Genomic DNA, 113867 nt, shown 5'->3' on the forward strand with positions numbered 1-113867 from the left:
AAATTCGTTATCTTTCAAATTCGCCAAAAACTCATAACCTAAATTCTGAACTAATAGCTCCCTTCTAAAAAACCGCGCAAACGAAGAATCTGGTAAAAACTTACACTCTATAGTAAGCGAACCTTGAGAGAATATTTCCTCCTTACGGATAAGAATACGCCCCCCAAGTTTAGCAAGCCATACCCCACCTTGGTCTTGCGAACTATCAATAAAAATAAACTTTAATGCCTTAACAATAACGTTAGGATTTTTAAAATCAACCTCTAAAGGGATAATCTGATTTTTTAAAAATTCTTCGTAAGCTGCCTTGGCGATTGCTGCTAATCTATCCAGGCTCTTGAAATCCTTGTCTACATAGACAGCCGCGTCTTTACATCTTAATCTATTAACGTTGAGCTTCTTAAGGAAAACATCAAAGGCGTCAAAACCAAAGCTGAGCCTCTTGGCCTTAAAGAGCAGTTTTGGCGGAGTGGAATTATCTATTACTGCCAGGTTATGAAGGGTTATGCCGCTTACAACATCAAAAGTAACTGCAGAAAGATAAATCTTACCCAGAGACTCATCGATATTATTATTTATCTTGCTAGTATAGCGGAAGAGAAATAAAGACAGGTAGAGCTGAATTATAATAACGAAGCAAAGGAGGAAAAATATTATGCTTAATATGCGTTTAGGGCGAAACGCTAAGGAAAAGTTTATCATTCTGGAATATGTCTATTTTATCTACATATTCTTTTAATAGATAAGTGTTGCCAAGTAGTGAGGTTATGCTTTTCTCTTTAAATTCCGAGAAGACAAAAAAGACTGGACTTGCAAAAAATTCATTCCTGATTTCTTTTATCAACGCTTGCGTCTTATCGCTCTTCTCCCATTTGACATCAGAGATAATCTTATAGAGGATGCTCTTAGTAAAAAGGCTCAATTTACTTTCTGGATAAGAATTTAGAAGATCAACCAATTCAGGAATGGCCATTGAAAACTCTGACTTCAAAAAATAATATTCGGCTATAGCGAATTTAGCCTCGGCAGCATACCTGTACTCAGAATCTTCTCTTAAGAGTTCAGTCAAACTCAAAAAAGCAAAATCCTGCCTTCCCTCCTTGGCAAAATGCCGAGCGTCATTATAAAGAGCATCAACAGAAGTAAAAGAAGCACAGGATGTTAAAACTCCTAAGCAGGAGAATATCAAAATAAATATCACAATCCTTGGTTTCAATTTACCCCCTCCAATAGCCTTGCCTCTTGCCTTAGGCAAGAATACAGCAAGTTCATTTGGCCTTATTTTTCAGTTATTATAACACCTTACTTGCGTTAAATCAATAAGTTAAGTATTTACGTAGGAGCTTCCATGTATTACGGCCAACCTTGCCATCAACCAAAAGATCATGCGTCTTCTGAAAGGCCCTGATAGCCGCTTTTGTCTTTGGGCCTAACTTGCCATCAATTTTATCAACATCAAAACCAGCGGACTTTAGGGCCTTCTGTATCTCTTCCACATTGCCAGGGAGATTTGACTCAACTTCCTGCTGTATTTGTTCAGGGGCATCTTTCTCTTCTTCCTCCTGCAACTCCTCGGCTAGAATAGAGGCATTAATCGTTGACATATCCACAATAATCTCAGGCACATCAGACTGCGCACCTATAAGTGTTTGCTTTCTTATATTAAATATAATCTGCAAAATTATAAATATAATAAATACTGTAATTAAGCCTGACCAGAATTTTTTAGACATTATTTCCTAGCAATTAGTGATCTTGACTACTTATGAATCTTTTTCTCCTTAATCTTGCCTATATTTATTACTGTTGCTGTTCGCCTCGTCTTGTAGGTAGCCCTCCGTTTCGTAAAATACACCTTCCCTGTTTCTAATGCATAAAGGGTACCTCTACCACCAACATGAATACCCGGTTTCCACTTTCCGCCCTCGCGAGTAAGAATCGCACCCTTTCTGACTTCTTCACCAGAACTCACCTTTAATCCTCTAGTCTCTTTATAATTTATATGAGACAACCCGCCTTTTCTCATCCAAGCCTCCTGATTTTGATTTTATTCACAGTTTTCATCACATGGCTCCATGTGGATTACGACATCGCTTACTCCTGCAATCTCCTTCTTGATTTTTTGTTCAATAAATGAACTCAAATCATGGGCATCAGCAAATCTTGTGCGCTTATTGATTAGAACATGTAAATCCATATGGACATCATCAGCCCTGCCGCGTGTTCTAATCTTGTGACATTTTATTACGCCCGGCACCTCAAGACAAATCTGTTCAATCCTTTTTGCCTCAACAACAGTAGTATCGCATAGCACCTTTGAGGCCTCAAGAATTATCTCAACTGCAACCTTTCCGATAAAAATACTGATCATTAAAGCAATAATGGGATCTAACATTACCATGCCCATCTTCACAGCTAAAAAACTAAAAAGAACTGACAAAGACGTAAAGATATCTGCTCTCGTATGCATGGAATCCGAAATCAGTATATCACTAGCAAGACGCTTTCCTTCTCTATGCTCATAAATCATAACTCCTAGATTAATTGCCAACGTCAACAGCATCACACTTACGCTGACAATATCAATGTTGGGCGTAATTGGACTGATTACCCTTTTTAGACTTAAAGAAATAATATTAAAACAAGCCAAAAAAAGCAATAAGGCTATGCCGATTGAAGTAAGTGTCTCGTATTTCTTATGGCCATAGGGATGATCTTTATCAAGAGGCAGATAAGCAATCCAAACCCCCAGTAATCCGATGATATTAGAGGCACTATCTGAAAAGGAATGAAAACTATCTGCAACCATACTTGTACTGCCTATTTTCTGGCCGAAAATAAATTTAGCCAAGGCCACAGCAAAATTTAGAAACAGGGTTAAAATAAGCACCCTCTTGATTTGGCTACCCTTTCCCATGTCTATCCTTTTTCTACTATAATTAATAAATCCCTATCTTGCCGCTAGGAAGCAAAGAAAAAAATGAATGGAACCTCGCGAGTTTACCCTATAAAATGCGCCCTATAATTGTGCAAATTCTGCAGGGAAACATTTTACAGGACTGCTCCAACAAGCTCCATTCAAAGTCCCTTCTATTCAGTCTTCCTATTTTGCTACTTTAAATTTTTCGTTTAATTTCGAAAAGATATAAGAAGATGCTGCGTCCTGTAGGTGGCTATTCAAACAAATTATCTCTACGCTGGTAAGATTGGGTTTTTCTGCTTTGAAAAATAAACCTACCTCCGTAGTGTCAATTGCGTCTTCAAAATTAATCGCTATAATCTGACCTATCTGGCTATCTTTTTTAAAGACTTCAGCCTCCATGCTTTCTAAGATTTCCAGGCACTCAGTAAAACAGCCAGAAAAAGAACATCGAAAGGCCGCTACTTCCCCTTGGCCTCTTTTTCTCTCAAGTGCCTCTGTGGATGAACCCCAGAATTTCTTTCCTGCCTCTTGTAAGTTTGCACAACTTACCAGGGGAATCGAAAGAATACAGATAAAAATTAAAGTTCTAAATTTCCCATTCATTGTTGCTAATTATACCAAGAAAACGTCTCTTTTGCAAATATCTAACTAAACTAACAAGGTGAAGTCTCTTACTAGACGAGAAAGGCTTATGGCTCTCTAGAAAAACCCCCTGCCTAGTTTCTGGCCTATTTTGGGTCACTGATCAACACTGACTTTATCTTCTTCCAGCGGCCTATCTCAAACCAGATCAAAATAAGGATGCCATTTAGAGCATAGGAAGTAGCAAGTGCCAACCATACTCCGTATAACCCTAAGGAAGTGTACTTAGAAAGGTAGAATGCTGCAGGTATCAAATACAACCATAAGCTAAAAAGCGCAATCAACATTGGGACCAGTGTATCTCCTGCACCTCCTAAGGCCCTATTTAATACCAGACCCAAAGCAATAAAAACATAAAAGGGAGCGCAGGTCTTGATAAACTCAGAACCCAATAGCACAACTTCAATATTCTTCGTAAATACCGAAATAACCTCTTTTGAGAAATAAAATAAAAGGATGCCGACAATCGCCATAATTATAAAATCGAAACCGGTTGCAACCCAAGCGCTTTTTCTAGCGCGAAGGATCTTTCCTGCACCCATATTCTGCCCCATCATAGTTGCTGCAGCCACACCCAATGCAAACGCAGGCATCAATATATTAAAATTAATTCGCATGACAATACCAAAGGCAGCAACAGCAACAGTTCCAAAACTAGCAACAATACCAATTAAAACCATGCCCGACACAGACCTAAAGAGCATTTGCAATCCTGCAGGCAGACCAATCTTGACTACCTGCCTAATAACTCCAAAGTCAAATCTATAGTTTTTAAAATCAACGCTTACTCGACTCTTTCGGCTGTTAAGAAGTCTTAATGCTAAAAATGCTGAGATACCTTGACCAATAATAGTTGCTACCGCTGCACCACTTGTTCCCATTCGGGGTAGGCCAAACCAACCAAAGATAAACACAGGGTCAAGAATAATATTAAATATGTTGGCAAGTCCCATAAACACCATGGTCGGCAACACATCACCTGCTCCCTGCAAAACCGAATTCCCCAAAAAAAGCAGTATCAACGTAAAGCTCCCTAGCATCAATATCTTTAGATAATTCTCACCCTGTAAAATTACCTCACTGCTAGCTCCCAGAATGAATAACAAATTATTTGAGAAAAACATACCTATGATTGCTGCGATTAACGCAAGTATCAATCCTAAGGCCAATGACTGAATCGCAATAATATCAGCGCCTCTTCTATTCTTGGCTCCGACATTTTTTGCTACTAGAGAAATCGTTCCAATTGAAATACCGCTTACTAAAGTAAAAACAAACATCATTACTGTGCTGCTTATTGCAACAGCAGCGATTGAATCCGGCCCCAGACGACCTACCCAAAACATATCGACAAGACTTTGCATACCATGCAACAAGGCACCCACCATAAGCGGCAAAGACAAGGCTATAATATTCTTAAGGATACTCCCCTGGGTATAATTGTTGTCTCTTGCAAATAGTTTTTTAATCATGCCTAAATAAAGAAAAATGCTGATGACTTTTTTGCCATCAGCTATTTAAAAGTTATATTTTTTAAAGGCCTTAAAACTCAAGTCTTAAAAGCAGAATTCTTTTCCAGGACTGCGAAGTCTGCCTTTTTAACCTTATCATAAGAAAACTGCCCCAAGGCAGCTTGAGCAATATTCGTAAGGTGATCTGCAACCTTCTCCAGATTATTGATAAAATCAACATAAATCATTGCGCTTAAAGGCTCGCATTTCTTCTCGCACAACCTTTTTGTATGTTCGTCGAAAAACTTAACATGAATACGATTTACCTCACCCTCTAAAACTAAAACGCGCTTGGCGCAATTCTCATCAGAAGTCAAAATAGCAGGAATAACATTTTCGAACATCTCTTCAATCTTACCGTAGATAGTACGCATCTCAGCAATCGCATTGTTGGAAAATTTTACTTTTTCAGAAACAATCCTTTCTATCAACTCGCCTACATTTACAGCATGGTCTGAGATTCTTTCGATATCATTAATCGTATGTAAAAGCGGCGGTAGTTGTTCTGATATATTTAACGTAAGGGCATCGGTTGAAAGTTTGGCTAAATAGAAGGTAATATCATGTTGAATATTATCAATCGCATCTTCGGTAGTCTTTATATGTTGGATTGTTTTTTTATTTTCCTCAAAGAAACTCGTCACTGCCAAGGCAAATACCTTCTTTGCCATACCCGCCATATAGGCAATTTCTTTTTTGGCAGCATCAATGGCAAGATGAGGAGTTGCAAGCAATTTATCCTGAAGATATTTCATCTCTCCGCTAATATAGGCGTCCTCTCCGGAAATAATATGTTTGATAAACTTAGAGGTAATGCCGATAATAGGGATAAATACCAAGGCATTCACAACATTGAACAATGTATGGGCATTGGCAATGTTTCTTGCGATAGTGTCTGTGTTAATAACTCCCGGCGTAATCCAATCAACGACTTTAGGGAATATTCCCCAATAAGTAAGAAAACCAAAATAGACCACACCGATAATATTAAATATAGTATGAAAACAGGCCATGCGTTTAGCAGAAAGTGTCCCGCCAATACTGGCAAGCCAGGCAGTAACCGTTGTGCCAATGTTATTGCCTAATAGTATATAGATGGCTGCCTGAAAATCAATCAGACCTGCACCGCTTAAGGCAATTAACATACCTACAGAAGCAGAGCTTGATTGAACCAAACTCGTAAAAATTGTGCCGGCTAAAATTCCTAGAAGAGGTTTTTGAGAACATTGGGCAAAGAAATTATGCACCGCGGAAATATCCTTAAGCGGCTTTGCTACTCCGGACATAATTGACAGGCCTAAAAATAAGATACCCAATGCAAGTATTACCTGACCCCAAAACTGCGTTTTCATCCTGCGAGAAAAAAGCATCATAAATAAACCCAGTCCTATAGCAGGTAATGCATATTGAGATATCTTAAAGGCAATAATCTGGGCAGTAATAGTGGTACCGATATTTGCTCCCACAACTACACTTGCAGATTGAGCTAAGGAAATAATTCCGGCATTAATCAAACCAACGAGAATGATAGTAGTCGCACTACTTGACTGGATTAATCCTGTAACTAAAGTTCCTGTGGCAATGCCCTTAAAAGGATTGCCAGTCAAAGAACGCAGTAACCTTCTCAGCTTAGTTCCAGCAACCTTCTGCAGTCCTTCGGAAAGGAATCTCATTCCAAAGATAAAAAGGCCTAGTCCACCAACTATTCCGAAAATAATATCTTTCATAATTTCAAAGTTTTCCCTTTAATCCAGTATACAATAACATAAAAAAAAATTAGATTCAAGTTAAATTAAATAACGATTTCTTCTGACACTTCCGGCATATATGCACTTCGCTAATTTTATCATTTAGCCTTACATTAATGTGGTTAGCCTTATAAATAGGGCTCTTGCAATAGTCACAGCTAAATTTTTTGAAACAGGCCCGAGAGTTAACATTCCATTTAGAAATAATACGTATAAATTCGGATTTTAATTTTGCAGGAGGTGATAAATCTCTAATCTTTAAGTTGACTTTTACTTTAGGGTAGGAAATTTTTAAATTCTTCTGGCAGTTCCTACACAGGTGCAGAGGCGTCTTAAATTGCGCGATATAGAGCCAATGATGCCAGGCGCGCCTTAAGACCCTACGGCAGTTTCCACATTTAAAAATTCGATAAACTCTGCCTGGCTTAATATGCCATGTCTTTACTATCTTTAGAAGTTGTTCCTGGGCTATATTAAGGTTTGCCTTCTGACTTTGACTCTTTTTGTGCACCTTATTGACTTAACTATTATTCCTCTTCGACTCCCAGATTGTTTTCACCTTACTTTTTAAATCATCACTAGAGAAAGGCCATACAGTGCGGCCATAGAGCGCCTGCCTAATCTCCTGATAGGTCAAATCATTGATCCTAAAAGGCGGGATCTTATTGTCGATTTCCAAATAATAACGCATTAATATTAAATGTTTTTTCAGCATTTGAGGAAGAAGAAAATTTCTTTTTACATACTCATGAGCCTCTTTTCCCATTTTCTTGCGCATCTGACCATCTTCTATTAAGGTCTTCATCCCGCACGCAACAGATTTTCTGTCATCAGGATTAACAAGAAAACCATTCGCTCCGTGTACAACCTGCTTCTGTATGCCGCCGACCCTGCTTCCGATAACCGGCGTAGCGTGCCAAAGCGCCTCGGTGACAACAAGCCCAAAGCCTTCCTTGGTGGAAATATGTACAAAACAATTTGCAATTGACATAAGCGAACCAATGACAATATCATTATTTTCCACGTTTAGAAGTAGATGAATATCCTTATCATCTTGGGCCTCCTGAGATACCTGGTTATACATATCTATTCCCTCGGGGTCATCTGTAGCACTATTACCTACAATTATAAGAAGTGGTTTTAACTTCGCTGATATATTTTTCTTTAGCAGTTTAAATGACTGAATTATGCCCTTTTGATTTTTATGAATGTCATAGCGAGAGACGGCGGCAATTATCGGCCGCTGCGGATCGATATTATGCTTATTAAATAAGTCACTTAAATTATTCAGCGCTTCTTTCCTGGAAAATAATTTATTCTTAGCCCGCAGTGGATCTATTGAGGGCGTAATTTCATAAATAGGAATCTGAAGATTGCCTTTAGCAAAATCTTTTGTGCTAAATATCGCTCCTTCGTATTGATTAATATAAGGCAAGAGAAATCTCCAGATACGTCTGCTTGCATTAGAGGTATCAATGTGGCAGCGCCAGATAATATGTCCATAAATATTGCCGTACATGATGAGCGCTGCTGGCTGCGGGTCGTGGACAGTAACCATGTGACCAACTATTTTTACCTTTCTCGTATTTTCACTTAGGGTATCTAAATATGCGTGGAAGATTTCCTCTAAGGTTATCGGCTGATCAACTCCCTGAATTAAATTATGGAATTTTTTGGTCACTGCGAAAAAGTCAGGACTGCCTTCCAAAACAAACCAGCGACAATCTATGCCTAGACCTCTTGCCAAAGGTATAACTCCCTGCAGCATCTCAGCAACTCCTCCTCCTACAAATGTTGAGTTCACATTAGCCCATACCTTGCCAGAAAGAGGCTCTGCTAACCATCTCAGCTCATCAACAAAGTGCTTGCCTGAAAATTCTTCATAACGTGAGATATCTACAGGCTTTAAACGAACATATTCGTTCTTAAATTTCCTCGAACGATCATCAAACATGTATCCTCCTTGAATCTATAACAAAAGCTATTAGATTTTATTTTACCTTAGTTTTAAAAAATGTCAAAACACAAATGAAAAATTTAATTACACAGATTATTTCAAAGAAATTTAAAAATAGACTTTTCTATATTTTTCTAATAGAATGATACCTATGTTAAGAATCAGAAATTTAAAAATAGAGCCTGCGTTAATTTTGGCACCAATGTCAGGCATAAGCGATGTCCCGTTTAGAAAGATCATGAGGAAATTCGGCGTGCATCTGGCCTTCATGGAGATGCTTAATGTCAGGGCCCTACCATGCGCGAGGCAAAAAATTGATAGCTTGTTTAAACTTGAAAGTAGTGACTGGCCAGTCGGTATTCAATTATTAGGCACTGAAGAAAAATTTATTTTAAGGGCCTTAGAGATCCTCCATAAATATAAATTAAGTATTATTGACTTTAATGCAGCCTGCCCTGTCAGAAAAGTAGTACGGCGTGGCGAAGGCGCAGCGCTTCTAAGGGAACCTAAAAAGCTATACAGGTTATTGAAGCTAATTAGAAAAAATACAGATTTGGCGCTTTCAGTGAAGCTAAGAACCGGCTGGAGTAAATCTTGCGTTAATGCGGTTGATATTGCAAGCTATGTCCAAGATGCAGGTCTAGACTGCATCTTTATCCACGGAAGGACAAGAGAACAGAAATATAGCGGTAATGTAGATTATGAAACAATAAAAAGAGTAAAGAAATCTGTCTCTATTCCCGTAGTTGCAAGTGGTGATATATTCTCAGCAGCTCTTGCAAAAAAGATGTTAGATGAAACCGCTGCTGACGGGCTCCTCTTAGCACGTGGAACGCTGGGACACCCTTGGTTGTTTAAAGAAATAAAGACGTATCTAGAAAGCGGCGTTGTGCCTAAGCTGCCCTCACTCGCCCAAAAATTCAAGGTTATCTTCCAACACCTTGATTTTTTAATTGATTTCTATGGAGAAAAAACAGCCTTAATTAAATTTCGCAAATTTATAGGCTGGTATCTTAAGGGTGAAAAGAATATCCGTGCAATCCGAAAACAAAGTAGTCAGATAAAAACCAAAAAAGAATTATCTAATCTGTTAAATAAATTCAGATTAATAAAAAAGGAGCTCAAATGAACAAGAATGCGCTGATTATATTAGCGGATGGTTTTGAGGAGATTGAGGCGATTTCAGTGATTGATATACTGCGCCGGGCCTTTATCCACATAACTGTCTGCGGCCTAGATAATATCACCCTGACAGGCTCGAGGAATATAAAAGTCCAAGCAGATATGAAACTCGATGACTTTAATGAAGATGTGGATGCCTTAGTCTTGCCTGGAGGCTCAAAAGGCGCTGATAACCTTTCTAAGTCCAATAAAGTTAAAGAATTAATCCTAAGGCTGAATCAAGAAAATAAGATAATCGCTTCGATATGCGCTAGTCCAGCGATTCTACTTGCACCACTGGGGATTTTAGATAAAAAATCAGCAACATGTTATCCGGGAATGCAAGATAAATTCTCTACTAGTACAAAATATGAAGAAAAAGATGTGGTTATAGATGGTAATTTAATAACGAGTCGCGGTCCGGCAACGGCAATTTCCTTTGCATTAAAAATTGTCGAGAAATTAACTAACGAAGATAGCGCTGAAGATATAAGAAAAAAATTATTGGCTCCTAGATATGCCGGATAGGAATTCGAATAAGCAGATTGAAAGATCCTTACTATAGCCGCCTTCTAAGACACAAAATTTTGGCTTACCTAACTTAGCAATCAATTCACCTATTATTCTATAGCTAGTCTTATCTAGCTTAATCCCTCCTAAGGGATCTCTTGCGTAGGTATCAAAGCCAGCAGAGACAGCTATTAAATCTGGATTAAAGTCGCTTGTAATCTTAAGAGCATTATTGAATACGCTAAGATACTCGGCCTCTTCGGTTCCCGCTGCCAGAGGAAAATTATAACAATTCTTATCGCTCTCCAACCCTGTGCCAGGATAGAGCGGGCTTTGGTGCAGCGAAAGATAAATAATGTCTTCTGCTCCCTTAAATATATCCTCTGTTCCATTACCGTGGTGACAATCAAAATCAATTATGGCTATTCTCCTGCCCTCACCGCGCATCTTCTCTACAGCGATTGCAATATTATTAAAATAACAAAATCCACCCAGGCAATCACGTGTTGCGTGATGTCCTGGCGGCCGCATAAGAGAAATTGAGACGCCAAATTTGATACTGAGCTCTGAAGCTAAAATAGCAGCCCCGGCTGAAAGTGCTGCATATTCGAAGATATTAGAAAATGCTGGCGTATCAGGGTCGTAGAATTCCCCGCTTTTTACCTCCTGCAATAATTTAGCGCTGTGCACCCTAAGGATATCTTCCTCAGAACAAGAACTAGGTTCAATAAACTTGAAATCCTTGCTCTTAAGAAGCTCGTAACAGCGCTTTAGCCTCTGGGGAGATTCAGGATGTCCTGCCTGCTCAAATTCAAAGCATTTTTTTGAGAAAATAATTTTCATCGCTAATTGTCTTTGGAAATAAGCTGTCTAAAAAATAAAAGAGTAGCTCTAGATAGTGAAGGATTGCACTACTTCTTTATCCTTGCTACTCTCTTTGCGTCCCGGCTGGAAATCTTAACTCTTTAGGAGGCTTGCTAGTTAAGACTTCAGGAAGGCATGCTTTATTCAGTTACCTTAAAAACAACATCATTCTCGTGAACCTTGCTAGTAACCTTGATACCAACAGAATCCCCTGCATTTGCCTCAGTTGCATCTTTATGTTCTACCTGCATAGAATCGACTGTCTGCTGGAAATCTTCTGAATGCCCCTTAATATGGATTGCATCACCTACTTTCAGAGAATCCGTAAGTTCAATTATTGCTACACCTATCTTACTAAAATAATGGCTGATCTTTCCAATCTCTTTCTCTGGCATATTCACCTCCTTTAATAAGCCTCACTTCTATAAATCACTAACAAGCTGCCTATATTTTTCATGTAAAATAGCCTGATCAAAATCGCTAAATCTTTCAAGTATGATCTTCTGTTCAGACTCACTAAATAACTTAATTGACTTAGGGAAAAATACTGACTCTTCTTTGCCTTCATGCAATTTTAAAAGAGAATGGTAATCCTGGATTAAAGAATCCAACTCGTAAGAATCAGCAAAATCGCCTTGCTTAAATTGTTGATAGAAGTAACACATCTTCTCCTGCATCTTCCTAAAACCTACATGCTCAAGCTTTAACTCTTCCATTAAATTCTTTAAATCAACTGATAGATTCTTTAATTCACATTCAGCGAAAAGGATTCTCTCTTCCTTACCATGATGGCCAAGATCAGCATAAGAACATAAAAAATCGATAAATTGACTTAGGTCTTGCAGGCAGGATTTATCTCCTCGCCAGTCCTTAGATTTATTGAGCATTTGAACACCTGCACGCTCAATCAACTTATGTTCGATTACCAGAAATTGGATAGGACTCATAGAGACTATTATACTCCTTACTTAAAAAAATACACAAGAAAAAAATACTTGGCATCTTGAAATATTACTCTGGCTATGGCATACTTTATTCGGAAACAACAGGAGGTATCAAGATAGCGCAAGCTATCAGGTTTATCACCTACAAAAAGGCCTCATAATCTATGGGGCCTTTTTTGTCTCATACTAGCTTGGCAATGATTCCTGAAAGGACAGCTACATCTTCCGTAGAAAAAATATCCTCTATACTACTGTCAAAAAGGATGTTGGCTTCAGCGGGAAATTCCTCATCCTCACCCCAGAGCGAAATCATGACTGGAACGTTTCTGAAGGCCTCAAGCACAATAGAACAATCGCTGTATTGTATTTTTTTTCCAGGAAGTCTTTCTAAACAGTCCAGCAGACTACTGGGGGATTTGCCATACTTTCGGATAATCGGATCAATTGTCCTCTTACGGAATGCATCGTAATAGCCTTTGCCTCCGGCAAGTTGCTGAAAACTAATCCAGTTTTCCTTAATCTGAGGCAGGCCTTTTAATTTTTGAATAAGATAGTGCAAGATTAAAATGCTTATATACTCGGGAGAGACTGCATTGCAGGATAAAGAAAACACCTTCCTCTTATTGGTGTCTATCTCGTACTTATCAGCCAGGAATGCCGTATTGATTTTTTCTTCTCTAGTAAGCTGACTTACTTTATCCCAGGCATTCTGAAAAGCTACATCATAACCCATAGATTATTTGGGCTCTATCTCTTTTAAATACTTATAATAATCGCTGTCAGTTGTCAGGATTATAGTGCTTTTATCATCAATACTTTCAGAATAGGTCTCCAGCGTCTTTAAAAATGAGTAAAATTGAACATCTTTATTGTAGGCATCAGCGTAAATCTTAATTGCCTCAGCATCAGCCTCTCCTTTAATGACTTGGGCCTTTTTATAGGCCTCTGAGGTAATCTGCTTTAATTCTTTTCCAACTTGACCTTCAATCTCTGCCGCTTTACCTTGACCTTCGGAACGATATTCTTCTGCAGCGCGTTTTCTTTCGGCAATCATACGTTCATAGACCTTTTTGCGCACATCTTCAACGTAATTTATTCGCTTTATGCGCACATCAACCAGCTCAATACCATATTGAGGCGCTAATTTGCTCGCCTTCATCAAAATCAACTTATCTAATTCTTCTCGTCCAAGTTTAATACGCTCCAGTGCCTCCTCTGGAACAGAGACATCCTCTTCTAGCTTTTCGCTATCCAGGATACGATTTGTATCTCTGACAGCCTCTACCAAGAGATGACTGGTGATAACATCACGCGTTGCGGAATTGATAATGTCATCCACTCTAGCATGAGCAGCAAGCTCATTACCAACTGCCTGCAAAAAGTCTAAGGCATTAACTATCTTCCAGCGCGCATATGCATCCACCCAGATATATTTTTTATCCCGCGTAGGAATCTGATTAGGGTCACCATCCCATTCTAATAACCTCTTTTCAAAATAATGTGCCTGTTGAATTAGGGGTTTCTTAAAATGTAGTCCAGCCGTAGTTATAGGTTCGCCTACCGGTTCTCCAAACTGGGTTATAACTACCTGCTTTGTCTCATCAATAATAAAAACCAAACCTGTAGCAAATAAACCGATTATTAAAATCAACAAAACTCCTGCGATATTAACAAAATTTTTCATTGCTTTGCCTCCCCGATATTCAACAACGGCAAAATAGAAGATTGCTTCGGATCTATTATATATTTATTTTTTGCCTTCGGTAACACTTCTGAAATTGTCTCAAGATATAACCTTTTCTTTGTAACATCTGGTGCCTTTTTATATTCGGCCCAGGTGGCCAAGAAACGATTGGCCTCACCTTCGGCCCTATTAACCTTATCCAGCTTATAGCCTTCGGCTTCACGGATTGTCTTTTCTGCCACGCCTTTTGCTTTAGGGATTGCCTTATTGTATGCCTCCCAGGCCTGGTTAATCATGCGCTCTTTCTCCTGCTTTGCCTCATTAACCTCATTAAATGCCGGCTTTACTGTATCAGGTGGATTAACATCTAGAAGTTTGACAGTTACGACTTTAATTCCAGTATCATAAGTGTCCAGCCTCTTCTGCATTTCTAACTGTGCAACATGACCTACCTCTTCTCTATCTGTAGTAAGCACCGAATCTACTCTATAATCTCCCACTAATCGACGCATTACAGCCTCAGATATATCCCTTAATGTCTCTACAGGATTACGCACGTTAAAAAGTAATTTTACAGGGTCATTAACCTTAAACTGCACAATCCAGCGAACATCCAGAATATTAAGATCACCTGTCAGCATAAGCGATTCATCAAGAAACTTCTGAGGTGAATAGCGAGTCTTAATTCCCGGACTTATGGTCCTTAGGCCAAACTCTTGCTTAAAAACCCTCTTGACCTTTACCGGCGTCACCTTATCAATACCAAAAGGCATCTTAACATGTAGGCCAGGATTCGAAGTGGATTTATACCTACCGAATCTCTGCACTACCCCCACCTCTTCAGGGCCAATAGAATAGACAGAGCTGGCAAGAAGCGCCAAAATTGCTACACCTACAACCAAGGTAGGCAAAAATTTAACGTAGCGATTTATTTGGGCTCTTCCAACATTAATAATATCTTCGGGTGTGTTAAACTCCATATTAAACCTCCTTAAAATGAGTGGATAATCTCGAAGTTCGGGATTATTAGGATGATTTCTTCACCCGCCTGCAAACATTCTCTGGCGGATTAATGAGACTGCAAAAGGTCTTCTAATGGATAGAAAAACAGCAGCAATGCAGATTGTAGCCTTATACATCTAAGTTGTCAAGGGGAAAATCTTAAAGCTAAAATATTATTGCTTATCAATAAGGGTAATAAGTAATCTCTTCCATAAAATATTCACTTAAACAAGCTGCCTCCAAATCTTCTTATATACTTCTAAATCACTATTTGAAAAACAGATAAATCTAATCTCATCAAAGTCCTTTTCAAATTCTTTACCCAGAGTCAAGGCTATTTTTGTTGCTGCTTCAATTGGATAGCCATATACGCCTGTACTTATTGCGCAGAATGCGATTGTCTTTAAGTTGTGTTTCTTAGCCAGAAGAAAACTATTTCTATAGCAATTCCTTAAAAGCTCTGACTCTCTTTTTTCGCCTCCCTGCCATATTGGTCCTGGGGTATGTATAATCCTCTTTGCCTTTAGCTTACCAGCAGCGGTCATCACTGCTTCGCCAGTTTTACACCCGCCAATCTTACGGCATTCTTCTAAAACTGACAGACCTGCGGCCTTATGAATCGCACCGTCTACGCCGCCACCACCAGCTAATCTAGTATTTGCGGCATTAACAATCACATCCACATCTTCAGCTGTTATATCAGCTTTTTTTATAGTTATCATGTAGGCTCCTTTGACATTATTATACTCCACCCGGACCAATAATCTAAGGATAAATTGCACTATACCCCTAAAATACTTATCCTAAAAATTGACTAGTTATTGTTAGCATGTTATACTTTAAAGAGAAGGGGCTATATTGTGTAAAATCAATAACTTAGCTCTATTATCCTAATTAAGATCATGTTTAAGAATAAAAAAGGCTTTAGCCTGATAGAATTAGTAGTGGCAATTGTTATTATGGTTATCCTTGCTTTGGCTGCGACTTCGCGCTTTGGCTCATATAACACACTAAGATTAGCCTCAGCAGCAAGAAAGACAGCAGCTGACCTGCAGTATGCCCAGCAATTGGCTATAAGCGACAGTACGCTGGTTTCAGCAGGACAAGTAGATGGCTCAACTGCCTTTACTACAAAAGAATGGGTCCTAGAGTTTGACACGACTACTAATACTTATACCTTGTATCCGAATGTTTGGTTTTTTGTAATGTCAGGTGATAATTATTTTTTTGATGATCCGATCCAGGACCCTTACACAAAGGATGATTTCATTGTTGATTTAGAAGAATATGGAGTGAGCATAAACTCTATTAACTGCAATGGAGGAGGAAACGATACTATAATCTTTACTACAGGCAATCCTCCAATCTGCGCTCAGAGACAGGCATGCAGCACTCCTATTGGCAATCTGCATTGCTACGGCATTCGCTCACCATTAACTGCAGATGCCACAATAACCTTGCAATACGATGCTGATCTAAGCACCCGAAATGTAACAATATCAGAAACAGGAAGGATCCAGGTGCAGTAATGAAACTTAAAATAAGAGCGGTTAGTCTGATTGAATTACTTATATTGATGGCTGTTTTGGCTATCAGCGTGTCGCCTCTTCTGTTCATGTTTAATAATGCCTTCAGGTCTCAAGAAATGAACCTGATTATTACAAAGGCGACTTTTCTGGCTCAGGAGATAATGGAGACGCAGACGTTCAGGGATTTTTATGATCTGCAAAATGATGCCATTGTTTATTTAGATCAAACAGGAGACTTTTCTTCTCTCTTAGGTATATGTACTGGAAATGAATGCGTTCAGGAACCAGATTATAACTTCCAATACAGCATCCGATGTATTTATCCTAATGTAGCAGATTTAGGAAGTGCTGCAGCAGTACTGCCTTTGGGAGAATATAGCAATTACGTGCGTATAAATGCCCGAGTCTGGCATAATGATTTTCCTAATAGGGTAGTGGAGCTGGCAACCTTGGTTACTCCTGATTAAGCTCTTGAATCACTGGTGGAAACGTATATGAAAAACATAATGATTTTATTCAAATCCAGATATTCTAAACGAAACAGAGATTCACTAAAGGGCTTCTCTCTTATCGAACTATGTATCTCAATAGCGATCATGGGCATTTTAGCAGTTATCTTTGCTCCTGTAATGAGCATGGGTATAGAGTCAGCCCTTTTTAACCTGGACCGTAATTATGTAATAAGAGAGGCTAGAGGCGTTCTTCATACCATGGCCATGGAGATAAGTAGGGCTGATGTAATAGATGATTCTGACTCTGCCTCTATTACGTTTCATCCTGCAGGAATACCTCCTGCTGACCGGGTGACGTTTACCAGCTCAGGGACGAGTCAAGAAAACGTTGCTAGGAGCTACTTTGATGATGCTAGCTCTTCAACAACAACTAAGACGATCACTCTTTGTTGCGATAATCCTCCCTGCTGCGACAGTCCACCTTGTCTGCCGGTGTATTTTGAATATGTGCCATATTGGGGAGGAGTAACCTGGAATTCTTGTGGAGCAGGAATAAATTGTAACGAGGTTCGATTAGTTAGAATACAGTTGCGCATGAACAGAGAAAGCGGCAGTGAGATTACGCTAACCACAAGTGTAAGACTGCGTAATATGCAATGAGGCTATAATCATGAAAATTAAAAGCCCAATAAAGATATGCTTAAACTCAGAAAAAGCCATAGCCTTAATCCTGGGCATATGGATTATACTGGCATTCTCAGTTCTTGGGCTCCTATCCCTATCCATAACCACTTCTGAGGATGATATCTACATTAAGTATTTAAATTCTGTCCAGGCCTTTTATCTGGCAGAGGCAGGCAGACATTATGCCTATGATTACTATCTAGGCTGGGGCATAGAATTTACTGATGAAGATTCATTCCCAGAAACTGTAACTAAGAATTTTGGCTCAGGCTCATTTAGAATAACCTATGATCCTTATATGCCAGCTAGCAGAGCGCAAAAATCCACTAACTTGGTTGTACAGGCAACACAGGCAGATGCAAAGAGAAGAATTAATCAGGCTATTGAAATACCTAATAGAAGCAGTGGCACTGATGACTCTTACCTAATATATGGAATTACTGGTACTGCTTTCGATACCGCAGGTATTTATGACTCTGATATTAAAAGCGGGGGTGTCTATTCCAGCTCTATTATAGGAAGTGCAATATTTCAGGATATAAACTTTGGCTCTGTATCAGCTCATATCCAAAATGTATATACTAAGGCCCATGTAAATAAAAGCGTCACATTCACTAATTGCACCGGCTATATTGATAACCTTTTTGTTGAAGGGCCAGCTACTATTACTATAAATGGCGGCTCACTGAACATATCTAATATATCTTATGCAGCTCTGCCTGTGCCTATTCCTGGTGGAGGAGGACATCTTCTTTCTAAAATGACTTATGTATCACACATAACAAAGGCTGAAAATCAAAATGTTGGGGGTGCGGTTCTTAGCGGCGACCTAACAGGAAAGGCCTACTATTTTGATAGTGCCCTTGTCTCTATTAACGGAAATCTTTCGGGTGGGCCAGCTATTATTGTCGTAGCCAGAGAAGGCTCAGACGCTGGTGATATCAGCATTGCTAATGGAGTCAACATCGGTGATAGAATTACCCTTGTTGCCAAAAGGCATATCATTGTTGGGGATAACGTAGTCATAGGCGGCACCCTGCAGGGATCTGGTAGTTCAGAATATATTGATGGCAGGGGCTGCTTTCTGCATGCTAATGCTGGCGATATTACTGTTGGAATAAATGCGCGTATAAAGGCCTCTATGCAGACCGACTCAGATGCCGTTCTTCCTAAAACTAAAATTGTACTAGGAGCAGGCTCTAAGGTCTGGGGCTTAGTAGCACCTGGTAGAGACGGAATTGGAAATCCAGGCTCGACAAGGACTATCTACGGCTCTCTGCGACCACGCAATAGCACCTCTACTACCACAGTTAGAGATATTGATATATACCATGACAGCGAGCCACATATCATAGGACACATCACTGACTTTAGCTCTCAAGGCATCTGGAGAGCTTTCTAAAACAATCTCCTCCCTCTTTTGCTTCTCTTAAAACCCTGTTTTCTTAAGAAGAAAGAAATCTCTATTAATTCCTTTAGAGAAATTTAGAAAAATCTGCATTAAGAAGAAATTTGATGAAAGAATTGTTGCTAATTAAGGTGGGGCTTAACGAATCAGAAACCTATTCTTTACCTTCTTTGCCTTGAAAAATTGACAGGTGAATTCTCTTGCGAGTGCATGGTTGTATTCCTTACAGGAAAAGATGTTTATATATGCCTTGTCCCAAAGTTCAGAAAAATGACCTGTAATAGAGCTTGTTTCGATCAACTGCACCAAGGAATACCCTTTGGTGAACGCCTGGTTTTCGCCAAAATAAGGAAGCAGTGTTTTTCCGTACTTTTTCATCTTTATCAGCTTGCATAATTTATCAACGTATTCCTGCAGTTTTTTCCTGGAACTAAGGACTTCCTTATTGCAGCCGGATAAATCCATTACCAATTCGTAACCAAAAACCTTTTTACTTTTTGCCATTTACTATCCCCCTTAAGTAACTAGGTAATTTAGAACTAGCAAAATGAATCTGTGGATTATAATATTTTGTTTTTAAATTTAACTTTTTGTATCTAGACTCTATTTTCCTAAAAGATAAACCTTGAAAATTAATTCCTTTTGCCCCAATAAGAAAACTAAAAAAGCCGCCAATGTATGTTGGTATAGCAGCAAGTCCTATAGTTACAGAAGGAAAAATTTTCTTAAGCAGTTTATAATTCTGTTTTAGCTCATCCTGCTGCAGCATGCTAGAACCTGCCTGTCTTATCATTATACCTCTATTCTTCAATATTGAAAATATATCTTTGTAAAATTTTTTGCCAAAGAGTACCTTTGCCGGCCCTACTGGATCAGGGGAATCAACGATCACTATATCAAATTCTTTACTTTTATCTCTCACAAACCTCGCCCCATCATCAAGGATTATACTTAGCCGCTTATCGCAAAAGGCGCCTTTTGATAAAGACGGCAGGTATTTTTTTGAAGCGCGGATTACTTCTGTGTCAATCTCCACTAAATCAACATGCCTAACTTTATGCCTTAAGACCTCCCGTAATATACCTCCGTCTCCGGCGCCAATAACCAAAACATCCTTTGGATTTGGATGTGCGAAAAGAACCGGATGAGTAAGCATCTCATGATAAATGAATTCATCATTTTCCGTAGTCTGGATTACGTTATCTAAGAGCATCAGCTTTCCAAAGCGATGATTCTTATATATCTTCAAATCCTGATAGGCAGTTTTTTTCCGATGCAGGAGTCTACCATTGAAACCCAACCTCACATCAGGATATAATGTCTCGTGAAACCAGCTCACATTATGCCTCTCTTTACTTCTACCACCTGTATTCTTTTGGGTCTAAAACCTTGCTTTATAGTCTTGAGCGCCTTATAAGGATCGACGTTACCACAGACAAATATATCCATGGCTGCATACTTATACTCCGGCCAGGTGTGAATACTCAAATGTGATTCGGAAATCACTGCAACTCCAGATATTCCACTATAAGGAGAAAATTTATGGAGTGATATTTTAAGAAGGGTTGCTTGGCAGGCCTTAACAGAATCTTTTAATATCTTTCTGATTTTAACAAGAGATGAGAAATGCCGACCATCCCAAAGCTCAATAAGCAGGTGAGTCCCGGCATATTTTATATCTTGACGACTGGAACAATACTCTTTTTTCATCCCCTCGCTTTATTCTCTCTCTCGTGGATCGCATATAGTCCTTGAATCTTATATTTACCTTATATTAAAGCAATTTTTCACCAATTTGCAAGAGTTTTTTAATCTTTTTTAAGAAAAGGCTTATTTGCGTCTTTCAGCTGCTCTTCTCTTTGCACTTGAAAGCAAGCCTTGCAAAGAGAGCCTATCCTATAAAGCTTAACTTGATTTTATCTTTTATACCTTTAAAAATATTATGCCCATAATAATGTAAATTACTGCCAAGCTCTTATATAACTTTACAGGCTGTTTAGAAAACCACTCTAAAAGCCTATCCGTCGCCTTGCCTTTTAAGAGGAGAAAGGCCTTGATAATAGCAACTATTGCAAAAAGCATAAATACCTTAGCCCACAAACCGCTTGCTTCAAGTCCGGCGACAATAAAAAGAAATGCAATAACTATTGCCAACGCAAACAAATATCTTTTTACTTTCTTTGTGGTCTTCTTTAGCAATTTGTTCTTAAGCCATTCTGGTTTTAGAAAAAACACGATTCCCCAAATAATAAATAACCATCCCAAAATCTTTACAATCATTTCTGCCTCCTTTTCTACGTTATAATTCTATCCTCTTGCCGTGCTCATCAAAGAAATACATCTTTTTTGCATCAATCTTTAATCTGACAAGCTTTGTTGAGCTTAAGGCAAGACCCTCATCTATCTTCATGGTTATTTCTACATCTTGAGACAAAGATATATGAGCATAGTGGTCTTCTTCTAATGTCTGCGTAAAGATAATCTCACCGACAAGCTCACCTCCTTCGGAAATCTTAACTGCAGTAGGCCGGAATCCAAGATATACCATATTATCGTTATGTCGCTCTAGCTTCGCTTGAAACTCTAAGGGTATAACGAGCTTAAAATCTAAATTTTTAAGAACCAATTTTTCTTCAAATCTGGTTACCTTTGCCTGGATTATATTCATTGCCGGCATTCCCATGAATCCGGCAATGAAAAGATTAGCAGGATCATGGTAGATTTGAGAAGGTGCTCCTATCTGTTGAATCTGACCGTCTTTTAGCACAACAATAAGTTCCCCTAATGCAAGGGCCTCTTGCTGATCATGGGTTACATAAATTGTCGTCTTTTTAAACTGTTTATGAAGTTTTATAAATTCTGTCCGCGATTGAACACGCAGACGCGCATCAAGATTAGAAAGCGGTTCATCGAAAAGAAATAACTTAGGCTCTCTCACTATCGCCCGACCCGTTGCCACCCTTTGTTTCTGAGCCCCGGAAAGCTCTCCAGGAAAATTCTCGAGCTTATCCTTTATGCCCAATAACTCACTTGTCGCTCTGATCCTTACGCGTATATCCTTCTCCATCAATCCCTTAATTCGCAGGCCAAATGCCATATTCTCATAAACTGAAAGGTGCGGATAAAGCGCATAATTCTGAAACACAAAAGCAATATCACGCTTATGTACGGGAAGCTTTGTTATGTCCTTGCCTTCAAAGTATATCTTGCCAGAATCTGCCTCTTCCAAGCCAGCGATGACGTTAAGAAGTGTTGACTTGCCGCATCCAGAAGGACCAAGCACAACGCAAAATTGGCCTTGCTTTATCTCTAGATTGATACCGACGAGCGCCTTTAGTTTACCGAAATCTTTTGAAATATCTACTAATTCTAAACTAGTCATAATCTACCCCTTTATTGCACCGGAAAGATATTCTGCCTTTATATATTTCTGAAAAGTAAAAGTTAATATCAAAACAGGAATAGTAATAATCATTGCATAGGTTGCTGAATAAAATATGTCTGGGTGTGATACATAATAATACATCTTAAGCGGCAGGGTCGGATGTGCTAGGGTCAAATAAGACGCATATATGAATTCATCCCAAGAAAGTAAAAATGAGAATATTCCGGCAACAACTATACCGCTAAGTGAAAGCGGTAAAACTATCCAGATGAATGCCCTTAATCTAGAGCAACCATCAATGCGTGCCTGCTTTTCAAGATCAATTGGTATGCTAGAAAATATCCCGACAAGGATAAAACAAGCAACTGGTAAGATCTTTATAAGGTGTGCGATAGCCAGACCGAAATAAGTATCAAAAAGACCAATTTTTATAAAGCCGATTGATATCGGTAGGGCTATGCTTATCTCCGGCATCATCCTAAGCATAAATATAAGTAAAATTAATATATAGCGCAAGCGATAATTGAATTTTGAGATAGCATAGGCTGAAGGTATAGCAATTAATAAACTAAAAAACGTAGACAGGAGCGCAACTACAAGACTCTTTCTTAGCGGCAAGAAAAACGTTCCTCGGGAGGCAAATATATCTTTAAAATGACTTAAGGTAAAATGCCTTATTAGATAGGATGGTTTTTCAGTAAAGATATCACTTGGCTGACTCACTGATATCTTAAACATTATATAGAGCGGAAAAAGCAAAAGGATCGTAAAGATAATAACTACTAAGAATATGGTTGCTTGCTTCATCTCTTAAAATATTTTTTTATTTGATTCTAAATTAAGCTAGGCTTAACCCCTTCTTACCCACTGCCTTTATGTAAATTACTAAGGCTGCTAATATCATTATAAATAACAACACAGAACTTGCCGCAGAAAGATAGGCATTATTATATTCGGCATATTCCAAATAGGCATAGGTACCCAAGACTTTCAAGTTCTGCCCCATTAAAATAAATGGCAGTGCAAAAATCCTAAAGGCATCAATACCACGAATAATTACAGCACAGGTTATGTAAGGAGCTAGCAATGGCAGGGTTATCTGTCTGAAGATATGTAAACTCCCTGCACCGTCAACGCGTGCCTGTCTGTATAAATCCTTATCTATGGACTGGATGCCAGCTAAAAGTATCAACATTACAAGCGGCGTTACCTTCCAACAATCTGCTAAAACAATCATAATCAAACTATTTATGCCGCCCGACATCCAAGAAATAGGTGCCTTTATCAAAGATAAATCCATTAGTATCCTATTAATCCAGCCTGAACTTGAAAATATATAACTCATCATAACTGCAACTACAACCGTAGGGATAGCAAGCGGCAGGATAAAAAGCATACGCAAGCCCGCTGTTATCTTGGTATTTCTGGATAATATCAGTGCTAAAATTAAACCAAGTGTAATCTCCAGGACCAGGCTTACTCCGGCAATAAATATGGTATTGTATAGTGCCTTTCTAAAGCTTGCCTGCTGGATGAGATCTTTATAATTTGAAAGGCTAAATTGATTGCTAAGGGTATCTTTAAAACTTAAGATTAGAGTACGCCAGATAGGTAAAAACATAAAACATAATAAAAAAATCAGTAAGGGAGAAATAAGTATTATCTCCAAGTACCATCTCTTTATGAATTTTATAAATCTCATCTAATATTATTATGCTCCAGATAATAAAAAAACCAAGCGCAAAACTTGGAAATTATTGTCTATCTGGGTAATCTAAATTTTTTATCGCTAAGTAATCAAAGGCGACGCTTTAATTCTCTAAATGCACCTAAGGCAAAGAGGGCAAGCCCTAAGGTGTCACCTATTTGATCCTCTAAAAAATCATGGAAATGCGCTTTTTCACCTAAGATTGGAGTGTGCTCAAGCTGCTTAAATCCATCACTAAAATCCAGGACCGCAGCAAACAAAAGAAACAAAAACCCTATAGAGATTAAGCGATAATTTATCGTGCTTATATTCGACTTTAGCCTTGAGGCTAAATAGAAAAAAGCCACTAAAACAACTAGCAGCTTAGTAAAGTCCGGGTTCATTTTTTGAATTGCTCTTTGATTTCCGGTCGGTTAAGCAAGACAAAACTTATCAAACCCAGTACTATCGGCACAAGGAGAGGAATTCCTAAGACATTAGCAGCAATCGCTAATTTTAGACCAAAAGGCCTGCGTCTAACTAGAAATACTGCACTAAATAAATATAGAAGACCGACTATTACTACGTAAATAGAAAAAGGGATCTTTATCCCAAAAATCGCAACAACATTAGGGCCTAAATAATTAAGAACTGGCAAAAACACAGCTAGAAATGCCCCCCAGACCAAATAACATAATTCTAGTCCAATAAAAGAAGCGTCCTTTAACAACTCATTAATCTTTTTCATATTTCCTCCTTAATGAGGCCGCAACTTATGGAACACAAGTGAACATAAGTTGTCTGGCCGAATTAACCCTGTAGCTTACAGTGAAAATATCAAAGAGATTTTCATTGTGTTTAAGCAAGGGGTAATAACCTTATTTGATATCTTACCTCTTTTAGGCGAATTTGACAAGATTAAATAAAATCTTGTTAAAATATATTGACTCTAGCCGTAAAAGAAAAGCTGGAGTCCTAACCTGCCCTGCCTCTACGACTGATCCTCTCTTTTGAAGGATTGAAATAGCCAACCATAATATCAGGAAAATTTATCAAAATTGAATCAATCAGTTCCTTTATACCTGTCATCTTAAAACCGTCTGGGCAAAATCCAATCTCCCGTAAATATGCATAAGGATCAATATTCAGGTTCCTCCACTGAATCATATCTATCTTGTAAGTGTTTAAGAAACACTTGAATGCGCTAGACTCTTTCTCGGAATCAGTAAACCCCGGAATTGTAAGATAATTCAAAGAAACAAAACCTTTCATTCTTTTTGCTATCCTTAGGCTGTGCTTAACATCTTTAAATTCATAACCTCTGGGTTTATAGTAACGCTTATAATACTCTTCTTGAACACTATTTATACTTACGCGTATACTATCCAAACCAACATCAAATAAGCTGGCTATCTTTCTAGGTTTACTTGCATTAGTATTTAAATTTATTATGCCTTTTGTTGTCTTCTTCCTGATAAGCCTTATTGCGCTCTCGATTGTGTCCGCCACGCATAAAGGCTCGCCTTCACAACCCTGACCAAAACTAACAACAGGATCTCTCACATTCTTAATATGAAATGTAGCTATCTCGGCAATCTCTTCTGGTGTGGGTAGGAATTTTATTCTGGGCTGTGTCACAGGGCAGGCCTTATTGATTTGAAGGGAAATACATCCAAAACACTGGGAATTACAAGTCTGAGAGCTAGGAAGTGGTGCCTCATAACGAATTAGAAAGAAATTCTTTGCAGCAGGGCAATTATATGTTAATGCGCAATTTTCTAAATGTTTAACTAATCTGTTCCCGGAAAATAACTTGGTTAGTTTTTGGATGTTCTTTTTGAGCTTAGATGTTTTCATCAGCCGCTCATCCTGCCGTCTCTCTCTATCTACCCTTACTGCTGTTGTAAAAAAATTACCTTTATAGAATGCAACAGGCGCATAGGCAAAAAGAGGCAAGGGTTTAGGGTTGCCTATCTGTCTGTAAGCGCTATTATAAGTTAAGGTATATCCAGGTGGCAGGAAAGCGCTAACCGCAAAACATCTCTTGTTTGTTTTTGAAAAAGGATTTGAGGCTATGGTGATAAAGCCTCTTTCCTCTCTTGCATAGCCAACAGCTAATCTCTGCGGCAACATAAATAACCTGCTACCAAAGGGGAGCCTTATCCAGTCTTTGGCAGTTAATCTGAAAAACACACCTGCCTTCATACCGCAGGCCTCAATATCAAAAAGCTCAGAGACCTTGCCTTTTTTATCACTTATGAGTAACTGAGGATAAGCTCCTATCATGACCTATCTATTTTAGCGTAAAAAAAATACCCTTTGCAATAAATATATCACAAAGGGCTATAGTTATGTAATTTAATTATTATATTTTTAGATATTCTTGGGTAATACCGTTATCTCTACCTTGGTTATGCCTTTTCTTACCATCCTAAGCTCACAAGCTGCTGCTAGCGACAAATCAATTATTCTCCCCTTTATATATGGGCCGCGGTCGTTTATCCTTACAATAACCTCCCTGTTATTGCTTAGATTCTTAACCTTAACAATACTGCCCAGGGGTAAGCTAGGATGTGCAGCCGTTAATCCATACATATTATATCTTTCCCCAGCTGCTGTCTTTCTTCCATGGAATCTCTTTCCATACCAAGATGCTATCCCAACCTGAAAGCTGGACCTGAAAGAGGAACCTGTATTTGCAAAGCAATGCTCTCCTCTAACAGTCCTGATCGAGTAAATAAAGACAGTGCATAGGGTACAAACTAATAAAAAAATAATCCTTCTCTTATTGAAAAAACGTTTTCTTGATCTATTTGGCTTCATAAAAAGATGATAATTCGTCCTAATCAGTACTAATTTTGTGGGAATTTAATTTGACTCTAAAGCGCTCCTTTATGAGGATAACAACAGGTAAGAATCTAAAATATACTACATATAAGGGGATTTGTCAAGGCTTTTTTAAAAGTTTTAAAAAGAAAATATAAAGTTAAGTGGGTAAGAAATATCAGCGGGAAATAACAAAAATCGCATTTAAGGCAAAAAGGTTAGGCCAGAAACGAACAATCCTATCTTGGGCTAGATAATAGGCGTTGACAATCTTTATATCCTCCTCATTACAAAAGGCCTTGAAGTCACTTATGCTTAAGAAATGCAAATTCGGTGTATTATACCAGCGGTAAGGCAAAGAGCTGGTTACAGGGGTTTTACCCTGAAAAAACACCATAGCCCTTGCCTTAATATAAGCAAAATTAGGAAAACCTACTATTGCCTTCTTACCTACGCGTAAGGCCTCCTGGATAACAAATTCAGCTCTTTTAGCCTCCTGCATAGTCTGATTCAAAATTACGTAATCAAATGATCTGTCTGGATATTCGCTTAGGCCGCTGTCAATATCAGTATGGAATACGCTTAGACCTTTTTCCACGCATCTGTAGATAGCCTCTTCGCTCAATTCTACGCCTTGAGCCCTGACCTTTTTGCCCTGGGATAAAGAATAGATAAGCTCGCCGTTACCGCAGCCTAAATCCAAGACCTTTGATTCTGGCTCAATAATGCTGTAAATGATTTTATTGTCTAAACGCTTTGGCCTATCTTGCATAATTATCCCCTAAGATCTAAATATATTGCCTAAGAAATGCCTAATAAGATGGGTCTGCTCTTCTGCCTCTATTAAAAATGCGTCATGTCCATAAGTCGATTTTATCTCGCAATAAGAAGCATTCAGGCCTTTTATCTTCAGGAGACGCACGATCTCCTGTGATTGATAAGCTGGATAGAGCCAATCTGATTTAAAGGCTATAACCAGAAAATGAGTATTAATAACTCTGTTGCCGGGGATAAGTTTATCGCCCGATAAATCAAAATAATCCATGGCCTTGGTGATGTAAAGATAAGAATTGGCATCAAAACGCTTAACAAAATTATCTCCTCTGTATCTAAGATAGCCTTCGACCTCAAAATCAGTGCTGAATTTAGAGCTGTAATTCTTATCTTTTAGTTTTCTGGAGAATTTGGCCTCCATGGACTGGTCACTCATATAGGTGATATGGCCGATCATACGCGCCACTGCCAGGCCTTTTTCCGGCTGGCCGAATTTATAGTAATTGCCTTCTTTCCAGGCAGGATCAGCCATAACTGCTTGTCTGCCTACTTCGTCAAAGGCTATCTGCTGAGGCGAATGCTTTAGGGCACTAGCAATAGGTATACAAGTACGTACTCTCTCTGGATATGAGGCAACCCACTGTAGGGCTTGCATGCCGCCCATTGAGCCTCCCACCACACAGAGTAGTTGTTCAATTCCCAAATGATCTATTAAAAATTTCTGAGTATTAACCATGTCAGCAATGGTAATTATGGGAAAATCTAAGGCATAAGGCTGGCCTGTCTTAGGATCAACAGAAGACGGACCCGTGCTTCCTTTGCAGCCTCCGATTAAATTAGAGCAAATGATAAAATACTTTCTTGTATCAAACGCCTTGCCTGGCCCAATCATAAAATCCCACCAGCCTGGTCTTTCTTCGTTCTCATGAAAACCAGCTGCATGCGCATCTCCGCTTAAGGCATGCAGGATAAGAACGGCATTGCTCTTATCCTTATTAAGCTGGCCATACGTCTCATAGGCAAGTGTAATAGGACCAAGTTTCTGGCCAGACTCAAGAAGTAATTCATTAGGCGCTTGGGCAAAAGTAAAATACTTAGTCTCTACAATTCCTATACTGTCTGAACGAATTTTCTTTTCCATTATTATTGACTTTGAAATAACCAGGTAGAGAGATATCTCTCTCCTGTATCCGGTAAAACAACAACAATAGTTTTTCCTTGTGATTCTTTTCTCTTGGCAACCTCTAGAGCAACCCACATTGCTGCACCGCTTGATATCCCGACAAAGATTCCCTCTTTCTCTGCAAGCTGCCTGGCCACCTCACCTGCCTCCTTATCTGATACAAGCATAATCTCATCAATCGCATCTCTGTTTAATACTTGGGGAACAAATCCTGCCCCAATACCTTGAATCTTATGAGACCCGGATTTACCCCCAGAAATCACAGGAGAATCTTTAGGTTCTAAGGCTATAATCTTTACAGAAGGCTTTCTCTTTTTTAATTCTTCGCCTACGCCGGTTATAGTACCTCCTGTGCCTATACCTGCAATAAAGATATCGACCTTGCCGTCTGTATCATTCCATATCTCTTGCGCTGTGGTCTTGCGATGAATTTGAGGATTAGCAGCATTATTAAATTGCTGCGGCATAAAACTGTTGGGTGTTTTATCCAAAAGCTCCCCTGCCTTCTCAACAGCGCCTTTCATGCCTTTAGCGCCTTCAGTAAGAACTAACTCTGCTCCAAAAATCTTCAATAACTGTCTCCTCTCTATGCTCATTGTCTCAGGCATTGTTAATATTAGCTTATAACCTCTTGCAGCGCACACAAAGGCCAAGGCTATACCTGTATTACCGCTTGTTGGCTCAATAATCACAGAGTCCTTATTCAAAAGGCCATCGCGCTCTGCTGCATCTATCATGGCAACGCCAATTCTGTCTTTTACACTGGAAAGGGGATTAAAAGACTCTAACTTTGCCAATATGGTTGCCTTTGATCCTTCTGTTAGCCTATTTATTTTAACCAATGGGGTATTACCTACTGTCTCGGTTATATCATTAAAAATCTTAAGCATAACCACCTCTTCTGCTAAAAAATTATATTCAAAAATTGTAGCATAAATCTTTAAAAAAGAGAAGCCTAAACGCTTGCCTTATCCAATGCCTGAGCTATATCATTAATTATATCGTCGATATGTTCAAGGCCAACGGAAAGTCTTACAAAATCTTGGGTCACTCCGGTCGCCAGCTGTTCTTCTTCTGACAGCTGCTGATGTGTAGTGGAAGCTGGATGAATTGCCAGAGTCTTGGCATCTCCGATATTAGCTAAATGTGATATCAACTCCAAAGAATCTATAAATTTCTTTCCTGCATCCAGTCCGCCTTTTATGCCAAAGCCTAATATTGCACCAGCTCCACGTGATAAGTATTTTTTGACCCTCGTTTTTTCTGGGCTGGAAGCTAGACCAGGATAACGTACCCAGGAAACCTTTGGATGTTTCTCGAGATATTTAGCAACATTAAGTGCATTCTCACAATGCCTGGGCATCCTCAGATGCAGCGTCTCTAACCCTTGCAAGAAAAGAAAGGCGTTAAATGGGCTCATTGCCGGCCCTAAATCTCTTAAGAGATTTACCCTTGCCTTGATGATATAGGCGATATTCCCTAACGGCTTCAGGGCCTCTATAAAGTCCAAACCATGATAACTTGGATCTGGCTCAGAGATTAAAGGGAATTTACCATTTGTCCAATCAAATTTTCCCGAATCAACGATTACTCCACCAATAGAGGTACCATGGCCGCCAATAAATTTAGTGGTAGAATACATAACAATATCTGCTCCAAAATCTATTGGTCTTAAAAGATAAGGTGCAGAAGTATTATCAACAACCAACGGAATGCCGTTTTTATGGGCTATTTTAGAAATCTCCTCTAAATCCGCGATATCAAGTTTGGGATTACCCACAGTCTCAGCATAGACTGCCTTGGTCTTAGAAGTAATGGCCTCATCAATGGCTGCAAAATCATTAGACTTAACGAATTTTACATCAAGGCCTAAACGCGGAAAGGTATAATGAAAAAGATTATAAGTGCCTCCGTAAAGGTTATCCATAGATACAATCTCATCGCCAGCCTGGGCCAGGTTTAAAAGCGCCAAGGTGGTAGCTGCCTGACCACTTGCTACTGCCAGGGCTGCCAGGCCTCCTTCTAAAGCTGCCATTCTCTTTTCCAGAACGTCTGTTGTCGGATTCATTATCCGCGTATAAATATTGCCGAATTCTTTAAGGGCAAATAAATCTGCAGCGTGCTGGCTACTCTTAAAATTATAAGAAGTAGTTTGATAAATCGGCACAGCCCTTGAACCTGTTGTTGGGTCTGGTTCCTGGCCTCCATGAAGTGTGAGTGTTTCTACTTTTAGTTTTGAGTCTATCTTTGACATTACCTCTCCCTCCTTAAGCTAGATTCAGATGTAATAAGTTACTGATTCGTTTTTAATCTTGGCTACTAATGTATCAAATGTTAGCCCTTCTAACTTCTGAATCAATTGAGAATTCAAATCATTCCAAATACTATTGATCAGCGTTTGCGCCTTGCTACTTTTCACATTGCCTTTGACTGCTAAGATGTTGTCGTCAACAGCCCTGAAAACATCAGCTAAACTGATTTGAGAAGGGGCTTTAAGCAAGAGATACCCTCCTGCTATTCCCCTGACACTGTTTACCAGACCAGAATTTTTGAGGCGAATCATTATCTGCACCAAAAATTGTTTAGGAATATACTGACGTTTTGATATATCATTTAGCTGAACTGGCCTATGGTGCTGATAATGCAAAGCTAGCTCTATAACAGCCTTACATGCATATTCTATTTTCGCTGAAAGTCTCATTGTAAATATTCTAAAACTGGATATCCTACTAACTTGATTATAATGATAAAGTATACCTTAAAAAAATATATTGTCAAGTCTTTTTTATTATTAACTTATTCTTCGCTTATAAACTGTTCTACCCTCTCTTTTATAATATCCCTTGTGTTTCTAAACGCCGAAAGTCTTTCCTTGCCAGTTCTGCCAACAAAAACAGGGTCTTCTATACTCCAATGGATCTTCTTGTGCTTACCCTGAAATACAGGGCAAACCTGCTTTGCGTTATCGCAAACAGTTATCACGTAATCAAAGCTCTGTTTCAAAAACTCCTTGATTGACTTTGAGTATTGTCCGGATATATCAACTCCAGCTTCCTGCATGACCTTGATTGTCAAAGCATGTATGTAGGCAGGTCTAAGACCTGCGCTTGAGACTTCGAATCTATCAGCAGCCCTTGCCCTTAGGAAACCTTCTGCTATCTGGCTGCGGCAAGAATTTCCCGTACACAAGAATAATACCTTTTTCTTCAAATTACTCCTTTTTCTCCTGTTTTTTCTCAGCCACTACTTTTTGAGCTACCTCCGCAGGCACTTGTTCGTACTTCTTAAAATGCATGGAGCAGTTGGCGCGGCCAGAACTTAAAGACCTGAAGACACTTGCATAGCCAAACATCTCTGCTAAGGGAGCCTCGGCATATATAACCTTCTGATTTGCCTTTGCCTCGATATTTATAATTTTGCCTCTTCGCTGGCAGATATTTCCCACAAGACTATTTATGTATTCTTCAGGAGAAGTCACTTCAAGTGACATATAGGGCTCTAATAACACGGGCCTGGCTTTCGTAAACGCATCTTTAAACCCGCCGATAGCTGCCTGTTTAAATGCAATTTCCGAAGAATCCACCTCATGGAATGAGCCATCTAATAGATTTACTTTCACATCTACGACAGGATAACCAGCAACTATACCTTTAATCATAGCTTCTTTAACGCCCTTTTCTACAGCCGGAATAAATGACTTGGGGATTGCACCGCCTCTAATGCTATCTATAAATTCTAGCCCCTTACCTAATTCTGCGGGAGAAATATCCATAACCACATGACCATATTGGCCTCTACCTCCTGTCTGCTTAACATGTTTATACTCTCCAGTTGCCTTATCAGTTATGGTTTCCTTATAAGCTACCTTTGGCTTGCCTACAACCGCATCCACGCTAAATTCATTTTTTAATCTGTCTACGATAACCTCAAGGTGTAATTCTCCCATTCCAGTGAGGAGCGTCTCTTTGGTCTCCATATCAGATCGAACAACAAAAGTAGGATCTTCTTCTGATAATCTTGCTAATGCCTTTCCAAGCCTGTCTTGATCCTGGCGGGTCTTAGGAGAAATACTAAGGGAAATTACTGGCTCAGCAAATTCCATCCTCTCAAGCACAATAGGGCTATCAATATCACAGAGGGTATCGCCAGTTATTGTCTTATCTAGGCCAACTAAGGCCACAATATCTCCTGCAAACGCGTTATCTACATTTTTTCTCTGATTAGCATGCATTTCCAAAATCCTGCTAATCCTTTCCTTTTTATCTTTGGTTACATTAAGTACGTATGAGCCAGACTCAAGTACTCCGGAATAAAGCCTTACAAAAATTAGCTTTCCAACATGAGGATCAGACTGTATCTTAAATGCAAGTGCACAGAACGGTTCTTTATAGTCAGCTTTTCTCTGAATAATCTTTTCAGGATCTTGGGGATCATTACCGGAAATCGCAGGTAAGTCTATAGGGGCTGGCAAAAAATCAATTACTGCATCAAGAAGCCTTTGCACGCCTTTGTTTTTTAAAGCTGAACCGCACAAAACAGGCACCAGCTTATTAAGAATTGTACCTTTGCGAATGGCCTTGCGTAGCTCCTCTTGCGTCAAAGAGTCTTCGGATTCTAAATATTTTTTCATTAATGCATCATCAAACGCAACCGCCTTCTCAATCAACATGTGGCGGTATTTTTTTGCCACTTCTTTATGCTCTTGGGGAATATCCTCTGACTTGAAATCCTTACCCTTTGATGCTTCGTCATAGTAATAGGCCTTCATCTCTAAAAGATCAATAACACCTTTAAAATCGCCTTCAGCGCCTATTGGTATTGTAAGGGCCACAACATTATCCGTAAGAATCTTCTTAATACTTTCATAAACCTTAAAATAGTCAGCACCAATACGGTCCATTTTATTTATAAAAACAATCTTGGGTACATTGTATTTATCTGATTGGTGCCAGACAGTCTCAGACTGGCTTTCTACGCCGCCCACAGCACAAAATACTGCCACTGCCCCATCCAGAATGCGCAAACTCCTTTCAACCTCTACTGTAAAATCTACATGGCCAGGAGTATCGATAATACTTATGCGCTTTTCCTGCCAATAACAGTTGGTTGCCGCAGAAGTAATAGTAATCCCTCTCTCTTGTTCCTGCTTCATCCAGTCCATCTGCGCATTACCATCATGGACTTCGCCAATCTTATGGGTTCTGCCTGTATAGAATAATATCCTCTCTGTAAGAGTAGTTTTTCCAGCATCGATGTGTGCCATAATGCCGATGTTTCTCACATCGCCTAAACTGACTTTGGGAGAAACCTGGATTTCTTTCTTTGGTTTTTGCTCTGGTTCCTTGACCTCTGCAGACTCCTGCTCTTTGGCCTCTTCTTTTTTCTCTTCAACAACTGGTTCAGGTTGTTTTGGCTCTTCTTTTTCAGGTGGTACTTCTTTTTTTATTTCTTCTTTGGCTGGAACTTGCTCTTTGCTAACAACCTCAACCGAATCTTGCACTACCGCCTGCTGCTTTTTCTCCTGAACTGTCGAGTCTCTTAATTTCTCCATAAGCTTAACTCTCTCGGTGTTAACAGACTGCAGTTGCTTCTCGATCAATTCCAATTCACTCTCAAGTTGGGTATATTCTTCATTGAGTCTTTCAAAATCCTTTTTTGAAACCCACTCACTTTCCTGCTGTTTCTTTTTTAATACCGAAGCTGTATCTGCATGGGCCTTTGACTCCTGGGTGAGTCTTTCGATTTTAAACTTAAGCCTTAGATTATCCTTGGATATCCTCTTATTCTCATCCTCAGATAGTTTAATTTTATCTTCTAAGAGCATCCGCTCTCTTTTAAGCTCCTCATTCTTGTTAAACGCCTCTAGCAATTCCTTCTCTTTATCTTTTAATTTATTAATAACCTCAAAGCTTTTCTCTCTGGCCTTGCTTAAATCCTCATCGCTTCTTTCTGTCCACTCTTGTCTTTTCGCTAACCTCTCATTTAAGTCCTTTTTCTCTGCTATGGCTACAGCAAGCTCTAGTCTTGCCTTGTCAAAATCCTGTTTTGATTCCTGCAAGGCATTGCTCAAAGAGGCCATCTCCTCTTGCAACTTTAATATACTCTCGCCCTTAGAATCTAGTTCTGGCAGTTTAGCATAATCTGAGATTCTAGCCTTTTTCTTCGAACCTTTATCGCCTCCTAGCAATAGGCCGTAGGCAACAAGGGCAACGCCGGCAAAAACTAATGCTCCAATTAGTATAACCATGCTGCTCCTAAATCTTTATATTTAGTCTGGCTTTCTTACTGTTAAAAAGGCAACGACAGGATGTTGCAAGGCTCTCCTTAATCGGATATGAATGCCTGAAGCCAGTAGCTGTTATTTTTTCTTGAGAATAAACTCTGTCTTTCAAAAAAAACTTCAATCTTCTTCCTGCGTAAGGAAAGGCCAACAAAAAAGGTGTGAATCTCCTGGAAATCTCATAAGGAGGTCTTGCAGAAATTGCACTTGCCATGATATTCATTACCTCTTTTGTAGTCAGGACATCTCTATCAGCTACAAAAAATGTGCCTTTTAAAAACTCATCATTTCTAAGTGAAAAAATCATGGCATCAACAACATTCTTTACATATACAAGATGAAATTTACTTTCTCCTTTATTCACTAAAGGCAGAAGTCTATATTTTAATAAATGTAACATTCTCTTCAAAAGATGCGGCTCATCCTCACCATAGACCATACACGGCCTTAAGATGACAACCTCAAGCCCCTTCTTTCTATACTCAAGCACTACCTTTTCTGCTTCTATCTTTGATTCTGCGTATATATTGGTTGCAACAAAAGGCAGGTCTTCTACTAAAGGTATATGCGGATTCCCACTTACTACAGATACAGAACTTAGATAAATCACTCTTTCAACAGCTAATTTTAACGCAAGCCTACAAATATTCTCAGTCCCTCTGACATTAACCTTATGCAAGGCATCTATGTTATCATTGAGGACATATCCAGCGCAGTGAAAAATAACGTCTATTTTTTCGTTAATATTTTTAAACAAAGAGTCAAATTCTGTAATGTCAGCATATATGAATTTTACTCCATATGGCTCTAATATTTTCGTGTTGCTTGCCTTCCTCACCAAGCAAAAAATGTTAGCATGAGACTTTGATAATTCTTCTACCAGATGCCTTCCGATAAATCCTGTTGCTCCTGTAACTAAGATATTCATAAGCTTATTTTTTCATTTACTAGAGAGCATGAATCATCTTCTTAGTAGTTTCTTGATTTCTATTAATTTACGCCTGGCGTGTTCCTGACCGGTTTTTATAAACAGCCTTGCTTTGTAAAACTCATACCAATCTGCAAGCTTAGGAATGGGATGAATATATACGTCAGCTTGCTGGCGAGAGTTTATTGCCATACTATATTCCATGGCGTGGAAACTATTTACAATGATATTATAGATATTAAGCCTCTTCTGCTCTAAGCGCACTATATCATGAGGCGAAGGCAATGTGTTAACAGCAATAATCCTTTTTATGCCTATTTTGGATAAGACACTCACAGGAAGAGGATTGACAATACCACCATCTACAAGCTGGATATCAGAGTTATATCTTACTGGCTCAAATACACCGGGTATGGCAATGCTTGCCATAACTGCATCTAGGAGCTTACCTTTATCAATAACAAACTCTCTTCTCTTCTTTATATCACAGGCTACTATTTTTAAAGGTATCTTGGTATCAGAAAATGTTTTATTCCCTAGATAAGATTTCAAGATTCTTTTTACAGCCCTGCCCTTTATAAGGCCCTTGATCGGCAACGTAGGGTCAACTAAAAGCAATGTCCTTAATTTACTCTTAAAACTTAAAAATAATTTTTCGATTTCAGAGGTGCTGAAGCCCACAGACCAGAACGAAGCAATAACTGCACCTATGCTTGTTGCTGATATGATATCTATGGGGATCTTCTCATCCTTTAATACCTTAAGAACTCCGATATGCGCAAGCCCCATTGCACCTCCGCTTCCTAAAACAAGGCCTACTGCAACTTGGGAAATCTCTCTGGCTATGCGCCTTATTGTCTTCTTATAATTTTGTCTATCTTGTGGAAGTGTGGCAAAAATATCTTTTGAAAGAATTTTAAGTTTATATGCATAAGGGGTTTCGGCATAGAATCCATCTTGCTTTAAGATTATATATGCAGACTGCTTCCTGTATTTAGCGAATAGTCTCTCTAATCTCTTAACTAAGGTAGAAACCTTAGTAAGCGAAGCCCCGTCAGAAGCGCTTAGGATATGACAAATATTTGATTGTTTAAAAATTTCAAGATTAATATCATTAACTTTACCTGAGATATCTACTAAGACATAGTGGTATTCTTCGCTGAAAGAACTTAATCTTAACGCCACATCTCCTTTATTTAATATTGAGGTGGATTTTAGTATTAAAACATTTTTACCTGATTCTCTTCTTAGGCTCTTTGCCAGGTCCTGAACATAAGAAGATGCATTCTTGGCACTTTCTAAAGTATAGATTGCTATTATTGTACTTTCAAAAATTTCCTTAAAGGTTTTTTGCCTGATTCTCCTGGATAAAGAACGACTTAGGAAAGAGCCGAACTTAGGCACCTTGCGTAGTATATACTTAAAATCCTTCCTGACTATCCTTAATAGAAGACAATCATTTAATGTCCTGGCACTTACTGTATGCGGTTGGCCTGTAAGCGAAGAAATAGAGCCAAAATAATCACCTCTTCTCACATGCTCAATTATTACATCCTGAGGCTTCCTGGTCTTGGCAGCGGCATGATAAATCTCAACCCTACCGGAAACCATACAATAGAAATAATCAGGGGGGTCAGCTTTTTTGTAAATGATCTTACCCCTTTCAAATTCCACTAATTCTAGTTTCGAAGCTATTAACTTTTTCTCAAGGTGAGATAGATCCAAGAACAAAGGAAGGCTATCAAGTATTGATAGTTTATTCGTTAGATACGTTGCGTCTGGCATGAGAATATTATAACCCGCAAGATAAAAAATCCCAAGCAAAATTTGCTTGGGATTATCTTTCTCGCCGACTCTACCTAACTATAATTCTTTTCATTCAAGGGAGTCAGCTTGTTTCTGTAGCTCTATAATCTTTGTGGATACAAATTTATTAAGCTTTTTTCTTTCTATAAAACCTTCTAATCTTTTATCTTTATTAATTACCGGTAAATATTCAATATCGTATCTATTCAATATCTCCTTGACTTCAGATATCAGCGTCTCAGAAGATATACTAGCTATAACCGGTTGCATCAAATCATGAGCTAGAATAAGACCTCCTATGTCCCTTTCCAAGAATGTCTGTTTTATCCCCTCAATGGTTATGATGCCCAACAATGTTTTATTTCTATTGATTACCGGATAATATAAATTATCGTGTTCGCTAAAGGCCCTTAAGATGTCTTCCAGTTTCATATTATCATATATCAGTGGCGGGTTTTTATCCATAAGCTCTTTAGCGCTGCTTTTCTGGATTATGTCTTCCTCTGTTATATTTAATCCCACCTCGCCAGCTTTTGTTACTGCTACCCTGACAAGTACAGGACCAATAAGCTCAAGGATAAAGGCAGTAGCGGTTATAATGATAATTATTGCATTGCTGATTTCACCCGGAAAGTAATGGCTTGCCAAAATAGACAAACCAATCGCAACGCCTGCTTGACTTAAAAGACATAGTGGCAGATATTTTTGGACTGATTTCGCTGCACCCGAGATAAACGCTCCGAATCTTGCACCTATAGCCTTACCCCCTGTTCTTGCAACAAGATAAACAACTCCAAGTAAGATTATGGGTGGCGTCATATGGCTTATATTGAGTTTTGCGCCCACAAGCACAAAAAAGAGAACATAGATTGGTGGAGTAAAGGCCTCGACTAATTTAAATACATCTCTGCTTTTTCGCGGCGTAAAATTAGAAACAATAACTCCCAATGTCATAGCTGCTAACAACATATCAACGTGTATTGCTATAGCCAAACCTGAAACAAGCAGTACTGTGCCGATAGAAAATGCAAGCAGTCTTGCATCCTCAGAATACTTTTTTAACAGCCTATTAAGAATTAACCCTGCAAAACCCCCTATTGTTATAGACATGCCAATTTCATATAAAGGATTTATAAATATTCTGGAAAAACCGCTGTGGACATTGCCGATTAAACTACCCGCAACACTTGAGGCAATAGCAAAAAGCAAAAGTGCCAAACCATCATCTAAAGCAACAATGCCTAATACAGTCCTGGTCAAAGGTCCTCGTGTTTTATATTCTCGTAAAACTTCAGTAGTAGCGGCAGGAGCTGTAGCTGATGCAATTGAGCCTAATAACAAACCAAGCGCCCATGCAAACCTCCAATCTCCGAATAATAGCGTTCCTATCACACCTACCAATATAGAAACCGCTAAAAAAGCAGCAATACCTTCAAAAAGTAGAATATTTATCAGCTGCTTTCCATATTTAGTTAGGACCTCTCTCTTTAATTCTCCTCCAATCATAAAGCCGATTAATCCCAAAGCAAAATAATTAAAGGGCTCTAAGGATTTAATTACGTCATGCTCTATTAACCTTAGGCCCGACTCACCAATAATAATACCTATGGCAATATAACCTACTACTTGCGGAATGCGTAATTTCTGAAAAAGACGACCCCCCACAGTGCCGCCAAATAATGCCAATCCCAAAAGAAACAATACATTTAAATGGGAAATAGATATTTTGGTCAAAATATACTCTATCTGTTCAAGCATACAACACCTTCTTAAAAATAAAAACCCCTACTAAAATAGTAGGAGTTATCAACCCAAGGTAGTTATCTTAGGGCGGACTCCTTTACCTTTATATAAATATGTTACTCCCGACTTAAACTTAAGTCAATTAAAAAAATATCCCAGCTCTACTCACAACAGGAGATGGATTTAAATTTCCCTGAAAACCCATGCTAAACAAATATCATTTAAGGACTTCCAGCATCTGCTTATGAATCTTGCCATTAGAGGCCACAATAAAAGATTTCTCTATATTAACGCCTTGGCCGTCTCTTCCAGTAACCTTACCACCTGCCTCCTCCACAATGAGCTTTCCTGCCGCAAAATCCCAGGGGCTTAAAATGAATTCCCAAAAACCAGATGCCCTACCGCAGGCAATATAACAAAGGTCTAGGGCAGCTGAACCGAATCTTCTTAAGCCCACGATATTTTTAAGAAAAAATCGCTTTATATTTTCTAGATTCTCAATCATCTGTCTGCCTCTATCATAATAAAATCCAGTAATAAGTAGTGCTTCCTCTAATTTATCCGCATCTGTTACGCTGATTTTTTTGCCATTTAGATATGCACCGCGATTACGCTGGGCAAAGAAGAGTTCGTCATGCACTACATCATAGACAACGCCTAGGACTATCCTATCTCTCTTTGCTAATGCAATAGAAACACAAAAAATAGGTAATCCGTGAGAAAAATTATTCGTGCCATCAAGGGGATCTATGATCCATGTGTATTCTGAATCCGTCCTTTTATATTTATTCTCTTCTGCTAGGAAATTATGTCCGAGAAAATAATCCCTGATTAGGGAAACGATTTTCTTCTCAGATTCAATATCTGCAATCGTAACCCGGTCAAAGCTCGTTGACTTTGTTCTAATTTCTATATTCTTAGTGAAATATTTCTTATGGATCTTGCCTGCTTGCCTAGCTGCCTCTATCGCTACCTTTGCAAATTTATCCTTATTCATAGCCGGCAACTTTCCCTTATATGATCTCAAGTTAAGACAGTTTGCAATAAATTAAACAGATATCCTGTAAAAATAATCGCCAAAGTTACAATTGCAAAAAATATAGCTATTAACTTCAATTTCATGGCCCTTCTTAGCATAACCGCCTCCGGAAAACTCAAAGCAGCTACTGCCATCATAAATGCTAATGTTGTTCCTAAGGGAATTCCTTTTTTAAACAAGACTACGGCAATTGGGACTATTGCAGCGCAACTTCCATACATCGGCACCCCCAAGACTGTTGCAATTGGAACTGAGAATATCCCTGTCTTGGCTATTATTGACTGGATCGTCTCTTGCGGGACATAATTATGTATTAATGCTCCTATGCCTACAGCTATTAATATCCAAAACCATAACTTCTTAATGATTGACTTAGTCTCATCTATTGCAAAGGAGATCCTAGCTCTTAGGCCTTGATAGTTATTCTTATCAGCTAATTCTACATCCTGAGAAAACATATCCTGAACAAGCTGAGTTTCTAAATTCATCCTGCCTAATATTAACCCTGCTAGCGTGCCTATCAAAATTCCGCTTATCACATAAAGAAGAGTGATTTTCCAGCCAAAAAAACCAAGCATTAGAACTGCTAAGTATTCATTGAGTAAAGGAGAGGTAATAAGAAATGAAAAGGCGATTCCCAGAGGAATGCCTGCTTTTAGGAAACTCAAAAAAATCGGGATAGATGAACAGGAACAAAAAGGCGTTATAGCTCCAAAGATTGAGGCAAATAGATTCCCGAATCCTCTTTTGGCAACAATCCAGTTCCTCACCTTATAGGCAGGTATGTAAGTCCTCAAGAAAGCAATAACTGAAATCATCACAGAAAGCAATAATGTAATCTTTACTGAATCGTAAATAAAGAAGTTAAGAGAATTGATCAATTTAGATTCGGGATTTAATCTAAATAACGAATAGACTAGCCAATCAACAATTAACTGCAGCATGAGTTACCTTTTGCATTGTCTTTAGACGAACAGCAAGGAGTTTCTTTCGCCTTTTTCTCTAATTTTTTGTCAAGCGCTTCAGTTTTATCTTTGAAAAAATTATTGATTTTCTCAAATAGTTTATTTTTTTTCATACATCCTCCTTTTTGTTAACGTTTCTTACAGCAGCCGCAATCAGGGCTGTTAAATTAGACTTGGTCCAATTTTCTCTTGTACGATATCTCTAAGATGGGCGAAATCGGCGGGTTTGAAATCTTCTGTATTAACTGCAGGAAGCACCTTTAACTCAGCGGATACCTTTGTTTTGAAAATCCAGCTTCCTTTAGTGATGGCTTCTCTGGTGCCGCTTATACAGATGGGGAGAATAGGTTTATGTTCTTTTATAGCAAGCTTAAAAGCCCCGTTCTGGAACTTGTTCATCTCATCTGTTTGACTACGGGTACCTTCTGGAAAAAACAATACTGACATGTCTTTCTGAAGCCAACGGGCAGCTTCTCTATAAACCTTCTTAATGCTCCCGAACTTCCCCCTGGAAAGCTTGATGTGCTTTATAAGGGAAAGGTTCCATCCCACAAACGGTACTTTAAAGAGGCTTTCTTTCGCCACCCACTTGAATTGCATATGGGTCTTATATAACACTACAATGTCGGCCAGGCTTTGGTGATTAGCAACTACTACATATGTTTTGCGTGGATCAATATTTTCCAAACCGCTTACGCGAATATTCCAATACGGATTCAAGCCTATTACGGCATCCGCCCACCAGAAACACTGCGCATGAGCAAATTTCCTTTTTTTATCAAAAGGTAGAGATATAACTACTGCAAAGAACACTACAAAAAAAAGAAGAATTGTTATTATAGCAGTAATTACCCATATTGTTATTGATAGCAAGGCCTTCATATGATATTCCTATTTTCTAATCCTTCCTATTGATTTTATAACAAAACCCACTGCAATATATTATATCACAGTGGGCTCTATAAAATAAGAGGAAATCTAAACAGTAATTTCTTCTTTCGCCTGTGAAAATTCTTTTTCCGTGCTACTGGAGAGAAATTGTATGGCTATCTCTGCAGCCTTTTTGCCTGAAAATAGCATACCGCCAAAAGTCGGTCCCATACGCGGTATTCCATAAGCAGTCGAAACAGCCATGCCGCTCACAATCAAGCCAGGATATATCTGATTTGTATTTTCTACAACTAAATCTTCCGAAGAATTAACATCCATAGGCCCAAATCCTTCTAATTTCAAAAGTTTTCTCTTTTCTAGGGCGCGGCAAACGCACGCATCATGACCAGTGGCATCAATAACGACTTTAGACTCTAAAGAAATAGGATCAACACATGTAATTTGTCTAGGCAGAGCTGACACGGGTGTCCAATTTATAACTACGCCCTCCACTCTTTTATTACGGTAAACCACATCATCAAATTTAGTCATATTTAAGATTTTGACTCCTGCATCACAAGCGCTGGATATAAGTTTTGAGCAGGCATTTGGTCCATCAGCAGTAAATAAGCCTTCTTCTGCCTGCTTGTATGGAACCTTGAGCTCATCTAGAATACTTTGAGCCGGCGCCCGGAAGGTAAGTGTATTCATTAAATACCCACCAATCCAAAAACCGCCACCTAAATAGTTATTGGCCTCAATAACTAATGTCTTAAATCCGCTTCTGGCTAAATCTCTAGCTGCTATAAGTCCGCTGGGACCACCGCCAACAACTATCGCGTCTGAAATAATGTACTCATCTAACCACTTGCTAAACTCTCCTAAAATCGCCCTGCTTATTTTTGCCTCACTAACCTTTTGGAACATATCTGCACCTCCCTTTAAAATAAAAAACCCTATGCCAACACATAGGGTTAAGTTTAAAACATCATCATCTTCCCTCCGCTGGCATTATCCAGATCAGGTTCATTGGGTCATCTGCTTAAAAGCAGAACTCTCAGATCGTTACACGACCTCCCCATTGTCAATTATATTAAATCACTATTTTCCTCTTTTGTCAATAATACATTAAATTCTCCAAATTATAGTCCTCGCTCCTGCCCCAAGGCTATGATTTTCCTAACTGGTTAGGAAGCCTTAAGGAATACTGCTTTAAAAAAACTAATGACAACTGTGGTCAATGCAGGCATTCTCAACAGTAATTTCTTCTAGTCTGCCTTCTTTATATCTCTTAATTATTTCCTCTACTGTTTCAGCGCGTACCCTATAAACACTAATACCACCCTCATTAAGTTTTGAGACGGCTCTTGCTCCCATTCCAGCGCAGACTACTGCATCAATACCCTTTTTATCTAATGCCTTTAGGGGATGACACATCCCGTGCATATGATGATTATCGCTATTATTAATGATCTCAAAGGTATTTTTGTCTGTATCGTAGATTAGAAAATAAGGTGCACTTCCAAAATGAGCATTAACTTTTGCCTTAATACCTTCTTTTGTTTCTATAGGAATGCAAATCTTCATCTTTGGCCCCTCCAACATCTACCCCTTCCACCACCAAAACCACCTGCTCCTGCCCGACCTCTGCCTTGTGGCGCTCTATGGATATTTAGGCTCCTACACTTAGGGCATTCATTTGGTCTGCCAGAGCCATAGGCTAGACTCCACTCATTCTCGCAATCATAACAGGTAAAATGTTTTTCCATCATTTTAACAACACCTCCTTCTATTTTTAATGCCTTGCTATTAACTAACGCATCTGCAATCTTTTTATGTGCAGAAATAACTATATTCCCGAAGGTTTGCCTTGAGACATTCATCTTTTTAGCAGCATCTTCCTGATAATTGCCTTCTAAATCGGCAAGTCTTATTGCCTCAAGTTCATCCATGGTTAAATCAATTTCATCTAATAAATCAGCGGGTATACCTCTGGGTTTAAAATAATTTGCATCTGGCCTGCAACGAACCCTGCGGCATCTAAATGGTCTTGGCATTTCAGCCTCCAATAGTTATTGGCATATGCTAATTATAAAATAACATATTCCGTTAGACTTGTCAAGTCCCCTGCAAACAATAACCCTCTGCAGCTAAATACATTGCAGAGGGTTATTGGAAAGTGTTTTTTAGACTATTTCTAAAGAAGATCTTACTTTTTTATAAAATTGAATTCGGCATCTCAAGGCCGTGACTTTCCAGTAAAGATTTGTTTCTAAGAATGTCTCTGGTATTGCCTGTCGCAACTATCTTTCCCTTATCAAGCAGCGCGAGTCTTGAGCAGATTTGTAATACTAAATCTAAATCGTGCGTCACAATAATTTTTGTAAGCTTTAATTGTTTAAGAAAATTTATCAAGTTGCGCCTATGCCTTGGGTCTAAATTACTACTTGGCTCATCTAAGACAAGGATTTCTGGCTTCATTGATAATACTGTAGCAATAGAAACGCTTTTCTTCTCGCCAAAACTTAAGTGGTGTGATGGACGCTGCATAACCTTAAGCATATCTACTTCCCTTAAGGCCTCCTTCACAGATAATTCCACTTCATTTTTTGGCAATGCCATATTAATAGGTCCAAAGGCAACGTCATCAAAAACCGTCGGCATAAAAAGCTGATTGTCTGGATCCTGAAAAACCAATCCTACTTTTCTCCTAATTTTAGCCAGACTCCTGTCATTTACCTCTAGGCCAAATATTTTGATACGGCTATTTCCTCTTAAAATTCCATTTAAATGGAGTAAGAGAGTAGATTTGCCTGCACCATTAGGCCCAATAATCCCAACGGCCTCTTCTGTAAAAACATCTAGGCTTATATCAGATAAAGCCTCTGTCCCATCAGGATAAGAGTAATTCAAATTCTTAATCTCGATTACCTTTTTAGTCATTTTTAGCTTACTAAAATTCTAATCCCGGTTAATACGCCAATTATAATCAATAAAAAACAAAAATCTTTTATCTTTAGTTGAAAGTCATCTATTGTCTTTATCTGACCATCAAATCCTCTTGAACACATAGCAAGATATACACCCTCTCCTCTCTCATAGGTCCTTATAAATAATACACCGATCATGTTGGCAAGAACCTTAGCGTGAAGCCATCTTGAGCCGCCCACAGAACGCGCTTCTTTTGCCTGTCTCATTTTCATTAATTCATCCTGAACTACAAAAATATAGCGATACATAAAGGAAAGAATCATAATAAAAACCGCGGGAAGTCTCAATTTCTCAAGAGCCTTTAAAAGATCTGATAACTTTGTACTAGTTATAAGAAGTATCATAGATAGAATACTCAAATATGCCTTAATCAGAATATTCCAAAAAATCATCAAGCCGTCATAAGTCACAGTCAACTTTAAAGTGCCAAAAGAATACCCGCCAGCAACTTCACCTTTTTTAAAGAAGGGAATAAAAATAGCGATCATTAGAACAAATGGTATTATTACCAGTGACCTTTTCAGAATAAACCTGAGTGGAATTTTTGATAGTAAAATCAAAGCAGCAATAAGTACTCCATATAAGGCAAAAGCAATAAACGACGTCGGCCTTGTAAAAATTACAAATAAGATAAACGTAACCAGACAGCTAATCTTAACCCTTGGGTCGAGTTTATGTATAAAACTATCTACATTACTGTATTTATCAATATATCCGTGCTTCATTAAATTTCACGGCACTTAATTAAAGCTGCTAAACCATACCCTATACCAAAAACCAATAAGGTTCCTGCTATGCCAGCGGTCGAAGTAGCTAACTTTTCACTTTTAAGGTGCGGCCAGACATAATCAGGAATAGGAGATGAAAAAACTGGTTCAACTTCTCCCTTTTCTAAAAATCCTTTATCTTCAGCGACTTTTTCCAATCCATCTGGCCAGGATGAAGCAAATGGAGAAAGTGCCACTGCAAAAAAAATAGCCATCATTAAACCAAAAAGGATCTCTTTCTTATCCATAATTATTCCCCTCCCCTGTATATCAAATCTGGTCTTACCTTTAAAACAAAGCCGATAACTAAACAAGTAATTATTGCTTCGCCAATTCCAATAAAAACATGTACTCCTAGCATCGCAGGAAGTGCAACCCTCAATGGTGAAGTGCCTGAGATAGCCAACTCAACAGCACATGCGCTTGAAGCAAGAACTACGGAAACCCATGCTGCTATACCTGCCCCAATAATAATCCCTTTGTTATCACTGATAATTTTCCTTATTATATTATAGATAAAATATCCCCCAATAGCTCCTATAAAAGACATATTGAAGATATTTGCTCCTAACGCCGTTAAACCGCCATCCTGGAAGATAAGGCATTGAGCAGTTAACACTACCGCAATTACAATTGCCCCTGCATATGGTCCAAGCAAAACCACTGCTAAGACTCCACCTAACAAGTGCCCTGAAGTCCCTCCCATTACAGGGAAATTAAGCATTTGAGCTGCAAAGATAAATGCAGCCATTACTCCCATCAAAGGCACCATTCTATCTTTTAAAACTAAGGCTGTCTTTTTTAGACAATAACCAATCCCTCCTACTGAAATTAGCCAGGCAGGCACCCAAGTATTTACCGCCAAAAATCCGTCTGGTATATGCATGATTTTATCTCCTTTATTTAAAAATCGACTTGCGTTCTTAATCCCCCAACAACAATGGTATTATCTCCATTCGTTGCGTCATCACCATAAGGATTCCAGATTACCTGAATATCCGGGCTTAGAGTTAGGTGGTCATTTGCCTTAAAGCTGTAATAGGTCTCAAGATGTCCTTCATCTTTTGCATTCAGACTACCTGCCTTCTTGTAATCATCCGAAGGGATGGCTTGACCGATAGCTACGGCAAACATGTCTTCGTCTCTACCCCATAGGCTCCCACTTAGTTGTAAACCTGTACTCCAAGAGTGCTCTAAGGAAAAATCATCATCTAATCCATTTAGGCGCTGTTTGGGATCTTGCCAGCCGTACCTTAGAAAAGCCCCCAGATTATCAGTTAGCTCTTGATCAAAGCTTAAGCCAAAACCACAGGCCTCTTCTTTGGTCTTTGCAGAATCAGACCATTTAGCATGTTCTCTGTCATTGAGCCACCCTAGAATACGATAGTTTCCAGGCCTGTCAAATAGGTTTGGTTTAAAATTAACCTGAACAGCATAAAAGATATTATCAAACATATCCTCCCAGTCAGAATCTGCATCCACTAGCACTAACTCTACATCAACAAAATCAGCTGGCACAATGTTAAGGCGAATACCTGCAGCATTATCAGCGAATTCAACAGTAGGTGAATTCCTGAAGATTCGTCCTAAGAATTGAGAGCCTTCATCATTAGCATATTCATTGGTATCAATAAAACAAGTTGCATCAATCTTTCCAAAGGTCAAGGTTAAAGGCAAACTCCTTAGATAATGCTCATACCATACTTCAGTTAATCTCATATTTTCATCGTTATCTGCATCACGGTTAACATTGCTGAATATCTTTAATTCATCCTCAACACCTGCGCCACCGCCAGTCTCAAAATGGATATATCCCTTACCATAATCTTCAAATTCCTTCTCCAATTCCAAATCTATGGAATATGAGGCATCGGTTGTGTCTTGCCCGTTCTTGGATAAACTATCCCCGTTGGCCTTGGATGTGCCCTGAACAACAAAGGTAGCTCCTGCGCCAATCGTAAGCCCATCGAACGCCTCCTTAATTTTTGCCAAAGTTTCCTGAGATTCTACCTGTTCGCCAATTCTTTCCTCTTGTTCAACCAATTTACTTTCTAAGTTTATAATTCTTGCCTTTAAATCTACAATTTCATCTTGAATACTTTGTGCAAAAGTAACATTGCAGGAAAAGAAAAATAAACCAACCAAAGCCAACCCTTGAAGCACTATTTTAAACATAGCCCCAATCCTCCTTATTTTTGTGCTTCCTCTGGTTGTCCAGTCGGTATCGCAAATAGTATACCTTTAGCTCTGTTGATACAGTAGCTTCTCTTAATTAAAACGTTTTTTCTCTTTTTTTTCAATCTGGACAATTTCTGAATTATGTATCGCGATCACCACCTCACCATAGTTTATTTCATGGATAGCTTTTACAATTTCTTTCATTATGTTATTCTCTATATCTTTCTTTTGATTCATATCTTTTAGTTTGATTATACTATTGCTACTTTTTAATAATTCGTGCTACTATTAGTTAAAAAAATAATACTAGCTACTAAATCCCCTTGCCAGCACTTGACATACTCAGTGTACCATGTTTTACGCCTTTTACTGATTTCAAGGTATCAGCTAATTCTTGGGCTTCTCTAGGACTTCCCTTTACAGCAATTATCTCTAAACAGTTATCATGATCTAAATGTATATGTTGAGTAGAAATGATTAGCTTTTGAAAATCATGCTGAATATCTGTAAGCTTATTAATCAGCTCTCTTTTATGGTGGTCATAAATAAGAGTGATCGCACCAGCAATTTCTTTGCCACCTTGCCACTCCTGCTTTATTAATTCCTGTCGAATTAGATCCCTGATAGCCTCAGAGCGGTTAGTGTAGCCTTTGCGCTTAATTTCTTTATCAAAATCAAGCAGCAGAGGTTCTTCCATTGCTATACCAAATCTAACTAACTTTTTCATATTTGTCAGTGTTATGTTTTTTATAAAGATAACACGAGGTAAGCTTCTTGTCAAGTCTTTTTATGGACAAAAACCCTGCTTTAAAAAGGCTGGAAAACTAACAAAAGAGTTGATCTTTATAATAAATCAGAAGATTAAAAGGAGAACTTCAATTTTGTTCCCAATACATGGTAGTCATCCCACTCATCGTTCTTTTCGCTACTCTGCCAAAGATAAAAAATATCTGTTTTTAGGTTCGTAAATAATTTAAGATTGAAACCCGTATAGAGCCTATTTCTGTTTAGGGTTTCTTTATCAAAGTCATAAAATATTTCATCCGCTATATAGGGCTCAAGCTCAAGCCTTGTTAGTTTAATTGGTACTTTTAGCGTGAATTTATTCCTATATCTCCAATAGTTATCTGCTTCTTCTCTATTCTTATATTCTAACCTTGCTCTATTGCTGAGTGAAAAATCTAACAATTTCCATTTAACTGTGGCATTAAAATGCGGTATATTCTCATATCGCCAGATGCTGCTTTTTTCTTCAAATGCCTGCCTATAATTAATGCCCAAATCTAACCATTCAACCACTCCTGAATAAACAAATCCTAAATCTGAATGCTGGTAATAAAAATTACTTGCATCATCGCCATAACGAAATTCTACCTCAAATTGCCCTTTCCAATCATCATTGATTTTCCAAGAGGCGCTCTCTGTGTTCCAGTATTGAAAATCACCATCATCAAAAGCAAAGCATAATTTATAAGCAAATAAAACTAAAAAGCCACAAATTCCTATAATAGATCCTACGCCTCTATTCATCTTCATCCTCAACTATAAAAATCTTCTCCTTTGCCATAATTACTCCTTTAATTATTGCGCAAACCTGAGGAGTCTAAATGTCGTTTATTTACTATTCTACTGCAAAAAAACCCTATACAATCTTTTTAGACGCTATAGGGTTGACATAATTATACAAATAAATACTTATCTGCTAACTAAAGGTTTCTAATTATTTTTTAACTTCTCTGGTGAAATATAATCCCCAAACTGCTTACGTGCTTTAAGTAGGCGTTCGCGCTGCTGTCCTAACACTTCAAAGAGTAGATCTGGCGTATCAGTGACATTATCTCTGTAAAACTTCTCTACCCGATCAAGCTTAGCTATATTCTCAGGGATACGAATAGTAAATTGCTTGATATAATCTTCCTTTGCGTAATCCTTTTTCAAGACTTGGGAAAAAAGCGCCCGCAGATCATCATATTCAGGAATCCAACCAGTAGGACATTGTATCGCGCCAACTTCATTATGTATACGCAGTTCCATCCACTTCACCCACACATGCTTATCACGAACAGCATTTAAGAATTTACCTTCTTCATCTCGAAGAAAGTAGTTAACGCCGAAAACAATGGGTGCTACTTTGAGCTTTTTCCCAAACTCTAAGTTATTAAGTATATACTTACCTAAAGGAATAGAGACAAAATCCTGGATGCTCATCAAGTTTATTTCAGGCACACCTTCTTTACCAATAGTTGCAAAGGTTGTTTCAGTCTCGAGCGAGGCGCCGTAAGCGATAATACCATGCTCCCAATTATAGCTCTGCTGCACCGGCACATAGCCTTTAGCATCTCTTCCACCGTACATTATACCAGCTAATTCTACCCCATTTGGATTATTCAACTCAGGATCAACATTCTCGAGAACCTCTAACCTAACAGCGTAGCGGGCATTTTTATGAGCTGCGGGGATTTTATTGCCTTCTTCATCAACCTTGCCTTCATGCCAGGCACCTGAAAAATTCACTCCTTCCTTAGGAAGCTCACAATGCATTCCTAACCAATAGGGTCTAGCGTTATTTACCAAAATGTTAGAAAATATAATTTCACCCGGACTGCTTAAGGTTTTATAAATCACAGGGTCATCAGTAGGGTTGATATTCTGAATAATGCCAAAAATTCCCGATTCGGCATTCACTGCCCTCGCCTTACCATCGATATTGCGAAAGTATGCAATATCATCGCCTACTACTGTTTCTCCAGGAAGCATAGCTGTAGAAGTTTTTCCGCAGGCGCTGGGAAAAGCTCCTGCTAAATAGGTTTTTCGTCCCTTGGGTCCATGTACTCCCACTAACAACATATGCTCAGCAAGCCATCCCTCTCTATCAGCCTTGCGAATGGTAAGACGAAGTGCAAGCTTCTTTAAACCAATGGTGTTACCGGCATACTGACTATTAACGCTATAGATAGTATCCTGCGTGTAATCGACATAAATACGCTTCTTATCTAAGTCTACACTTACCATATGCTTATTCATTTTGCCTACTGAATGCAAAATACAGAAAAGTTCAGACTGACTTACTCCTTGCTTAAACATTTCATATGCTGGCCGATAAAGAAGATCCTTACTGTGAGCCACGTACCAAGAATCCGTACACTGCACACAAGGAATGCTAAAGATAGAATTGGTTGGCCCTAATGAAAGGAAGCGCACAATCATGCTGCGACCCTGCATAGAGCCTTTAAGTAGTTCCTTTACCTCTTTTAATCCCTCTTCTCGCCCAATCTTATTCAAGGCCTTGCTTAAGGTATCAGTTTTAGGCACAAGATACTTTGTAGCTTTTCTATCCCGGCCCTGATCCTTGATGCCGTCAAAGTGATAAGTGTGTCCTGGAATCGCCAACGGCTTTTCCTCACCCTTTGAAACTGCCTGCTTACGCACATGAGAGATATCTTCTTTAGAGTCGCTACAGACAAATATATCTTTCGGATTACAAAGCTGGGCGCATTCAAAAACAAACTGATGAACTTTAGGATTTGCTATCGCGCACAACTTCTGATAGTTAGCCTTATCCAGCTTGGATTTTAATTCTTCACTAAAACTACTCGACTTCATATATATCTCCCTAAAATTAACGCCACATCGGGTGAGGTGAATTTAACTTTCAATTATACACTTAAAAACAAAAAGCCTCAAGATAAAACTTGAGGCTCATCCCGTAGCTAAAAAGGGGGCAGCTAAGAACCTAATGTCTCTTGGCTATTTGCGTATAAAGCCTAATATATTCTTTGGCAGACTTCTCCCAAGAAAAATCAAAACCCATTGCCCTTTTAAGCAGTTTAATCCATTCTTTTTTATTAGAATAAACAGAAATGGCTCTTTTTAAAGCATTAATAAAATCATCAGTATTGGCCTGATTGAATTTAAAACCATTACCTGAGACAGGATCCTGCGAATAATCAATAATGGTATCATCAAGACCGCCAACCGCCCTTACCACAGGTATAGTGCCGTATCTCAAACTATACATCTGATTTAAGCCGCACGGCTCGTAACGTGAAGGCATAAGAAACATATCAGAACCTGCCTCAATTTTGTGGGCCAGGGCGTTATCAAAAGTAATTTTTATGCCTATATTCTTTGGGTATTTCCTAGCCAATTCTCTCAATAGCTTATGATATTTCTCATCACCGGTCCCCAAGATTACTACATTAGCGCCGAGTTTTATAATTTGAGCCATAGCAGCACAAACTATATCTATACCTTTTTGTTCAGCTAGCCTGCTTATTATTCCTAATAAAGGAGCGTCTAAAGATGCCTTTAGTTTCATTTGGCTCAATAAGTCCTTCTTGCACATAAGCTTTTTGTCTAAAGTAGTTATATCATATCTAGTTTTAATAAACTTATCCAACTTTGGATTCCAATCAGAATAGTCCACTCCATTCAATATTCCATAAAGGGCGTCTTTGCGTAGATTAAGAAGGCCCTCTAATCCACAGCCGAATTCTTTGGTTAAAATCTCACGTGCATATCCTTTGCTTACCGTGCTAATTGCATCAGAATAAAGTATGCCTGCCTTTATAAAGCTGCCTCTGCCGTAAAATTCAAGAGACTCAGGGGTAAAAAATTCATAACCAATGCCTATTTCTGGCATTATCTCTTTTTCGAAAAGCCCCTGATAGGCTAAATTATGTATAGTGAAAAGTGTTCCTGAATTCTTAAAAAGCTCAGTATTTTCTCCTGCGTATTTCAAATAAAAGGGGGTTAATGCTGTCTGCCAATCATTACAATGAATAACGTCTGGCCTGAAACCAATAGCAGCAATAGAAGTCAGGACCGACTTAGCAAAAAAGGCAAAACGATGGGCATTATCCGGATAATCCTGGACCGAGGTGCCGTAGAGAAAATCCCTATCAAAAAACTCAGGTCTATCTATAAAAAAGAAATCACATTTTTCTCTCTTGCATTGATAAAGAGAAAAATAAATATCCACATTGCCTACCCTTGTCTTTAAATCTTTCTTTACCAGTCTTATTTCGAAGTCCTTGCCTTTAACCTTTGTCTGGCGGTAATACGGCAAAAATACTGCCACATTGCAACCTAAAGATTTAAGCTCTATAGGCAAAATACCAGTTACGTCGGCTAAGCCGCCTGTTTTAGCAAAAGGGGTGACTTCTGAAGAGAGCAACAGAATTTTTAAATTTTTCATTTTTAGACTTGGGCTTCTTTCAAGTATTTAGCTGCTAACTCTGGCGAGACTGGATTAATATAAAAACCGCTTCCCCATTCAAATCCCGCTACCTTAGTAAGCTTGGGGAAAAGCTCTATATGCCAATGATAATCCTGTTCGATTGTCTGCCAATAGCCAGTACGAGAGAAACGATTTGGCGAGGCATGAATTATGTAATTATATTCAGGATCATTTAATACTTTATTATATCTGGCCAGAATTACCTTTAAGATGTCCGCCAGAGACCTTATGTCCTGCTTTATCTTTGGATCATAGAAATCAATGCTGTGCTCTTTGGGCATTATACAAACCTCGAATGGAAAACGCGAGGCATAAGGACAAAAGCTTATAAATGCGTCATTCTCGTAGATTATCCTTTCCCCCCAGGACTTCTCCTGCTCCATTAAATCGCAGAAAATACAGCGTTCCTTCATCTTAAAATATAAATTCGCGCCCTTTAATTCTTCCTTCACTCTTTTGGGGGTAATCGGAAGGGCTATAATCTGATGATGCGGATGCGCCAAAGAGGCTCCGGCATTGCTTCCTTTATTTTTAAAAACCAGGATGTAACGAAACCTGTGGTCTTTATGCAAATCTTCGATTCTATATTGAAGCACGCTTATGACATCCACAATCTCATCAATTGACTGATCTTTTATTTCTTTATGGTGGTCTGTATTTTCAATAACCACTTCGTGTGCTCCGAAATTAGTCATCATGTCATGAAGTCCGAATCCTTTTTTCTCAATGGGGATATCAATGCTTAAGGCTGGAAACTTATTCGGCACCACTCTTATGCGCCAGCCTGGCTCATCGGGCTTTGTGTTGGGATCGCGTAAGCTATAAATTTCAGGCGGGGTTATCTTTTCCTTACCAACGCAAAAAGGGCATTTCTCAATATTATCCGGAGGGCTTTCTTTTTTCTCGCTGACAAAAGCGTCAGGCCGCTTATTTCTCTCTGTGGCAATAATTACCCATCTACCCAAAACCGGATCTTTTCTAAGTTCTCCCATATGCCCTCTCTTTCAACAATATGACTTAACTTATAGCCGAATAAAACAAAATTTAAAAAATAATTAACTATGCGATTATATCAAAATTCCCCACAAAGTCAATAAGTTGCTAGGATTTTTCGATTGCCTCCATGCCTCTACGGCAGATCTCTCTTGCATATTCTGTCCAGATACCTTTGCCCCAATAGCGAAAACAACTTGTTTGAGAAAGCAATAAATATAGAAGTGCCTGCCGATATTTCGGATCCGGACAATCCATAGGCGTATCATCAAAGCGTTCATGAAAACGAGCGCTTAATTTATTTATCGGATCTAGGATATCCATATACCCTTTCACCCAGTTTTTATCGTTTGTCCAGGAGGCCTTTTCTAGATTAATCTGTCCGTATTTATTTTTTGCCTTCTGGATAGCCTCTTCAACTGCCCGGGGAGAAAACTTATTAACGAATTCCCAAATTTTATGCTGGGATATCGGCTGGACCGGCAAAAAGTCCTCCTCTTTAACCCGCTCTCTTTTTATATATTCAAAATACTCGCTTACATTTAAAGCGACCGTTCCTTCCCGGCCTATTTCATTAAATACCTCTTTATATTTAGGAGGAAACTCATTCATCATCACCCCGCCGTTTTCTCCATCACTTATTTGTAATACCAAAGGCGGTAGGCTCTTTTTGGCATACTCCTCTCTCTGTCTCGATTTTGCTTCATAATAAGGTTGCATCTGGGCTACCAGTTTGGTATCCGAACCCTGCGTCTTTATGAATACAGCTATCTCCTGAGTCTTACCAAAAGAATTCTTGGCAATTAGTCGGTGGGGAAAATGCGGCCTTCGTATAGGAGAACCGTCTAGATTCTCGATAGTGTGCTCCTGAACAAGCAACCATTCATAACCTGCCTCTTTTAAGGCCTTTATATATTCAAAACAGACATCTGGATGAATAGGCAGTTGCATCTCCGGCGCAGAAAAACCTTTCAGGCGATTAAGCGCCTCCTGGCCGAATATAGCGCCAAAATGATTTCTCCAGGCGCGGATATGCAAAGATATATCAGGAACCGGAGTTGAGCTAACCACTGCATGAGACCACATTGTGCCTAACCACTCTAGAGAGGGATAATATTTCTTATCAACCGTTATCTGGCTTAGATTATCCAAGACCTTTGCCTCTCCCATCTGGCGCAATCCCCACAAGAGATTTCCGGAATAATCTAACATTATCCGCGGATGAAGCCCTTTATCTAGGAGTTCTCTGATTATATCTGACATACGCGAATAACAACTCAGGAATACCGGGGCATTATGGTTATCCCCGATATTCTGGTGCTTCATCATATATTCTAGATTGCTTATAAGGCCAGCCCTGGCTAAATCATCGCCTTGGGCCGGAATGGTAGGTTGATGCATATGCAAGGCAATAGCAAAAGCAGTATTAATCTTATCAAAGGGAAGACTGCTGAAAGGGGCAAAAAGCTCTTTTTCTGTTTTCTTTCTTTCTTTTGATTTTATATTTTGGCTGAAAATATTTGGCAGGCCAGCCACTATATCTTTCATTGTTTATATATTCTTATTTGCCGATTCTCTCTTTAATATAAAATATTTTGCACAATCCATATCTGCAAATATATTGTCCCTAGCTTCAACCTCTCCTAACCATTCATTATCTATTGTATTGTTGACGATGTCATTATAGAGACGTTTGAATCTAGAAAGATGTACTTTGACTCTTTTCTGCGCATAAGGCACCATTGTTCCTGTTTTCATAATAAATGCCCAATCACTGGCCTGGGTAAGCAATAATTCCCGGCCAGCCTGGTTCAAAGCCCTCCGGTAAAGGTCATGTTTTGCCTTATCAGAATAAGTGTCCAATATTTCAGAGAGTTCTCTCATCTTCTCTCCGGCAGCATGCACATGCCTATAGAGCCAATCATTACTACCTTCTACCCAAACGTCATTATAGCCTTTATAGCCCCAGCTGGAAGAAGAAGGCAGACACATTTGATTAGTAGGATATTCGCCCAAATACTGCGAAGGAGTAATCATGCTTATTGTCTGCTGGTCATAAAATATTTTGCGCGCTAGAAAATCTATCCACATCGGCCCTTCGAACCACCAGTGGCCAAAGAGCTCTGCATCATAAGGAGCAACTATAATCGGTTTCCTGTCCATAGTCGAGAGAAGATGTTGGACCTGCTTCTCTCGGTTAAACATAAAATTTCCTGCGTGCTCTGCTGCCTTGTCTTTGGCTGCCTGCGGAGAATAGGCCTCTTTATAATCGCTGTTACCGGTAATCCGCCAATATTTTAAGCCGGTATTTATGCGTATTCCGGCAGGATGAATATAAGGCTTTATATAATCATAATCCAATTCGTAACCGATATCTTTATAATATTCTCTGTAGACAGGATCACCTGGGTATCCCTCTTTTGAGCTCCAGACCTGCTTTGAAGACTCCCAGTCCCGGGCAAAGGCAGCTACGCCGGAAGGGCAATAAACCGGAGCATATACGCTGTAACGCGGCAAAGGATCCGCGTTTAGAATACCGTGGGAATCTAAGAAGAAATATCTTATGCCCGCTTCTTTTAGGGCCTCATCAAGGCCCGGATAATAACCGCATTCCGGAAGCCAGAATCCTTTGGGATCCCGGCCAAAGGTCTTTTTATAATGTTGGACTCCTATATTAACTTGGGCTGCTACATCAGAAGGATTTAAGCAAAGCAAAGGCAAGAATCCGTGAGTGGCACAGGAAGCGACTATCTCAACATAGCCTAAATCCTGGAAGGCCTTAAAGGCTTCCACGATATCCTTATTGTATCTGTTAGAGAATATTTCCTTTGCCTCGACTAGCTTGCGATGATACATCAGAGCCAACCCATGAAAATAAGGATCGTAACCTGTCCTTTCTATTTCTTTGGCTGCTAATTCAATTGATCTGTCAATATGCCGCTGGTATCTATTCTGCAATAGGGGGTCTTTTAACATCGAGACCAGAGGCGGGGTCAAAGACATAGTAATTCTAAAATCTACCCCATCTTTGATGAGCCTATCAAAAACCTTTATCAGAGGAATATATGTTTCAGTAATAGCCTCATACAGCCAGTTCTCCTCAAGAAAATATTCCTCTTCCGGATGTCTTACGAACGGCAAGTGTGCGTGAAGCATTAAACAAAGGTAACCTTGAGCCATATTTCTATTTCTCTTTATCGGTTCTTCTCTCTACCCTGGTATCTATTTTTCTTTTCTGGCTCTTATCCTTAGACTCTGCTTTAAATTCTAAAGGTATAATACCATCTGAGGGTAAAGAAAATCTTAAACTAAACGTACCGTCTTTATTTAAATTAATCTTTTTATCTCCTAACCAGACTTGGGCATCTGATTCTGTGCGTCCGTAAACAATTAATTCTGTTGACAGCTCAAAGAAGAACTTCCTTTCTATCCTCTCCTGAACTAATTCACTAGCCCCGGGCTGTTTTATGCGCTCTTCGCTACCACCCGGGCCTAAAACAACCATGCTTTCAGAAGCGCCCAAGAAAATCCTCCTTAAGGAATAACCTTTGGGTAAACCGGCAAGGGTCCTGCGCCTTTCTTTTTCGGTCTCTCCTTCTAAAAGTAAGTTAAGGCCTCTGCCCTTTCTGCCAAAATAACTGAGTAAGCGGGCGGATATAATATCTCTCAATGAAGGATTCAGGCGTGAATAATAACTTCTTATGTCCTCATCGGTAAGATAAATCCTCCTTAGGCCTTTCTTTTGATATTGGGCAGCGGATATCGATGCGTCTTTACTAACAGCTATGCTCGGTCTTACAAAAACGGATTCCTTACTACCGTCCTGAACATTCATCCATATCTGTTCGCTGCGGGGAGAATAGCTAACACGGGGAGTATGGACACAGTTTGATCTAGCCAAGGAAATAAATCTGCCTCCAGCAGTACGCAAACCTATCTCCGCTATGTAAGAAACGCCATCCTTGTAGAGATTTACATACCAGTTATTTGCATAGATATCAACCTCAATATCAAAATAACTATTTGCATTAGTGCCGTTAAAGTCTAGGAGAGTCACATCATACATTCTCAAGACAGTCTTTGCTGTTCTGATCTCTTCGTCACTGAGCCTTGACTTTAAAGAGTTCAGATTATCAAATGGAATCTCCCAATAGGCAAAAACCCAAAACGGATCCTTAACCATCAGCCTTACGCGATTTAGGCCGTAATCAGCGGGAAACTGGTAATCATCTATCCAATGCCTCTTCTGGGGTAGACCTTCATCTACTGGCAAACGCAGAGGCTTCTTTTTCTCAGCCGGGCCTGAAACAAGAGAAGTTTTACTCACAAGGGCTGCGGCTTTTCTTGCTGCGGAAACAGGCTTGGGATGTTTAGCCTTAGGATAGGTCTTTTCTTTAGCGCCAGAGACGGTTATCTCTCTTCCTTTTTCGTAGACACGTTTTATTATCTTCTGTCTTTTCATTCGCTTTACTAAAGCCTAAAACGCTAAATTAATTAAAAAAGATTTAAAGCCTTTAGCTGTGGTAGACATTTAATACCTGCTCTGCAATGGTATCCCAGGAAAATGCTGTCTCAACTGCGATCCTGCCGTTTCTACCCATCCATCTTAGGTGATCAAAATCACTAAAAGCTGTTCCTACTCCCCAGGAAACTGAGTCAGTATTAGGATAAACTTTTAGGCCATTAACATCATGCCAAACTATTTCGCTGGGGCCGCCGTTTGATGAAACAATGACCGGCTTTCCTGCGCTCCATGCCTCTAAGATAACTATTCCGAATGGTTCGTTTCTACTGGGGATGCAGATAATATCAGAGGCCCTATATAAATCAATTAGTCTCCAGCCATTAACATAGCCTAGGAATTTAGTTGCGGAGCTTAAACCCATATGCCTTGCCGTCTCCTGAACATGCCCTCGCATCGAACCGTCTCCGACAAAGACAAATTTCGCATTATTGTAATACTTAAGTATGTTAGGTATTGCCTCCATCAGTAAATCCGGCCCCTTTTGATAGACCATCCTTCCTACAAACAAAACAACCGGATCCATGGGCCCGATATCATAAACACGCCGCACAGAAGCTGAATCTATCCAGCCGTCATAGTTTCTATAATTTATACCATTATAAATAACAGAAACCTTAGAATCCGGCAAATTATAAACCCACATTATCTCATTTTTTAAAGCATTGGAGACCGCTATCGCCCTATCTGCGCAATAGCTACCATGCTTTTCATGATCCATTATCCTGGCAGAATTACCGCCAAAAAAGTTATTGCCGCATCTGCCATATTCAGTGGAATGAATGGTAAGTATTGACTTATGGCCTCTACCCTCTTTTATCCAGACCAAGGCATTGGAAGTAAGCCAATCATGAGCATGGATAACGTCAAATTCGCCTACATAATCCTCTGTTTTAAAGAAACTCTCCGTAAAGGAACGGCACATATTATTTATCTCTTCTAGGAAATCGTTGCCAGAACTAAAAGGACAACGGTGATAATGAACACCATGTATCCTTTCATACCAGGCCTGTCCCCCATCACCTAGACGAGTAAACAGATGTACTTCATTGCCTTTTCTCTCCAGGGCACAGGCAAGTTCTGTAACATGGAAAGCGACGCCACCCACACTTATTGAATGCATGGATTCCCATGCAAAAAGTGCGATACGCATTTTTAGCCTTTTTTAATTATTAAATTTTAAATTTCTATGACTGAATTTTCAGTGCCTATTGCACTCAGAGACTTATTTGAGTTATTAGGATCAGCCATCCAATTGCCGTCAACTACGAATTTATACTCGTATCTGCCTGGCTTAAGAACGACCTCTTTCTTCCAGATGTTATCCTTGCTTTTTTTAAGCAATATCTTCTTCTCGTCCCATTTGTTAAAATCTCCCGCTAGGCTAACTTTGCTTGCTTGCTGGGCCTCAAGCATAAAGATTACTTTAGCCCCTTTCTGGTTCTTCTTCCTTGCCATATTACACCTCCTAATGTAATTTGTTATGATTTTTAACAACTTAACTTTTCCTTCTCTAGGCTTCTCATTACTGTAAAAGTATTATATAAAGAGCCTATACTATATTATATCTTCGGGAAGAAGTAAATAAGCAAAAATACCTAGTTTGCCTGTATTTTTTTGCTTAGCCAGAAAAACCATATTTAAAGGATGATTTTTATCTTAACTTTATTAATAAGAATGAGTTAGGAAAATTGAGGTGGGTAAATTAAGCTATACGCTTATTATCCCTTCTTTTATAGCAAATCTTACAAGCTGAGCTTGATTATGCAGGTTTAGCTTGCGCATTATATTATTCCTATGAACCAGTACGGTTTTAGTGGAGAGTTTGAATTTTTGAGCTATCTCTTTACTGCTTAGGCCTTCGGCAATAAGCTGGATAATCTCTCTTTCGCGCAGGGTAAGAATGGCTTTACTTCTTAGCCTGATAGCCGGCTTTCTTTTAAAAAGATAATCTTCTATTACAAAAGAGGAAATCTTTGAACTTAAAAAATATTTTCCTGAATAAACCTCTCTGATAGCATGGGCTATCTCATCAGCTGCCGAATCCTTTAGGATGTAGCCCTTGATGCCGTAACCAAGGGCCTCTTCAACAAAGGCTCGGTTCTCATGCATGCTTAAAATCAGGATTTTTATCTTTTTGTTCTGCTTGATTATCTGATAACTAGCATCAAGGCCGTTTAGCTGCGGTAAGGTAATATCCATAATAACAATATCCGGGGATTTTTCTTTCGCTATCCTTACTGCCTCTTTTCCATCTGAGGCCTCGGCCACTACTGAAATATCCGGCTCTTTGGCAAGCACGCTTTTGATACCTTGCTTGACTACCTCATGATCGTCTACTAACATTACTTCAATCGCCATATTAGATTTTCCTTAAATCTATAAGCAGAAAAAAATCCTAAGCTATAGGCAGGATAACGGAAATCTTTGTGCCCTTGCCAGAAGAAGAGGTTATTTTTAAATCACCATCTAAGATGTCCACTCTTTCTTTTATCCCCCGCAAGCCCATCTTGGTTATCCCCGCCTCTCTCGTATGTTTGCCATAATCAAAGCCTTTTCCGTCATCTTCAATAATTAACTGGATACTATCTTGAGAAAGGATTAAGTTTACTTTAACTAAAGAAGCATCGGCATACTTGATTATATTATAGGTTGCCTCCTGGACTATACGGTAAAGAGTAATCTCTATGTCTTCCCTAAGCTTAACTCCTTTGAGATTTTCGTCAAACTCTATTCTTATCGCGGGATTTGATTCGCTGCATTGGGCAAAAAATTCCCGAAAAACCGCAGAAAGCCCTAAAATATCTAAACCAGGCGGCCTTAAATTAAATGCCATAATCTTCATCTTAGCAGCCAGGCCTTTAATCAATTCTCTCACCTCCTCTATCTTCTCTAAGGCCTGCTGCACACTGCCTTCTTTTATATCCCTCTCGATAATGTTAAGCGAAGCGCCCAAGGCCACCACAACCTGACCTGTTTCATCATGCAAGTCGCGGGATATTCTCTTTTTCTCCTCTTCTTGCAGCATAAATATTTTGCTAAAATGCTGCTTTATTATCTCTAAATTTCTCTGCATATCCAGAGGGACATTATCTAATTTGACTTTGGATTTCTTCCTATTTTTAGACATCAAAAACCTCTATTTAAATTATGACCTCTTGGCATTTTTGGTAATTTCCAGAAGCCTCTTAGAAATCTGCGGCTTAAGGCAAGACTGATCTAGCCTCCAGCGCCAATTACCTCTTTTTGTGGCAGGAAGATTCATCCTGGCCTCTTCTCCCAGGCCTAGAATATCCTGCATAGGGATTATCACGGTATTGGCAACCGAAAACATGAGAAGTTTTATAAATTCCCAATTAATCTCCTTAAGGCTAACCTTCTTGCCTAAATATTTAAATACATTTTGCCTCTCTTGTCTGGAGGCCTCGTTCTTAAACCATCCCTTAATAGTATTATTATCGTGGGTACCGGTATAGGCAACGCAATTTTCTATAAAATTATGAGGCAGATAAGGATGTTTGTCAAGGTCTGCGTCAAAGCCAAAAAGAAGGATGCGCATACCGGGAAAACCAAAGTGTTTGATTACTGCCCGGACATCATCAGTAATATAGCCTAGGTCTTCGGCAATAATGCTAAGGTCTGGAAATTCTTCCTTTAATAACCTAAAGAAATCATAGGCCGGGGCCTTAACCCATTGACCTTTTATCGCTGTTTTTTGCTCTGAAGGAATTTGCCAATAAGCAACAAGTCCGCGGAAATGATCAATCCTTATTATATCAAAAGGATCAGAATTGAATCTTAGCCTTTGAAACCACCATTTAAAACCATTCTTCTTTAATATCTCCCAGCGATATATGGGATTTCCCCATCTCTGGCCGGTCTTGCTAAAATAATCCGGAGGCACGCCTGCGACAAAAGAGGGCATCTTCTCAGTATTAAGCTTAAAAAAATCAGGATTAGACCATACATCAGCGCTGTCATAACTTACATAAATGGGGATATCGCCAATAAGCTTAATCCCGTTATTATTGCAATATTGTTTAAGACAAAACCATTGTTTAAAAAAGACAAATTGCAAAAACTTCTCTTTAGAAATTTCGTTTTTAAAATCATTCTTTATTTTATTTAAGGCCTGCGGCTTTCTGTCCCTTAAATCCTTAGTCCATTTGCCCCAAGGCCGGCTGTCAATATGTCTTTTTACTACTCTAAAAATTGAAAAATCCTCTAGCCAATATTGATTGTCCTTGCAAAACTTTTCGAAATCCTGTTTAGGTCCTGGGTCTTTTATAAAATTATTATAGGCGATTGAGAAAATCCCTTTTTTAAATCTGGTCACTTTAAGATAATCACACTGATTTTTTGAAAAACTTAGCCTTGGTTTAATATCGCTTCCTGATAATAAACCATCCTTGACCAGCAACTCAGGACTAATCAATAGCGAATTTGCCCCAAAGGCAGAATTGCTGCTATAAGGAGAATTGTCGAATACCGGATCTGTAGGATTTAAAGGTAAAATCTGCCAATAACTTTGCTTGCTAAATTTCAAGAAATCAGCAAATTTATAAGCCTGGGGGCCTAAATCGCCTATGCCAAAGCCAGAGGCAAGTGAGGTAATGTGTAGGAGTATGCCGCTTGCTCTCCTGTTCATTTTTTATCTTCTAGATTTAAGTATTCGGGAGTATACTCAAACAATCTCTTGACCTTCTTGGTGATAAATATGGAAGGTCTTACAAATGCCAGATAGGTTTTTGCGCCATTTTTTATTAAGGCATTGTTGCTTTTTGCTTTTTTAAGAAAAGAGAGATATTCTTCTTCCAGATGGATCTTAGTAAATTCTGCGGCAAGTTGCATGGCCCGCCCAGCATGACGCATAATCTGAATATTCTCAACCCCTGATATATCATCAAAAAACCAGCCGCAACTAGTCTGCATTAACATCTGATGGCGCTGCATCTCTAAGAGTTTTATAATGTTAGATTTATCGATTGCGGTTAAATTCTTTTTCACCCGCGTTGCTAAAAAATGTTCAATATTTCTAATAGTCCTGTTCAAAATAACTTCAATATAATTATTGCGTAAATCCCAGGGGTCTGCCGTAAAAGTAGACATCTCCTTTTCATAGATCTGGGCTAATTTTACGGTCAACCAACTGGTTGCCTCTCGCAAAGGTTCTCTCCAGGTCTGTTTCCAAGTCGGGTTCATTCCTGAACTGCAACCGCAATTCCCTCTCCAGCGCTCAATGCCATGAGAACAACTCCATGAGGTATTCTCTAGAATTAAGACCTCATGGCTAGGAGAAAATTTATCCAAATATTCACCATAAATCGTAATCTTAACGGCCGGGTCTTGCTCTAATTTCTTTAGACAATAGGCTAATGCCATATTGCCAAAACTATGGTGATGCCCATAATTTTCTCCATCTGTAGCAATATGAACTAAGTGCGGACGACCCTCTTCCTTTCTAAAACCGGACAACAGGCGTTTAGTAAGATTCTCACCGTTTTTTAAAAGATTGCCGAATGATATTTCATTAGAGATGTCATGGTTATAGAAGAATATTACCAGTGATTTTTTTGAAGGCAGACGGCAAAGGTAAGGCATTTTTAAATCAATCTTATCTTTATCTGTGCTCTGCCATTCTTTTTCTCCTATCTTCCTTACTGCCTTAGCCTGGTGAGGGGCAAGAATGGTAAACTTAATACCGCCTTGAGCTAATAATTCCAAGGTATCTAGGTCAACTGCTGTTTCAGGCAGCCACATTCCCTCTGGCTTCCTCTTGAAGCGGTATTCAAAATCACTTATGCCCCAGGCCACCTGAGTCTTTTTATCCTGCGAATTTGCCAAGGGCATAATTAAATGATTGTAACATTGAGCTAACGCCGAGCCGTGGCCTGAAAAATACTTCTTACTCTCTTTGTCTGACTTAATTATTTCCTTATAGGTCTTTGGCTCGTTTTTCTCTAGCCAAGATAGGAGTGTAGACCCGAAATTAAAACTAATCCGGGTGTAATTGTTAAGCCGCTCGATAACCCTTTTTTTGGAATCGAGTATTGGAGAGGAGATATTTACAGAGTAACATTCTTTGCTAATCTTCTCATTCCAATCATGGAACGGATATGCGCTATCTTGAACTTCAACCTCTTCCAACCAAGGGTTCTCCCGAGTCGGTTGATAAAAATGCCCGTGAATACATATATATTTTCTATGTTGACTCATCTCTTTGAAATATATTTTTTTGGCAAAAAGGGCCAAAAAATCCCTGCCCTGCCCTATAATTATACCATTATTTTCCCTAAAGTATTCAATTGATTTTTGCAAAAATAAGTGCTAAATTATACTTAATATGTACACCCTCCTAGAAAACAATCTCCTTTCCAAACAAGACGCCAGGCGGCTAGAAAAATCCTTCTTTTCAAAACCCAGCCTTAAAAAAGCCACCAAAATAAAAAGTATCTCTCTAATATCCCTCCTGGTTATAATCTTGGCAACTGTTATAATTGTATTTATACAAAACTATAATATCCTAATCTTGCCCAGCTCTGATAGATTAATTAATGCCACTGACTTGCTTTCGGCAAAGCACCTAGTAGAGCTTGAGCTGATAAAGGACGCTGGCAATTCTAAAATTAAAAATTTTATATATCTCGATTCGCCTATCCAAAGAGAAATCGGCTTTAATATAAACTTTAAAGAAGAAACCGACCTAAATAATGTCAAATTGATCGTGGTGATTAAAAAAACATTGCAAGATTTCAATCTTGATCTAATTTTACGGGATAAAAGTTTTAAGTCTAATGCCAGAAATCCAATCCATATACAGGTGAAGACACCGGACGCCAAATCAGAATTTATCCAGATACCTATTTCTTTTTACCAAGATACTAATTACAATTTAAACTTTACAAGAATAAAACAAATAAGGCTTATTTTTTCTCAAAAAGAAGGAATCAATTCTCCGATTTTGGTAAAAAATATTTTTCTTCAAAAAACAAAGGACGGTTGACATGAAAATACTATCATTTGTAAATCAAAAAGGCGGCTGTGGCAAGACCACATCTGCGGTAAATTTAGCTTGGGCCATCTCTAATAAAGACTACCAAACACTGCTTATTGATTTAGATCCTCAAGCCCACGCTACATTTTCTCTGGCAGTTGAGCCTAAATTTACTACTGCTGATTTGTTCGAGAATATTACCAATAACAGCAAAATTGATTACCAAGATTTTGCTGATTTCCTTATCTCTCGTACTAAAAATTTATGGGTATTAGGCTCTAGCATCGGATTAAGTGCTATAGAAACTAGCTTGACTAGTCAGGATTATAAATTAGACATTCTAAGGGAGCTGCTAGAATCTATCTCTTCCAATTTTGATTGTTGCGTTATTGATTGCCCTCCCAACCTGGGCATCCTGACCTTAAATGCTCTTATCGCCAGTAATTATGCCCTTGCTCCCCTTGGCATATGCGAATTATCATTAAAAGGAGTAGAGAATTTAAATAATATAATGACTTTACTGCGCAAACATAATCAAAAAATTCCTGAACTCTTTTATCTGGCAACCCAATTGGATAGGCGCTATAAATTCTCATATAAATTTATTGATAAATTAAAAAATGAGCTGGGGGATAAATTACTCTCTACAATGATTCGAACCAATATCCGTTTAAGAGAAGCTGCTGCAGAAGGAAAAAGTATATATGAATTTAATAGTGCTAGCCGGGGAGCCCAAGATTATTCCCAACTTGCGGATGAACTTGAAATAATTATGCAGCTGGAAAGAAAAGAGACCGCAACCCCGGAGGTGGTAATAGAAGAAGAAGCAAGAGAAATCAAAAATCGCATAGACGAAGATTCGGGTATAAAATTGTTTTTTAAAGGTAGGCACCTAAATGAGGTATTTGTGGTAGGCGAGTTTAACAGCTGGTGCAAAGATAATAATTTTAAATTAAAAAAGGTGGATGAAGAAAACTGGTGCATTACTCTGCCGCTTAAAAAAGGAACTTACCCTTATAAGTTCATTGCTGATGGGAGATGGATAAGTGATCCTGAAAATCCCCTGCGAGAAAAAGATCCTTTCGGAGGAGAAAACTCTATACTTTTGGTAAAGTAATAGCCAAGTAACCTCCTTAGCCTTCCTAAATCCCCTTCTGTTTATAGTTAAAAGTATACTACATCTTCCTGATAGAACAAGGAGAGAAACAATAACATGTAGTCTCTTATATGGCGGGTTATGAGAAAATTATTACGTATATGCTCTCTGCCATTCTGGCCTAATTTCTTTGCATAGGAAGGACTGTTTAGAAGCTGCTTAATATTGTAAGCAGCCCCTTGAACCGAATGGCAAAGTAGACCTGAATATTTATGCTTTATTTGAAGGGGAATCCCTCCAACATTGGAGGCTACCACAGGCTTAGCCTTCCAAAGTGCCTCAGCTACCGTAAGGCCAAATCCTTCCCGTAATGACTTCTGAACAATAACTGTTGATGCGCTCTGCAAAGCATTTATTTCAATATCATTTTGGGACATCAATAGAATATGTATATCTTTATCCTCTTTAGCCATTTCCTGAACCTCGGAAAAAACTTTAGCACCCTCCGGATCATCAGTTGCGCTGCCTCCGGCCAAAATCAGCTGACAATCTATATATCGTTTCACCAGCTTATATGCCTGGATAACCCCCAGAGGGTCTTTTAATCGGTCGAAACGGGATATCTGAGTAATAATAGGTTTATCTTGAATAATATTATATTTATGCAATACAGTTTTAATTGTCTCGGGCGGTAATTTTATATTTTTATCGCTTAAGGGATCAATGGAAGGAGAAATTAAATACTGCCTAATGGGCAGTGGTCGGGAAAAGGCCGGGGCAGAAAATACGGCAGAATCATATTTAACAATAAAATCCTTAAGGAAGGACCAGACTTTTTCATCAGGATTAGAAATATCAATATGGCAACGCCAAAGCCATTTATTAGCAGCTTTCTTTCTTATCAAGGCAATAGGTTGAGGATCATGTATATATACAATGTCTCCGTAGGTATTTACCTCTTCGATATTCTTTAAGCTAGTTTGCATAAATATATCAAAATCCCGCTGACCTATATCTTCAGGCTTTCCATGCAGGGCATTGTGGAATTTCTTAGTGACGGCAAAGAATTGTTCTCCTCCCTTTATCACATCCCACTTTGTTTGGACCCCTAGTTCGTTTAGGAGCGGAACCATTCTATTAAGAATCTCAGCTACTCCACCTCCCACTGCTGTAGAGTTAATATGCTGGATAACCTTACCTCTTAACTTTTCGGCAATCAGCTTTAAATCGTCTATTACTGATTGATTTACAATAGGGATATAGTCATTTAGCTTTGCCATGGCGCTTAACGAATTCTCTTCTTTATTACTCTAATCAATGTTTTTCTCAAATCTTCAAGGGTATGAGTATAAGGATCTAGACTAGCTATTTCCTCGGCAAGGCGTTTATCATCAAAGGAAGAGATTATCCAGTTAGAAAAATCATTTGAGCCCTTTTCCAGCCTTAAACGTGCCTCAAATATATGAAAATATATAGAATCAATGGTAACCTTTTTTAAGATATCCAAGAATTCTTTCAAATTATTAGCTATATGATGGGTAGGAATGATAAAACTCACTGACTTTATAAAGTGGAATTCTTCATTCTGCCTAGCAAATCTTAACTTGGCTGATGGGTTACTTTCTAGATAGGCTTGGATGCTAGTAATTAATGCCTCTCTAAGAGCGCGTATGTTATTAAATTGTATGGTGTCAATACTGGCTAGCTGCTCTCCTAACTCATCTTCACTCAAGGCCTCGCTAACCCAATAGGCAAAATCATTTGGCGGTTCTGGAGAGAGGTATTGATGTTGCTGTAAAAATCTATGGGTATGGTGGTATATGCAAGAACCAGGCACCTCCTTGAGTAGATTTAATAGCTGCTCTAGATTAGTCGCCTTAAATCCTGTTAACTCTGATAAGTGTAACCTGGTATAAAATCTGAATGGCTCCTTAGCTGCTCTCTGCCTTTTCATGGTCTGTATCTTCTCATTCCTTTAGGTAAATAATCTAAGCAATTTAATAAGTATAGTACTTTTTTTACCTGAGTCAATAGCTTTATTTCCTGACTCTTTATTGCTGGCTCCTGCAAAAACTCACAGGTCAGTAGAGATAAATCCGCAGTTTTCCCTCATTTGCCGGCCCGGTACAAGCCTCTGGCTAGGGCCGAGACGAGCGGACAGATACGAAGACGAATAAAAAACCCATCTTTAAAAAAGATGGGCAAAAATAGAACTGTACCTTTTTAAAAATGGCACCGTCCGTTTTTCTATAAATTTTCACAAATCAACATCATGAATAATATCAACTACCACCCGAGTTTTTTCATCTAAAATCACAACGTCCCCGCCAACTTTTAACCTTACAAAACAAAAAATTACCTCTATCAGTAGTGATAGAGGTAATTATCAAGACTGGTTCCTTCCTACATAATCTTGGCACAGCCTAAGATTGTATCAGGACTAGCCCTATGAAATCTGCAAGATTTCATAGGGCAACTGGCTACCTATTATAAAAACTGAATACGTTCTATCTTTTATGCTTCTTTCGTGGTATAATACAATAAAAGGAGTAACAATGAAAGAAGTCGCCTCGATTAAAAGAAAGAGAATCTGCAAATTCCTTCACTGTAAGAGTATTTTAAGTATTTACAACCAGGAAATCTACTGTTATGTGCACCAGAAGGAAGCTGATAATAAAAAATCTCACCCATTATCCAGCGTCAACGTCCATTAACAATACAAACTCTAAGAACCACGCAGGATTTTTAACTATCAACTCTGCGTAATTTATAGTTTCTATTGGGTTATTCTAGACGCCGTAGCATCTATGTACGGCCACTATTTCCGCGCTTCGAAAAACACTCCTTACAGTATACGGGACGGTCTCCGCTAGGTTTAAAAGGGACTTCACATTCTTTTTTACATTCTGAGCATGTCGCCTTGTGCATCTCTCGCGGACGCCCGCCATACCCACCATTTCGTCCAAATGCCATGTTGCCTCCTTTTTTAGTTCCGTTAAAAGTTTAAAACTCAAGTTAACTACGTTTTTCTTATTAAGATTGACCATAGGCAGTAAATCATAAAACATCCTTATCCAAATACTTAAATACGTTCTTTTCGTCTTCGAAAGATTGATTTCTTCTTTTTTTCAGAGCTTCGGTTTTCGCCGCCCCGTTGTCTATCAAAATGGCGACCTTGAACAAAATCACCTTCTCTAGACTTACTGTCGTAATTTTCTTTAAACGAACTGTCTCCCTTGCGCTTTAAAAAGCATTCCTTGCAATACACCGGACGATCTCCGCTGGGCTTGAACGGGATTTCGCACTCTTTGTTGCAGTCTGCGCAAATAACCCGAGTATAAGTTTTTTCCCTGGGACCATTGCCCTGTATTCCTCTGTCATGACGATGAGAATGATCGAAGCGCCGGAAAGGCTTTTGGGAATAGCTTTTCTCAAAAGGCCTTTTTAAAGACTGGCTGATTAAGATATCCAGCTTCTTCTCCATGGCACTCAACTGCTGCTGCACTTTATTAATGAGGCCAGCTACACCCGATTCATCCTGCGGCGCGACTAATAAACTTTTGCGCTTAAAACGTTTTTTCACATTACCCCTTTCTTTTTACCTACTGTAACACAAATAAAAACCCCTTGCAACTTATTTCGCTAAAAGGGGCTGAAAGTAATGACTCCCTCCTATAGAATCGAAAGATTGTATAGGACTAATCCTGTGAAAATCTTTGATTTTCATAGGGCCTATTGGACGATTTTAGAGCTTTTTGCTTCAATAAATACAGAAAAGCTATCTAAGAAATTTATCCTTGGTAGCTACAGATAAGCCGCTTCAAAAATTTTTGCCTTTCGTGTATATATTTCCAGCAACTTATATGTAATATCTATGTCGAATATGATAAGTTTACATCTCATCCTTCACCATACCTGCAAGCTGTCCACATGCGGCTTGTATGTCTTTGCCCTTCGATTCACGCAAGGTCACGTTTACTCCTTTTTCCTTGAGTCTATTCTTAAATATATTAACGTCGTTTACTGTGGGAAGTTTAAGGTTAAAGTTATAAACAGGACTATAGGGTATCAGGTTTACCTTAGCCCTTAATCTTTTAACTATTGCCGCGAGACCATCTACATCCTTTGACGAATCATTTTTGTTTTTTATTAATATATATTCAAGCGTAATCATTCGCCCGCCTGACTTTATAAAATCCTCGCAGGTCCTTATGAGTTCTCCTAACGGATATTTTCTGTTAACCGGCATAAGCTCGTTCCTTAGTTTATTATGTACGGCGTGAAGAGATAGTGACAGGTTAACCTGTAATTTGAGCTGCTTGAATTTCTTTATTCCCGGAATTATCCCACACGTTGAAACGGTAATTCTCCTAGCAGCTATGTCAAGTGCTTTTGGGCCATTCATTATCTTAATCGCTTTTGAAACATTTTCGTAATTATCCAAGGGTTCGCCCATACCCATGAATACGAAATTTGTTATCTTATGTTTAAGGCCATATTGCAAATAAAGTATTTGGGCTAAAATCTCTGAGGTGGTGAGATTACGTATAAAACCTTTTAGCCCGCTTGCGCAGAAACGGCAGCCGTATTTACAGCCAACCTGGGTAGAAAGACAAACTGTTCTTCTCTCCTTGCTATATATAAGTACGGTTTCTATAAAATTGCCGTCTGAGAGCCTAAATAGAAATTTCTCGGTCTTATCAACTGAGATAAGATGGCGCGCAAGCTCAAGGATTCCTATATAATAAAGAGTAGTTAGTTTATCTCTAAGATGCCTTGCTATATTACTCATTCCATTAAAATCGGTTGTACCTCTTTTGTAAAGCCAGAAGAATATCTGCTCAGCCCTATAATCTGGTTCTGAAATATTTTTCATTTGGACTTTTAGTTCTCCAAGAGTGAAATTTTTTATATCCTTTTTATCCATCTCTCAATAATCTATATTCTTCCTTTTGCAATTTTTTGAACACCTTTATGTTAATAATCTTAGCGAAATCCCGACTCTCTTGTCGAGACGCAACTGGCTATATACCGAAAGTAATGAATGGAAAGAAAGCTACAAGCTCAAAGTACTACTCGTACCTTAATGCCTCTATAGGATCAAGCTTGGACGCCTGTCGTGCGGGCCAAAGGCCAAAGCCTATGCCTATAGCAATAGAAAATGTTGTGGCAAGCACAATAGATAAGCCTGAAACCTTTGTTGTCCAGTCAGCAAGGATTGATAAAAGCCAAGCTATGCACCAGCCAAACACAATCCCGGCTATGCCGCCGATAAAAGTCAAAACTACCGACTCTATAAGGAATTGAGCCATTATATCTGTTCTGCGCGCTCCCACTGCCTTACGCAGGCCTATCTCTCTTGTGCGCTCGGTTACAGAAACAAGCATAATGTTCATAATGCCTATACCACCTACTAAAAGAGAAATTGCCGCAATAGAACCCAAAAGCCAGGTCATTGTCTTAGTTGTACTCTCTAAGGTCTCCTGAATCTCAGCCATATTGCGAATTTCAAATGAATCTTCCCGGTCTTTATTAAGGCGTTGGCGTTTAATAATAAGTCCGCGTATCGCACTTTCAGCTTCTTCCATTAAACCAGCATCTTTAACCTCCACATCAATTGAATCAACGTATTCTTTTCCTAAAAGCCTATACATTGCAGTGGTAATTGGAATAATGACTAAATCATCCTCGTCACGCCAGCCAGATGCCCCTTTCTCTGGTAAAATACCAATTACCTGAAAATTTATGCGATTTATCTTAATTCTTGCTCCAACTGGATTAGCATCTCCAAAGAGCTCTCTGGCTACTGTGGCCCCGAGCAAAACTACCTTTTGCCTTACTTTTAATTCTTCTTCTGTAAAAAATCTGCCAATGCTAGGGGAAGAAGCACGCATTGAGGCATAATCTATCCCTGTGCCCTGAACCTGTGTATTCCAGTTCTTATTGCCATAAACGAGTTGAGCGCGGCCTGAAACCCGAGGAGAAACATTTTTCACCTGAGGCAGTTTAACCATAGCATCTGCATCTTGCATAGTAAAACGAGTAACTGCTCCTGTTTCCAAGGCTACCCCATGCATTCGATGAGAGCCAGGCCTCACCGCTAAAAGATTTGAACCCAGAGAAGCTAATCTTTCTGCAATAGACTCTTTTGCTCCCTGGCCAAGAGCAAGCATAGCAATTACTGCTGATACACCTATAAGAATACCCAGCATAGAAAGAAAAGAGCGCATTTTATGAGAAATAATAGCATTCTTTGCCTGACGAAAATGGTCTATAAATTCAGCTCTTCCTGAGTAAACTTGAGATTGAGCCAATATATTGTCTAAAGTAATCTTTTGGTCTAGAGGAAAAGGCGTCTCTGACTTCTCGCCTATTCTTTCATCAGAGACAATCCTGCCATCGCGCATCTGAATAATTCTTTTTGCATGCTCAGCGATTTCTCTTTCATGTGTAACAATAATAATGGTTTTGCCTTTTTGATTCAGGCGTTTCAAAATGGAAATAATCTCTTCTTCGGTCTTTGTATCCAGATTTCCTGTTGGCTCATCAGCTAAAATAATCAGGGGATCATTGACTAAAGAACGGGCAATGGCTACTCGTTGCTGCTCTCCGCCGGAAAGCTCATTTGGTCTATGCAACTGCCTCCCAGATAGACCGACTTCTTCTATTCTTTGTTTTGCCTTTTCTTTTAACTGCTGTTTGCCTGCATAAATCAAAGGAAGCTCTGCATTTTCCAACGCAGTCATTCTGGCAAGCAAATGAAATTGCTGAAAGACAAAACCGACTAAACGAGTCCTCAAAATAGCTAATTCATCATCAGTAAGTTTGGTTATATCTTGCCTACCTAAGTAGTATGAGCCTGAATCAGGCCGATCTAGGAAACCTAATATATGCATTAGCGTGGATTTACCTGAACCTGAAGGCCCGATAATAGCCACAAATTCTCCGGGGGTAATTTTTAAGGATACATCCTGCAGTGCCCGCACCCCTATCTTACCAGTCATATAAGTCTTATTTATATTCTTTAACTCTATCATAACCTTATTAATTCTTAAGATAAATAGATTATCATTTTTTTCTGCCAAAAGGCATAAAAGGATTGCTCTTTGAGTTTGCGTTTTGTACAGGGAGGTATTTTTCGGTCTTAATTATTATCTTATCCTTTTGAGTCAACCCTGAGATAACCTCAATATTAGTCTCATCAAAAATGCCAAGTTCAACTATTTGTTTAACAGGCCGTTTACTTCTATCCTGCCTCAAGAGGACAAAACTTTCATCCTTATCCCGGTTAACTGCCTCAAGAGGTATAATTAAAATATCTTCTTTGCCTGTCTCTATGATATCCACACTCGCGCTCATGCCCGAACGAAACACTTCCGGCACCTTTTCCGGAAGGATATCTACCTCATAAATAGTAACATTGTTAACAACCTTAGATTCATAGGATATATGATCGACCTTTGCTTTTACTTTAATTTTAGGGTATGCATCCAGGCTAATAACTGCCTCTTGACCAAGCTTTACCTTCCCGATATCAGTCTCATCTACCTGGGCCTTAACAATGAGTCGGTCTGATAATACAATTATGGCATCGCTGGATGTAACCGTCTGGCCCGGCTCAACCGCCCTTACAATTACCTCTCCGTCAATGGGAGCAATAAGCGGGGTAGGCTTATAAACCTCCTGCCAATACTTTAAAATCTCTTCATCCTGTGCCCTAGCAGTATCTAAAAGTGCAGCTCTTTCTGTTGAGCTCATCCAGGCTAGAATCTGACCAACTTTTACTTTCTCGCCTTCTTTAAACAAAATTTCTTCAATCCGACCGCTAATCGGCGGTTTTATTTCTAAGCGATTCTGAGGCTCTACTACGCCAGTGGTAGAGATAAAATTCTGGATATTGCCAAATGAGGGACTTATCTCTCCGGTAACTTCACCAGAGGATTTATTTTGCCTTACCTTTATTATTAAAATTGCTGAAATTACCAAAATAATTAGCAAACTAAGAAAGATTTTCAATTTATTACCCGTCATAGTCTAATGTTCCTCCTTTTGCCTGAATCCAACTAGCCTCAGCTACCAACAAGTTAGCTAAAGTGTCAAGATAGGCTTTTTTGACACTAACAACATTATCCTCAATTATAATCCAGTCATTAAAACTGATTAGTCCTGTTGAATACTGGGCATTTGCTATTTTTGCCCGCTCCTGGGCAGCCTCAAGAAATTTCTTCTTCACTGAAACGCTATCTTTTGAATCTTGGAAGTTTTTCCAAGTCTGTTCTAATGTCAAAATAACAGTATCTCGACCGCTTCTTTCATCTGCCTTGGCTTGTTTTAACTTAGATTTCGCTTTCTCAAAAGCAGCTATTCTACTTCCTCCTTCAAATAAAGGAAAAGATACTGTAATACCTGCTGACCATTCATCATTTTCTGGAGGCCAATCTGATGCGGTCTTGCCGGCAGAAGTATTTAAATAAACCTCTGGAAAAAAATCAGCCTTGCTAGATTCCAGGTCAAACCTAACAGCCTCTTTCTTGGCAATAAGTTCTTTCAAAAAAGGAGTATTATCAGCTAAATACTCGAAATCGCACTTTTCGCTATCAGTGTCTGCAATTTCAAAACCTCCCTTTACTTTAACAGGAGAAAAATTCTCCCGCCCTAACTCTTTTGTCAACTGTCTTTGCGCCAGAGAAAGATTCCGTTTAGCCTGCGCCACTTCAAATTCTGCTTGCGCTAAATCTGCCTGTGCAGTCAAGAGCGCTCCTTTATGCTCCCTGCCGGCTTCATACCTTAACTGAACCAACTCTAAATTCTGTTTTCTTCTCTTGGCAATCTCCTCAGTAAGAGAGATGAGTTCTTGCGCTCGTAAAAGCGTAGAAAAGGCGTTCCTTAGATTAAGCCTTATATCCGAAGAAACAACTGCATAGTTATATCCTTGAGCACTTAAGTTTCTCGATGCAGCAGAAATATCAGCGGAAGTCTTAAAACCATCAAATAATAACTGCTTACCAGTTATGCTATATGAATAGGTATCAGCCTCGTCTCTGGTAGCTGTTTTTGACCTTTTGCCGCTTATCTCAGTATTAATCTGGGGTAACGCATCGCTTTTGGTGATTGCCTTATCTGAGTGTGACTGGTTTAACTTCTCTCTCGCTGAAATAAGGTCAGGATGATTCTCTCTTGCCTGTCTAACGCAATCTTTCCACGTGAACACCTCTTCTGCGCTAGAGTTACCAAGAATAAAACAAATAAATAATAATGCGGCTATAAAAAACTTTAAATATTTAGTCATTTTATTTACTTTTTTTAGAAAGTTCTTTCTTTAATGCTGAAATGTGTTGTTCAAAATGCTGCAGGAACCGGGCAATACGTTCAGCAGGGATAAAGCTGATTATTTCTTTACGGCCAGGAGGCCCTGATATCACAATCAATTGGTCGCCGGGTTTGATGTCAAGCACCTTTCTCGCTTTCATAGGAATAACTACCTGCCCTCTTGTCCCCATTGTGACTGTTCCATATACCTGGTGTGAGTTTTTCATGCCTGCCCCCTTAATTTAAAATATTCCCTCTATATCATTAGTATGAAAAGTATGATTTATCATACAAATCATACTATGGATTTCTACCCCTGTCAAGTAATTCAAATAAAAAGCCCACCTTTTTCAAGATGGGCTGAATTGACTCCCTCCTATAGAATCGAAAGATTCTACAAGACTAATCCTGTAAAAATCTCCGATTTTTATAGGGCCTATTGAACGACTTTCGCAACTGGTTGGGATCAAAGAAGGGTAAAAAGATGGTAAAAGAGCTGGTTTTTATTGGTTAAACTGCTCCTTTACTTTGGGGGCGGGTGAGTATTCCAGATTCCAAAGGCAGTTGCCTTATTTATTCTTTCTTATCGGTTTTGCAACAAGATTTACAGAACTTCTTGCACAATAATAAACAAACTACCAATACTATTATAACTACTAAGGCTATTTTCATTTCTCCTCCTTTTTCCCAATTATACCACTTCCATTTCAAAATGGCACACAAAAAACCCTCTGTAATATATTCTATCACAGTGGGTTAGAATAGCAACTCCTCTTCGTCAACGAGCTTAGAACTTTTTGTGCTATCAGTCAAGGAGAAATTGCAGCTTTTTCTTGTTTCTTTTAAAATTTTTTTCAAACAGGGACGATGCTTTTCCCTTTAAGGGCCTTCTTAATAAGCCTGTATAGTTCTTTCAAAGAATCGACCTTTATCAAACAACCCTGAGAGACAATACTTATCTCCCCTCTTTCCTCTGAAACTACTAGAGCAATGGCATCCGTCTTTTCCGTAATCCCTATTGCCGAACGATGACGCGTACCAATTCCCATAGGAACTTCGGTATCTGTTCTAATAGAAAGGATTGCTTTAACCCTTCTAATGCGGCCATTAAAAATAACTACTGCCCCATCGTGAACAGGTGAAGCCGAAGAAAATAAAGCGATAACTATTTCACTCTTAATTTGTGCATCAAAAAGAATACCACTGTCCATATATTCATCTAGTTTATCTTTTCTTCTAAGAATTATTAATACGCCTACCTTACGACTTGCTAAAAACTCCATCGCTTTGCAGATTTCCAACAGGTAATCAGGTAGTTGCATACTAAAATCCTTACCTGTTAAAATGCTACGTTTAATTCTTAAGAAAATCTCTAGCATGATATCAATCACTATAGCTACTGCTGCTGTAATGACGATTACTGAAGCGACGAGCTGTATTAACCTTATGGAGATAATGCGAGGGGATAAAACTAGCGCAGCACATAAACACGATAGGGATATAAGTAAACGCGTAAAGAATCTCCAATTAACTGTTTTTAAGCCACGTAGGAGAAAAACTAAAAAAGTTAATATGGCCAGCAAAGTAAGCCAAGTAAATGAATTTGACAATAATAGTTTCATCTTTATACCTTATATAACTAATCTAAACGCTAATTTTATATTATTACGTCCCAAGCTATAATTTTAATATTTTGGTTAATCTAATCAAAATAAATAGTCTATTAAGAAATTATAAATCTATTTTGGCTTGTCTTTTCACATCTAAACAAAAACCCCCTGCAATGTATTCTATCACAGAGGCTTAGGAAATCAAGCTCCCCCGCGAGGACTCCTCGCTTCGCGCTAGAACCTGTCGCTTTTATAAAGTAGCCCCCGCTCGATCACTCACTCCCCATTATGTAGGGAAGATTTTATTTCTGCTTTATTAATCCAAATTCTTCTTTACTAATTATGTTATTTATTTTAAAATAAGAAAGGAATAGAAGAATGATAAGAGACAGGCAAATAAAAGAGGGGAGGAAAATTTTACGATTATGAGTCAAGAAATTCTTCACAAACACCACTTCCTGCCGCGTGAAGTTATCACGTTTATTATTATAACTATATTGAGTGGTATTTGTTTATTTAACTTTGTCTCTCTCGAGCCTACTGTTGATAATAACTTTTTCTTCTCCAGCGAAGATCCACAATTTCAAAGCGAACATTTAATTAACAGTTTATTCATCCGTAAAGACTCCCAGCTTATTATCTCAGCCACTGGTAATATTAATGGTACAGGATACCACGAAAAGATTTCAGAGCTGAGTAAAAGATTGCTAGAAATCGATGGCGTAACCAATGTTAATAGTCTAACGCATGCGGGACCAGGTGATGTAAAAGCGGCCTTTAAGAGCCCTCTGTGGAAACGCCTCATTGTCGCCAGCAACAGAAAATCAACCAATCTCATTGTCCTTTTAGACGAAAATAAAGTCTCCCTAATCATCCCAGAGATTGAAGAAACCATGGGCATCTTCGAGGATGAAGGTTTTCATCTGCAGGCAGCCGGACTGCCTTACGTTGTTGAATTAATTAGGCGTAACCTTCAGAAGGACTTTAGAATCTTCAGCCTCCTGGCCTTTTTAATATTCGGCTTTTTAATCTTTCAGATTTTTCGTTCAAAAAGTATCCTTTTAGGAACAATGCTATCCTGTCTGAATGCGGTTATGTGGACATTTAAGATAACGGATTTAATTGGTATTCCTATGGGCATTCTCACAGCGAATCTAGGTACGATTATTTTTGTTATGACACTTTCCCATATTATCTTTTTGACATTTAATTGGCGGATCTTCCGCTCTGATCCAAATAGTAAGAATCCTGTGGCTGACGCCATAGCACGAACACTGCCTCCTTCTATCTGGAGTATGCTGACAACGCTTTTAGGATTTTTAAGTTTGATGTCCGTATCAGCGAAACCTTTAAGGGAATTGGGTCACTCCGGTGCCCTCGGTTCTATAGTGGCGATCGTTGTGGCCTACGGTGTGTTTCCTACATTCTTAAGAGTGGCAAGCCAGCAGTCTGAGAAAAAAGGTAAGATTGAAAACTATGGAATAAAGACATATAAGTTTATTAACCTAGAAAAACAATTTATCATGCTGATCATTTTTGTCACCTGCCTTTTGACCTTACCGGGATTAAAAAGGCTTGATTCTGATCCGAGTCTTCTTTCTTACTTTTCTAAATCCAGTGAAATTCATAAGGGTCTAAGTTATATTGATCAAAACGGTGGCAGTAGTCCGCTTATTCTAGTTGTTGGTACAAAAAGTAAGGAGAAAATTCATTCGGACAAATCTTATAAGCAGCTATGGAATCTCCAGGAATCACTGGAGCAACACCGTGGCGTTGGCTCAGTCATATCCTTGCCCGTGCTCATTGCCCAAGCCGCAAAGACGCCTATTTTTGGCTGGCTTTTTCCGCGATCAATTCTGTTAAAAGCAATGGAGATGCCGACGAACGATAAGATTGCCAAGAGCTTTATAACAAAAGACCGTAAATATGGTCTCTTCTATCTGCGCATGATCGAATCATATCGTGTTCTGCCTCGCCTGGATGTTGTTGAAGAGATTAAATCCATAGCTGAGAATGAAGGCTTTCATACCGAAATCATCGGAGGCATATACAACCTGCAAGGACACTTAGCTAAGCTTGTTGCATCAAGTTTAGTAGGAGGACTGGGGAAACTTATTCTCCTTTTTGCTCTTATTACCTGGTTTATTTCGCGCTCTTTGCGTATGACCTTAGCTGTGGTAGCTAGTATTTCTATCATCCCCTTGACCATCCTGGGATGCTTTGGGGTATATCGAATCCCCTTAGACATTATTTCTGCTCCGGCTTCGAATGTCGCGATCGCCATGGGCATTGATTCCATGATCCATATGATAAAATCTTTCCGTCGTACGCGAAACTGGCAAACGGTCCGCGATGAACTCTGGCAGCCAATATTAACTTCTATGTTTGTTGTTGCCGCTGGCTTCGGTATCTTTTTATTATCGAGCTTTCCTCCCACCCAGCGATTTGGCGGGGCTATTCTCTTCGGTACTGTCCTAGCAGCACTTACTGCCCTCTACATAATGCCCTTACTTTTCGAATATATTAGTTTGGATAAATGGAGGTCTCTTCTAAAGAAAAAACCAAAGACAACCACCTCTACTTGATTATTTAAGATTTACGCTTCTCCTAGCTTTGCAACGACTAAAAATAAAAAAGCCCCAAATAAATTGGGGCATTTTTTATTCCTCCTGCCCTATTGGCGAGATAAGCTCTCTGAGGTAGCTAGAGTTAATTATAAGTACCTACAAAGGAACTTGCAGGCATGTGTTTAAAAAGGAATGTCAAGCCGATCAACAACCCGGACCGCCGAAGCGGTCCGAGCGTCGTCAAAACTGGCTCCCCCTATTGGACGAATTTCGCAACTTTTTAACTTCTCAAGAGGCGAACAAAATATTCAAGGAACTTATTTACGTCCTTGGCTAGTATTTATCTTACTGGACTGACATCCTTGAATAACATTGGGGGCTATAATAAATTTGTCAATTAACTGCGCGTATCCGTTATTTTCTCCGCATCATCTTAATAAAATAGTTACGGAAACACTCCCAGTCACCCACAATGATTCTATTTATCGCAAATTGAAGGTTGTCCAGCAGCGTAATTATTCTAAAGACAATCATAGTCAATACAGGAAATGCGATACTAACTTTATAGTAGAATTTTGGTAAAAAAAATCTGGCTATCCACCGCGGGAAAAAGCTTAGATTAAGCAGAAGTAAAATGATATCATAGGAATTATGAGGCTCAAAATGATAACTGCTTCTGTACGCCTGTTTAATCTCGTCAATTGCCAACCCTTTTTCTTTAGCAATCTTGTTCAGTTTCGTTCCCGGAAACAACATAAGATTATAATATATAAACCTGTATGGCCTAGGAATTTTTAACAAAAATCCAATACTCTCTCTCTGTTCGCCAATTGTACCTAAAGGATCATGGCAGATTATATCATATCTAGGCGGAGACATACGATCTCTATAGCGATTAATCATGCTTATTGCTCGATAGATAGTTTTTGTGTCGGCTTTACGGTTGTAGCGCATTAAAGCAGTCAAGCTACCCGACTCTATCCCCATACAAAGATTACATAACCCTACCTCAACCAAGGCTTCTAGTTTCTCTTCGGTTACTGCTGAAGGAACAGTGATTGCCTTAAATGGAAGAGAAACTCTTTCCTTGTACATTCTACTAAACTCAATAATCTCTTCGCTACTTCTTGAAAAGAAACTATCATCTGCAAAGTGAATAAGCTCTATAAAATCATTTTCTCTACAGACATTCTCAAGCTCCTTGATTACGTCTGATATGGACCTTTTTCGATAATGCCTAGCTGTGTACATAGAGTGATAAATTGAATTATTGCAGTAAGTACATGCAAAGGGACAGCCTCGGGAGGTCATAGTTTTATAAAAACATCGGTAAACTCCTCTGGCATCTTCATATACACGCCTACATTTTTCACGGTAAAGTTCACGTGTCAATTCCCCAGATTGTCCCATAATAGGATTAATGTAGAAATGGTCCTCAAAAGTAAAGTCCTGAAACGGAAGAGTAGAGATATCTTCTATTAGCGGAGAAAAGGAATTTTCTACAATCTTTCCCTTCTCAATATACCAAAGTCCGAGTATTTGAGAAATTGGTTTGCCGTCCATAATATCTTTTAATACTGGCTCGCCTTCTCCTACACATACCCAATCTGCAAATTTAAGACATTCCAGAGGCCTAACTGTAGCATGTATCCCGCCCCAAATTATTTTTGCCCTTGTGTTTTTATGAATAGCTTCGCTTAGCTGAGCAGCGAGAAAGAATAGATTAGTAATAACTGTAATACCTACTATATCGCTATCATTTAAAATATTAACTACTTCCTGCAGGGTAACATTAGAATAAGATTTAAGTAAGGTAGGAGTGGGTAGAAAAATGATTCTAGATTTATGGCCAAGACTTCGTACATAAGAAGAAAGGACACGCGAGCTCATCCCCGAAAACTCATCTACCATTGAAATAAAGGTTATTTTCATATTATATGCCGCGTTATTAGAAAACTAAAAATAATAGGCTCTCAATTCATAGTTGCTTGACTCAATTATAACTCCGCCAATAAAAATGGGCGGTCCTATTTTTCTAAATTTCATTATACGCCGCGAAGGGAAATTTACAATAAAAAAGCCCACCTTATTCAGATGGGCTGAATTTTCTCCCCCTATTGGATGACTTTCGCAACTGGCTAATAATAAGAAAGGGGTGCTATATAAACACCCCTTTCTTAAAGCTGCCAGCTAATCAGATTTAATCTACTTTTTTAGCGCAGCTACAACCTCTCTTACAATTACATGCGTTGTCCTTACAGCAATCGCCTTTGCAAGCGCACTGTTTTTCCCTGCAACATGTTTCCTGTGTGCACTGGCATTTAGCCTGCAAGCAACACTTCTCTTGCGCTAAAGTTGGTGTATTACTAAAAGGCAGCAAAAATGAAAGTAAAAACAATATCACAATTGTTTTTTTCATGATAATACTCCTTTTTAAAAAGATTTACTTAAATATTACAAATTAGGAATATTGCTTAGGAGGATGGAAGATTGACCGAATGGATTCTTCAGGCTGGACAAAGATATATTCAAAATCAAAATTCTCTTCTGGAAATATTATAGAAATTGCATCGGTATTTTTTATAGAGTCTACTGGCTGGGATATTTTCACACATAATTGAGGTTGACAATCGCAAGATGAACCGCAACAGTCACATGCCTTATGCATCTTATGCGAATCTTTAATAAACATTTCAGAGAAGGAACATAAAACCAATGAGATAAAAATGAACGTAAATAGAATTGTTATAAATATTTTTCTCATAGATACTCACCTAAATAGCATTTTAAGTATAGCATAATTTTTTAAGAAAAACAAATCAACAAGCCATAAAAAACCCTCCGCAAGTTTTTAATTTGCAGAGGGTTGTGGAATTTTCTCCCCCTATTGGACGACTTTCGCAACTTTTTGGAAGAATCTAAGGAGTATTGCCTTAACGATGAAATAAAGAAATTACTTGAAGAAATGTCGAGTTTTCAAACACATTCGCACTAACATTAGCATAACTGGCACTTCAATAAGTACTCCAACCACAGTTGCCAACGATGCTCCTGATGAAAGACCAAACAACATAGCAGAAGTAGCAATTGCAACTTCAAAGTGATTGCTCGCTCCAATTAGTGCAGACGGTGCGGCATCTCTGTAGGGTAACTTTAACCATTTAGCGATTGCATATGTTAAAGCAAAAATGAAACAGGTCTGGATAAAAAGTGGTATAGCTATTAAAAATATTACTTGGGGCTGCTCAATAATAAGTTCTCCTTTAAACGAAAATAATAGAACAAGCGTAACAAGCAACGCCCCGATTGATATTGGTGTCAAATAATGAAGGAATTTTTCCTCAAACCATTTCATTCCTTTTTTAGCAATGATAAGTTTTCTTGAGTGATACCCTAAAAAGAGTGGCAGCCCCACATAGGTAACTACTGACAATACAATTGTCTGCCACGGAATGGGCATCCTGTTTACACCTAAAAGCCAACCTCCCAATGGTGCATAAAGAAACAACATTGTGAGTGAATTTATTGCTACCATAACAAGTGTATGACCATCATTACCTTTTGACAGATGCCCCCAAACAAGCACCATTGCTGTACAAGGAGCTATGCCTAATAAGATACAGCCAGAAATATATGAACGGTAAAGTTCAACCTGCGTACCACCTTTGATAATCTCAAATCCTGGGAGTAGCCCCTTAAATAAAACACCTAAAAATAAAGTAGCTATTGCAAGCATAGTGAAAGGTTTGATGCACCAGTTTACAAACAGGGTAAGCAAAACAGGTTTAGGACTTTTTCCTGCCTTAACAACCTCAGCGAAATCAATTTTAACCATAATCGGATACATCATAAAGAAAAGGCATATCGCAATAGGTATAGATACCTGATAAATTGATATGCTGTCTAAGGTAACGGCAACTTGGGGGAATAATTTACCCAAGAGTATTCCCAGACCGATACACCCTATAACCCATAGGGTAAGATATTTCTCAAAGGAACTTAATTGTCGTTCTTCCATCTTTTTCTCCTCTGAATCTTACGACTTAGTTAAGTTATAATTCTACCTCAAACAAAAACCCTCCGCAAGTTTTTAATTTGCAGAGGATTAGTGTAATTTTCTCCCCGAGACCCCCAAAAATCCGAACTTTTGGCAAGCAACAATATATCTAGGAAAGAACGGGCTAAAGAACGGAGAAAGGTGGAAAATTTTAGTTTAGCACTCACACTGCTTTGGCTGGTATTTCTTTTATTTAAACCATCCTCGCGTATTCAGGCAAACACGCACAAGCATCAGCATCACAGGAACCTCAATCAGCACGCCAACAACAGTCGCCAACGCTGCTCCCGACGAAAGCCCAAAAAGCATAGTCGCCGTTGCAATAGCAACCTCGAAATGATTACTTGCGCCAATCATTGCCGAGGGAGCCGCATCCTCATAACTCAACCTCAATTTCTTCGCCAGCCAATATGTTATACCAAATATCAAGCATGTCTGGATAAATAAAGGAATTGCTATCCATAAAATCGTCAACGGCTTAGCAAGGATAACTGCCCCTTTAAAAGAGAACAAAAGAACCAACGTAAAAAGTAAAGCAATTATTGAGACTGGTGACAGCACATGCAAAAACTTCTCATTAAACCAATCTATTCCTTTATGACTTATAATCCACTTTCTTGAAAAAAAACCTGCAACTAACGGCAACGCAACATAGATAGCAATAGATAACAGCAACGCTTGCCACGGAACAGGCATCCTTCCCACACCAAGAAGGAACCCACCAAGCACACCGTAAAGCAAAAGCATTGTTAAGGAATTGATAGCAACCATAACAAGGGTGTGTCCGTCATTGCCTTTTGCAAGAAATCCCCAGACCAAAACCATTGCTGTGCATGGAGCTATACCGAGAAGAATACATCCAGCAAAATAGCTTCTCCACAAAGGCACCTGCAACATTCTCATTCCTTCATGCATAACAACCTGACCTGCACCATGAATTGAACCTACAGCCCAATCTATTGCTCCAGGAGGGAGTTTTACAAAATCCACTGCTTCTGCACCAATAAAACCCTTAAACAGCACACCCAAAAACAGAAAAGCAATAGCATACATGGTAAAAGGTTTTATTGCCCAGTTTACAAATAGCGTTAAACCAACAGGCTTGGGCGACTTGCCAGCCTTAATAACCTCAGCAAAATCAATCTTAACCATGATAGGATACATCATGAAAAAAAGACATATCGCAATGGGAACCGAAACAACAGGAGCACCACCGACATAAATAGAAAGGCCGTCAAGACACTTCGCCATTCCAGGCGCAATCTTACCTATTAAGATACCCCCGCCGATACACAACAAAACCCACAGCGTCAGATACTTCTCAAAAACCGACATACCCCTATTAACATTCTTTTCCATTTTTATATCTCCACACTCCATCATAAATAGTTAATCATGATGTGTGACCAGACAAAATATATCCCTACCACAATAAATATCACTCCTGTAATCTTTCTTGCCCATAATTCTAATTTTGCAGTCTTATGAAACCACTTCGAAAACGACTTCACGCCAAAAACAATCCCCAACGCAAAAATGGTAACAGGAATTCCTGTGCCGATACCGTAAATAAAAGGATAAGTCATCCCTATTTTACTGTTCAATGCAAGTGGGATAAGGCTTCCGAAGAACAATGCGGCAGCAATAGGACAGAATGATAAGGCGAAAAGCATCCCGAGAAGAAATGCTCCGCCAGTTCCTGACTCAGCCAGCTTATTCTGCTTCTCATGAGACAACGAAAAAGAAAACGAACTGAACCTGATAACGTCAAGAAGAAACAATCCGACAATTAACAGAATTGGCCCAATTATCTTATTCAGATAAATTTGCAGAAAATTTGCTATAGATGGAACGCTTACGAGAGAAGCGATAATGACAGAACCGATAACTGCGTAAGTCACCATCCTCCCGAGAACGTAAGCAATGCTCGAAAGAAACACAGCCATGGGATGATTAACCTTCTTTGAAAGAAAAGAAACAGCCGCAATATTCGTTGCAAGCGGACAAGGACTGATGGAAGTAAGTATGCCAAGCCACAAAGCAGACAAAAGCTCAATCATGAGGAACCCCCTGCAATAAACGCTTCGGTCTCCTTTTTGACGTAATCAAAAAACTGCTGCTTGTTCCTAATAAATTGCCAGACACCCTCAAGGTTTTTGTAACCGACTTCTTTTCCGTCCTCAACTTTTGAAAGGACTACGCTTTTTGTGTAAAGCTTGTAATCATTAACGAAGTGCTCATTGCCTTTTTCCTCAACATTCACGGCACGGAACTCAAGCCCTCCGGAAGCAATCTCGTCGCTGAAATAAAGCTCCAAGGCTTCCTTTGTATAAGCCTCAATAGCTTTGCACGAGGCGCATCTGTAATTGCCGTAAAAATAATACGCAACAACGCCGGAATCAGAAACAGGAACAGAAGCGATAGGCGATGAGTCGACGCTTGAGGCGTCTTCAACAACTCCCAAAGAAGACGTATCGCTCTCTTTAGGCGAATCACAGCCAGGAAGAAAAGACATGGCGAGAAGACCTACGGCTAAAAAAACAGGCAAAAACAAAAACTTTTTCGTTTGATCATCCTCCCCTATTTATGAAAACATTCCTTTAATCTCATCACTCGAAGGCACCTTTCCTGCAACCTTCACCTTTCCGTCAACAACCAAAGCAGGCGTGGTCATAACGCCATACTCCGTTATCTTGTCCATATCCTCAACCTTGATTAGCTCTGCATCAACACCTATCTCATCAACAGCTTTTTGTGCATTATCATATAACTGCTTGCACTTAGGACAACCCATGCCCAAAATCTCAATTTTCATCTCTAATACCTCCCTAAATAATTTAGCCTGCAATCATTCCAAATATAATTCCGCTCAGAGTTGCCATAACGACAACAAGGCCAACATAGACAACAGTCTTCTTAGTTCCTATAACACCTCTAATAACAAGCATATTGGGAAGACTCAAAGCAGGCCCTGCAAGAAGCAATGCAAGTGCTGGCCCTTTTCCCATGCCAGAACCAATCAAGCCCTGAAGTATGGGAACTTCTGTAAGTGTTGCAAAATACATGAACGCCCCGACAATTGACGCAAAAAAGTTAGCGAAAAGCGAATTGCCGCCAACAAGCCTCTCAATGAACACTGAAGGGATCAAACCCTCTTGCCCCGGTCTTCCCAAAAGAAGACCAGCAACCAAAACGCCTGCAAGAAGAAGAGGCATAATCTGCTTTGCAAAACCCCACGAACTCTGCGTCCATTCTTTAAGCTTGTTTTTCTTAAACCACCGAAATAACATGATGCCAAGAAGGGATAGAAAAATAAGCGTAATCACCCATTTTGAACCAAAAATAGTAGCCCACAAGCCTGTATCGCCTTCCTGTGGTTTTCCCCAATTAGCAAAAACAAGAACTGCGACCATAGAGAAAAAATACATTCCGTTCTTCCAAAGAGGTCGCGTTTTCTCTTCTTCGCCGAATTGAAACTTTCCGTTAACCTGTCTTTCTCGCTCCTCTTTGAGAAATATGAGGTGCATCAGAAGACCGACGACTACACTAAAAACGATTACCCCGACAGCTCTCGCCACACCAAGCTGCCAACCAAGAATCCTCGCAGTCATTATTATAGCCAAAACATTAATTGCTGGCCCCGAATACAGAAACGCAACAGCAGGCCCAAGCCCGGCACCCTTCTTGTAGATACCCGAAAACAGAGGAAGAACCGTGCAGGAACAAACAGCAAGAATAGTTCCCGAAACAGAAGCCACGCCGTAAGCAACAATCTTCTTTGCCTCAGCACCGAAATACTTAATGACAGAAGCCTGACTCACAAAAACAGAAATCGCCCCAGCAATAAAAAAGGCCGGAACAAGACACAACAAAACATGCTCCCTTGCATACCACCGCACAAGAGCTAATGACTCAAACAAAGGATTTCTGAAAGGCAGAAGTTCGACAGGCAAATAAAAGCACGCCAAAAACGCCGCCGTCATCAACAAAAACTTGTCTCTTTCCTTCATTCTTATCTCCACATTTCCATCTGGTTATGTAATTTCGGCAAAAAAATATTCATTTCCTGCAACAGAGCTTTTTCCTGTTAGCTTTCTCTGCCCTCTTTAAATCATCAATCATTGCCTTGTCATCATTCAGCCACTGACTAAGCATAGCAAGCAGCTTCTTTGCATAAAGATTCTTCGGGCTAACAAAATAGTTAGTCCAAAAACCGTCCTGTTCAGAAGCAACAAGGCCAGCACCCACCAACTTTTTAAGCTGTTTGGACACCGCAGGCTGAGAAACCCCAAGAACAAACGCAAGCTCACAAACACACATCTTACGCTTCTCAAGAAGCTTCAGAATCCTCACCCTGTTAACATCAGCCAACGCCTTAAAGATAGTATCCAAATCTTTCATAAATATACACCCTTTCACAACCAAATAACTAAACGGTTATATAAATCTTACTGTTTCCAACCCAAGAAGTCAAGAACAAAAAAGTTCGGATATTTGAATAAGGGGGGTCGATTCAGACAAAATCCGAACTCTGTATTTCTACTGCGAAAAACGCATTTTCCATATAAAAAAGCCCCAGCTACGATAAGTAACTGAGGCTATATCCGAAAAAAGTTCGGATTTTCAAATTGGCTCCCCGAAACGTTCTCTCATCAAACCACATTCACCTATGAGTTTCGATTTACGATACGGAGAACTGCTCACGGACAGAAGCGGCTTTCTTCAAAACCCTCCCCTATTGGACGAGTTTCGCAACTGGCTGGACTCAGAAAGAGACAACATCCATAATCTGAGTCTCAAGTAATTGTTAATATAAACTTAACTAAGCTCAATGTAGCACTTTGAAAGACTGGACTATCTTCGCCATTGTCTCAAGCAATTCCTCATCTGGAGGGTCGCGTGTAATCCGGATAAATTGCACAGAGCTAAAATGGCCTTTTAGGAAGCGGATTGCCCCATATATCTGCCGAAGACTGCTGACCAGTCCAGACTCAAACACGGCTTCTTTATGAAAAATAATCATATCACCCAATACGTTACAAATAATTACCTTAGGGTTTAGGTTTCCGTTAGAGTCCAATCCAGTTATTACTTGTTTCTGTTCAGGGGTAACATTATTTAAAACAGAGTCATCGATTGAGATATGTTCCGATTTCGATAATTCGCTACAAAAATTTGAAATTGTAAGATTTTCTACTTGGCTACGCAATCTCTCTTGAATAGCAACAGGAAACATATCTATAAATAAACCAACTGCTATAGGGTCATATAATCCCCCCAAAGCCTGCGCTCCCACCCACGTTCTGCCGGACCTAACCACAAGAGTGCCCCATAATACACTTTTACCCTTGTGCAATCCATATGAAAATTGCGGAAAGAAAATCGCTTCTCCTGAATCGCCGCCAGGCATATCTACATTATCAACATTTTTCGGAATACCAAAACTTACAGGATATGAAAATTCAAAACGATTCTGAGTATCGCGATAAATACTCCATTTTTCATTTGATGCTGTCTTCGAAAAAGGCGATTCCGCGAATGCCACCGCTAAAAAATGCACCAATCCAATAAAAACAATAAGGACAAACGCAATAACAATATCAATAAATATTCTCCTCTTCATCTTTTCTCCTTTTGATATTCAGCTAAAACAAAAACCCACTGCAATATATTATATCACAGTGGGTTAGGATGGCAACTCCACGCTTAGAGTCAGTTAAAACGGAGCCCCATTAAAAGTGGGGCTCCGTTTGAAGTGGCTCCCCGAGCGAGACTCGAAGCGAACAATAAGGCGTGTCGTAACTGATGAATTGCCATACCATTACAGATGGCACAATAAAACAAAAACTCTATTTCGGGGCAAAAAGCCGGATTTTATTCCAAGAGGCAAGATTGTTTCAAAGAAAGAACTGCGGCATTACAAGTATTTGCAGGAGTATAAAAACCCGATTAAGAAGGCGATGGGATTTCAGCGGATCATGCAGGAAGAAAACCTGAACCAAGGACAACTGGCAAAAAAAATGGGAATATCACGAGTAAGAATAACTCAAGTATTAAACCTGCTCAAGCTACCACAAGAACAACAGACTTACGTTTTGGAATATGGTAAAAAAGAACAAATAACCGAAAGAATGTTAAGAGAATCTCCGAACCATTAATTATTCGTTGGCTTCATATTCATCGCCAATAGTACAGATTTTAAATAATTATTTCTTCCGTAACATAACAATAGTCTATTTACTGTATTAACGCTAAATCCCTGATCAGGAATATTAAATCTGATTTTCCCCAAAAATCTATAACTCTGTTGAGCACTATCAATATTTTGTTTATCCATCCATTGCCAATCTTTTTGAGCTTGATTATATGAAGAATCCAACTCCGACAATAATGTGGATATAATCTGATTTGCTTTTGTTTGATCCGTTTCATTCCCCACAGAAAGAAATATTTTATGTAAAACTTGCCTTAAATCCCTCAATTTTCCAGCTTTTCTCATTTCTAAACAAATAAAAGAATTAGCCTCAAATGTAAATTCATAAGCACTCATCTTTTTCGATAAATTTTCCCACAAGCATTGCCCCTTATTAGAAACTTTCAATATTTCTTCCCATCGGAACTGATTATCAGTATATAAAATTGCCCCTGTTAATTGAGCAAGAAAGAAACCCAACTCAAAATTTGGCGTTAAATGAGATATAAGTATCTGCCCTGCTCCCTTTTTCCCAACAGACGGCTGCAATAAGGCAAGAGGATCTGCCTTGCGCTGCTGTTTCATATATTCTAATACTTTTTCTGTATCGTCTTCAGACAAATCAGGCAAAGCTTTTGTAATATTATGCCTCAAGCTTTCCTCCGGCAACCCACTCATCATCCTTTTTATATCATCCATACAAAGATCCTTCATTGGTGCCATTTGATCATCGCTCAACTTAAGTCCTTTAAGGCGAGATTGAGCCATTTCCCATATTTGCTTTTGAAGTTGAAGATTCAAAGAACAAGGATCAGGAATCAAATTAATGATTCCTTTTTCAATAAAAGGCATTAACTGCATAAATAACAATGCGTTTTTAAGTGTCTCTTGTTTATATTGAGCAGGTGATTCAACAGGATTATATTCTGGTTTTATGTATGTGGGATTCATAAATGGGTTCATAACCAATATTTCATCAAAATAAAGCGAATAACTAATAACATTTTGAAGAATTGTTCTCGGGTCAATCAGGCCAGCATAAAGAACCCTTGATACTCTTTTATCAGGCATTGGTAATAACTCAATTATATTTGTCCCTTTAGGCCATAAACATTCAAATGCCTTATGAATATCTGCAACCTGCTTATCACTTAATTCGGCACGAATATCTTCCCATGTTTTTCCCCGTGATAATCCCAAAATATTCATCAACATGTTAAAAAACATTAAATTCCGTTCTCTAATACTCCGCACATTAGTTATTGGCATCTCACCTGATTTCTTATCCCTACAGCATTTTTTGTATTTTTTCCCACTACCACAAATGCATTCATCATTAGCCCCGACTTTCTCCTTTCTTTCTGGCTTTTTTAGATATGACAAATCACCTACAGTGCGACCATATGCATCTTGATAATGAGTTCTACCATCTTCATAACCAACATATATTTCCCCTCCAAAATGATGCAACTCATTCTTAGGTGGCATTAACACTCGCCCCAACTCCGACCACTCACATCTAATTTCTTTCTCAGGAAATAACCATTCTTTTTGGGCTGCGGCTACATATCTTCGTGCACGACACTTTAAAATCAAATTTATTTTATTTACATCATTAGCCTCTATTTTACGCGAGCGTATCATTGCATCAATACGCGAAATCGTCGAATCAAAATGTCTCGCATTCGTCCTGTTCGAAAGTAAGTCTTGGCTATCCGAATCTTTTGCATATTCTAAATTTGTTAAAATAAGACAATGATTTAAGTCTAGAGGAAATATAGTCTGAGAACCCTTAAAAGAAATTAAAGGATCATCGGGGTACTTACAATGAGTAGAATCAGGCGGGCAAGCAGCATTATATATTGTCACAGGGTGATCAGTAATAATAAATTTTACATCTGAGTCTTCAGCAGACACAATTTCACGGGTTGCTTCAACCCACATCGTACAGTGCATTTGTCTTATATGCTGCATTTCAAGCAACAATTGAATCTTATTTATACCAGGATACTTTGTTTGAAGCCAATTCAATCCCTTTGGTGTTCGAATCTTTTGGGCATCTAAATATCCAAAGAACTCCTGGAAGGTTTTATGCATCGAAAGAAAATCGTTACTAATAAATGCCCGAATCGCAGCAAAACCAAATGTATCAATTTCACCAAAAAGATACTTTTCAATCTCATCATTAATTAAACCAAAAAAGAATGTCGTGTATAAATCCTTTTCACAAAAACACTGTGACGGCGACCACCAGTGATAACTGTTAAAGACAACTTCTTTGCCATTAGGAAGAATCTTTTTATCTGGATGTAAATTTAGATAACAAAGCTTACTCCCCTTTGATAATAAAAATCTCTTTTGATACCATTCTGGTACATAATGATTTTTTCTAGTTACAGATTTTTGCATTACTTTCTAATATCTCCTGACAATGCCGCATCCAAATTCTTGCACAGATATCAATAATTTCTTCCCTTCTCTCTTCTTGTGATAAATGAGAACTAGGATTCATTGGATTAGGGTTATCTGGATCAGCAGGTATAAATGTAAGCTTTATGTTGTCCCAATCAATTTTATTTCTTCCCGCCACCTTTCACCTCCCTTGTTTTTTCCTTTTTTAATATTGGCTCCAAAAGTTCGTCAGCATAAGGAAGTAACAAGTCGACCTCTTTGGGAAGAACGATGTCAGAAATATCACCTAAATTATCCGTTATAATCAATTCCTTCTTTTTCTTCAGCACAAGAAACCTCCTCAAACCCTTTTTCTTCATTTATTTCCTTATTATTGTAAAGATACACCGCTTTAGCTAACAAAGCACCAATCCGGTCAATACGTTCACTCATTGATAAATGCTCATACATAATTCTACTCCTGGATATAATTACTTTTGAACCTTGTCAATTATCTTGTGCCACGCTTCAAGACAATCATTAACTTGAGATGATTTAATATTTAGTCCTTTCCAGCCATCCGGATATCTAATGCAAAGTTCCTCATCAATCTTAATTTCTTTATATCGCTTTTTTTCCTCAGAGACAAGTTTCTTCCAATCCTCAACGCCAATCACATAAAAATCTGGTCGATCTTTAAATTTTTTCTTCTCAAAATCAATAAGTACCAAGAGATCGTTCTCCCTAAAGACGCCACTCACTCCTGGCCATTCGCGACCTTGTTTCGCCTTAACCTGAATTCTTAACATTTTATAATCCGTTTCAACAAGAATATCTGTCCGCTTATGATGTCCCATAGTCAACTGTGCATAAATCCCTCGTTTACATAATTCACTCGCGACAGAATATTCACCACTCAAGCCAAGAAACTCTTTGGATAATTTCTTCATATCAATTCTTCTCCTTAAACATTCCCCATACTATCTCTTCGTTGAATATTTCTTGTTTTTCCTCAACCAACCCATAGCTCTATACACATCTTTAATCCCAAGGAACCATTCTGCTAATAATTGTGTAGCTGACTCATCTTTCTCATCAGGAAAAGATTCATCCCATTTCTTTGCACAATCTCTAGCATTATCTCCAATACACCCCATATTGAATAATTCTCTTTTCACACATTCTAAGAATACTAAATCAGCAACAATATGATAGTTAATCCATTTCTTGTCAGACACGTGATAACGTTGCAGCTTTGGCTCTATATGCTCGCCATGTACAATGCTATTTCGTAAATTATAGAAATCCCAAGCCCACCAGTAAAGTTTACTGCACCTGTGTTTCTTCCCCTTATTATCTGTTCTTGTTAGTTTAATAAATTCAGAACATTTTACCTGCTCATCAAGTTTCTCGGCTATCCAGCCTTTCTTATTAGGCACATTAGGAACCTGTAATAGAATTTCAAATGCCGTTGCCATCATAACAATTTTAGACAAAAAAGACACATCTTCATTTTGCACATGAGATAATCGAAACCATTCGAGACTTCTAAAAATTCGCTCTCTCACTTCAACCGAGACATTATTTTCAAACATTTTATTAAAACCGCTCATAAGTTCTTCGTTGGGCGATTTAAAGAATCCGCCAGTACTCCACGGTTTAGGAAAAGTAACTTCTCCCATTTCCCAACCACCACTAAGCAAATTTCCTGCACGAACAGCAATATGATTATTGCCAGGAATAAAATTTTGAGTTATTAATTGAAATACTTCCGAACTTGATGGTCCCATACTTCGATTATTAGCGCATACAGCATTCTTTACTGTTGGAGCAATGGCACAAAAAGTAAGCATATTTACCGCATCCCTTAAATCGGAGTATTCTTTCTTGCTTAAACATCTGAAATTATTCTTCTTATAGGAACAGACTACAATCGTATCTACAGCTTTACCTTGATGATCTACATAAGAACTAAAATACCTTGTTAGATGTTTCAACAAAGATTGGTTCTTAATCTTCGTATCAGCGTTTGTAAAAGACCAGAATAAGACAGGGCCAATTTGCAACTCATCCTTAAAATCCGCCCATGGCATAAATGATACTTGATGATATTTTTGTTTCTTTATTTTTGTACCCATTTTTTCAACACTTATTTATTATTCCGATCCAATCTGTTGGTTGGCTATTGCTTCAGCAACACTAAGCATCAAATTGTACAGAGAATCCGACATCATAAAATATGTTCCTCCAGAAGGTTATTATACCAAAACGAGGGGGTAAAAACACCAAAGAAGTCCTGAGTCAAACGTCATCATCAAGCTCACAGATAATTGCCTCAACTTTCTCCTCGGAAATTTCTATTTGGTAGTCGGGATGTTCTTCAGTTTTTTGCTGTTCTTCTTCCATGCGCTGCTTCTCATCAGTAAAATCTCTGTATTCCTCGTAATCCCTCACTCTCCGCACGCTTTTAATAGCCGCTGGGCTATTCATCCTTCGCCTTACGGCATTCAAAGCACTGTTGATGTCTTTTGTACTCATTCTTCTCAGGTTTGGTATTTGACTCATGCATATCACCTCAATTGTTTTTTTTCTCGTACGAAAGAAAGAGAAAAAAACAATCCCTCAGGAAGCCTTTAACCCCGGCTTAAAGTCATACATCCGCGTCTGGCTAATCTCACACTGCATTCTTTCCTCATCACAATAAAGCGACTTAGGCACTATGGTGAATTTGAACGCTTCCCTTACTCTGGGCAAGTTATCGTACACCGTAGACACCGGAATTCCTGTGCGCTTTGATATCTCTGTGAGAGTCATGCGGCTGTCTTCAAGAAGAAGAGGCACGATCTTCTTCATCATATGCATGCGCTCGCTAATAAACACCAGAGAGTGCGTGAATTGCCGTTCCTTCCTCACAAACTCAATCTCGCCCCTCAGGTACCCAACAGACCTTGCAATTCTTTCTTTGCGATTCATACTCTCACCTTTTTCATAGCCATCATAATTTTCTCGACGCCTTTTGCCTTTGTGGGCTCAAAATACAAATCCCTATCTACTTCAATACCGTTTGCGCTAAGCTTGCAAAGCTCCCTGAAGCTTATGTAGCCCCACTCAGCCATCTGGTAATCGTTGTTCAGAATAGCAAAGCCGAAAAGCAGCTCCTTTTCAGCATCGTACTCCGCGACATACCAGTCGCAGCCGCCCATGAAGAAATGCATGTGAATAACCTTTTCTTCCGCAGCTACGTCTTCTGTCTCATAGAATTTCGGTATTTTCTCAAGTTCCTTATCTGATGGTTCATTCCACATCTGGCACCGCCTCCGGGATAATTTGTTTCCCGAAGGAAAAGAAACAAATTAGCACCAAACCCAACAGATTCTTTTCAGTGCAAAACTTAAAAGCAACCTTGTCCCCACTAATCAATAGAAAATGCAGAACGGATACGCATACCCAATCATCAGCCCCGAATACTTTAGCAAAAGCCATGACCGATACCTCACTATCACAAGCCAAAAATACGCGCCCCCACCGCCAATCCCCGCCGCACCTTCAAGCTCATCAGGCATTGAAGACATCCTCGAACAAGACTCACAAGCCCTCCTCGACCAAGTTGTAACCACAGCGTTCTCAATTGTTTACCGCCTCAGAATTTACAATGATATAAACACCAAGCTGGATTACAGCTGGGCAAAGACCAAGAGCCAGCTCTTTCAGCTCTATGACTGGATTCCCGGCACTAACATGAACGTAGAAAGGCGTAGAAGTATGCTGCAAAAAGAGCTTAACGGCATAGACAAACAAAAACTCGAAGAAAAAATAAACTGCTGGAAAGACCTCACACAACCAACCAACTACTTTGTCAACCTGTTCCACAAACACAAAGAACTAAAGCAAGATAAAAAGATGATGGAATAGATTTCTATATGCAGTTTTTCATATATATGTGATTAGCTAAAATTTCGGGCATCACTACAGGACTAATATCCCTGCCCTGATCAGAAACGACCCAAATAGGATTGCAGCAATCCAGAATAAGACCTTGCTTACCTCAGGATACCCAGTGAAATACAATTCATGCCAAGTAATCCTCTCAGTGCCTTTTTCAGTAATGTTTTCTTTTGTATGCGTTTGTGCGTTAAAAGACATTCCAAAAAACATACAAAAGGCACTGGCTCCAAATAAGAAAATCAGAAAATTGTCTATTTGGGTCGCAAACAAGGAGAAAACGATGATAACTAATGAGCACATTATTCCAAGCCGGTCAGGGCTTAATATACTCTTGAGTTCTCTAATAATCCCTTCCATACGACAGGGAGAGAGAATACAACTATTTAAATATTGGGCTGTCAGAAAACTCTTCCAGTGCTCGCCTCAAAATCTGCCCTTAACCAATTTCTTAACCAGCACTGTAATCAGAACGGTAAAAATTCCAGAAACCTCGCTTGCAATAATACCCTTTATTATTGGGTCCAATGCATTAGCTAACCGTTCTGGGATTGATGGAAAATCAAACAATAAGCTAGCCATATAAACAACAAAAGGAACCAAAACTGCGAATTTAGCAATAAATACCAAATCCTTATTTAGATTCTTTGCTTGAACACCGCCAATGCCTGCCACAATAAAAATATCCAGTATAATTAATATTGAGTCTATTTCCATATGTCTGTAGATGTCAGCTCCCTATTTAATAATTATGTTTATGGGCAGATTTTGAACTCTTGCGCTCCTCCTTCTTCAGTATCTTTTCAGTGTAAACCATTTATACCCTTCTGCTACTACTTTGATTTAATGACAGATACAACTCTCACAGACGAGCTTCTTCTCAAGCTTGAGCCGGAATGGGGCAGCAAAAAAATAGAAAGCCTCAAGCTAATATACGCGCTTGGTGACGAAGACCGAAAAACCAGAATAGAAAAAATCCTGAACATTTCATCCAGAAAACTCCTGAATGACAACCTCCTCAACACCAACGTTCTGCTGCCGCCGGTAACAAAAGAAGAATGCGAAGGAAAAAAAGAAGTCTTTGCCGGAACAGTCTGCTACGGCAAAAATGGCGAGGACAAGCATAGGGAGCTATATCCCTTGTATCTCAATTTCGAAGACGTAAAAAACCACACACTCATAACAGGCCTCTCAGGCACAGGAAAAACCACGCTCGGCTACAACCTCCTAATAGAACTCTCACAAAAAGGCAAACGCTGCATCGTATTTGATTGGGACAGAACATGGCGAAACCTACTCTCACTCGACAAAAAAGAGTATCCATTCACTGAGAAAATAAAGGTCTACACGATAGGGCGAAGCGACATTATGCCGTTTAGCTGGAACATGTTCTTCAACCCGCCACCAAACGTGAAATTCTCAAACTGGCTCGGCATATCATCCAGCAAACCACTCCAAAAAAGCCTGTATTCCGGGCAAGGTGTAAGCGACTATCTCGAAAACGAAGCAGAACAGCTCATGGACGCATACCAAAACGGCGTACTCAAAATGCTCCCAAACATCGAAGATATGAAAATCCGCATACAGGCAAAATACGCCCAAGCACGACAGCTCCTCTGGAAACAAAGCACAGAAAGAATCCTAAAAGAACTCACACGAGAAAGCATGAAAGAAGTATTCGGCTCACGACAGCCCATAGACATATCAAAAGAAATCCTTGAAAGAGACGGCATAACAATCATAGAAATGGACATAGAAACACCCGAACACCTAAGAGTCCTGTTCCAGGAACTGGTCCTCAACTACTTCATGCTTTACTACCTGCACAAAGGCGAAGCAGAAAAAGAAGAACTCCGCACAGTAGTATTTCTCGAAGAATTCCCAAACATGCTACCCAAATCTAAAATTGAAACGCAAACCGGAGGAGAAATCATCAAAATGCTCTTCAAAGAAGCCAGAAAATTCGGGCTGGGAATCGTAGCCATAGCACAAGAAAGCTCAGAACTCCCAAACTATGTTACAGCAAACTGCAAAATCCAGGCACACTTCGCCTGCCAAACCAAGCGAGACATAGAAGCCACAGCGGGAAGTCTTTTTCTAAAGAAACATGAGATTCCTTATATGGATCTCATCTGGCAGGGTGAAGCAATAATGAAAGTCAAAGGCAGAGTCAAAAACTGCCTCGTAAAAATCCCACTCGCTCCAATTAAAGAAAAAATCACTGACGAACAGCTCAAAGAGATGAAAGAAAAATGGCAGCCCCAAAGCTAAAGATAGTGTTCTACGAAAACGAAAATGTGCAGAGCTACTTCTACCTTGAGAAAACCGAATCGCTCCGAGTAATTAAAATCCTAAAAATCCTTCCCCAGCTTACAGAATGGACACCCGTATCTACAATATCGAAAAAGATAAGCGCCAAATTGCCTGCAACCTTATGGACAATACAGAAGCTCGCAGGAGCACAACGCATAGAAATCAACACAGGCAAAGAAACCCAAACCATAGCAGAACGCCCCATAATCCTCGTCCAGAAAAAACAATACAACACCCTCAACAACATCCTCAAAACAAAATACCTAAGAGCAACGGTATACGTCAAAGCACATATTCGAAAATAAGGGGCACACATAAATACTTTAGTATTTATATATCGAAAATGTGAAGCTCTCATCCTGATTGTTGCTTTTTTTTGTTAGCCTGCGGTTCTCCTGCCAGGGAGAAAAAACGCCTTTGAGGCGTAGCCGAGAAGTGGTTTTAGCATGGCAAGCCTTTGCGAGCAAGGCGAGCAATGGTAACAAAAAAACGATCCTTGCCACCCCATCCCTGCCAGTGCCTTTTCAGTGCAAGCATTAAATACCTGCCAGATATTACCTGCCAGTAATTAACCAAATTCATACACGCTGACGAAAAGCACAAATTCTGAGAAGCCAAGCGAAAAGGCATCTCACAGCGAACAGAAATCTTGAAGAGGGAGCACGCTCCTGTTTTTACGCGAAGGTTTTAACAGGAGAACCCCTAAAAAAATGCTCCCTCCTCTTTTTTGAAAGGAGGTGATTGTTATGCAGTTTTGTCCTGATTGCGGAGGCCAGCTGATTCACGAGGAAGGCTGCGTGCTGTGCCCGTGCTGCGGCTGGAACGCATGCCAATGTGCACTGTGCATTGGCTAACAAGAAAGGAGGTATATGTTGAGAAGTATTACGCATGAAGAAGCAAAGAAATTCAGGGACCTGATAAGTGGCCAGTTTAGCAATTTTGTTTTGCTCGCAACAGAGCTGGACGGAATTGAAACCTGCGTTATCGCTTCCCTGGACGGCACCCAAGGAGACTACGTTACAACGCCCCTGGCTGTGCTAGTCAACAAGCCAATCTTCAGGAAACTCAAAAACCCGGGAGCCACGCTAACCCACAACCAAAACCTGATACTCGAATAAAAAAAGGAGAAAAAAGCCATGTGGAACAAACCAACAAGCAAAGACCTCGAGCAAATCCCCGCCTTTTACTCAACGGAAAGCACACCGCTAAAAGACAAAATCATACACGCCCACTTCTTCATAGGCGGATGCGACTGGTACGCAACAGAATACGATCCAAAGGATGAACTCTTCTTCGGGTTTGCCATACTCAACAACGACCTCGAAATGGCAGAGTGGGGATACTTCAGCCTCAAAGAGTTAAGCGATTTGAAAGTGTCTTTTCTTGAAGTTGACAGAGACCTCCACTGGAACCCAACAAAAGCACAGAACATAGAAAAGATTGCGGAAGCACAGGGATGGCAAACAGTAAGCACCACATAAGGAGGGCTGCATGAGAAGTCTAATCGAAAAAAATCTGGAACGCACATCAATCCAGACAAGCCTGCCAGCAATGCTCAAAACACTCAGGTACTTCTGCCTGAGCATGACATCAATCCTGCTATCCCTCATCTTCCCAATAGCAGAACTTCAATTCCTTGTGCTTGCCATAATCACAGGAGCCAAGTGGATAACAGACAGCAAACACAATGGAATAATCATTATCGAAAGGGGGTGAAAAAAATGATACAGGTTGCAAGGTTATGCAGGTTCGATAGCGACTCATCATTAAAGGCATTCGTTGACGTGTCTATCAACGGACAGGTGCTTGTGAAAGGCATACGAGTTGTTATGGGAAAAAAGGGCTTGTTTACTTCAATGCCAAGAGAAAAGTCCAAAGACGGCAAATGGTACGAAACCGTCATGCTCCTGAACGAAGAAATAAAACAGGAATTGCAAGAAGCAGTTCTTGAAGCTTTTAATACTGAGTAACAGGATAAAAGTTGCTGGCTTGCTCAAAACCAGCCCCTATGAAGGTGAAAAACCTATCTAACTTATTTCGCAAAAGGAATAAGGACAACAGCGGGGAAAAGCCAAAACCAACACTACCACCACTACCACCACCGAAAAAGCTCCTGGGCACGAGCCATAAACTGCCCGCTTCCTTTGACTGAAAAAGAAAGGGGGCAAGAAAAGCGAAAGCTTTAAATAATCTAAAGTAATACTATGTTGCATGGTGTTATAAATGGTAAAGATTTTAGTTGAATTATCCGCCGAGGAAGATAAAATCGTCGAAGTGTACAAAATAGTGAACAAGCTGAAGACAAAACAAGACGCAATTAAGGACATGGTAAGATACTTTGAAGTCAACATAACACCAAAAAAGCTTAATAAGAACGAAGAATACTATAAAAAAGCCCTAAAATTTTGAGGTGGAACAAATGATTAGCACTACTTGGACAATAGTCAGCGTTGTTGCAATAATTGTCTTAGGCTATATTTGGCATACATACAACAAACTTGTGAACCTACGAATACTCGTAGAAAGACAAGCAAGCCACTTAGAAGCACATTTAAAAAAGAAATTCGACCTAATACCTGCGCTAACAGAAGTAGTGAAAGGCTACTCTAACCACGAAAAAGGAATACTGACCGAAGTAACAAAGCTCAGATCACAATGGGGTACAGCAAGCAATACTACTGACAAGATGAAAACAGCAAATATGCTAGAATCAGCATTATCCAAATTACTCATTGTTCACGAAAGATATCCGAACATAAAAGCAGACAGAAGCTTCAACAACATCCAAAAGAACATCCACTACGTCGAAAGAGAATTACTCCACGAAAGAAAAGTATTCAACAAAAGAGTTAGCTACTTCAAACAAAAGGTAGAACAGTTTCCCTCAAATATCATAGCAAAGATGTTCAGGTTTAAAGAAAAAGAATTTTTTTCAATGGAAGAATGAAAATGAATGGCAAAAAAATTAAGAAAGCAGTATCCCTATCTCTAGGGCTATTAGTCGCGTTCTTTGCGCATAAATGGTTTGAGCAAGCTTATACTCAGCCTACTGATTGGGGAAAATGGGTAATGATAGCAGTCACGTTGATTATTTTGATGGTAATTGTCTATTTTAATGTTGACAAGGACGGTAATTTTTAATTACGGCAAGGTTTTCTTGCCCCTCTTTTTTTAGTAATGGCAGAACTGTCTTATTGTATTAAGAACATTGGAAGGTGCTTTTTCTTTCAAAACTTTGAAAGCTTCGTAAAAAGCATTGATTTGATCAGTGGATAAAGCGGCAAAGAAATCAATATTATCACAGTAAGGATTAAACCCAACTTCAAGATTCTCATAAAACCCAAAATAAGAGCTCATCTTTCCCCCGCAAACATTTTTCAATGCCTCAAAGTTTTCAGAAGAAAGATTCGTCCAAAGAAACCGGACAAAATTAGCCTCGAGTAATGATCTCTTCAAATTATCCATATTTTATGTGGGCGATTATACGTTTTTTATTCTAATCTTAAAAAAGCTGACGTCGTACCATCTTTATTGATATCCCAATACTTAGGCTGATGTAGAACCATCGCACCCTTATTGTTATCGTGGCCAAAAATTTCTTTTTCAATGGTTGAGAGACATTTTAAATTTTGTTGTGCCAACTTTCGGAATGGGATTTCTGCAATTTTTGGATTCATATGATGTATATCAGCCCGAAAACTTTCCCAAATTTTCGTTGAAGCATCAGCACAATCTTGCGAAATAATGTTTTTTATATTAAATTCATCAATTAATTCTTTGATGGTTTTTGTGATTCCATCTTCTTTGTGTCTTTCAATATTATTTCTTTCAGCGATGAATTTAATTATGCCTTCATTAATGGCATGACTCATCATGACTGCTCCAATAAAATAACCGTCTCGATAGAGATAAATGCATTCAGAGGAAACTTTGGCAAAATAATGCCCTCCAACAATCCCCTGGTGTTCAATTTCTAAATATCTTGTTATTTTTTCTTCAATTGAGCCTTTGCATTGAGATTCAATGCTTTCTTTTAATTGAATTCTTCTTAGTTTTTCGACATTATCCATTTTATTCTTTCATATTTCATAAGATTTTGGTATCTTTTCAATGATTCCCTACATTTTAATAGTTTACACCTACCAACACACCAAAACAACACTATTCTTTTCATTGCAAAACAAGTGCAAATAATAAATACTTTTCTGCAACTACTTCAGAATAGATTCAACGAAAGGGGGTAGTGATGGCTTATACGCCAGAACTAAGTTTTGAAAAAAGCTGCGTGCTGCGAAGAATTGCATGGTCATTGCACAAGCCGATGACTTATGCAATTGAATGGGCCTTTGACGAACTCGTCAAAAACCTTGACGCGCAGGCAATCTGTAAAGCCTGCAAAGACCCAACCCAATGCGGCACCTGTCCATTCAAAGCGGGGAGGCTCTAAGCCTCCCACCACTTTTCAACCAACAAGGGGGTATTAAAAAAATGGCAAAGAAAGAAGAAACCAAACAGGCAGAAAAGAAATTTGAGGGAAAACAGCCAGCTAAACAGTTCGAGGAAAAACAGCCAATACTCGAAAGAAAGATAAGCCTAAGTAACGACGGCAATTGGCTCATCATCAAGACAATCAGGACAGACATTGTTCACGTCAACTACATGAACAAAATCCTCAACAAAGGTGAATAGCAATGGACGACCTCGAAGAGCGCTGCAAAAAAGCAGTGCTCAACATAGCCAGCCACGTCAGCGACATTAAACACAACGTCAAAGACATGAACCACAAACTCAGCCACTTCCTGAGAAATTATCGTGAGGACTACTACGAAGCACTCGACGGCATAAAATACCAAAAACAACTGAAAGAATACCAAAGATAAATTCCTGACAAAAAGTTTATATAGGCGAATCACGTTAAAATATCTGATAGCCAGTTGAAAATTGAAAAAAAATACATGGTCTTAAGTTGTGTTTTCCTTATTCCAGTTTTACTTATCATATTATTTTTGTTAACTGGCTGTGCAAGAAGCGTGCAACAAACCGAGGCAAGCCAACCCGAAAGAAACTGCGACCAATATCCAAATAATGGAGACTGCGTTTGTCCTGAAGGACTTACTAAAAGAGCGTCAAGCATAGGTCTTTATTGCGAAAATATCACCTGCTTTGGTTACTTGACGCATGATGGACAGTGTGTTGATGAATGTCCTGAAGGTTATGAGCCAATTATGAGCACAGCTCCAGGCCCACCTCCGGATTGCGTTATTGAAGGCTATTTCTCTTCTGAAAGAAGAAAGCAAGAAACTGAATGTGAAAAGGATAATGACTGTGTTTGGGATGAGTACGAGATTAACTCTTGTTGCACCTGTATTCCCCAAATTGTTAATGTCAAAACGCGTGAAAGGAATATGCAGTGGCGAGAGAAAAACTGTGTTGGACCAGCGAATTATTCCGAGTGGAAATGGCGTCTCTGCCCCGACAGCCCTTACATAGAGCACAGGTGCAATTGGACAATTGAAACAGAACCGCTTATTTGTTGGGAAGGAAAAAAATGCACAGTATAGGAACAACAATCAACAACACCAAAACATAACCGTTTTTCTTAGTACCTTTTCAGTGTAAACTTCTTAAACAGCTAACCCCATAACTGATTCTGTGGCATCTGCGCAACACCTCATCAAGAAAATGTTTGAAATCCTCGAAGCACAGAAAAGAGACATAAACCAGCTCTACCTCGTCACACAGCACGCCGTAACAGACATATACAGGGCAAACTCTTACGCAGCCCAGCTGGAAGGCATCCTGCAAAAAATAAGCAGCCTCCTGGCCATCTATGAAAGCCTCAAAAATAGCGCAGCGGACATGACAGACAAAGAAGCAAAAAAGTACGCGCAGCTCCTCAACAACATAGCCACAGAAACCAAATTCCTCAAAGCAACAAGCGAAGCAATGGACGACACCATAAAAAAGGTTAAAGATTCAGGGGACATAGAGCACAGAATCAGTGGAAACATAGTGCACTTAAAGAAGCAAGTAAATAAGACGCTTAAGAAAATGGAGCAAATCATATCAACAAATCAAACTATATTCTAAACAAACCAAAGATATTTATACTTAAACAACTCTTGTTTTCACACGCAAACAACTTTTTTCAATAGCACATTGAACCTTCTCAACTATGGGCTCAGAGCTCAGCCGGAGACTGGTTTAGTGTTCTATTGGTTGTTAAACAATATTTTTATATTGTGCGTTACTGTGAGGTGATGAATATGGCTGAAGACGATATTTATGGGAACAAAAGGCATTATGAGAATTTTAAGCAAAATATTAGGTATCTTACTCTGCCACCTGATGTTTATCTTAAGGTAGTGCTGAGAGATCCAATAATCCCGTTAAGAGGTTCCAGAAGAAAATATTATTGTCTTAACAAGGCGAACCTCTCTTATTTTTACCAGATGGTTGAGTACTTGGAGGCAAAAGACATGTCTTATATCGCAAGGATGAGAATTCTTCGGGATATCCTGTTCATCTGCCACCATGTCCCTAAAAACCTTGAAGAATGCACCAGGGAAGACATAAACAAGCTAATGGCACACGCCCACCGCAGTTATAAAACACCTTCCAGCAAAAACCACTTCATCAAACACCTGAGATACATCTGGAAAATCCTATTTCCAGAAAAGGACTCGCACGGCAGAACAGAGGATACTATCACACCTTATCCCGTTAGGCACGTCTCTCCAAGCATCGATAAAAGCAGACAAAAAATACGCAAGGACAAATTCACAACACAAGAACTCCAAAACATAATCAGCTATTTCGGAAAAGACCCAAGAATGCAAGCATACCTGACACTAGCCCTAGAAAGCCTCGGCAGGCCGCAAGAACTGCTTTACCTCCGAATAGGCAACGTCGAGATGCACGACAACTATGCCAAAATCTTTCTTTCCGAACACGGCAAAGAAGGAACAGGCATACTTCAATGCATAGACAGCTACCCATACCTCCTTAAATGGCTTAACCAACATCCGCTAAAGAACAACCCCCAAGCATTCCTCTTTGTAAACACGGGAACAACCAACACACTCGAACAATTCAAGCCAACAAACATAAACAAAATGCTGGCAAAAGCCGTTAAGGACCTCCGAATAAACAAGCCAATAACATGCTATAGCCTAAAAAGAAACGGCGTAACCCTAAGAAGGCTTAGAGGAGAAAGCGACATGGAAATACAGCACGCCGCCAGATGGACAAGCACGCAAGTCCTGAAAACATACGACCAAAGCAGCCAAAACGAAGCCCTAAAGCTGCAACTCCAAAAAAGAGGCCTGATACCAGTAGCCACCGACAATAACCCTCTCACAAACAAGAAATGCGCCTTCTGCAACACCGTAGCCGGCAGCACAGACATCACCTGCCCGCAATGCAAGCGCCCACTAGACAGGAAACACGTAATCGAGGAAACAAAAAAAGACGAGCAAATACAAAACCTAAAAGAAACAGTAAGCCAATTCACCAAGCAAATATCCACCATGAAACAAGAAATACTACAAGACCTGGCAAAAGAAATACTACACAATCAGCAAGGCTACAGGCCGGACAACCGGGAAGACACGGGAAACTTTTCATCCAAGAGCTCCTCAAAAACACCCGTCAGCGACTTACCCTTAGAAACCTCGCGCTTCAAAGCCCTATAATGGCCAGACTTAACACGAAAAGCAACCCACACCTTAGCCATAAGGCACACCTCGCTCAGAAACCACATAGTTAGCTCTGGAATAAATCAGGCGAAAGAACAGCAGCCTCTTCTCGCGCGGCAAATAAGATAAGTTTGCCTTAACAAAATCATCCAAGCTACTAAAGCCTTGGCTGCGCACAATTCCTTCCAAACAATCGTTATTCATCTATCCAGAAGTAGTAACTACTTTTAATATAAGCTTTGCACTGACAACGCACTTAATCCTTCAGTGCATCTTCTATGAGCTTGACAACGTCAAGCTGGCCCCTGCCGCGCTCAGTAAGCTCGCCCTTACGTTCGAGTTCCTCACAGTCAGCCTTGACCCGCTCAACCACAGCCATAACTTTTTCTAGCTTCGACTCCATAGTAAATCACCTCGCGAGAACACCCCTTTTTTTCCAAAAGAACACAATTAATATCCTGAATAACCACCAAATATATAAGCCTTATGCCCCCAATTTATCCCGCAAGTTCTTCAGCACTGATTCAGTGTAAATCTTAATTACACGCAGTACCCCTCAAGCATAAAAAAGATGGTAGACTTAAACACATACGCCTGGGTAGTCAGAGGCAAACAACGCACAGCAACACTCAAAACAATCACACACCAAATGACACCCAGCCAAATATGCAAAAAGAGCAAGCAATACGACGAAAAAATAAGCCTCAACAACACAAGCGACACACTCCGAAGCCTCGTCAGACAAGGACTGGCAACATGCTTGAATCCGGAAGCAAAAACAGGAAGGCTATACAAGCTTACAGAAATGGGAGAAGGAATAAAAGAAGAACTAATGAAAGGATAAATCAATAGTTCTTGTAGAATGCTTCCGCGGTGAATTTCATGAATTCGTCTTTTTTATCAATACTTCTGCTTATTACTTGCCAAGGTTCCAATCTGGCTATTTCTGTTTGAAGGTCCTTAGCGGTTTTTGTGTTGCACCCGAGGATTTCTTGGACGGATGATGACGAAACTCCCTCGCATTGAAAAATAAAGGCAAATTCTAGGAGTTCTTGGAAATTAAAGAATTTTTGTTGGTAGTCGTTTGGTGATTGGCTGGCGAAGAATACGACGACCCCTTTTGATCTGCCTTCTCGGATTATTTTTTCAAGGAAGATATTTTTTTGGCCCAGATAATTATGTGCTTCATCAAATACTAGGATCGTTCTTATAGTTCGCCTATTGTTTTCGACGGGGCTATCAGGCATGGTTGTCATTTCTTTGTATAGTCTTTCTATTACTAGGTATGCCACTAATTCCTTAAGCACTGGCATTGTGTGGACGTCTATTAGTAATGTTCGGTCTGTCAGTCTTTCTATTGGTGGAATTTCTGATCCGTGGGACCAGAATAGGTCAAAGTCAGATAGGTCTCTTAACACTTCTATAAGACTGTCATCACGTTTTCCTTGTTCTTCATAGGTGATGCGGGCTATTTCGTAGACATCTCTAAAGTCTGGGTATGGTTTATCGGTGTTGGCTCTTCGGGAATAAGCTGCGCGGATTGTTTCTGTTAAAGCGCCTTTTTGGACTACTCCTAATTTAGAGTTTATGGAAGCAAAACTTTCTGCTTTTTCTCTTGCGGATACATTTATTGTTTGTTCGTCATATGCCGGCAGAATAAATGGATTTATGGGTAATGTTTGGGCTCCCTGCAGCAAACGATAAAGCTGAACCTTCGAATTGTCTAGGAACTTCTGGTTGTCTCCAACATCACCCTTATAATCAAAATAAATAAAGTTTGTTTGGAAATTTGACTGTAAACGAATATCTGTAAGAATCTTTAGAAGAAACTGAGTCTTCCCAACCCCAGGCTTCCCCATAATCGCCAAGTGAGAATTCGCATGAATATTTGTGTTGTTTAACTCTATAACAACATCAGATTTTTGCAATAGCGTCTTTCCAAGCAGAATTTCGAATCCCTTCCCAAGCATTTCCTTCCTTCCTTTAAACTCGACTTTGGAAACTAATTTCTTTATTAGCAGGTCTGCATTATTTCCGCATTCTTCGAATATTCTTTGAAGCTTGATACTGCCATTATCTATATGGTTCTTCACAATTGATTTATTTGAGTAAAAATTTTCGTCGTTTATATCTGCTCGATGATATACGGAACTTATTAATGTCTTAAGAAACACCTCATCAGCACCGATAAAGGTTGGTCGTTTAATTTCTGCACCGCTAAAATCTGTGTTTTCAGCGACTTTTACTCCATCTTCTGTCAGAGAAAGCATGAACGCTATTCTAGCTAGTATATATTTCTCTAATTTTGTTTCCAGACGTAACGCACTCAATATCTCGTCTGTATCTCTTGATGTGTATAGTCTATCGGCCATGCTTAGTCCTCCCAGAAATAGCCGGTTCTAACGGTTGTAAGTTCTTGCTTAGAATCGAACTCTAGTTTTGCTGCTCCTGCAAGATGATTTGAGAGATTTCGATAATAATTCTTGTCTATTTCTGTATCCGTTGAAAGAATAATAACTTGTTCCCCTGCATTTGGGAAGTAGTTATTGACAATATTATCTCTGTGAGTACTATCTAGCCTTGATAGAGGAGTGTCAATTATGATAGGAAGCTTTAGTTGGCTTGTTTGGGCCAATCCCCACAGTAACGAAACGGCAAATACTTCTTTTTCTCCTGCAGAAAGTCCTGACTTCCTTATTTCATGGCCATTACGGTCAATAATTCTGATTTCATAGGTTTTGTCATCTATATTAATGTCTTTTATCAATCCGCCTTTACTGGATAGCAGCTTATACATTTCAAAGGTTTTCTCTTGAAGCAAGTGTACTTTATTTTTCCTTAGACGAACGACAAACTGGTTCAAAAGATTGGAGATAGCGTCACATTCTGAAATAAAATCTGCCTTGTCCTTTGAAAGGTGGTGTTTTTCATAAAGTTTCTCGATTTCTATTTCGATATCACGGATGCTATGGTCAATAGTCAATATCTCGTCTTCAATCATTCTAAGCTGCTCTGTTTTTCTCCCGATTTGAATGGAACAATTTTCTATCTGGTCCTGAAGCATAGCAAATAATTCCCGTTCTGATTCGCTTGCCCCTTTCCCTCGACAAGAGCCTTCAATTTCTTTTATTTGAATTGTCAACTCCCTCTTTTCTTCTAAGAGAGGAGCAACCAAGAAGACATCACTTTTTTCTAGAGTTTCCATCTGATTCATCACTTTTGCAGAATCTCTTTCGGAGAGGCTAAGAACCTTTTCTACATGCGTCGAATCTCCTTCGCTAAGCAGTCGTTCAATGCGTCGTTCTAATTCCTTCATTTTCTCGATTGAAAGTTTTTCGCGATATATAGGTTCAGGTTCTTCAACTACTCGCACAATTTTCTTGGCAAGCTCTCCTGCGTGTTCACGAATTGCTTCGCCGTGATTAGTGTTGCGCTCTTTTTCAATTTGGGCCCTTACTTTATCGAAAAGTTTTCCAGCAAGTCCGAATGGCAGCGCTGATTCACATAGATGTTTTATTTCGCTATCTAGTTGGCTTAACCTATTTGCTACCTGAATACGCCTTTTTTCATTCTGCCTGATAACATCTTTTGATTCTGGAGTTTCATGAAAGGCTGCTTGAAAACGTTTTTTTGCTTCTTCCTGTTGTTCAGTGAATTCTACAATTTCAGCCTTAATTTCGCCTTTTTCCGTACACTTTTTTTCTCGTTTGCTTTTTTCCCGTTTCAATTCACTTTGCTTGAATTCGAGGTCTGCATCAGAAATCTCGATGAAGCCTTTGCGTTCTTCTTGCTTAAGATAGGCCACATCACTTGCAAGCCTATTGATGTATTGGATGCCTAATGCCGCTTCTAAAGAAGTTTGTAAGCGAACTTCGGAATGGTCATCAGAAGCAATCTCTTGTATTTTTTCTCCATCAAAAAAGAAGAATTGAGTTATTCCTGGTGGAATCGCGGCACGAATATATTCTTGCCAAATATCTTTATTTTGCACGGTAACGCGTTTCCCGTCTTTTACTACGACGAGCCGTTCCGCTATGTCTTTTGATTTTGGATCTTCCACTGTCCCGGCTGACCATGTCCTTTTAATGATTAGTTCTGAACCGTCATCTTCTTCTATGGCGAGCTCAAAAGAAACTGCCGTGTTGTTCTTTGCTTTCTCTTTTCGGTTTATACAACGATATATTTCTTCGTTTTTTGCCCCATATAGGCAATAATTGACAGCCTCCATGATAGCCGTCTTACCCGACCCATTCATTCCTCCTATTAAAAAAATACTTTTTCCTTCTTCATTGTCTGGAAAAAGAATTTCTGTAGGAAATTGAAACGACTTATAGTTCTCAATTATTAACTTGCGTAGTTTCATAGATGTTCCTCGCTAAGTTCCCAAATTCCTCGAGGCGAATTGTTCTTTAGTGTGCCATCTTGCGTCATTCGATATCGTTCCCAATTAGTGTTATTCTGCCATATGTAATCATTTGTTGCTTTACGCCATTCGAGGTCTCGTGGCAAGAGCTTGCCGTCTAACATTTTTTCAATCTCTTCTCGGACCTTTCGTCCAGGTGCCGAGCCTCCCAATCTTTTCAAGGCTTTGATAATGAGTTCGCGAAGCACAGCTCCCTCAGTTTTAGGTGCACGTGAGTGAGTGCGTTTTTTCTTGCCCCTATTGTTTAGCGAATCACTTCCTCCTATGCGCTGCCTCAACTCGTTAACAATATCTTCAAATTCGTCAGCAAGATGACCAAATAATTTGTCTGCATTATTGGGGCCGCTTAAGGCCGCTATCAACCTAGACTTTTCTGAACGAAGCGCATCTGGTACAGCTACATTTGCCTTTTCAAGTCGCTTAATGGTCTTGGTAATCTCCTGTAGTTGCTTCTCACGCTCTCTTATTTCACTTTTTTGCACGCTACTATCAAGATGCTTAATTACTTCTCGGCAAAGCTTTACGAGCAAAGTATGGTCTTTCAAATAAGGGGTAACATCTGGAGTAACGCTCATTAGCCGGCACCTTCGTTTGTCTCAAAATTGGTCTTCATAATCTCACGCAAAGCATCGTAAATCCCTGCTCTGCGATCTTTAAATTCGTGTTCCTGAACGGTCTCAAGGAGCTTGATTACTTTATCAAAATTGACCTCGTGCTGACGGCAAAGGTCCTGCAAGAGTGTTTTGTCTTCATTTGTTAGATTCATTTCTGCACCGCCTCTTCAATAAGATCCTCAACATGACGCTTGGCTGTTTCAAGTAGATTTTGAGATTCCCTAAGCGCCTGTTTAGATTGAATAACCAAATCAGCCAACTTATCCCTTTTACTTTTTGATAATAAGGGTATCTTCAATTTTTTTATAGATCCTAGTTTCCAATGTACAATTAAAGCACCTGAACATTCTCTTTCGATTTGCATGCGGCATGCTTTTGAATTGATTGCTAAAGCTAAATATTCAGGAGAAATTGAAGGATCAATTATTGATAATCTAACTATTCCACTCGAAATTATACCATCTAAAAGAGTATCTAAACAGTAGCATACACCTGGTGTTCCATCCTTCGTCAGAAGCAATTCCCCTACTGCTGGCTTAAAAGCTGCTAGAGATTTAAATAAGCTATCGGAAATATATTTATCGCTGCTACCCGTGATAATTCCCATCTCTTTCATGTTGCTTACTCTTGCAAAAAGTTTTCCTGAATCAGTATACTTTCCGCTGCCGACTTCTATACCTTTTGAAAAAGTGGCAATCTTTGAAAGAGGAATCGTTTGAATAGACGTCAAGTGGCTTTCAATCTGACGAAACGCAATCTGATAATAATCCGCATCTGCTCGATTGTTTCCCACTACCTCCGACAGCCTTGCCTCATATGACAGCGGCTTGTCAAAGACAAGCTTGTCCAGCTCCAACTCGCTTTCCAGAAGCTCCTGCGCCTGAGCGTATAGGGATTTGGAGCTATCTAAAAGGGCAAATGATTTTTGTATTAAACTACCGATTTTATCTTGCAGAGATATAGGAGGGCTTGGTATTAAAATGCGTTCAACCTCACGACAGTTTAAATTTACCTGTTCAGTTTGGCGGGAATGTCTCCAAAGCTGGTCTCTACCCATTTTGATTTGCAAATAAGCAGTCAAATAATAAGGATTTAAGGAATTACTAGTCTTTATAATAGCAACATTTTGATTTGTTACTCTCTTAGGGTCAACAGATCTGATTATTGCAGCACGACCAACAATCTCATGAGTTGCACCTATTATTGTTACAACAACACTGTCATCGTTAATATAGTCCTTAGGCGATAAAGCGTACTCTGGAATAAAGTCACAATTATCGTAATCTATACGCCCCTCACGTAATGTATTGGTCTTAATAAAATGAACAGTGGAGTCATTTTTAGTTATTCTCCGGTTTCGTGGTGTTCTTCCAGTTCGCACTGGTTCAGATATCATTTTAGAAAGCCGTTTGACATCATACTTTTGTGAAAATGATTTCCAAACTGAATCTTCCCAGAGATAATGG

135 protein-coding genes and 1 riboswitch (2 of these 136 cut by a window edge) are annotated in these 113867 nt (G+C 39.2%); of the genes, 29 read left to right on the plus strand and 106 right to left on the minus strand.

The annotated features are described in order from the left end of the window. From KJ593_06835 to KJ593_06880, 10 genes are all read right to left on the minus strand, one after another. A protein-coding gene (locus KJ593_06835) for a hypothetical protein (protein ID MBU2541600.1) crosses the window boundary here: on the minus strand, positions 1 to 702 show its beginning. The gene continues 1422 nt to the left of window position 1, outside the view; 702 of the gene's 2124 nt are visible here — the first part of the coding sequence; its start codon is at positions 700 to 702; the stop codon falls past the left edge of the window. Next, positions 671 to 1216 carry a hypothetical protein gene (locus KJ593_06840; GenBank protein MBU2541601.1) on the minus strand — a complete coding sequence of 182 codons (546 nt, stop codon included), beginning with the start codon at positions 1214 to 1216 and terminating at the stop codon, positions 671 to 673. Before KJ593_06840 ends, KJ593_06835 begins: the two co-directional genes overlap by 32 nt. 100 nt (positions 1217 to 1316) lie before the next feature. Further along, a complete protein-coding gene (locus KJ593_06845) occupies positions 1317 to 1733 on the minus strand; it encodes a peptidoglycan-binding protein (GenBank protein ID MBU2541602.1) in 417 nt (138 codons plus the stop codon). A 26-nt stretch (positions 1734 to 1759) separates the two neighbouring features. Then, complete coding sequence (locus KJ593_06850; GenBank protein ID MBU2541603.1) at positions 1760 to 2026, minus strand: 50S ribosomal protein L27; 267 nt, start codon at positions 2024 to 2026, stop codon at positions 1760 to 1762. Between the two features lie 21 nt (positions 2027 to 2047). Further along, complete coding sequence (locus KJ593_06855; protein MBU2541604.1) at positions 2048 to 2917, minus strand: cation diffusion facilitator family transporter; 870 nt, start codon at positions 2915 to 2917, stop codon at positions 2048 to 2050. Positions 2918 to 3103: 186 nt separating this feature from the next. Continuing rightward, on the minus strand, positions 3104 to 3526 hold the full coding sequence (locus KJ593_06860; GenBank protein MBU2541605.1) for a hypothetical protein: 423 nt from the start codon (positions 3524 to 3526) through the stop codon (positions 3104 to 3106). A 125-nt stretch (positions 3527 to 3651) separates the two neighbouring features. After that, complete coding sequence (locus KJ593_06865; GenBank protein MBU2541606.1) at positions 3652 to 5037, minus strand: MATE family efflux transporter; 1386 nt, start codon at positions 5035 to 5037, stop codon at positions 3652 to 3654. A gap of 77 nt (positions 5038 to 5114) precedes the next feature. Further along, the gene (locus KJ593_06870) at positions 5115 to 6803 is read right to left on the minus strand and encodes a Na/Pi cotransporter family protein (protein MBU2541607.1); all 1689 of its coding nucleotides are present in this window, start codon (positions 6801 to 6803) and stop codon (positions 5115 to 5117) included. Positions 6804 to 6858: 55 nt separating this feature from the next. Continuing rightward, positions 6859 to 7335 (minus strand): hypothetical protein, encoded by a 477-nt coding sequence (locus KJ593_06875; protein ID MBU2541608.1) that lies wholly within the window; start codon positions 7333 to 7335, stop codon positions 6859 to 6861. Between the two features lie 9 nt (positions 7336 to 7344). Then, positions 7345 to 8778, minus strand: a complete 1434-nt coding sequence (locus KJ593_06880) for a glycosyltransferase (GenBank protein ID MBU2541609.1) — start codon at positions 8776 to 8778, stop codon at positions 7345 to 7347. A gap of 154 nt (positions 8779 to 8932) precedes the next feature. Here KJ593_06880 and dusB point away from each other — a divergent pair, with 154 nt between their 5' ends. Then, the gene (dusB, locus tag KJ593_06885) at positions 8933 to 9910 is read left to right on the plus strand and encodes a tRNA dihydrouridine synthase DusB (protein MBU2541610.1); all 978 of its coding nucleotides are present in this window, start codon (positions 8933 to 8935) and stop codon (positions 9908 to 9910) included. Further along, complete coding sequence (locus tag KJ593_06890; GenBank protein MBU2541611.1) at positions 9907 to 10470, plus strand: DJ-1/PfpI family protein; 564 nt, start codon at positions 9907 to 9909, stop codon at positions 10468 to 10470. The genes dusB and KJ593_06890 overlap by 4 nt, the downstream gene beginning before the upstream one ends. On the opposite strand, the gene KJ593_06895 is transcribed toward KJ593_06890, so the two are convergent. From KJ593_06895 to KJ593_06925, 7 genes are all read right to left on the minus strand, one after another. After that, positions 10444 to 11295, minus strand: coding sequence for a histone deacetylase (locus tag KJ593_06895; protein ID MBU2541612.1), 852 nt, complete (start codon positions 11293 to 11295; stop codon positions 10444 to 10446). The genes KJ593_06890 and KJ593_06895 overlap by 27 nt on opposite strands. 161 nt (positions 11296 to 11456) lie before the next feature. Continuing rightward, a complete protein-coding gene (locus KJ593_06900; GenBank protein ID MBU2541613.1) occupies positions 11457 to 11711 on the minus strand; it encodes a translation elongation factor-like protein in 255 nt (84 codons plus the stop codon). A gap of 27 nt (positions 11712 to 11738) precedes the next feature. Next, on the minus strand, positions 11739 to 12263 hold the full coding sequence (locus tag KJ593_06905) for a hemerythrin domain-containing protein (GenBank protein MBU2541614.1): 525 nt from the start codon (positions 12261 to 12263) through the stop codon (positions 11739 to 11741). Between the two features lie 178 nt (positions 12264 to 12441). Beyond that, positions 12442 to 12993 carry a DUF3786 domain-containing protein gene (locus KJ593_06910; GenBank protein ID MBU2541615.1) on the minus strand — a complete coding sequence of 184 codons (552 nt, stop codon included), beginning with the start codon at positions 12991 to 12993 and terminating at the stop codon, positions 12442 to 12444. 3 nt (positions 12994 to 12996) lie between these two features. Further along, the gene (gene hflC, locus KJ593_06915; GenBank protein MBU2541616.1) at positions 12997 to 13944 is read right to left on the minus strand and encodes a protease modulator HflC; all 948 of its coding nucleotides are present in this window, start codon (positions 13942 to 13944) and stop codon (positions 12997 to 12999) included. After that, on the minus strand, positions 13941 to 14924 hold the full coding sequence (gene hflK, locus KJ593_06920; protein ID MBU2541617.1) for an FtsH protease activity modulator HflK: 984 nt from the start codon (positions 14922 to 14924) through the stop codon (positions 13941 to 13943). The genes hflC and hflK overlap by 4 nt, the downstream gene beginning before the upstream one ends. Positions 14925 to 15170: 246 nt before the next feature. Then, positions 15171 to 15668, minus strand: a complete 498-nt coding sequence (locus tag KJ593_06925) for an O-acetyl-ADP-ribose deacetylase (GenBank protein MBU2541618.1) — start codon at positions 15666 to 15668, stop codon at positions 15171 to 15173. 180 nt (positions 15669 to 15848) lie between these two features. Here KJ593_06925 and KJ593_06930 point away from each other — a divergent pair, with 180 nt between their 5' ends. The 4 genes from KJ593_06930 to KJ593_06945 are packed head-to-tail and all read left to right on the plus strand — an operon-like array spanning position 15849 to position 19013. Further along, the gene (locus KJ593_06930) at positions 15849 to 16475 is read left to right on the plus strand and encodes a prepilin-type N-terminal cleavage/methylation domain-containing protein (protein MBU2541619.1); all 627 of its coding nucleotides are present in this window, start codon (positions 15849 to 15851) and stop codon (positions 16473 to 16475) included. Continuing rightward, a complete protein-coding gene (locus KJ593_06935) occupies positions 16475 to 16942 on the plus strand; it encodes a hypothetical protein (GenBank protein ID MBU2541620.1) in 468 nt (155 codons plus the stop codon). Before KJ593_06930 ends, KJ593_06935 begins: the two co-directional genes overlap by 1 nt. A gap of 27 nt (positions 16943 to 16969) precedes the next feature. Then, entirely contained in the window at positions 16970 to 17587 is a 618-nt protein-coding gene (locus KJ593_06940) for a type II secretion system GspH family protein (protein MBU2541621.1), read from the plus strand. Positions 17588 to 17597: 10 nt separating this feature from the next. Next, complete coding sequence (locus KJ593_06945; protein MBU2541622.1) at positions 17598 to 19013, plus strand: hypothetical protein; 1416 nt, start codon at positions 17598 to 17600, stop codon at positions 19011 to 19013. A gap of 144 nt (positions 19014 to 19157) precedes the next feature. Here KJ593_06945 and KJ593_06950 read toward each other — a convergent pair whose 3' ends face one another. The 48 genes from KJ593_06950 to KJ593_07185 form a co-directional block, all read right to left on the minus strand. Continuing rightward, positions 19158 to 19523 carry an S-adenosylmethionine decarboxylase gene (locus KJ593_06950; GenBank protein ID MBU2541623.1) on the minus strand — a complete coding sequence of 122 codons (366 nt, stop codon included), beginning with the start codon at positions 19521 to 19523 and terminating at the stop codon, positions 19158 to 19160. Next, positions 19510 to 20358 carry a polyamine aminopropyltransferase gene (gene speE / locus KJ593_06955; GenBank protein MBU2541624.1) on the minus strand — a complete coding sequence of 283 codons (849 nt, stop codon included), beginning with the start codon at positions 20356 to 20358 and terminating at the stop codon, positions 19510 to 19512. Before speE ends, KJ593_06950 begins: the two co-directional genes overlap by 14 nt. After that, entirely contained in the window at positions 20355 to 20729 is a 375-nt protein-coding gene (gene speD / locus KJ593_06960) for an adenosylmethionine decarboxylase (protein MBU2541625.1), read from the minus strand. Before speD ends, speE begins: the two co-directional genes overlap by 4 nt. 213 nt (positions 20730 to 20942) lie before the next feature. Then, positions 20943 to 21299 (minus strand): hypothetical protein, encoded by a 357-nt coding sequence (locus KJ593_06965; protein MBU2541626.1) that lies wholly within the window; start codon positions 21297 to 21299, stop codon positions 20943 to 20945. 19 nt (positions 21300 to 21318) lie between these two features. Further along, a complete protein-coding gene (locus tag KJ593_06970; GenBank protein ID MBU2541627.1) occupies positions 21319 to 22401 on the minus strand; it encodes an ABC transporter ATP-binding protein in 1083 nt (360 codons plus the stop codon). A gap of 3 nt (positions 22402 to 22404) precedes the next feature. Continuing rightward, positions 22405 to 23211 (minus strand): carbohydrate ABC transporter permease, encoded by an 807-nt coding sequence (locus KJ593_06975; GenBank protein MBU2541628.1) that lies wholly within the window; start codon positions 23209 to 23211, stop codon positions 22405 to 22407. Between the two features lie 31 nt (positions 23212 to 23242). Further along, the gene (locus tag KJ593_06980; GenBank protein MBU2541629.1) at positions 23243 to 24025 is read right to left on the minus strand and encodes a sugar ABC transporter permease; all 783 of its coding nucleotides are present in this window, start codon (positions 24023 to 24025) and stop codon (positions 23243 to 23245) included. 176 nt (positions 24026 to 24201) lie between these two features. After that, on the minus strand, positions 24202 to 24495 hold the full coding sequence (locus tag KJ593_06985; GenBank protein ID MBU2541630.1) for a hypothetical protein: 294 nt from the start codon (positions 24493 to 24495) through the stop codon (positions 24202 to 24204). Further along, positions 24492 to 24839, minus strand: a complete 348-nt coding sequence (locus tag KJ593_06990; protein ID MBU2541631.1) for a hypothetical protein — start codon at positions 24837 to 24839, stop codon at positions 24492 to 24494. The genes KJ593_06985 and KJ593_06990 overlap by 4 nt, the downstream gene beginning before the upstream one ends. A 227-nt stretch (positions 24840 to 25066) precedes the next feature. Next, the gene (locus tag KJ593_06995; GenBank protein MBU2541632.1) at positions 25067 to 26377 is read right to left on the minus strand and encodes a radical SAM protein; all 1311 of its coding nucleotides are present in this window, start codon (positions 26375 to 26377) and stop codon (positions 25067 to 25069) included. An 87-nt stretch (positions 26378 to 26464) separates the two neighbouring features. Next, on the minus strand, positions 26465 to 26914 hold the full coding sequence (locus KJ593_07000) for a septal ring lytic transglycosylase RlpA family protein (protein MBU2541633.1): 450 nt from the start codon (positions 26912 to 26914) through the stop codon (positions 26465 to 26467). Between the two features lie 181 nt (positions 26915 to 27095). Further along, positions 27096 to 27689: a methionine biosynthesis protein MetW gene (metW, locus tag KJ593_07005; protein ID MBU2541634.1), complete on the minus strand. Its 594-nt coding sequence runs from the start codon at positions 27687 to 27689 to the stop codon at positions 27096 to 27098. 9 nt (positions 27690 to 27698) lie between these two features. Further along, on the minus strand, positions 27699 to 28832 hold the full coding sequence (locus KJ593_07010) for a homoserine O-acetyltransferase (protein MBU2541635.1): 1134 nt from the start codon (positions 28830 to 28832) through the stop codon (positions 27699 to 27701). A gap of 2 nt (positions 28833 to 28834) precedes the next feature. Continuing rightward, positions 28835 to 29764 carry a cysteine synthase A gene (cysK, locus tag KJ593_07015; GenBank protein ID MBU2541636.1) on the minus strand — a complete coding sequence of 310 codons (930 nt, stop codon included), beginning with the start codon at positions 29762 to 29764 and terminating at the stop codon, positions 28835 to 28837. Between the two features lie 65 nt (positions 29765 to 29829). Continuing rightward, positions 29830 to 31128, minus strand: a complete 1299-nt coding sequence (locus KJ593_07020) for an O-acetylhomoserine aminocarboxypropyltransferase/cysteine synthase (GenBank protein MBU2541637.1) — start codon at positions 31126 to 31128, stop codon at positions 29830 to 29832. 24 nt (positions 31129 to 31152) lie between these two features. Then, the gene (locus KJ593_07025; GenBank protein ID MBU2541638.1) at positions 31153 to 31575 is read right to left on the minus strand and encodes an Rrf2 family transcriptional regulator; all 423 of its coding nucleotides are present in this window, start codon (positions 31573 to 31575) and stop codon (positions 31153 to 31155) included. Positions 31576 to 31670: 95 nt separating this feature from the next. Beyond that, positions 31671 to 32084, minus strand: a complete 414-nt coding sequence (locus KJ593_07030; GenBank protein MBU2541639.1) for an arsenate reductase ArsC — start codon at positions 32082 to 32084, stop codon at positions 31671 to 31673. A 1-nt stretch (position 32085) separates the two neighbouring features. Then, entirely contained in the window at positions 32086 to 34425 is a 2340-nt protein-coding gene (fusA, locus tag KJ593_07035) for an elongation factor G (GenBank protein MBU2541640.1), read from the minus strand. Between the two features lie 703 nt (positions 34426 to 35128). Next, positions 35129 to 36082: an NAD(P)-dependent oxidoreductase gene (locus tag KJ593_07040; protein MBU2541641.1), complete on the minus strand. Its 954-nt coding sequence runs from the start codon at positions 36080 to 36082 to the stop codon at positions 35129 to 35131. Between the two features lie 33 nt (positions 36083 to 36115). Next, entirely contained in the window at positions 36116 to 37867 is a 1752-nt protein-coding gene (locus tag KJ593_07045) for a patatin-like phospholipase family protein (GenBank protein MBU2541642.1), read from the minus strand. Between the two features lie 90 nt (positions 37868 to 37957). Then, positions 37958 to 39646 (minus strand): cation:proton antiporter, encoded by a 1689-nt coding sequence (locus KJ593_07050; protein ID MBU2541643.1) that lies wholly within the window; start codon positions 39644 to 39646, stop codon positions 37958 to 37960. Positions 39647 to 39848: 202 nt separating this feature from the next. Continuing rightward, complete coding sequence (locus KJ593_07055) at positions 39849 to 40628, minus strand: inositol monophosphatase (GenBank protein MBU2541644.1); 780 nt, start codon at positions 40626 to 40628, stop codon at positions 39849 to 39851. A gap of 26 nt (positions 40629 to 40654) precedes the next feature. After that, positions 40655 to 41614 (minus strand): permease, encoded by a 960-nt coding sequence (locus tag KJ593_07060; GenBank protein ID MBU2541645.1) that lies wholly within the window; start codon positions 41612 to 41614, stop codon positions 40655 to 40657. Then, positions 41602 to 41748: a hypothetical protein gene (locus KJ593_07065; protein ID MBU2541646.1), complete on the minus strand. Its 147-nt coding sequence runs from the start codon at positions 41746 to 41748 to the stop codon at positions 41602 to 41604. Before KJ593_07065 ends, KJ593_07060 begins: the two co-directional genes overlap by 13 nt. Before the next feature lie 49 nt (positions 41749 to 41797). Next, positions 41798 to 42517, minus strand: a complete 720-nt coding sequence (locus KJ593_07070; protein ID MBU2541647.1) for a 1-acyl-sn-glycerol-3-phosphate acyltransferase — start codon at positions 42515 to 42517, stop codon at positions 41798 to 41800. 96 nt (positions 42518 to 42613) lie between these two features. Continuing rightward, a complete protein-coding gene (locus KJ593_07075; protein MBU2541648.1) occupies positions 42614 to 43432 on the minus strand; it encodes a sulfide-dependent adenosine diphosphate thiazole synthase in 819 nt (272 codons plus the stop codon). Between the two features lie 53 nt (positions 43433 to 43485). After that, a riboswitch (TPP riboswitch) is annotated at positions 43486 to 43596 on the minus strand. Positions 43597 to 43726: 130 nt separating this feature from the next. After that, complete coding sequence (locus KJ593_07080) at positions 43727 to 44092, minus strand: NifB/NifX family molybdenum-iron cluster-binding protein (protein ID MBU2541649.1); 366 nt, start codon at positions 44090 to 44092, stop codon at positions 43727 to 43729. Further along, on the minus strand, positions 44089 to 44562 hold the full coding sequence (locus tag KJ593_07085; protein MBU2541650.1) for a DUF134 domain-containing protein: 474 nt from the start codon (positions 44560 to 44562) through the stop codon (positions 44089 to 44091). Before KJ593_07085 ends, KJ593_07080 begins: the two co-directional genes overlap by 4 nt. 160 nt (positions 44563 to 44722) lie before the next feature. Further along, complete coding sequence (locus KJ593_07090; protein ID MBU2541651.1) at positions 44723 to 45448, minus strand: energy-coupling factor ABC transporter ATP-binding protein; 726 nt, start codon at positions 45446 to 45448, stop codon at positions 44723 to 44725. Positions 45449 to 45450: 2 nt separating this feature from the next. Continuing rightward, positions 45451 to 46221, minus strand: coding sequence for a cobalt ECF transporter T component CbiQ (gene cbiQ / locus KJ593_07095; GenBank protein ID MBU2541652.1), 771 nt, complete (start codon positions 46219 to 46221; stop codon positions 45451 to 45453). Next, positions 46221 to 46511, minus strand: coding sequence for a PDGLE domain-containing protein (locus KJ593_07100; GenBank protein MBU2541653.1), 291 nt, complete (start codon positions 46509 to 46511; stop codon positions 46221 to 46223). The genes cbiQ and KJ593_07100 overlap by 1 nt, the downstream gene beginning before the upstream one ends. Before the next feature lie 2 nt (positions 46512 to 46513). Next, positions 46514 to 47149 (minus strand): energy-coupling factor ABC transporter permease, encoded by a 636-nt coding sequence (locus KJ593_07105; GenBank protein MBU2541654.1) that lies wholly within the window; start codon positions 47147 to 47149, stop codon positions 46514 to 46516. Between the two features lie 17 nt (positions 47150 to 47166). Then, the gene (locus KJ593_07110) at positions 47167 to 48438 is read right to left on the minus strand and encodes a carbohydrate porin (protein MBU2541655.1); all 1272 of its coding nucleotides are present in this window, start codon (positions 48436 to 48438) and stop codon (positions 47167 to 47169) included. A 93-nt stretch (positions 48439 to 48531) separates the two neighbouring features. Then, positions 48532 to 48678 carry a DUF2292 domain-containing protein gene (locus tag KJ593_07115; protein MBU2541656.1) on the minus strand — a complete coding sequence of 49 codons (147 nt, stop codon included), beginning with the start codon at positions 48676 to 48678 and terminating at the stop codon, positions 48532 to 48534. Positions 48679 to 48754: 76 nt separating this feature from the next. Beyond that, positions 48755 to 49168: a nickel-responsive transcriptional regulator NikR gene (nikR, locus tag KJ593_07120; protein MBU2541657.1), complete on the minus strand. Its 414-nt coding sequence runs from the start codon at positions 49166 to 49168 to the stop codon at positions 48755 to 48757. Positions 49169 to 49302: 134 nt separating this feature from the next. Next, complete coding sequence (locus KJ593_07125; protein MBU2541658.1) at positions 49303 to 49971, minus strand: DUF2490 domain-containing protein; 669 nt, start codon at positions 49969 to 49971, stop codon at positions 49303 to 49305. Between the two features lie 186 nt (positions 49972 to 50157). Continuing rightward, a complete protein-coding gene (locus KJ593_07130) occupies positions 50158 to 52044 on the minus strand; it encodes a phosphoenolpyruvate carboxykinase (GTP) (GenBank protein ID MBU2541659.1) in 1887 nt (628 codons plus the stop codon). Positions 52045 to 52174: 130 nt separating this feature from the next. After that, a complete protein-coding gene (glgA, locus tag KJ593_07135; GenBank protein ID MBU2541660.1) occupies positions 52175 to 53638 on the minus strand; it encodes a glycogen synthase GlgA in 1464 nt (487 codons plus the stop codon). Between the two features lie 2 nt (positions 53639 to 53640). Next, complete coding sequence (gene galT, locus KJ593_07140; GenBank protein MBU2541661.1) at positions 53641 to 54672, minus strand: galactose-1-phosphate uridylyltransferase; 1032 nt, start codon at positions 54670 to 54672, stop codon at positions 53641 to 53643. A gap of 109 nt (positions 54673 to 54781) precedes the next feature. Next, complete coding sequence (locus tag KJ593_07145) at positions 54782 to 56221, minus strand: glycosyl hydrolase family 57 (GenBank protein ID MBU2541662.1); 1440 nt, start codon at positions 56219 to 56221, stop codon at positions 54782 to 54784. 3 nt (positions 56222 to 56224) lie between these two features. Next, a complete protein-coding gene (locus KJ593_07150) occupies positions 56225 to 57853 on the minus strand; it encodes a DUF1957 domain-containing protein (GenBank protein ID MBU2541663.1) in 1629 nt (542 codons plus the stop codon). Between the two features lie 4 nt (positions 57854 to 57857). Further along, complete coding sequence (locus KJ593_07155) at positions 57858 to 59135, minus strand: DUF4912 domain-containing protein (GenBank protein MBU2541664.1); 1278 nt, start codon at positions 59133 to 59135, stop codon at positions 57858 to 57860. A 52-nt stretch (positions 59136 to 59187) separates the two neighbouring features. Next, positions 59188 to 60348, minus strand: a complete 1161-nt coding sequence (locus KJ593_07160) for a glycosyltransferase family 4 protein (protein ID MBU2541665.1) — start codon at positions 60346 to 60348, stop codon at positions 59188 to 59190. 26 nt (positions 60349 to 60374) lie between these two features. Then, positions 60375 to 60653, minus strand: coding sequence for an isoamylase early set domain-containing protein (locus KJ593_07165; GenBank protein MBU2541666.1), 279 nt, complete (start codon positions 60651 to 60653; stop codon positions 60375 to 60377). 252 nt (positions 60654 to 60905) lie between these two features. Then, positions 60906 to 61556, minus strand: a complete 651-nt coding sequence (locus tag KJ593_07170; GenBank protein ID MBU2541667.1) for a response regulator transcription factor — start codon at positions 61554 to 61556, stop codon at positions 60906 to 60908. A gap of 37 nt (positions 61557 to 61593) precedes the next feature. Further along, positions 61594 to 62325 (minus strand): sensor histidine kinase, encoded by a 732-nt coding sequence (locus KJ593_07175; protein MBU2541668.1) that lies wholly within the window; start codon positions 62323 to 62325, stop codon positions 61594 to 61596. Positions 62326 to 62343: 18 nt separating this feature from the next. Further along, entirely contained in the window at positions 62344 to 63843 is a 1500-nt protein-coding gene (gene malQ / locus KJ593_07180; protein ID MBU2541669.1) for a 4-alpha-glucanotransferase, read from the minus strand. After that, positions 63840 to 65411 (minus strand): DUF3536 domain-containing protein, encoded by a 1572-nt coding sequence (locus tag KJ593_07185; protein ID MBU2541670.1) that lies wholly within the window; start codon positions 65409 to 65411, stop codon positions 63840 to 63842. Before KJ593_07185 ends, malQ begins: the two co-directional genes overlap by 4 nt. 127 nt (positions 65412 to 65538) lie before the next feature. On the opposite strand from KJ593_07185, the gene KJ593_07190 reads away from it, so the two are divergent. Both KJ593_07190 and KJ593_07195 read left to right on the plus strand, forming a co-directional pair. After that, on the plus strand, positions 65539 to 66198 hold the full coding sequence (locus KJ593_07190; protein MBU2541671.1) for a hypothetical protein: 660 nt from the start codon (positions 65539 to 65541) through the stop codon (positions 66196 to 66198). 1 nt (position 66199) lies between these two features. Further along, the gene (locus tag KJ593_07195) at positions 66200 to 67306 is read left to right on the plus strand and encodes an AAA family ATPase (protein ID MBU2541672.1); all 1107 of its coding nucleotides are present in this window, start codon (positions 66200 to 66202) and stop codon (positions 67304 to 67306) included. A 47-nt stretch (positions 67307 to 67353) separates the two neighbouring features. Here KJ593_07195 and KJ593_07200 read toward each other — a convergent pair whose 3' ends face one another. Both KJ593_07200 and KJ593_07205 read right to left on the minus strand, forming a co-directional pair. Then, complete coding sequence (locus KJ593_07200; protein MBU2541673.1) at positions 67354 to 68565, minus strand: glycosyltransferase; 1212 nt, start codon at positions 68563 to 68565, stop codon at positions 67354 to 67356. A 5-nt stretch (positions 68566 to 68570) separates the two neighbouring features. Next, positions 68571 to 69239: a hypothetical protein gene (locus KJ593_07205; GenBank protein ID MBU2541674.1), complete on the minus strand. Its 669-nt coding sequence runs from the start codon at positions 69237 to 69239 to the stop codon at positions 68571 to 68573. Positions 69240 to 69840: 601 nt separating this feature from the next. Here KJ593_07205 and KJ593_07210 point away from each other — a divergent pair. After that, positions 69841 to 69999 carry a hypothetical protein gene (locus KJ593_07210; GenBank protein ID MBU2541675.1) on the plus strand — a complete coding sequence of 53 codons (159 nt, stop codon included), beginning with the start codon at positions 69841 to 69843 and terminating at the stop codon, positions 69997 to 69999. A gap of 91 nt (positions 70000 to 70090) precedes the next feature. On the opposite strand, the gene KJ593_07215 is transcribed toward KJ593_07210, so the two are convergent. From KJ593_07215 to KJ593_07250, 8 genes are all read right to left on the minus strand, one after another. Beyond that, the gene (locus KJ593_07215) at positions 70091 to 70258 is read right to left on the minus strand and encodes a DNA-directed RNA polymerase (protein MBU2541676.1); all 168 of its coding nucleotides are present in this window, start codon (positions 70256 to 70258) and stop codon (positions 70091 to 70093) included. Between the two features lie 109 nt (positions 70259 to 70367). Further along, complete coding sequence (locus tag KJ593_07220) at positions 70368 to 70769, minus strand: hypothetical protein (GenBank protein ID MBU2541677.1); 402 nt, start codon at positions 70767 to 70769, stop codon at positions 70368 to 70370. Between the two features lie 408 nt (positions 70770 to 71177). Continuing rightward, positions 71178 to 72212: a 23S rRNA (adenine(2503)-C(2))-methyltransferase RlmN gene (gene rlmN, locus KJ593_07225; protein MBU2541678.1), complete on the minus strand. Its 1035-nt coding sequence runs from the start codon at positions 72210 to 72212 to the stop codon at positions 71178 to 71180. Positions 72213 to 72357: 145 nt separating this feature from the next. Beyond that, complete coding sequence (locus KJ593_07230; GenBank protein MBU2541679.1) at positions 72358 to 74322, minus strand: ABC transporter permease; 1965 nt, start codon at positions 74320 to 74322, stop codon at positions 72358 to 72360. 31 nt (positions 74323 to 74353) lie between these two features. Further along, positions 74354 to 75316, minus strand: coding sequence for an efflux RND transporter periplasmic adaptor subunit (locus KJ593_07235; protein MBU2541680.1), 963 nt, complete (start codon positions 75314 to 75316; stop codon positions 74354 to 74356). Continuing rightward, positions 75306 to 76574, minus strand: coding sequence for a TolC family protein (locus tag KJ593_07240; GenBank protein ID MBU2541681.1), 1269 nt, complete (start codon positions 76572 to 76574; stop codon positions 75306 to 75308). Before KJ593_07240 ends, KJ593_07235 begins: the two co-directional genes overlap by 11 nt. A 1-nt stretch (position 76575) precedes the next feature. After that, positions 76576 to 76821, minus strand: coding sequence for an AbrB/MazE/SpoVT family DNA-binding domain-containing protein (locus tag KJ593_07245; protein ID MBU2541682.1), 246 nt, complete (start codon positions 76819 to 76821; stop codon positions 76576 to 76578). A 627-nt stretch (positions 76822 to 77448) separates the two neighbouring features. Further along, complete coding sequence (locus tag KJ593_07250; GenBank protein MBU2541683.1) at positions 77449 to 77973, minus strand: DNA integrity scanning protein DisA nucleotide-binding domain protein; 525 nt, start codon at positions 77971 to 77973, stop codon at positions 77449 to 77451. On the opposite strand from KJ593_07250, the gene KJ593_07255 reads away from it, so the two are divergent. Next, complete coding sequence (locus KJ593_07255; GenBank protein ID MBU2541684.1) at positions 77972 to 78277, plus strand: hypothetical protein; 306 nt, start codon at positions 77972 to 77974, stop codon at positions 78275 to 78277. The two genes, KJ593_07250 and KJ593_07255, sit on opposite strands and share 2 nt — an antisense overlap. A gap of 352 nt (positions 78278 to 78629) precedes the next feature. After that, positions 78630 to 80789: an MMPL family transporter gene (locus KJ593_07260; GenBank protein MBU2541685.1), complete on the plus strand. Its 2160-nt coding sequence runs from the start codon at positions 78630 to 78632 to the stop codon at positions 80787 to 80789. A 396-nt stretch (positions 80790 to 81185) separates the two neighbouring features. Here KJ593_07260 and KJ593_07265 read toward each other — a convergent pair whose 3' ends face one another. The 10 genes from KJ593_07265 to KJ593_07310 form a co-directional block, all read right to left on the minus strand. Beyond that, positions 81186 to 82703, minus strand: coding sequence for a radical SAM protein (locus KJ593_07265; protein ID MBU2541686.1), 1518 nt, complete (start codon positions 82701 to 82703; stop codon positions 81186 to 81188). Positions 82704 to 83232: 529 nt separating this feature from the next. Then, a complete protein-coding gene (locus tag KJ593_07270; protein ID MBU2541687.1) occupies positions 83233 to 83535 on the minus strand; it encodes a hypothetical protein in 303 nt (100 codons plus the stop codon). Positions 83536 to 83724: 189 nt separating this feature from the next. Next, positions 83725 to 84789 (minus strand): ACR3 family arsenite efflux transporter, encoded by a 1065-nt coding sequence (arsB, locus tag KJ593_07275; GenBank protein MBU2541688.1) that lies wholly within the window; start codon positions 84787 to 84789, stop codon positions 83725 to 83727. 228 nt (positions 84790 to 85017) lie between these two features. Further along, complete coding sequence (gene arsB / locus KJ593_07280) at positions 85018 to 86208, minus strand: ACR3 family arsenite efflux transporter (GenBank protein MBU2541689.1); 1191 nt, start codon at positions 86206 to 86208, stop codon at positions 85018 to 85020. Continuing rightward, the gene (locus KJ593_07285; protein ID MBU2541690.1) at positions 86208 to 86888 is read right to left on the minus strand and encodes a sulfite exporter TauE/SafE family protein; all 681 of its coding nucleotides are present in this window, start codon (positions 86886 to 86888) and stop codon (positions 86208 to 86210) included. Before KJ593_07285 ends, arsB (KJ593_07280) begins: the two co-directional genes overlap by 1 nt. Continuing rightward, positions 86885 to 87376: a hypothetical protein gene (locus KJ593_07290; protein MBU2541691.1), complete on the minus strand. Its 492-nt coding sequence runs from the start codon at positions 87374 to 87376 to the stop codon at positions 86885 to 86887. Before KJ593_07290 ends, KJ593_07285 begins: the two co-directional genes overlap by 4 nt. Positions 87377 to 87412: 36 nt before the next feature. After that, complete coding sequence (locus tag KJ593_07295; protein ID MBU2541692.1) at positions 87413 to 87643, minus strand: TM0996/MTH895 family glutaredoxin-like protein; 231 nt, start codon at positions 87641 to 87643, stop codon at positions 87413 to 87415. Positions 87644 to 87665: 22 nt separating this feature from the next. Continuing rightward, entirely contained in the window at positions 87666 to 88838 is a 1173-nt protein-coding gene (locus tag KJ593_07300) for a permease (GenBank protein ID MBU2541693.1), read from the minus strand. Positions 88839 to 88887: 49 nt separating this feature from the next. Further along, positions 88888 to 89229 carry a metalloregulator ArsR/SmtB family transcription factor gene (locus tag KJ593_07305; GenBank protein MBU2541694.1) on the minus strand — a complete coding sequence of 114 codons (342 nt, stop codon included), beginning with the start codon at positions 89227 to 89229 and terminating at the stop codon, positions 88888 to 88890. Positions 89230 to 89656: 427 nt separating this feature from the next. Further along, positions 89657 to 90451 carry a hypothetical protein gene (locus KJ593_07310; protein ID MBU2541695.1) on the minus strand — a complete coding sequence of 265 codons (795 nt, stop codon included), beginning with the start codon at positions 90449 to 90451 and terminating at the stop codon, positions 89657 to 89659. 127 nt (positions 90452 to 90578) lie between these two features. On the opposite strand from KJ593_07310, the gene KJ593_07315 reads away from it, so the two are divergent. Beyond that, positions 90579 to 90986, plus strand: coding sequence for a hypothetical protein (locus tag KJ593_07315; GenBank protein ID MBU2541696.1), 408 nt, complete (start codon positions 90579 to 90581; stop codon positions 90984 to 90986). Here KJ593_07315 and KJ593_07320 read toward each other — a convergent pair. The 9 genes from KJ593_07320 to KJ593_07360 form a co-directional block, all read right to left on the minus strand. Next, positions 90983 to 92665, minus strand: a complete 1683-nt coding sequence (locus KJ593_07320; GenBank protein MBU2541697.1) for an SEC-C domain-containing protein — start codon at positions 92663 to 92665, stop codon at positions 90983 to 90985. The two genes, KJ593_07315 and KJ593_07320, sit on opposite strands and share 4 nt — an antisense overlap. A 745-nt stretch (positions 92666 to 93410) precedes the next feature. Continuing rightward, positions 93411 to 93611, minus strand: coding sequence for a hypothetical protein (locus KJ593_07325; GenBank protein ID MBU2541698.1), 201 nt, complete (start codon positions 93609 to 93611; stop codon positions 93411 to 93413). Next, positions 93595 to 93762: a hypothetical protein gene (locus KJ593_07330; GenBank protein MBU2541699.1), complete on the minus strand. Its 168-nt coding sequence runs from the start codon at positions 93760 to 93762 to the stop codon at positions 93595 to 93597. Before KJ593_07330 ends, KJ593_07325 begins: the two co-directional genes overlap by 17 nt. Then, positions 93725 to 93883: a hypothetical protein gene (locus KJ593_07335; GenBank protein ID MBU2541700.1), complete on the minus strand. Its 159-nt coding sequence runs from the start codon at positions 93881 to 93883 to the stop codon at positions 93725 to 93727. The genes KJ593_07330 and KJ593_07335 overlap by 38 nt, the downstream gene beginning before the upstream one ends. A 20-nt stretch (positions 93884 to 93903) precedes the next feature. Continuing rightward, complete coding sequence (locus tag KJ593_07340) at positions 93904 to 94362, minus strand: hypothetical protein (GenBank protein ID MBU2541701.1); 459 nt, start codon at positions 94360 to 94362, stop codon at positions 93904 to 93906. A gap of 30 nt (positions 94363 to 94392) precedes the next feature. Continuing rightward, entirely contained in the window at positions 94393 to 95550 is a 1158-nt protein-coding gene (locus KJ593_07345; GenBank protein ID MBU2541702.1) for a hypothetical protein, read from the minus strand. Between the two features lie 163 nt (positions 95551 to 95713). After that, positions 95714 to 95977, minus strand: a complete 264-nt coding sequence (locus KJ593_07350) for a hypothetical protein (GenBank protein ID MBU2541703.1) — start codon at positions 95975 to 95977, stop codon at positions 95714 to 95716. Between the two features lie 57 nt (positions 95978 to 96034). Beyond that, a complete protein-coding gene (locus KJ593_07355; GenBank protein MBU2541704.1) occupies positions 96035 to 96268 on the minus strand; it encodes a winged helix-turn-helix transcriptional regulator in 234 nt (77 codons plus the stop codon). Between the two features lie 113 nt (positions 96269 to 96381). Next, complete coding sequence (locus KJ593_07360) at positions 96382 to 96717, minus strand: DUF2958 domain-containing protein (protein ID MBU2541705.1); 336 nt, start codon at positions 96715 to 96717, stop codon at positions 96382 to 96384. A 121-nt stretch (positions 96718 to 96838) separates the two neighbouring features. Here KJ593_07360 and KJ593_07365 point away from each other — a divergent pair, with 121 nt between their 5' ends. Further along, positions 96839 to 97324, plus strand: a complete 486-nt coding sequence (locus tag KJ593_07365; GenBank protein ID MBU2541706.1) for a hypothetical protein — start codon at positions 96839 to 96841, stop codon at positions 97322 to 97324. A gap of 54 nt (positions 97325 to 97378) precedes the next feature. Here the strand turns inward: KJ593_07365 and KJ593_07370 are convergent, their stop codons facing one another. Further along, positions 97379 to 97714, minus strand: a complete 336-nt coding sequence (locus KJ593_07370; protein ID MBU2541707.1) for a hypothetical protein — start codon at positions 97712 to 97714, stop codon at positions 97379 to 97381. Positions 97715 to 97780: 66 nt separating this feature from the next. Continuing rightward, entirely contained in the window at positions 97781 to 98071 is a 291-nt protein-coding gene (locus KJ593_07375; protein MBU2541708.1) for a hypothetical protein, read from the minus strand. A 129-nt stretch (positions 98072 to 98200) separates the two neighbouring features. Between KJ593_07375 and KJ593_07380 the strand changes: the two genes are divergently transcribed. After that, complete coding sequence (locus KJ593_07380; protein ID MBU2541709.1) at positions 98201 to 99625, plus strand: type IV secretion system DNA-binding domain-containing protein; 1425 nt, start codon at positions 98201 to 98203, stop codon at positions 99623 to 99625. Next, the gene (locus KJ593_07385; protein MBU2541710.1) at positions 99607 to 99972 is read left to right on the plus strand and encodes a hypothetical protein; all 366 of its coding nucleotides are present in this window, start codon (positions 99607 to 99609) and stop codon (positions 99970 to 99972) included. Before KJ593_07380 ends, KJ593_07385 begins: the two co-directional genes overlap by 19 nt. A gap of 136 nt (positions 99973 to 100108) precedes the next feature. On the opposite strand, the gene KJ593_07390 is transcribed toward KJ593_07385, so the two are convergent. Next, entirely contained in the window at positions 100109 to 100249 is a 141-nt protein-coding gene (locus KJ593_07390; GenBank protein MBU2541711.1) for a hypothetical protein, read from the minus strand. A gap of 287 nt (positions 100250 to 100536) precedes the next feature. Between KJ593_07390 and KJ593_07395 the strand changes: the two genes are divergently transcribed. The 7 genes from KJ593_07395 to KJ593_07425 all read left to right on the plus strand — a co-directional run bounded on the left by KJ593_07395 (position 100537) and on the right by KJ593_07425 (position 102808). Further along, positions 100537 to 100785, plus strand: coding sequence for a hypothetical protein (locus tag KJ593_07395; protein ID MBU2541712.1), 249 nt, complete (start codon positions 100537 to 100539; stop codon positions 100783 to 100785). An 18-nt stretch (positions 100786 to 100803) separates the two neighbouring features. Then, positions 100804 to 101148 carry a DUF2958 domain-containing protein gene (locus KJ593_07400; protein MBU2541713.1) on the plus strand — a complete coding sequence of 115 codons (345 nt, stop codon included), beginning with the start codon at positions 100804 to 100806 and terminating at the stop codon, positions 101146 to 101148. Positions 101149 to 101158: 10 nt separating this feature from the next. Continuing rightward, complete coding sequence (locus tag KJ593_07405; GenBank protein MBU2541714.1) at positions 101159 to 101383, plus strand: hypothetical protein; 225 nt, start codon at positions 101159 to 101161, stop codon at positions 101381 to 101383. A gap of 5 nt (positions 101384 to 101388) precedes the next feature. Further along, the gene (locus tag KJ593_07410) at positions 101389 to 101637 is read left to right on the plus strand and encodes a SpoVG family protein (GenBank protein ID MBU2541715.1); all 249 of its coding nucleotides are present in this window, start codon (positions 101389 to 101391) and stop codon (positions 101635 to 101637) included. A 253-nt stretch (positions 101638 to 101890) separates the two neighbouring features. Further along, a complete protein-coding gene (locus KJ593_07415; protein ID MBU2541716.1) occupies positions 101891 to 102076 on the plus strand; it encodes a DUF2683 family protein in 186 nt (61 codons plus the stop codon). Between the two features lie 10 nt (positions 102077 to 102086). Continuing rightward, complete coding sequence (locus KJ593_07420; protein ID MBU2541717.1) at positions 102087 to 102614, plus strand: LemA family protein; 528 nt, start codon at positions 102087 to 102089, stop codon at positions 102612 to 102614. Positions 102615 to 102616: 2 nt separating this feature from the next. Further along, positions 102617 to 102808: a hypothetical protein gene (locus tag KJ593_07425; protein ID MBU2541718.1), complete on the plus strand. Its 192-nt coding sequence runs from the start codon at positions 102617 to 102619 to the stop codon at positions 102806 to 102808. Between the two features lie 30 nt (positions 102809 to 102838). Here KJ593_07425 and KJ593_07430 read toward each other — a convergent pair whose 3' ends face one another. Beyond that, on the minus strand, positions 102839 to 103132 hold the full coding sequence (locus tag KJ593_07430) for a hypothetical protein (GenBank protein ID MBU2541719.1): 294 nt from the start codon (positions 103130 to 103132) through the stop codon (positions 102839 to 102841). 26 nt (positions 103133 to 103158) lie between these two features. Beyond that, a complete protein-coding gene (locus tag KJ593_07435) occupies positions 103159 to 103737 on the minus strand; it encodes a hypothetical protein (GenBank protein MBU2541720.1) in 579 nt (192 codons plus the stop codon). A 176-nt stretch (positions 103738 to 103913) separates the two neighbouring features. On the opposite strand from KJ593_07435, the gene KJ593_07440 reads away from it, so the two are divergent. From KJ593_07440 to KJ593_07465, 6 genes are all read left to right on the plus strand, one after another. Continuing rightward, positions 103914 to 104114, plus strand: coding sequence for a hypothetical protein (locus KJ593_07440; protein MBU2541721.1), 201 nt, complete (start codon positions 103914 to 103916; stop codon positions 104112 to 104114). Between the two features lie 41 nt (positions 104115 to 104155). Next, on the plus strand, positions 104156 to 104356 hold the full coding sequence (locus tag KJ593_07445; GenBank protein ID MBU2541722.1) for a hypothetical protein: 201 nt from the start codon (positions 104156 to 104158) through the stop codon (positions 104354 to 104356). Positions 104357 to 104358: 2 nt separating this feature from the next. Further along, positions 104359 to 104547 carry a hypothetical protein gene (locus tag KJ593_07450; GenBank protein ID MBU2541723.1) on the plus strand — a complete coding sequence of 63 codons (189 nt, stop codon included), beginning with the start codon at positions 104359 to 104361 and terminating at the stop codon, positions 104545 to 104547. A 75-nt stretch (positions 104548 to 104622) separates the two neighbouring features. Then, positions 104623 to 105228, plus strand: coding sequence for a hypothetical protein (locus tag KJ593_07455; protein ID MBU2541724.1), 606 nt, complete (start codon positions 104623 to 104625; stop codon positions 105226 to 105228). Positions 105229 to 105319: 91 nt separating this feature from the next. Further along, the gene (locus KJ593_07460; protein MBU2541725.1) at positions 105320 to 105757 is read left to right on the plus strand and encodes a hypothetical protein; all 438 of its coding nucleotides are present in this window, start codon (positions 105320 to 105322) and stop codon (positions 105755 to 105757) included. 176 nt (positions 105758 to 105933) lie between these two features. Continuing rightward, positions 105934 to 107361, plus strand: coding sequence for a site-specific integrase (locus tag KJ593_07465; protein ID MBU2541726.1), 1428 nt, complete (start codon positions 105934 to 105936; stop codon positions 107359 to 107361). 33 nt (positions 107362 to 107394) lie between these two features. Here KJ593_07465 and KJ593_07470 read toward each other — a convergent pair whose 3' ends face one another. Next, positions 107395 to 107568, minus strand: coding sequence for a hypothetical protein (locus tag KJ593_07470; GenBank protein MBU2541727.1), 174 nt, complete (start codon positions 107566 to 107568; stop codon positions 107395 to 107397). Between the two features lie 52 nt (positions 107569 to 107620). Next, positions 107621 to 107767 carry a hypothetical protein gene (locus tag KJ593_07475; protein ID MBU2541728.1) on the minus strand — a complete coding sequence of 49 codons (147 nt, stop codon included), beginning with the start codon at positions 107765 to 107767 and terminating at the stop codon, positions 107621 to 107623. Between the two features lie 168 nt (positions 107768 to 107935). On the opposite strand from KJ593_07475, the gene KJ593_07480 reads away from it, so the two are divergent. Further along, positions 107936 to 108208, plus strand: coding sequence for a hypothetical protein (locus KJ593_07480; GenBank protein ID MBU2541729.1), 273 nt, complete (start codon positions 107936 to 107938; stop codon positions 108206 to 108208). 1 nt (position 108209) lies between these two features. On the opposite strand, the gene KJ593_07485 is transcribed toward KJ593_07480, so the two are convergent. The 5 genes in view from KJ593_07485 to KJ593_07505 are tightly spaced (at most 2 nt apart) and all read right to left on the minus strand, a layout consistent with a single transcriptional unit that may run on beyond the window. Continuing rightward, the gene (locus KJ593_07485) at positions 108210 to 109736 is read right to left on the minus strand and encodes a DndE family protein (GenBank protein ID MBU2541730.1); all 1527 of its coding nucleotides are present in this window, start codon (positions 109734 to 109736) and stop codon (positions 108210 to 108212) included. A gap of 2 nt (positions 109737 to 109738) precedes the next feature. Next, complete coding sequence (dndD, locus tag KJ593_07490) at positions 109739 to 111727, minus strand: DNA sulfur modification protein DndD (protein MBU2541731.1); 1989 nt, start codon at positions 111725 to 111727, stop codon at positions 109739 to 109741. Beyond that, positions 111724 to 112362 carry a hypothetical protein gene (locus KJ593_07495; protein MBU2541732.1) on the minus strand — a complete coding sequence of 213 codons (639 nt, stop codon included), beginning with the start codon at positions 112360 to 112362 and terminating at the stop codon, positions 111724 to 111726. Before KJ593_07495 ends, dndD begins: the two co-directional genes overlap by 4 nt. Next, positions 112362 to 112553: a hypothetical protein gene (locus KJ593_07500; protein ID MBU2541733.1), complete on the minus strand. Its 192-nt coding sequence runs from the start codon at positions 112551 to 112553 to the stop codon at positions 112362 to 112364. The genes KJ593_07495 and KJ593_07500 overlap by 1 nt, the downstream gene beginning before the upstream one ends. Then, positions 112550 to 113867, minus strand: the 3' portion of a protein-coding gene (locus KJ593_07505) for a restriction endonuclease subunit S (protein ID MBU2541734.1). Its footprint extends 71 nt past the window's final position; the window shows 1318 of its 1389 coding nt (coding positions 72–1389); its start codon lies off the right edge, out of view; it ends in the stop codon at positions 112550 to 112552. The genes KJ593_07500 and KJ593_07505 overlap by 4 nt, the downstream gene beginning before the upstream one ends.

The sequence above is a fragment of the Candidatus Omnitrophota bacterium genome, assembly GCA_018830005.1.
GTDB lineage: Bacteria > Omnitrophota > Gorgyraeia > JAHJTE01 > JAHJTE01 > JAHJTE01.

Excerpts from the sequence above, each read along its gene's own strand:
- KJ593_06845 (MBU2541602.1), bottom strand. The coding sequence starts at position 1,733 with ATGTCTAAAAAATTCTGGTCAGGCTTAATTACAGTATTTATTATATTT.
- KJ593_06850 (MBU2541603.1), bottom strand. The coding sequence starts at position 2,026 with ATGAGAAAAGGCGGGTTGTCTCATATAAATTATAAAGAGACTAGAGGA.
- KJ593_06855 (MBU2541604.1), bottom strand. The coding sequence starts at position 2,917 with ATGGGAAAGGGTAGCCAAATCAAGAGGGTGCTTATTTTAACCCTGTTT.
- KJ593_06860 (MBU2541605.1), bottom strand. The coding sequence starts at position 3,526 with ATGAATGGGAAATTTAGAACTTTAATTTTTATCTGTATTCTTTCGATT.
- KJ593_06865 (MBU2541606.1), bottom strand. The coding sequence starts at position 5,037 with ATGATTAAAAAACTATTTGCAAGAGACAACAATTATACCCAGGGGAGT.
- KJ593_06870 (MBU2541607.1), bottom strand. The coding sequence starts at position 6,803 with ATGAAAGATATTATTTTCGGAATAGTTGGTGGACTAGGCCTTTTTATC.
- KJ593_06880 (MBU2541609.1), bottom strand. The coding sequence starts at position 8,778 with ATGTTTGATGATCGTTCGAGGAAATTTAAGAACGAATATGTTCGTTTA.
- dusB (MBU2541610.1), top strand. The coding sequence starts at position 8,933 with ATGTTAAGAATCAGAAATTTAAAAATAGAGCCTGCGTTAATTTTGGCA.
- KJ593_06890 (MBU2541611.1), top strand. The coding sequence starts at position 9,907 with ATGAACAAGAATGCGCTGATTATATTAGCGGATGGTTTTGAGGAGATT.
- KJ593_06895 (MBU2541612.1), bottom strand. The coding sequence starts at position 11,295 with ATGAAAATTATTTTCTCAAAAAAATGCTTTGAATTTGAGCAGGCAGGA.
- KJ593_06900 (MBU2541613.1), bottom strand. The coding sequence starts at position 11,711 with ATGCCAGAGAAAGAGATTGGAAAGATCAGCCATTATTTTAGTAAGATA.
- KJ593_06905 (MBU2541614.1), bottom strand. The coding sequence starts at position 12,263 with ATGAGTCCTATCCAATTTCTGGTAATCGAACATAAGTTGATTGAGCGT.
- KJ593_06910 (MBU2541615.1), bottom strand. The coding sequence starts at position 12,993 with ATGGGTTATGATGTAGCTTTTCAGAATGCCTGGGATAAAGTAAGTCAG.
- hflC (MBU2541616.1), bottom strand. The coding sequence starts at position 13,944 with ATGAAAAATTTTGTTAATATCGCAGGAGTTTTGTTGATTTTAATAATC.
- hflK (MBU2541617.1), bottom strand. The coding sequence starts at position 14,924 with ATGGAGTTTAACACACCCGAAGATATTATTAATGTTGGAAGAGCCCAA.
- KJ593_06925 (MBU2541618.1), bottom strand. The coding sequence starts at position 15,668 with ATGATAACTATAAAAAAAGCTGATATAACAGCTGAAGATGTGGATGTG.
- KJ593_06930 (MBU2541619.1), top strand. The coding sequence starts at position 15,849 with ATGTTTAAGAATAAAAAAGGCTTTAGCCTGATAGAATTAGTAGTGGCA.
- KJ593_06935 (MBU2541620.1), top strand. The coding sequence starts at position 16,475 with ATGAAACTTAAAATAAGAGCGGTTAGTCTGATTGAATTACTTATATTG.
- KJ593_06940 (MBU2541621.1), top strand. The coding sequence starts at position 16,970 with ATGAAAAACATAATGATTTTATTCAAATCCAGATATTCTAAACGAAAC.
- KJ593_06945 (MBU2541622.1), top strand. The coding sequence starts at position 17,598 with ATGAAAATTAAAAGCCCAATAAAGATATGCTTAAACTCAGAAAAAGCC.
- KJ593_06950 (MBU2541623.1), bottom strand. The coding sequence starts at position 19,523 with ATGGCAAAAAGTAAAAAGGTTTTTGGTTACGAATTGGTAATGGATTTA.
- speD (MBU2541625.1), bottom strand. The coding sequence starts at position 20,729 with ATGAAAAAAGAGTATTGTTCCAGTCGTCAAGATATAAAATATGCCGGG.
- KJ593_06965 (MBU2541626.1), bottom strand. The coding sequence starts at position 21,299 with ATGATTGTAAAGATTTTGGGATGGTTATTTATTATTTGGGGAATCGTG.
- KJ593_06970 (MBU2541627.1), bottom strand. The coding sequence starts at position 22,401 with ATGACTAGTTTAGAATTAGTAGATATTTCAAAAGATTTCGGTAAACTA.
- KJ593_06975 (MBU2541628.1), bottom strand. The coding sequence starts at position 23,211 with ATGAAGCAAGCAACCATATTCTTAGTAGTTATTATCTTTACGATCCTT.
- KJ593_06980 (MBU2541629.1), bottom strand. The coding sequence starts at position 24,025 with ATGTTTTTACCTATCTGGCGTACTCTAATCTTAAGTTTTAAAGATACC.
- KJ593_06985 (MBU2541630.1), bottom strand. The coding sequence starts at position 24,495 with ATGAACCCGGACTTTACTAAGCTGCTAGTTGTTTTAGTGGCTTTTTTC.
- KJ593_06990 (MBU2541631.1), bottom strand. The coding sequence starts at position 24,839 with ATGAAAAAGATTAATGAGTTGTTAAAGGACGCTTCTTTTATTGGACTA.
- KJ593_06995 (MBU2541632.1), bottom strand. The coding sequence starts at position 26,377 with ATGATAGGAGCTTATCCTCAGTTACTCATAAGTGATAAAAAAGGCAAG.
- KJ593_07000 (MBU2541633.1), bottom strand. The coding sequence starts at position 26,914 with ATGAAGCCAAATAGATCAAGAAAACGTTTTTTCAATAAGAGAAGGATT.
- metW (MBU2541634.1), bottom strand. The coding sequence starts at position 27,689 with ATGCAAGATAGGCCAAAGCGTTTAGACAATAAAATCATTTACAGCATT.
- KJ593_07010 (MBU2541635.1), bottom strand. The coding sequence starts at position 28,832 with ATGGAAAAGAAAATTCGTTCAGACAGTATAGGAATTGTAGAGACTAAG.
- cysK (MBU2541636.1), bottom strand. The coding sequence starts at position 29,764 with ATGCTTAAGATTTTTAATGATATAACCGAGACAGTAGGTAATACCCCA.
- KJ593_07020 (MBU2541637.1), bottom strand. The coding sequence starts at position 31,128 with ATGTCAAAGATAGACTCAAAACTAAAAGTAGAAACACTCACACTTCAT.
- KJ593_07025 (MBU2541638.1), bottom strand. The coding sequence starts at position 31,575 with ATGAGACTTTCAGCGAAAATAGAATATGCATGTAAGGCTGTTATAGAG.
- fusA (MBU2541640.1), bottom strand. The coding sequence starts at position 34,425 with ATGGAGAAATTAAGAGACTCGACAGTTCAGGAGAAAAAGCAGCAGGCG.
- KJ593_07040 (MBU2541641.1), bottom strand. The coding sequence starts at position 36,082 with ATGAATATCTTAGTTACAGGAGCAACAGGATTTATCGGAAGGCATCTG.
- KJ593_07045 (MBU2541642.1), bottom strand. The coding sequence starts at position 37,867 with ATGCCAGACGCAACGTATCTAACGAATAAACTATCAATACTTGATAGC.
- KJ593_07050 (MBU2541643.1), bottom strand. The coding sequence starts at position 39,646 with ATGCTTGAACAGATAGAGTATATTTTGACCAAAATATCTATTTCCCAT.
- KJ593_07055 (MBU2541644.1), bottom strand. The coding sequence starts at position 40,628 with ATGAATAAGGATAAATTTGCAAAGGTAGCGATAGAGGCAGCTAGGCAA.
- KJ593_07060 (MBU2541645.1), bottom strand. The coding sequence starts at position 41,614 with ATGCTGCAGTTAATTGTTGATTGGCTAGTCTATTCGTTATTTAGATTA.
- KJ593_07065 (MBU2541646.1), bottom strand. The coding sequence starts at position 41,748 with ATGAAAAAAAATAAACTATTTGAGAAAATCAATAATTTTTTCAAAGAT.
- KJ593_07070 (MBU2541647.1), bottom strand. The coding sequence starts at position 42,517 with ATGAAGGCCTTGCTATCAATAACAATATGGGTAATTACTGCTATAATA.
- KJ593_07075 (MBU2541648.1), bottom strand. The coding sequence starts at position 43,432 with ATGTTCCAAAAGGTTAGTGAGGCAAAAATAAGCAGGGCGATTTTAGGA.
- KJ593_07080 (MBU2541649.1), bottom strand. The coding sequence starts at position 44,092 with ATGAAGATTTGCATTCCTATAGAAACAAAAGAAGGTATTAAGGCAAAA.
- KJ593_07085 (MBU2541650.1), bottom strand. The coding sequence starts at position 44,562 with ATGCCAAGACCATTTAGATGCCGCAGGGTTCGTTGCAGGCCAGATGCA.
- KJ593_07090 (MBU2541651.1), bottom strand. The coding sequence starts at position 45,448 with ATGACTAAAAAGGTAATCGAGATTAAGAATTTGAATTACTCTTATCCT.
- cbiQ (MBU2541652.1), bottom strand. The coding sequence starts at position 46,221 with ATGAAGCACGGATATATTGATAAATACAGTAATGTAGATAGTTTTATA.
- KJ593_07100 (MBU2541653.1), bottom strand. The coding sequence starts at position 46,511 with ATGGATAAGAAAGAGATCCTTTTTGGTTTAATGATGGCTATTTTTTTT.
- KJ593_07105 (MBU2541654.1), bottom strand. The coding sequence starts at position 47,149 with ATGCATATACCAGACGGATTTTTGGCGGTAAATACTTGGGTGCCTGCC.
- KJ593_07110 (MBU2541655.1), bottom strand. The coding sequence starts at position 48,438 with ATGTTTAAAATAGTGCTTCAAGGGTTGGCTTTGGTTGGTTTATTTTTC.
- KJ593_07115 (MBU2541656.1), bottom strand. The coding sequence starts at position 48,678 with ATGAATCAAAAGAAAGATATAGAGAATAACATAATGAAAGAAATTGTA.
- nikR (MBU2541657.1), bottom strand. The coding sequence starts at position 49,168 with ATGAAAAAGTTAGTTAGATTTGGTATAGCAATGGAAGAACCTCTGCTG.
- KJ593_07125 (MBU2541658.1), bottom strand. The coding sequence starts at position 49,971 with ATGAATAGAGGCGTAGGATCTATTATAGGAATTTGTGGCTTTTTAGTT.
- KJ593_07130 (MBU2541659.1), bottom strand. The coding sequence starts at position 52,044 with ATGAAGTCGAGTAGTTTTAGTGAAGAATTAAAATCCAAGCTGGATAAG.
- glgA (MBU2541660.1), bottom strand. The coding sequence starts at position 53,638 with ATGAAAAATTTAAAAATTCTGTTGCTCTCTTCAGAAGTCACCCCTTTT.
- galT (MBU2541661.1), bottom strand. The coding sequence starts at position 54,672 with ATGGGAGAACTTAGAAAAGATCCGGTTTTGGGTAGATGGGTAATTATT.
- KJ593_07145 (MBU2541662.1), bottom strand. The coding sequence starts at position 56,221 with ATGAAAGATATAGTGGCTGGCCTGCCAAATATTTTCAGCCAAAATATA.
- KJ593_07150 (MBU2541663.1), bottom strand. The coding sequence starts at position 57,853 with ATGGCTCAAGGTTACCTTTGTTTAATGCTTCACGCACACTTGCCGTTC.
- KJ593_07155 (MBU2541664.1), bottom strand. The coding sequence starts at position 59,135 with ATGAAAAGACAGAAGATAATAAAACGTGTCTACGAAAAAGGAAGAGAG.
- KJ593_07160 (MBU2541665.1), bottom strand. The coding sequence starts at position 60,348 with ATGCGTATCGCACTTTTTGCATGGGAATCCATGCATTCAATAAGTGTG.
- KJ593_07165 (MBU2541666.1), bottom strand. The coding sequence starts at position 60,653 with ATGGCAAGGAAGAAGAACCAGAAAGGGGCTAAAGTAATCTTTATGCTT.
- KJ593_07170 (MBU2541667.1), bottom strand. The coding sequence starts at position 61,556 with ATGGCGATTGAAGTAATGTTAGTAGACGATCATGAGGTAGTCAAGCAA.
- KJ593_07175 (MBU2541668.1), bottom strand. The coding sequence starts at position 62,325 with ATGTCTAAAAATAGGAAGAAATCCAAAGTCAAATTAGATAATGTCCCT.
- malQ (MBU2541669.1), bottom strand. The coding sequence starts at position 63,843 with ATGAACAGGAGAGCAAGCGGCATACTCCTACACATTACCTCACTTGCC.
- KJ593_07185 (MBU2541670.1), bottom strand. The coding sequence starts at position 65,411 with ATGAGTCAACATAGAAAATATATATGTATTCACGGGCATTTTTATCAA.
- KJ593_07190 (MBU2541671.1), top strand. The coding sequence starts at position 65,539 with ATGTACACCCTCCTAGAAAACAATCTCCTTTCCAAACAAGACGCCAGG.
- KJ593_07195 (MBU2541672.1), top strand. The coding sequence starts at position 66,200 with ATGAAAATACTATCATTTGTAAATCAAAAAGGCGGCTGTGGCAAGACC.
- KJ593_07200 (MBU2541673.1), bottom strand. The coding sequence starts at position 68,565 with ATGGCAAAGCTAAATGACTATATCCCTATTGTAAATCAATCAGTAATA.
- KJ593_07205 (MBU2541674.1), bottom strand. The coding sequence starts at position 69,239 with ATGAAAAGGCAGAGAGCAGCTAAGGAGCCATTCAGATTTTATACCAGG.
- KJ593_07210 (MBU2541675.1), top strand. The coding sequence starts at position 69,841 with ATGAAAGAAGTCGCCTCGATTAAAAGAAAGAGAATCTGCAAATTCCTT.
- KJ593_07215 (MBU2541676.1), bottom strand. The coding sequence starts at position 70,258 with ATGGCATTTGGACGAAATGGTGGGTATGGCGGGCGTCCGCGAGAGATG.
- KJ593_07220 (MBU2541677.1), bottom strand. The coding sequence starts at position 70,769 with ATGGAGAAGAAGCTGGATATCTTAATCAGCCAGTCTTTAAAAAGGCCT.
- rlmN (MBU2541678.1), bottom strand. The coding sequence starts at position 72,212 with ATGGATAAAAAGGATATAAAAAATTTCACTCTTGGAGAACTAAAAGTC.
- KJ593_07230 (MBU2541679.1), bottom strand. The coding sequence starts at position 74,322 with ATGATAGAGTTAAAGAATATAAATAAGACTTATATGACTGGTAAGATA.
- KJ593_07235 (MBU2541680.1), bottom strand. The coding sequence starts at position 75,316 with ATGACGGGTAATAAATTGAAAATCTTTCTTAGTTTGCTAATTATTTTG.
- KJ593_07240 (MBU2541681.1), bottom strand. The coding sequence starts at position 76,574 with ATGACTAAATATTTAAAGTTTTTTATAGCCGCATTATTATTTATTTGT.
- KJ593_07245 (MBU2541682.1), bottom strand. The coding sequence starts at position 76,821 with ATGAAAAACTCACACCAGGTATATGGAACAGTCACAATGGGGACAAGA.
- KJ593_07255 (MBU2541684.1), top strand. The coding sequence starts at position 77,972 with ATGATATCAATCACTATAGCTACTGCTGCTGTAATGACGATTACTGAA.
- KJ593_07250 (MBU2541683.1), bottom strand. The coding sequence starts at position 77,973 with ATGCTAGAGATTTTCTTAAGAATTAAACGTAGCATTTTAACAGGTAAG.
- KJ593_07260 (MBU2541685.1), top strand. The coding sequence starts at position 78,630 with ATGAGTCAAGAAATTCTTCACAAACACCACTTCCTGCCGCGTGAAGTT.
- KJ593_07265 (MBU2541686.1), bottom strand. The coding sequence starts at position 82,703 with ATGAAAATAACCTTTATTTCAATGGTAGATGAGTTTTCGGGGATGAGC.
- KJ593_07270 (MBU2541687.1), bottom strand. The coding sequence starts at position 83,535 with ATGAGAAAAATATTTATAACAATTCTATTTACGTTCATTTTTATCTCA.
- arsB (MBU2541688.1), bottom strand. The coding sequence starts at position 84,789 with ATGGAAGAACGACAATTAAGTTCCTTTGAGAAATATCTTACCCTATGG.
- arsB (MBU2541689.1), bottom strand. The coding sequence starts at position 86,208 with ATGGAGTGTGGAGATATAAAAATGGAAAAGAATGTTAATAGGGGTATG.
- KJ593_07285 (MBU2541690.1), bottom strand. The coding sequence starts at position 86,888 with ATGATTGAGCTTTTGTCTGCTTTGTGGCTTGGCATACTTACTTCCATC.
- KJ593_07295 (MBU2541692.1), bottom strand. The coding sequence starts at position 87,643 with ATGAAAATTGAGATTTTGGGCATGGGTTGTCCTAAGTGCAAGCAGTTA.
- KJ593_07300 (MBU2541693.1), bottom strand. The coding sequence starts at position 88,838 with ATGAAGGAAAGAGACAAGTTTTTGTTGATGACGGCGGCGTTTTTGGCG.
- KJ593_07305 (MBU2541694.1), bottom strand. The coding sequence starts at position 89,229 with ATGAAAGATTTGGATACTATCTTTAAGGCGTTGGCTGATGTTAACAGG.
- KJ593_07310 (MBU2541695.1), bottom strand. The coding sequence starts at position 90,451 with ATGAAGAGGAGAATATTTATTGATATTGTTATTGCGTTTGTCCTTATT.
- KJ593_07320 (MBU2541697.1), bottom strand. The coding sequence starts at position 92,665 with ATGATACGCTCGCGTAAAATAGAGGCTAATGATGTAAATAAAATAAAT.
- KJ593_07335 (MBU2541700.1), bottom strand. The coding sequence starts at position 93,883 with ATGTATGAGCATTTATCAATGAGTGAACGTATTGACCGGATTGGTGCT.
- KJ593_07340 (MBU2541701.1), bottom strand. The coding sequence starts at position 94,362 with ATGAAGAAATTATCCAAAGAGTTTCTTGGCTTGAGTGGTGAATATTCT.
- KJ593_07345 (MBU2541702.1), bottom strand. The coding sequence starts at position 95,550 with ATGGGTACAAAAATAAAGAAACAAAAATATCATCAAGTATCATTTATG.
- KJ593_07350 (MBU2541703.1), bottom strand. The coding sequence starts at position 95,977 with ATGAGTCAAATACCAAACCTGAGAAGAATGAGTACAAAAGACATCAAC.
- KJ593_07355 (MBU2541704.1), bottom strand. The coding sequence starts at position 96,268 with ATGATGAAGAAGATCGTGCCTCTTCTTCTTGAAGACAGCCGCATGACT.
- KJ593_07360 (MBU2541705.1), bottom strand. The coding sequence starts at position 96,717 with ATGTGGAATGAACCATCAGATAAGGAACTTGAGAAAATACCGAAATTC.
- KJ593_07365 (MBU2541706.1), top strand. The coding sequence starts at position 96,839 with ATGCAGAACGGATACGCATACCCAATCATCAGCCCCGAATACTTTAGC.
- KJ593_07370 (MBU2541707.1), bottom strand. The coding sequence starts at position 97,714 with ATGGAAGGGATTATTAGAGAACTCAAGAGTATATTAAGCCCTGACCGG.
- KJ593_07375 (MBU2541708.1), bottom strand. The coding sequence starts at position 98,071 with ATGGAAATAGACTCAATATTAATTATACTGGATATTTTTATTGTGGCA.
- KJ593_07380 (MBU2541709.1), top strand. The coding sequence starts at position 98,201 with ATGACAGATACAACTCTCACAGACGAGCTTCTTCTCAAGCTTGAGCCG.
- KJ593_07385 (MBU2541710.1), top strand. The coding sequence starts at position 99,607 with ATGGCAGCCCCAAAGCTAAAGATAGTGTTCTACGAAAACGAAAATGTG.
- KJ593_07390 (MBU2541711.1), bottom strand. The coding sequence starts at position 100,249 with ATGAATTTGGTTAATTACTGGCAGGTAATATCTGGCAGGTATTTAATG.
- KJ593_07395 (MBU2541712.1), top strand. The coding sequence starts at position 100,537 with ATGTTGAGAAGTATTACGCATGAAGAAGCAAAGAAATTCAGGGACCTG.
- KJ593_07400 (MBU2541713.1), top strand. The coding sequence starts at position 100,804 with ATGTGGAACAAACCAACAAGCAAAGACCTCGAGCAAATCCCCGCCTTT.
- KJ593_07405 (MBU2541714.1), top strand. The coding sequence starts at position 101,159 with ATGAGAAGTCTAATCGAAAAAAATCTGGAACGCACATCAATCCAGACA.
- KJ593_07410 (MBU2541715.1), top strand. The coding sequence starts at position 101,389 with ATGATACAGGTTGCAAGGTTATGCAGGTTCGATAGCGACTCATCATTA.
- KJ593_07415 (MBU2541716.1), top strand. The coding sequence starts at position 101,891 with ATGGTAAAGATTTTAGTTGAATTATCCGCCGAGGAAGATAAAATCGTC.
- KJ593_07420 (MBU2541717.1), top strand. The coding sequence starts at position 102,087 with ATGATTAGCACTACTTGGACAATAGTCAGCGTTGTTGCAATAATTGTC.
- KJ593_07425 (MBU2541718.1), top strand. The coding sequence starts at position 102,617 with ATGAATGGCAAAAAAATTAAGAAAGCAGTATCCCTATCTCTAGGGCTA.
- KJ593_07430 (MBU2541719.1), bottom strand. The coding sequence starts at position 103,132 with ATGGATAATTTGAAGAGATCATTACTCGAGGCTAATTTTGTCCGGTTT.
- KJ593_07435 (MBU2541720.1), bottom strand. The coding sequence starts at position 103,737 with ATGGATAATGTCGAAAAACTAAGAAGAATTCAATTAAAAGAAAGCATT.
- KJ593_07440 (MBU2541721.1), top strand. The coding sequence starts at position 103,914 with ATGGCTTATACGCCAGAACTAAGTTTTGAAAAAAGCTGCGTGCTGCGA.
- KJ593_07445 (MBU2541722.1), top strand. The coding sequence starts at position 104,156 with ATGGCAAAGAAAGAAGAAACCAAACAGGCAGAAAAGAAATTTGAGGGA.
- KJ593_07450 (MBU2541723.1), top strand. The coding sequence starts at position 104,359 with ATGGACGACCTCGAAGAGCGCTGCAAAAAAGCAGTGCTCAACATAGCC.
- KJ593_07455 (MBU2541724.1), top strand. The coding sequence starts at position 104,623 with ATGGTCTTAAGTTGTGTTTTCCTTATTCCAGTTTTACTTATCATATTA.
- KJ593_07465 (MBU2541726.1), top strand. The coding sequence starts at position 105,934 with ATGGCTGAAGACGATATTTATGGGAACAAAAGGCATTATGAGAATTTT.
- KJ593_07470 (MBU2541727.1), bottom strand. The coding sequence starts at position 107,568 with ATGAATAACGATTGTTTGGAAGGAATTGTGCGCAGCCAAGGCTTTAGT.
- KJ593_07475 (MBU2541728.1), bottom strand. The coding sequence starts at position 107,767 with ATGGAGTCGAAGCTAGAAAAAGTTATGGCTGTGGTTGAGCGGGTCAAG.
- KJ593_07480 (MBU2541729.1), top strand. The coding sequence starts at position 107,936 with ATGGTAGACTTAAACACATACGCCTGGGTAGTCAGAGGCAAACAACGC.
- KJ593_07485 (MBU2541730.1), bottom strand. The coding sequence starts at position 109,736 with ATGGCCGATAGACTATACACATCAAGAGATACAGACGAGATATTGAGT.
- dndD (MBU2541731.1), bottom strand. The coding sequence starts at position 111,727 with ATGAAACTACGCAAGTTAATAATTGAGAACTATAAGTCGTTTCAATTT.
- KJ593_07495 (MBU2541732.1), bottom strand. The coding sequence starts at position 112,362 with ATGAGCGTTACTCCAGATGTTACCCCTTATTTGAAAGACCATACTTTG.
- KJ593_07500 (MBU2541733.1), bottom strand. The coding sequence starts at position 112,553 with ATGAATCTAACAAATGAAGACAAAACACTCTTGCAGGACCTTTGCCGT.